Origin of the sequence: Novosphingobium olei (assembly GCF_012927405.1) — a bacterium.
GTDB lineage: Bacteria > Pseudomonadota > Alphaproteobacteria > Sphingomonadales > Sphingomonadaceae > Novosphingobium > Novosphingobium olei.
Window position 1 is genome coordinate 55,446 of record NZ_JABBGM010000007.1, and the last position, 112,943, is coordinate 168,388.

The 112,943-nt window shown below is 62.8% G+C and carries 114 protein-coding genes (1 of these 114 only partly in view); 46 read left to right on the top strand and 68 right to left on the bottom strand.

All coding sequences use genetic code 11. The features are described from left to right. From HHL27_RS15270 to HHL27_RS15290, 5 genes are all read left to right on the top strand, one after another. A protein-coding gene (locus tag HHL27_RS15270) for an aromatic ring-hydroxylating dioxygenase subunit alpha (protein ID WP_010891004.1) crosses the window boundary here: on the top strand, positions 1-200 show its 3' end. It extends 1,168 nt beyond the left edge of the window; only the last 200 of its 1,368 coding nucleotides appear in the window; its start codon lies beyond the left edge, outside the window; it ends in the stop codon at positions 198-200. Between the two features lie 14 nt (positions 201-214). Further along, entirely contained in the window at positions 215-766 is a 552-nt protein-coding gene (locus HHL27_RS15275) for a 3-phenylpropionate/cinnamic acid dioxygenase subunit beta (RefSeq protein ID WP_010891005.1), read from the top strand. A 50-nt stretch (positions 767-816) separates the two neighbouring features. Beyond that, positions 817-3,387, top strand: coding sequence for a TonB-dependent receptor (locus HHL27_RS15280; protein ID WP_338114917.1), 2,571 nt, complete (start codon positions 817-819; stop codon positions 3,385-3,387). Between the two features lie 89 nt (positions 3,388-3,476). Then, positions 3,477-4,583 (top strand): alkane 1-monooxygenase, encoded by a 1,107-nt coding sequence (locus HHL27_RS15285; protein ID WP_169494272.1) that lies wholly within the window; start codon positions 3,477-3,479, stop codon positions 4,581-4,583. Positions 4,584-4,659: 76 nt separating this feature from the next. Continuing rightward, positions 4,660-5,700, top strand: a complete 1,041-nt coding sequence (locus tag HHL27_RS15290; protein ID WP_169494273.1) for a 2Fe-2S iron-sulfur cluster-binding protein — start codon at positions 4,660-4,662, stop codon at positions 5,698-5,700. 59 nt (positions 5,701-5,759) lie between these two features. Here the strand turns inward: HHL27_RS15290 and hcaB are convergent, their stop codons facing one another. From hcaB to HHL27_RS15380, 18 genes are all read right to left on the bottom strand, one after another. After that, positions 5,760-6,560 (bottom strand): 3-(cis-5,6-dihydroxycyclohexa-1,3-dien-1-yl)propanoate dehydrogenase, encoded by an 801-nt coding sequence (hcaB, locus tag HHL27_RS15295; RefSeq protein ID WP_169494274.1) that lies wholly within the window; start codon positions 6,558-6,560, stop codon positions 5,760-5,762. Positions 6,561-6,591: 31 nt separating this feature from the next. Further along, positions 6,592-8,097: an aldehyde dehydrogenase family protein gene (locus HHL27_RS15300; RefSeq protein ID WP_169494275.1), complete on the bottom strand. Its 1,506-nt coding sequence runs from the start codon at positions 8,095-8,097 to the stop codon at positions 6,592-6,594. A gap of 19 nt (positions 8,098-8,116) precedes the next feature. Beyond that, positions 8,117-8,398 carry a 2Fe-2S iron-sulfur cluster-binding protein gene (locus HHL27_RS15305; RefSeq protein WP_169494276.1) on the bottom strand — a complete coding sequence of 94 codons (282 nt, stop codon included), beginning with the start codon at positions 8,396-8,398 and terminating at the stop codon, positions 8,117-8,119. Continuing rightward, complete coding sequence (locus tag HHL27_RS15310; RefSeq protein ID WP_169494277.1) at positions 8,388-8,624, bottom strand: 2-hydroxymuconate tautomerase; 237 nt, start codon at positions 8,622-8,624, stop codon at positions 8,388-8,390. Before HHL27_RS15310 ends, HHL27_RS15305 begins: the two co-directional genes overlap by 11 nt. 1 nt (position 8,625) lies before the next feature. Beyond that, entirely contained in the window at positions 8,626-9,396 is a 771-nt protein-coding gene (locus HHL27_RS15315) for a 2-keto-4-pentenoate hydratase (protein WP_169494278.1), read from the bottom strand. 1 nt (position 9,397) lies between these two features. Then, positions 9,398-10,429, bottom strand: coding sequence for a 4-hydroxy-2-oxovalerate aldolase (gene dmpG / locus HHL27_RS15320; RefSeq protein WP_169494279.1), 1,032 nt, complete (start codon positions 10,427-10,429; stop codon positions 9,398-9,400). Then, positions 10,426-11,364, bottom strand: a complete 939-nt coding sequence (locus HHL27_RS15325) for an acetaldehyde dehydrogenase (acetylating) (RefSeq protein ID WP_169494280.1) — start codon at positions 11,362-11,364, stop codon at positions 10,426-10,428. The genes dmpG and HHL27_RS15325 overlap by 4 nt, the downstream gene beginning before the upstream one ends. A gap of 22 nt (positions 11,365-11,386) precedes the next feature. After that, positions 11,387-12,181 carry a 2-keto-4-pentenoate hydratase gene (locus tag HHL27_RS15330; protein ID WP_169494281.1) on the bottom strand — a complete coding sequence of 265 codons (795 nt, stop codon included), beginning with the start codon at positions 12,179-12,181 and terminating at the stop codon, positions 11,387-11,389. A gap of 4 nt (positions 12,182-12,185) precedes the next feature. Then, the gene (locus HHL27_RS15335; RefSeq protein ID WP_169494282.1) at positions 12,186-13,670 is read right to left on the bottom strand and encodes a 2-hydroxymuconic semialdehyde dehydrogenase; all 1,485 of its coding nucleotides are present in this window, start codon (positions 13,668-13,670) and stop codon (positions 12,186-12,188) included. A gap of 41 nt (positions 13,671-13,711) precedes the next feature. After that, positions 13,712-14,143: a GlcG/HbpS family heme-binding protein gene (locus HHL27_RS15340; RefSeq protein ID WP_169494283.1), complete on the bottom strand. Its 432-nt coding sequence runs from the start codon at positions 14,141-14,143 to the stop codon at positions 13,712-13,714. A 2-nt stretch (positions 14,144-14,145) separates the two neighbouring features. Beyond that, positions 14,146-15,069: a catechol 2,3-dioxygenase gene (locus tag HHL27_RS15345; RefSeq protein WP_169494284.1), complete on the bottom strand. Its 924-nt coding sequence runs from the start codon at positions 15,067-15,069 to the stop codon at positions 14,146-14,148. Positions 15,070-15,075: 6 nt separating this feature from the next. Then, complete coding sequence (locus HHL27_RS15350) at positions 15,076-15,939, bottom strand: alpha/beta fold hydrolase (RefSeq protein ID WP_169494285.1); 864 nt, start codon at positions 15,937-15,939, stop codon at positions 15,076-15,078. A 168-nt stretch (positions 15,940-16,107) separates the two neighbouring features. Continuing rightward, positions 16,108-16,713, bottom strand: coding sequence for a glutathione transferase GstA (gene gstA, locus HHL27_RS15355; RefSeq protein ID WP_169494286.1), 606 nt, complete (start codon positions 16,711-16,713; stop codon positions 16,108-16,110). 39 nt (positions 16,714-16,752) lie between these two features. Beyond that, positions 16,753-17,232, bottom strand: coding sequence for an aromatic-ring-hydroxylating dioxygenase subunit beta (locus tag HHL27_RS15360; protein ID WP_169494287.1), 480 nt, complete (start codon positions 17,230-17,232; stop codon positions 16,753-16,755). Beyond that, positions 17,229-18,509 carry an aromatic ring-hydroxylating dioxygenase subunit alpha gene (locus tag HHL27_RS15365; RefSeq protein WP_169494288.1) on the bottom strand — a complete coding sequence of 427 codons (1,281 nt, stop codon included), beginning with the start codon at positions 18,507-18,509 and terminating at the stop codon, positions 17,229-17,231. Before HHL27_RS15365 ends, HHL27_RS15360 begins: the two co-directional genes overlap by 4 nt. Before the next feature lie 10 nt (positions 18,510-18,519). Continuing rightward, positions 18,520-19,512 (bottom strand): PdxA family dehydrogenase, encoded by a 993-nt coding sequence (locus tag HHL27_RS15370; RefSeq protein ID WP_169494289.1) that lies wholly within the window; start codon positions 19,510-19,512, stop codon positions 18,520-18,522. Then, on the bottom strand, positions 19,496-19,990 hold the full coding sequence (locus HHL27_RS15375) for an aromatic-ring-hydroxylating dioxygenase subunit beta (RefSeq protein WP_169494290.1): 495 nt from the start codon (positions 19,988-19,990) through the stop codon (positions 19,496-19,498). Before HHL27_RS15375 ends, HHL27_RS15370 begins: the two co-directional genes overlap by 17 nt. Continuing rightward, positions 19,987-21,405 carry an SRPBCC family protein gene (locus HHL27_RS15380; RefSeq protein ID WP_169494291.1) on the bottom strand — a complete coding sequence of 473 codons (1,419 nt, stop codon included), beginning with the start codon at positions 21,403-21,405 and terminating at the stop codon, positions 19,987-19,989. The genes HHL27_RS15375 and HHL27_RS15380 overlap by 4 nt, the downstream gene beginning before the upstream one ends. Positions 21,406-21,632: 227 nt before the next feature. Here HHL27_RS15380 and bphC point away from each other — a divergent pair, with 227 nt between their 5' ends. From bphC to HHL27_RS15460, 16 genes are all read left to right on the top strand, one after another. Next, entirely contained in the window at positions 21,633-22,532 is a 900-nt protein-coding gene (gene bphC / locus HHL27_RS15385) for a biphenyl-2,3-diol 1,2-dioxygenase (protein WP_169494292.1), read from the top strand. 45 nt (positions 22,533-22,577) lie between these two features. Beyond that, positions 22,578-22,904 carry a non-heme iron oxygenase ferredoxin subunit gene (locus tag HHL27_RS15390; protein ID WP_169494293.1) on the top strand — a complete coding sequence of 109 codons (327 nt, stop codon included), beginning with the start codon at positions 22,578-22,580 and terminating at the stop codon, positions 22,902-22,904. After that, entirely contained in the window at positions 22,904-23,392 is a 489-nt protein-coding gene (locus HHL27_RS15395) for an aromatic-ring-hydroxylating dioxygenase subunit beta (RefSeq protein ID WP_169494294.1), read from the top strand. The genes HHL27_RS15390 and HHL27_RS15395 overlap by 1 nt, the downstream gene beginning before the upstream one ends. Before the next feature lie 24 nt (positions 23,393-23,416). Next, complete coding sequence (locus HHL27_RS15400) at positions 23,417-24,679, top strand: aromatic ring-hydroxylating dioxygenase subunit alpha (RefSeq protein WP_169494295.1); 1,263 nt, start codon at positions 23,417-23,419, stop codon at positions 24,677-24,679. Continuing rightward, entirely contained in the window at positions 24,676-25,266 is a 591-nt protein-coding gene (locus tag HHL27_RS15405; RefSeq protein ID WP_169494296.1) for a 2-hydroxychromene-2-carboxylate isomerase, read from the top strand. Before HHL27_RS15400 ends, HHL27_RS15405 begins: the two co-directional genes overlap by 4 nt. Before the next feature lie 36 nt (positions 25,267-25,302). Further along, a complete protein-coding gene (locus tag HHL27_RS15410; protein WP_169494297.1) occupies positions 25,303-27,489 on the top strand; it encodes a TonB-dependent receptor in 2,187 nt (728 codons plus the stop codon). Positions 27,490-27,517: 28 nt separating this feature from the next. Next, complete coding sequence (locus tag HHL27_RS15415) at positions 27,518-30,076, top strand: TonB-dependent receptor (RefSeq protein ID WP_169494298.1); 2,559 nt, start codon at positions 27,518-27,520, stop codon at positions 30,074-30,076. Between the two features lie 140 nt (positions 30,077-30,216). Then, the gene (locus tag HHL27_RS15420; protein ID WP_169494299.1) at positions 30,217-31,677 is read left to right on the top strand and encodes a succinate-semialdehyde dehydrogenase; all 1,461 of its coding nucleotides are present in this window, start codon (positions 30,217-30,219) and stop codon (positions 31,675-31,677) included. A gap of 110 nt (positions 31,678-31,787) precedes the next feature. After that, a complete protein-coding gene (locus HHL27_RS15425) occupies positions 31,788-32,447 on the top strand; it encodes a UbiX family flavin prenyltransferase (RefSeq protein WP_420874069.1) in 660 nt (219 codons plus the stop codon). 3 nt (positions 32,448-32,450) lie between these two features. Beyond that, positions 32,451-33,020, top strand: coding sequence for a hypothetical protein (locus HHL27_RS15430; RefSeq protein WP_100868247.1), 570 nt, complete (start codon positions 32,451-32,453; stop codon positions 33,018-33,020). Beyond that, the gene (locus tag HHL27_RS15435; RefSeq protein WP_338114919.1) at positions 33,017-34,576 is read left to right on the top strand and encodes an FAD-binding protein; all 1,560 of its coding nucleotides are present in this window, start codon (positions 33,017-33,019) and stop codon (positions 34,574-34,576) included. The genes HHL27_RS15430 and HHL27_RS15435 overlap by 4 nt, the downstream gene beginning before the upstream one ends. Positions 34,577-34,617: 41 nt before the next feature. Next, positions 34,618-36,063 carry an aldehyde dehydrogenase family protein gene (locus HHL27_RS15440; RefSeq protein ID WP_169494300.1) on the top strand — a complete coding sequence of 482 codons (1,446 nt, stop codon included), beginning with the start codon at positions 34,618-34,620 and terminating at the stop codon, positions 36,061-36,063. Between the two features lie 19 nt (positions 36,064-36,082). Continuing rightward, the gene (locus tag HHL27_RS15445) at positions 36,083-37,537 is read left to right on the top strand and encodes a non-oxidative hydroxyarylic acid decarboxylases subunit C (protein WP_100868250.1); all 1,455 of its coding nucleotides are present in this window, start codon (positions 36,083-36,085) and stop codon (positions 37,535-37,537) included. After that, positions 37,534-37,758 (top strand): non-oxidative hydroxyarylic acid decarboxylases subunit D, encoded by a 225-nt coding sequence (locus HHL27_RS15450; protein ID WP_169494301.1) that lies wholly within the window; start codon positions 37,534-37,536, stop codon positions 37,756-37,758. The genes HHL27_RS15445 and HHL27_RS15450 overlap by 4 nt, the downstream gene beginning before the upstream one ends. 13 nt (positions 37,759-37,771) lie before the next feature. Beyond that, positions 37,772-39,238 carry an FAD-binding oxidoreductase gene (locus HHL27_RS15455; RefSeq protein ID WP_169494302.1) on the top strand — a complete coding sequence of 489 codons (1,467 nt, stop codon included), beginning with the start codon at positions 37,772-37,774 and terminating at the stop codon, positions 39,236-39,238. A 31-nt stretch (positions 39,239-39,269) separates the two neighbouring features. Continuing rightward, positions 39,270-39,626, top strand: coding sequence for a c-type cytochrome (locus HHL27_RS15460; protein WP_100868253.1), 357 nt, complete (start codon positions 39,270-39,272; stop codon positions 39,624-39,626). On the opposite strand, the gene HHL27_RS15465 is transcribed toward HHL27_RS15460, so the two are convergent. Both HHL27_RS15465 and HHL27_RS15470 read right to left on the bottom strand, forming a co-directional pair. After that, complete coding sequence (locus HHL27_RS15465; protein WP_169494303.1) at positions 39,623-40,150, bottom strand: TIGR02444 family protein; 528 nt, start codon at positions 40,148-40,150, stop codon at positions 39,623-39,625. The two genes, HHL27_RS15460 and HHL27_RS15465, sit on opposite strands and share 4 nt — an antisense overlap. Positions 40,151-40,248: 98 nt before the next feature. After that, on the bottom strand, positions 40,249-41,109 hold the full coding sequence (locus HHL27_RS15470; protein WP_169494304.1) for an alpha/beta fold hydrolase: 861 nt from the start codon (positions 41,107-41,109) through the stop codon (positions 40,249-40,251). A gap of 139 nt (positions 41,110-41,248) precedes the next feature. On the opposite strand from HHL27_RS15470, the gene hpaH reads away from it, so the two are divergent. Genes hpaH through HHL27_RS15485 form a run of 3 tightly spaced genes read left to right on the top strand, consistent with a single transcriptional unit; the run spans position 41,249 to position 44,031 of the window. Then, complete coding sequence (gene hpaH, locus HHL27_RS15475; RefSeq protein WP_010891050.1) at positions 41,249-42,064, top strand: 2-oxo-hept-4-ene-1,7-dioate hydratase; 816 nt, start codon at positions 41,249-41,251, stop codon at positions 42,062-42,064. Between the two features lie 9 nt (positions 42,065-42,073). Then, positions 42,074-42,862, top strand: a complete 789-nt coding sequence (locus tag HHL27_RS15480; RefSeq protein ID WP_010891051.1) for an HpcH/HpaI aldolase family protein — start codon at positions 42,074-42,076, stop codon at positions 42,860-42,862. Between the two features lie 2 nt (positions 42,863-42,864). Next, positions 42,865-44,031, top strand: coding sequence for a CaiB/BaiF CoA transferase family protein (locus tag HHL27_RS15485; protein WP_011906637.1), 1,167 nt, complete (start codon positions 42,865-42,867; stop codon positions 44,029-44,031). 9 nt (positions 44,032-44,040) lie between these two features. On the opposite strand, the gene HHL27_RS15490 is transcribed toward HHL27_RS15485, so the two are convergent. Together HHL27_RS15490 and HHL27_RS15495 are read right to left on the bottom strand one after the other, a co-directional pair. Beyond that, a complete protein-coding gene (locus tag HHL27_RS15490; protein ID WP_230487997.1) occupies positions 44,041-45,273 on the bottom strand; it encodes a multidrug effflux MFS transporter in 1,233 nt (410 codons plus the stop codon). Positions 45,274-45,373: 100 nt separating this feature from the next. After that, the gene (locus HHL27_RS15495; protein ID WP_240959863.1) at positions 45,374-46,225 is read right to left on the bottom strand and encodes an IclR family transcriptional regulator; all 852 of its coding nucleotides are present in this window, start codon (positions 46,223-46,225) and stop codon (positions 45,374-45,376) included. A 193-nt stretch (positions 46,226-46,418) separates the two neighbouring features. Between HHL27_RS15495 and HHL27_RS15500 the strand changes: the two genes are divergently transcribed. The 3 genes from HHL27_RS15500 to HHL27_RS15510 all read left to right on the top strand — a co-directional run bounded on the left by HHL27_RS15500 (position 46,419) and on the right by HHL27_RS15510 (position 49,667). Next, positions 46,419-47,348 carry a fatty acid desaturase gene (locus HHL27_RS15500; RefSeq protein WP_010890871.1) on the top strand — a complete coding sequence of 310 codons (930 nt, stop codon included), beginning with the start codon at positions 46,419-46,421 and terminating at the stop codon, positions 47,346-47,348. A 62-nt stretch (positions 47,349-47,410) separates the two neighbouring features. Further along, positions 47,411-48,730, top strand: a complete 1,320-nt coding sequence (locus HHL27_RS15505; RefSeq protein ID WP_169494305.1) for an LLM class flavin-dependent oxidoreductase — start codon at positions 47,411-47,413, stop codon at positions 48,728-48,730. A gap of 4 nt (positions 48,731-48,734) precedes the next feature. Continuing rightward, positions 48,735-49,667 (top strand): 2-dehydropantoate 2-reductase, encoded by a 933-nt coding sequence (locus tag HHL27_RS15510; RefSeq protein ID WP_169494306.1) that lies wholly within the window; start codon positions 48,735-48,737, stop codon positions 49,665-49,667. On the opposite strand, the gene HHL27_RS15515 is transcribed toward HHL27_RS15510, so the two are convergent. From HHL27_RS15515 to HHL27_RS15555, 9 genes are all read right to left on the bottom strand, one after another. Further along, positions 49,653-50,078, bottom strand: coding sequence for a BphX family protein (locus HHL27_RS15515; RefSeq protein ID WP_169494307.1), 426 nt, complete (start codon positions 50,076-50,078; stop codon positions 49,653-49,655). The genes HHL27_RS15510 and HHL27_RS15515 overlap by 15 nt on opposite strands. Before the next feature lie 10 nt (positions 50,079-50,088). Beyond that, on the bottom strand, positions 50,089-50,373 hold the full coding sequence (locus HHL27_RS15520; RefSeq protein ID WP_169494308.1) for a DUF1330 domain-containing protein: 285 nt from the start codon (positions 50,371-50,373) through the stop codon (positions 50,089-50,091). Between the two features lie 44 nt (positions 50,374-50,417). Next, positions 50,418-51,485 (bottom strand): tartrate dehydrogenase, encoded by a 1,068-nt coding sequence (locus tag HHL27_RS15525; protein WP_169494309.1) that lies wholly within the window; start codon positions 51,483-51,485, stop codon positions 50,418-50,420. 13 nt (positions 51,486-51,498) lie between these two features. Continuing rightward, positions 51,499-52,545 (bottom strand): ketopantoate reductase family protein, encoded by a 1,047-nt coding sequence (locus HHL27_RS15530; RefSeq protein WP_240959866.1) that lies wholly within the window; start codon positions 52,543-52,545, stop codon positions 51,499-51,501. Continuing rightward, positions 52,538-53,500, bottom strand: a complete 963-nt coding sequence (locus HHL27_RS15535; RefSeq protein WP_169494310.1) for a dihydrodipicolinate synthase family protein — start codon at positions 53,498-53,500, stop codon at positions 52,538-52,540. The genes HHL27_RS15530 and HHL27_RS15535 overlap by 8 nt, the downstream gene beginning before the upstream one ends. A gap of 57 nt (positions 53,501-53,557) precedes the next feature. Then, the gene (ppdK, locus tag HHL27_RS15540; protein WP_169494311.1) at positions 53,558-56,224 is read right to left on the bottom strand and encodes a pyruvate, phosphate dikinase; all 2,667 of its coding nucleotides are present in this window, start codon (positions 56,222-56,224) and stop codon (positions 53,558-53,560) included. A gap of 72 nt (positions 56,225-56,296) precedes the next feature. Next, positions 56,297-57,394: an NAD(P)-dependent alcohol dehydrogenase gene (locus HHL27_RS15545; RefSeq protein WP_011906635.1), complete on the bottom strand. Its 1,098-nt coding sequence runs from the start codon at positions 57,392-57,394 to the stop codon at positions 56,297-56,299. Positions 57,395-57,436: 42 nt separating this feature from the next. Beyond that, positions 57,437-57,961 carry an aromatic-ring-hydroxylating dioxygenase subunit beta gene (locus HHL27_RS15550; protein ID WP_010890879.1) on the bottom strand — a complete coding sequence of 175 codons (525 nt, stop codon included), beginning with the start codon at positions 57,959-57,961 and terminating at the stop codon, positions 57,437-57,439. Positions 57,962-57,986: 25 nt separating this feature from the next. Continuing rightward, on the bottom strand, positions 57,987-59,366 hold the full coding sequence (locus tag HHL27_RS15555; RefSeq protein ID WP_011906634.1) for an aromatic ring-hydroxylating oxygenase subunit alpha: 1,380 nt from the start codon (positions 59,364-59,366) through the stop codon (positions 57,987-57,989). A gap of 137 nt (positions 59,367-59,503) precedes the next feature. Between HHL27_RS15555 and HHL27_RS15560 the strand changes: the two genes are divergently transcribed. Continuing rightward, the gene (locus tag HHL27_RS15560) at positions 59,504-60,433 is read left to right on the top strand and encodes a DMT family transporter (protein WP_010890881.1); all 930 of its coding nucleotides are present in this window, start codon (positions 59,504-59,506) and stop codon (positions 60,431-60,433) included. Positions 60,434-60,495: 62 nt separating this feature from the next. Here the strand turns inward: HHL27_RS15560 and HHL27_RS15565 are convergent, their stop codons facing one another. The 5 genes from HHL27_RS15565 to HHL27_RS15585 are packed head-to-tail and all read right to left on the bottom strand — an operon-like array spanning position 60,496 to position 65,909. Then, positions 60,496-62,025, bottom strand: coding sequence for a DHA2 family efflux MFS transporter permease subunit (locus HHL27_RS15565; RefSeq protein WP_010890882.1), 1,530 nt, complete (start codon positions 62,023-62,025; stop codon positions 60,496-60,498). A gap of 6 nt (positions 62,026-62,031) precedes the next feature. Then, positions 62,032-63,177 (bottom strand): EmrA/EmrK family multidrug efflux transporter periplasmic adaptor subunit, encoded by a 1,146-nt coding sequence (locus HHL27_RS15570; RefSeq protein ID WP_010890883.1) that lies wholly within the window; start codon positions 63,175-63,177, stop codon positions 62,032-62,034. Then, the gene (locus tag HHL27_RS15575; protein ID WP_420874070.1) at positions 63,174-64,664 is read right to left on the bottom strand and encodes an efflux transporter outer membrane subunit; all 1,491 of its coding nucleotides are present in this window, start codon (positions 64,662-64,664) and stop codon (positions 63,174-63,176) included. The genes HHL27_RS15570 and HHL27_RS15575 overlap by 4 nt, the downstream gene beginning before the upstream one ends. Then, complete coding sequence (locus HHL27_RS15580; RefSeq protein ID WP_169494313.1) at positions 64,615-65,028, bottom strand: hotdog fold thioesterase; 414 nt, start codon at positions 65,026-65,028, stop codon at positions 64,615-64,617. Before HHL27_RS15580 ends, HHL27_RS15575 begins: the two co-directional genes overlap by 50 nt. Next, complete coding sequence (locus tag HHL27_RS15585) at positions 65,025-65,909, bottom strand: alpha/beta fold hydrolase (RefSeq protein WP_169494314.1); 885 nt, start codon at positions 65,907-65,909, stop codon at positions 65,025-65,027. The genes HHL27_RS15580 and HHL27_RS15585 overlap by 4 nt, the downstream gene beginning before the upstream one ends. A gap of 74 nt (positions 65,910-65,983) precedes the next feature. Here HHL27_RS15585 and HHL27_RS15590 point away from each other — a divergent pair, with 74 nt between their 5' ends. The 5 genes from HHL27_RS15590 to HHL27_RS15610 all read left to right on the top strand — a co-directional run bounded on the left by HHL27_RS15590 (position 65,984) and on the right by HHL27_RS15610 (position 68,305). Next, positions 65,984-66,430: a MarR family winged helix-turn-helix transcriptional regulator gene (locus tag HHL27_RS15590; protein WP_169494315.1), complete on the top strand. Its 447-nt coding sequence runs from the start codon at positions 65,984-65,986 to the stop codon at positions 66,428-66,430. Positions 66,431-66,655: 225 nt separating this feature from the next. Next, on the top strand, positions 66,656-66,934 hold the full coding sequence (locus tag HHL27_RS22950) for a DUF2062 domain-containing protein (protein ID WP_370584398.1): 279 nt from the start codon (positions 66,656-66,658) through the stop codon (positions 66,932-66,934). Positions 66,935-67,278: 344 nt separating this feature from the next. After that, the gene (locus HHL27_RS15600; RefSeq protein WP_011906631.1) at positions 67,279-67,572 is read left to right on the top strand and encodes a hypothetical protein; all 294 of its coding nucleotides are present in this window, start codon (positions 67,279-67,281) and stop codon (positions 67,570-67,572) included. Between the two features lie 49 nt (positions 67,573-67,621). Beyond that, on the top strand, positions 67,622-68,020 hold the full coding sequence (locus HHL27_RS15605) for an RNA polymerase sigma factor (protein WP_240959868.1): 399 nt from the start codon (positions 67,622-67,624) through the stop codon (positions 68,018-68,020). Next, entirely contained in the window at positions 68,021-68,305 is a 285-nt protein-coding gene (locus HHL27_RS15610; RefSeq protein ID WP_010890891.1) for a DUF6768 family protein, read from the top strand. Between the two features lie 23 nt (positions 68,306-68,328). On the opposite strand, the gene HHL27_RS15615 is transcribed toward HHL27_RS15610, so the two are convergent. Both HHL27_RS15615 and HHL27_RS15620 read right to left on the bottom strand, forming a co-directional pair. Further along, the gene (locus HHL27_RS15615) at positions 68,329-69,216 is read right to left on the bottom strand and encodes a recombinase family protein (RefSeq protein ID WP_039336903.1); all 888 of its coding nucleotides are present in this window, start codon (positions 69,214-69,216) and stop codon (positions 68,329-68,331) included. A 49-nt stretch (positions 69,217-69,265) separates the two neighbouring features. Further along, complete coding sequence (locus tag HHL27_RS15620) at positions 69,266-70,291, bottom strand: tyrosine-type recombinase/integrase (protein ID WP_169494317.1); 1,026 nt, start codon at positions 70,289-70,291, stop codon at positions 69,266-69,268. Between the two features lie 174 nt (positions 70,292-70,465). On the opposite strand from HHL27_RS15620, the gene HHL27_RS15625 reads away from it, so the two are divergent. Then, positions 70,466-70,681, top strand: a complete 216-nt coding sequence (locus HHL27_RS15625) for a hypothetical protein (RefSeq protein WP_169494318.1) — start codon at positions 70,466-70,468, stop codon at positions 70,679-70,681. A 2-nt stretch (positions 70,682-70,683) separates the two neighbouring features. Here the strand turns inward: HHL27_RS15625 and HHL27_RS15630 are convergent, their stop codons facing one another. The 19 genes from HHL27_RS15630 to HHL27_RS15720 form a co-directional block, all read right to left on the bottom strand. After that, positions 70,684-73,473, bottom strand: coding sequence for a conjugal transfer protein TraG N-terminal domain-containing protein (locus HHL27_RS15630; RefSeq protein ID WP_169494319.1), 2,790 nt, complete (start codon positions 73,471-73,473; stop codon positions 70,684-70,686). Positions 73,474-73,488: 15 nt separating this feature from the next. Continuing rightward, a complete protein-coding gene (locus HHL27_RS15635) occupies positions 73,489-74,907 on the bottom strand; it encodes a conjugal transfer protein TraH (protein ID WP_169494320.1) in 1,419 nt (472 codons plus the stop codon). Beyond that, the gene (traF, locus tag HHL27_RS15640; protein WP_169494321.1) at positions 74,907-75,749 is read right to left on the bottom strand and encodes a conjugal transfer protein TraF; all 843 of its coding nucleotides are present in this window, start codon (positions 75,747-75,749) and stop codon (positions 74,907-74,909) included. The genes HHL27_RS15635 and traF overlap by 1 nt, the downstream gene beginning before the upstream one ends. A gap of 20 nt (positions 75,750-75,769) precedes the next feature. Continuing rightward, entirely contained in the window at positions 75,770-77,554 is a 1,785-nt protein-coding gene (locus HHL27_RS15645; RefSeq protein ID WP_240959872.1) for a conjugal transfer protein TraN, read from the bottom strand. An 11-nt stretch (positions 77,555-77,565) separates the two neighbouring features. Beyond that, on the bottom strand, positions 77,566-78,339 hold the full coding sequence (gene trbC / locus HHL27_RS15650) for a type-F conjugative transfer system pilin assembly protein TrbC (protein ID WP_338114922.1): 774 nt from the start codon (positions 78,337-78,339) through the stop codon (positions 77,566-77,568). Beyond that, a complete protein-coding gene (gene traU, locus HHL27_RS15655) occupies positions 78,336-79,346 on the bottom strand; it encodes a conjugal transfer pilus assembly protein TraU (protein WP_169494324.1) in 1,011 nt (336 codons plus the stop codon). The genes trbC and traU overlap by 4 nt, the downstream gene beginning before the upstream one ends. Continuing rightward, a complete protein-coding gene (locus tag HHL27_RS15660; protein WP_169494325.1) occupies positions 79,343-79,651 on the bottom strand; it encodes a hypothetical protein in 309 nt (102 codons plus the stop codon). Before HHL27_RS15660 ends, traU begins: the two co-directional genes overlap by 4 nt. Continuing rightward, a complete protein-coding gene (traW, locus tag HHL27_RS15665) occupies positions 79,648-80,349 on the bottom strand; it encodes a type-F conjugative transfer system protein TraW (RefSeq protein ID WP_206069648.1) in 702 nt (233 codons plus the stop codon). Before traW ends, HHL27_RS15660 begins: the two co-directional genes overlap by 4 nt. Beyond that, the gene (locus tag HHL27_RS15670; protein ID WP_240959873.1) at positions 80,346-80,897 is read right to left on the bottom strand and encodes a S26 family signal peptidase; all 552 of its coding nucleotides are present in this window, start codon (positions 80,895-80,897) and stop codon (positions 80,346-80,348) included. Before HHL27_RS15670 ends, traW begins: the two co-directional genes overlap by 4 nt. Further along, complete coding sequence (locus HHL27_RS15675; RefSeq protein ID WP_169494326.1) at positions 80,894-81,454, bottom strand: TrbI F-type domain-containing protein; 561 nt, start codon at positions 81,452-81,454, stop codon at positions 80,894-80,896. The genes HHL27_RS15670 and HHL27_RS15675 overlap by 4 nt, the downstream gene beginning before the upstream one ends. After that, positions 81,451-81,774, bottom strand: coding sequence for a hypothetical protein (locus HHL27_RS15680; protein ID WP_169494327.1), 324 nt, complete (start codon positions 81,772-81,774; stop codon positions 81,451-81,453). The genes HHL27_RS15675 and HHL27_RS15680 overlap by 4 nt, the downstream gene beginning before the upstream one ends. After that, a complete protein-coding gene (traC, locus tag HHL27_RS15685) occupies positions 81,771-84,335 on the bottom strand; it encodes a type IV secretion system protein TraC (protein ID WP_169494328.1) in 2,565 nt (854 codons plus the stop codon). Before traC ends, HHL27_RS15680 begins: the two co-directional genes overlap by 4 nt. Then, entirely contained in the window at positions 84,335-84,985 is a 651-nt protein-coding gene (locus HHL27_RS15690) for a hypothetical protein (RefSeq protein WP_169494329.1), read from the bottom strand. Before HHL27_RS15690 ends, traC begins: the two co-directional genes overlap by 1 nt. After that, complete coding sequence (locus HHL27_RS15695; protein ID WP_169494330.1) at positions 84,982-85,887, bottom strand: DsbC family protein; 906 nt, start codon at positions 85,885-85,887, stop codon at positions 84,982-84,984. The genes HHL27_RS15690 and HHL27_RS15695 overlap by 4 nt, the downstream gene beginning before the upstream one ends. 14 nt (positions 85,888-85,901) lie before the next feature. After that, complete coding sequence (locus HHL27_RS15700; protein WP_420874072.1) at positions 85,902-87,251, bottom strand: TrbI/VirB10 family protein; 1,350 nt, start codon at positions 87,249-87,251, stop codon at positions 85,902-85,904. After that, the gene (locus HHL27_RS15705; RefSeq protein WP_169494331.1) at positions 87,251-88,084 is read right to left on the bottom strand and encodes a type-F conjugative transfer system secretin TraK; all 834 of its coding nucleotides are present in this window, start codon (positions 88,082-88,084) and stop codon (positions 87,251-87,253) included. The genes HHL27_RS15700 and HHL27_RS15705 overlap by 1 nt, the downstream gene beginning before the upstream one ends. Beyond that, positions 88,081-88,644: a type IV conjugative transfer system protein TraE gene (locus HHL27_RS15710; RefSeq protein WP_169494332.1), complete on the bottom strand. Its 564-nt coding sequence runs from the start codon at positions 88,642-88,644 to the stop codon at positions 88,081-88,083. The genes HHL27_RS15705 and HHL27_RS15710 overlap by 4 nt, the downstream gene beginning before the upstream one ends. Positions 88,645-88,646: 2 nt before the next feature. After that, entirely contained in the window at positions 88,647-88,931 is a 285-nt protein-coding gene (gene traL, locus HHL27_RS15715) for a type IV conjugative transfer system protein TraL (protein WP_169494333.1), read from the bottom strand. Between the two features lie 64 nt (positions 88,932-88,995). Beyond that, a complete protein-coding gene (locus HHL27_RS15720) occupies positions 88,996-89,325 on the bottom strand; it encodes a TrbC/VirB2 family protein (protein ID WP_240959881.1) in 330 nt (109 codons plus the stop codon). A gap of 433 nt (positions 89,326-89,758) precedes the next feature. Here HHL27_RS15720 and HHL27_RS15725 point away from each other — a divergent pair, with 433 nt between their 5' ends. After that, complete coding sequence (locus HHL27_RS15725; protein WP_169494334.1) at positions 89,759-90,232, top strand: hypothetical protein; 474 nt, start codon at positions 89,759-89,761, stop codon at positions 90,230-90,232. Between the two features lie 14 nt (positions 90,233-90,246). On the opposite strand, the gene HHL27_RS15730 is transcribed toward HHL27_RS15725, so the two are convergent. Beyond that, the gene (locus HHL27_RS15730) at positions 90,247-91,017 is read right to left on the bottom strand and encodes a lytic transglycosylase domain-containing protein (RefSeq protein ID WP_338114921.1); all 771 of its coding nucleotides are present in this window, start codon (positions 91,015-91,017) and stop codon (positions 90,247-90,249) included. A gap of 224 nt (positions 91,018-91,241) precedes the next feature. On the opposite strand from HHL27_RS15730, the gene HHL27_RS15735 reads away from it, so the two are divergent. The 5 genes from HHL27_RS15735 (at position 91,242) to HHL27_RS15755 (ending at position 94,331) form a co-directional block, all read left to right on the top strand. Beyond that, complete coding sequence (locus tag HHL27_RS15735) at positions 91,242-91,550, top strand: type II toxin-antitoxin system TacA family antitoxin (RefSeq protein WP_169494336.1); 309 nt, start codon at positions 91,242-91,244, stop codon at positions 91,548-91,550. Positions 91,551-92,160: 610 nt separating this feature from the next. Further along, positions 92,161-92,688, top strand: a complete 528-nt coding sequence (locus HHL27_RS15740) for an outer membrane protein (RefSeq protein WP_169494337.1) — start codon at positions 92,161-92,163, stop codon at positions 92,686-92,688. Between the two features lie 192 nt (positions 92,689-92,880). Next, positions 92,881-93,165 carry an excalibur calcium-binding domain-containing protein gene (locus HHL27_RS15745; RefSeq protein WP_240959902.1) on the top strand — a complete coding sequence of 95 codons (285 nt, stop codon included), beginning with the start codon at positions 92,881-92,883 and terminating at the stop codon, positions 93,163-93,165. A 102-nt stretch (positions 93,166-93,267) separates the two neighbouring features. Continuing rightward, entirely contained in the window at positions 93,268-93,618 is a 351-nt protein-coding gene (locus HHL27_RS15750; protein ID WP_169494339.1) for a thermonuclease family protein, read from the top strand. 209 nt (positions 93,619-93,827) lie between these two features. Further along, entirely contained in the window at positions 93,828-94,331 is a 504-nt protein-coding gene (locus tag HHL27_RS15755) for a DUF4188 domain-containing protein (protein ID WP_240959883.1), read from the top strand. Between the two features lie 193 nt (positions 94,332-94,524). Here the strand turns inward: HHL27_RS15755 and HHL27_RS15760 are convergent, their stop codons facing one another. Together HHL27_RS15760 and HHL27_RS15765 are read right to left on the bottom strand one after the other, a co-directional pair. Beyond that, on the bottom strand, positions 94,525-95,694 hold the full coding sequence (locus HHL27_RS15760) for an ATP-binding protein (RefSeq protein WP_169494340.1): 1,170 nt from the start codon (positions 95,692-95,694) through the stop codon (positions 94,525-94,527). 351 nt (positions 95,695-96,045) lie between these two features. Beyond that, a complete protein-coding gene (locus HHL27_RS15765) occupies positions 96,046-97,176 on the bottom strand; it encodes a tyrosine-type recombinase/integrase (RefSeq protein ID WP_169494341.1) in 1,131 nt (376 codons plus the stop codon). 117 nt (positions 97,177-97,293) lie between these two features. Here HHL27_RS15765 and HHL27_RS15770 point away from each other — a divergent pair, with 117 nt between their 5' ends. Further along, complete coding sequence (locus HHL27_RS15770) at positions 97,294-97,671, top strand: hypothetical protein (protein ID WP_169494342.1); 378 nt, start codon at positions 97,294-97,296, stop codon at positions 97,669-97,671. A 100-nt stretch (positions 97,672-97,771) separates the two neighbouring features. Here the strand turns inward: HHL27_RS15770 and HHL27_RS15775 are convergent, their stop codons facing one another. Then, positions 97,772-99,016: a site-specific integrase gene (locus HHL27_RS15775; RefSeq protein ID WP_240959889.1), complete on the bottom strand. Its 1,245-nt coding sequence runs from the start codon at positions 99,014-99,016 to the stop codon at positions 97,772-97,774. Between the two features lie 202 nt (positions 99,017-99,218). On the opposite strand from HHL27_RS15775, the gene HHL27_RS15780 reads away from it, so the two are divergent. Then, the gene (locus HHL27_RS15780; protein ID WP_169494344.1) at positions 99,219-100,382 is read left to right on the top strand and encodes a winged helix DNA-binding domain-containing protein; all 1,164 of its coding nucleotides are present in this window, start codon (positions 99,219-99,221) and stop codon (positions 100,380-100,382) included. A 177-nt stretch (positions 100,383-100,559) separates the two neighbouring features. On the opposite strand, the gene HHL27_RS15785 is transcribed toward HHL27_RS15780, so the two are convergent. The 3 genes from HHL27_RS15785 to HHL27_RS15795 form a co-directional block, all read right to left on the bottom strand. Further along, the gene (locus HHL27_RS15785; RefSeq protein ID WP_169494345.1) at positions 100,560-101,486 is read right to left on the bottom strand and encodes a hypothetical protein; all 927 of its coding nucleotides are present in this window, start codon (positions 101,484-101,486) and stop codon (positions 100,560-100,562) included. Between the two features lie 74 nt (positions 101,487-101,560). Next, positions 101,561-102,364, bottom strand: a complete 804-nt coding sequence (locus tag HHL27_RS15790) for a TniB family NTP-binding protein (protein WP_240959890.1) — start codon at positions 102,362-102,364, stop codon at positions 101,561-101,563. 17 nt (positions 102,365-102,381) lie between these two features. Then, positions 102,382-104,052: a Mu transposase C-terminal domain-containing protein gene (locus HHL27_RS15795; RefSeq protein ID WP_169494347.1), complete on the bottom strand. Its 1,671-nt coding sequence runs from the start codon at positions 104,050-104,052 to the stop codon at positions 102,382-102,384. 225 nt (positions 104,053-104,277) lie between these two features. Here HHL27_RS15795 and HHL27_RS15800 point away from each other — a divergent pair, with 225 nt between their 5' ends. Next, positions 104,278-104,670, top strand: a complete 393-nt coding sequence (locus HHL27_RS15800; RefSeq protein ID WP_240959893.1) for a hypothetical protein — start codon at positions 104,278-104,280, stop codon at positions 104,668-104,670. A 6-nt stretch (positions 104,671-104,676) separates the two neighbouring features. On the opposite strand, the gene HHL27_RS15805 is transcribed toward HHL27_RS15800, so the two are convergent. The 3 genes from HHL27_RS15805 to HHL27_RS15815 all read right to left on the bottom strand — a co-directional run bounded on the left by HHL27_RS15805 (position 104,677) and on the right by HHL27_RS15815 (position 107,503). Next, positions 104,677-104,955 carry a WGR domain-containing protein gene (locus HHL27_RS15805; protein ID WP_011906627.1) on the bottom strand — a complete coding sequence of 93 codons (279 nt, stop codon included), beginning with the start codon at positions 104,953-104,955 and terminating at the stop codon, positions 104,677-104,679. Positions 104,956-105,082: 127 nt separating this feature from the next. After that, a complete protein-coding gene (locus HHL27_RS15810; protein WP_010890895.1) occupies positions 105,083-106,066 on the bottom strand; it encodes a ParB/RepB/Spo0J family partition protein in 984 nt (327 codons plus the stop codon). A gap of 231 nt (positions 106,067-106,297) precedes the next feature. Beyond that, entirely contained in the window at positions 106,298-107,503 is a 1,206-nt protein-coding gene (locus tag HHL27_RS15815; RefSeq protein WP_011906626.1) for an AAA family ATPase, read from the bottom strand. Positions 107,504-108,056: 553 nt separating this feature from the next. Here HHL27_RS15815 and HHL27_RS15820 point away from each other — a divergent pair. Then, positions 108,057-109,361 (top strand): replication protein RepA, encoded by a 1,305-nt coding sequence (locus tag HHL27_RS15820; RefSeq protein ID WP_010890897.1) that lies wholly within the window; start codon positions 108,057-108,059, stop codon positions 109,359-109,361. Between the two features lie 193 nt (positions 109,362-109,554). Here the strand turns inward: HHL27_RS15820 and HHL27_RS22475 are convergent, their stop codons facing one another. Further along, a complete protein-coding gene (locus HHL27_RS22475; RefSeq protein WP_156135851.1) occupies positions 109,555-109,698 on the bottom strand; it encodes a hypothetical protein in 144 nt (47 codons plus the stop codon). Between HHL27_RS22475 and HHL27_RS22480 the strand changes: the two genes are divergently transcribed. Next, on the top strand, positions 109,654-110,277 hold the full coding sequence (locus tag HHL27_RS22480; protein ID WP_420874073.1) for a DUF7146 domain-containing protein: 624 nt from the start codon (positions 109,654-109,656) through the stop codon (positions 110,275-110,277). The two genes, HHL27_RS22475 and HHL27_RS22480, sit on opposite strands and share 45 nt — an antisense overlap. Before the next feature lie 68 nt (positions 110,278-110,345). After that, positions 110,346-112,799: a strawberry notch-like NTP hydrolase domain-containing protein gene (locus HHL27_RS15830; protein WP_169494348.1), complete on the top strand. Its 2,454-nt coding sequence runs from the start codon at positions 110,346-110,348 to the stop codon at positions 112,797-112,799. Positions 112,800-112,943 lie beyond the last annotated feature (144 nt).

A 112,943-nucleotide genomic window follows, 5' to 3' on the forward strand; every position in this document is an offset into this window, starting at 1 on the left:
TCGGCCGCCAGATCGAACATGATACCCTGCCGGGCATCGTCTATCGCGGCCAGTACAACGACGCCAACCAGCGCGGCTTCTACCAGCGCTGGCTCGACATGATGACCCATGACGAATTCGGCAAGATGCCGGCACGGCCCGAACCGCAGCTGGGCAATGTGGCCGAAACCCGCGACCTTCCCGGCCTGTTCGCGCTCTGAGAGGAACTACAGCTATGACCGACACCGCAACGATCGAGCGCACGCGCGAAGGGACTACCGCATCGCTCGAACTGACCCACGCGCTGACCCAGACGCTGTATCGCGAAGCACGGCTGCTCGACGATGAACACTACAAGGCCTGGACCAGCATGCTGGCGGAAGACCTGCATTACCACATGCCGGGGATCGAAACCCGCTATCGCCGCGACAAGACCGAGCAGGTGACCGACCTGACCCGGATGGCCTATTACAACGACAGCAAGCCCGAAATCCTCAAGCGGCTTTCGCGGCTCGAGACCGGAACGGCCTGGTCGGAGGATCCGGCGACGCGCTACACCCATATCATCACCAACGTCGAGGTGGAGCTTACCGAAAACACCGACGAGTTCCGGGTCTATTCGAACTTCTATGCCTATCGCAATCGCAACGAACGCGACGAGGATTCGCTGATCGGCAACCGTATCGATATCTGGCGCCAGGTCGGCAACAGCTTTCAACTGGTCAAACGCCGAGCGATCCTCAAGCACAATGTGATGTTGAGCAAGAACCTCAACATCTACGTTTAGTCTATCCACGCTTATAAATAAAAATACATCAACAAGAGGGAGAATGCCAAGTGACAAAGCAATTGATGAATTTCAGGAAGGTCTTCCTGCGCGCCAGCACTTCAGCCATCATTGGGCTGACTTGCCTTGCACCGATGACGGCGCATGCCCAGGATGCTGCGGCAAGCGAACCTCAGGCCGACGCCCCGGCATCGGGTGGCCTTGAAGAAATCATCGTGACCGCTCGCAAGCGAGCCGAGAATCTGCAGGAAACTCCCGTTGCAATCACGGCAATGAACGCAGGAATGCTCGAAGCACGGCAGATTAACAATGTCGCACAGGTCGCTAAATTTGCTCCTAATGTGAACATCCAGCCGGTCGCGAATATTTCCGGATCAAGTGCTTCGCTGACAGCGTTCATCCGTGGCGTTGGGCAGACCGACTTCAACATCACGGTCGATCCAGGTGTCGGGGTTTACGTCGATGGCGTCTACGTCGCTCGCTCCGTTGGCGCGCTGCTTGATATGGCCGACATTTCCGACGTTCAGATTTTGCGCGGGCCACAAGGAACCCTGTTTGGCAAGAACACGATTGGTGGCGCCATTGTTGTTAACTCGATGCAGCCACAGAAAGATTTCGACCTAAAGCTCGAAGCCGTTACCGGACGCTACAATCGCGCAGATTTCAAGGGCATGATCAACGTGCCGCTGAGTGACAATCTCGCGATGCGCGCGGTTGCATCCTACGAAACCCGCGACGGTTTTCAGAGACGCCTGTTCGATGGCGGTCGCCAAGGCAACAAGGATAGCTTTGGCGCCCGGCTGGCGTTCAAGTGGGAGCCGACCGACAAGCTGACGGTCAACCTCAGCGGCGATATCAATATCCGTCGTGAAGAGCAGACAGCAATCTCACTCATCGAACTGCGAGACCAGCCGGTTCCGTTGCGTTTTGTGGAGATTCCCAACAGCGCCCCCCCTGGGGGCACCAATCGTCTGATCGCCGCGCCGAGCTCGATGTATTTTTGGAACAAGATCTCCGCGGTCGGGGCCGCTACGGGCGCCTGCGGCGCGGCTTGGGGCGGGTTTGGGCCCACCGGTCCGATTCCTGGAACGCTGGCCCCGACCAGCAACCCTAATTGCGCCAGCACGCGCTGGATTACCGGGGATCCTGATACGACTTGGGCCGGCGGCAACAACCGCTCGGATTTCGATCTATGGGGAGTTAACCTGACGCTCGACTATGACTTCGGTGATATCAGCCTGAAGTCGATCAGTTCCTATCGTGATCAGAAATCGAGGTTCGAATATGATTTCGACGGCACTCCGCACAACATATTGCAGCTCACCAACAATATCGATCTGTGGCAGGCATCACAAGAGCTCCAGCTAACCGGTAGTGTTCTGGATGATCGACTGAAGTTTGTTCTGGGCGGATACTATCTAAAGGAAAAAGGCCAGGATAAGGAACCGTTGGAATTCGGGTTCGCCCAATTCTTCTCCGGTGGCAAAATCGACAACGATAGCTATGCGTCATACCTGCAGGCCACCTTCAAGGTAACCGACCGGTTCTCGATCACGCCGGGCATTCGTTACACCAACGAAACCAAGCGGTTCGATCCGTCGCTACAGGTCATTTACAATGATAGGTCGCGGTTCGATCCAGTGCTGGCCTCACTTTATCCCAATGGCGCTTTCATTGCCTTCAGCCAGTGCCTCGTCGGGCAGGCCGTGCCGGGCGTGATCCCACCAGGCGTCCCCGGCTTCGAAGCCTTCGCCGGTTTCCCGCTTCCAGGCGGATGCACGCCTTCGGCAACGAACCCGGGAGGCAACCACACGATGCCAGCTGTGCAAGTCCAGGCCAAGGCGAAGGAATGGACACCAGCGATTTCGGCGGACTACAAGATCACTGACGACACCTTGATCTATGCATCCTACTCGAAAGGCTTCAAGAACGGCGGGTTCAGCCAGCGCATCTTTCCCGCAGAGATTACGACACCGTCATTCACGCCGGAGTTCGTCGAATCCTACGAAATTGGCCTCAAAAACGAATTCTTCAACCGACGACTGCGCCTCAACATCGCGGCGTTCCTGTCCGACTACAGCGATATGCAGATCGTTGTTAATGAGGGAATCGCACCGAAGGTACGAAATGCGGGCACCGGCCGGATCAAGGGATTTGAGGTCGAGGGCGAAGCGGCTCCAATCGATCAGGTTCAGTTGACCTTTGGTGTAGGTTATCTGGATGCCTATTACACCAACATCGACTTATCAGCCGCCCCCGTCACCAAGGATTCGAAATTTGCTTTCGTACCCAAGTGGACAGCTTCGGCAGCTATCAATGCGGATGTCTATGAAGGGCAAGCCGGCAAACTGACGCTTCGTGGTGACTGGTCCTATCAAAGCGGCACCTTCAAGGATGCGGTAAATAGCCCGCAATTGTTTCAGCCAGCATATAGCGTGTTCGGTGCGAGCGCGTCATTCACTGACAAAAGCGAACACTTCACCGTGACTGGCGGCGTCACCAACTTGACCGATAAACGATACATCCAAGGCGGGTACGTCGATCTCGACATCGGCGGCGCCGCCACCGCAAGCTTCTCGCGTCCGCGCGAATGGTTCCTGAAGCTCGCCTACAAATACTAAGACCCTATACCCGAGGGCGGCGCACCGCCGCCGCCCTCACCCTTGCCTCGACGGTCAAGGCCAGAGCAAAATAACTCGGGAGAAATCCGATGGACGGCCTACGCTATTTTCTCATCCCAGTCATGACCTTGGCGGGCGTTATCGGATTCATGCTCGGCGGTAGCTACGTCTGGCTGGGCGCGGCGACCTTTCCGGTATTGATGACGCTGGATATCCTGCTGCCGGCGGACCACAAGATGCGCGCGCAGGGCACGGCACTGCTTGGCGATTTCGCCATGTACCTCCAGCTCCCGTGCATGATTCTGCTGGTCTGGGCCTTTGCCCGATCGGTTGCGACCGCGATCAACCCGATCACCGGCGCCGACAATTCAAGCTGGCAACTGGCCGGATCGCTGCTCAGCCTGGGCTGGCTCTCGGCGGTGCCGACCCTGCCGGTAGCGCACGAGCTGATGCACCGCCGCCACTGGTTTCCACGCTATGTCGCCAAGTGTCTGAGCGCTTTCTACGGCGACCCCAATCGCGATATCGCCCATATCGTCACCCACCACGTCCATCTCGATACGGCCAAGGATAGCGATACCCCTCGGCGCGGGCAGACCATCTACAGCTTCGTGTTCCAGGCGACTTGGGGTTCCTACAAGGATACTTGGGAAAAGTCGGCCGAAATCCTCCGCAAGCTGGGCCATGCTTCGCTGGGATGGCGCAATCCGGTGTGGCTAATGCCGCTCTTATCGGGCAGTATCATCGTCTTTGTGGGCTTGACGGCAGGCCTTGGCGCGACGCTGACCGCTGTCGCCGCGATGGTAATGGCCAAGATGTTCGTGGAGGGGTTCAACTACTTCCAGCACTATGGCCTGATCCGGGTCGAAGGCGCGCCGATCGAACTCCACCACGCGTGGAACCACCTTGGCGCGATCGTCCGGCCGATCGGTGCGGAAATCACCAACCATATCAACCACCACCTCGATGGCCACATTCCCTTCTATGCGCTGAAGCCCGAACCGCAGGCACCGCAGATGCCCTCGCTGTTCCTGTGCTTCGCCACTGGTCTGATCCCGCCGGTCTGGTTTCGCTTCATCGCGCAGCCACGCCTCAAGGACTGGGACGAGCGCTTCGCCACCCCAGGCGAACGCAAGCTGGCAGACGAGGCCAACGCGCATGCCGGCTGGCCGCGCTGGCTGGCCAGCGCCAGATAGCGCAAGCACGAATTAACCCCCACTCGAGCGGCATTCGGCAGCGGGTGCCGCCCGCCCAATCTGGACCAACCAGCCCATGTTTTCCTTCCTGCGCAAATCCAAGGTGAACACCGTGTCCGTGGAGGGTTGGCCAACCACGATCACGGTCCCGGCAGGCAAGACGCTGCTCGAAGCGATGCTGGGCCAAGGCCTGGCCATGCCGCACGATTGCAAGGTGGGTTCCTGCGGGACCTGCAAGTTCAAACTTGTAACCGGCAAGATCGGCGAATTGAGTCCCTCGGCCCTGGCGCTGGAAGGGGAAGAAGTGCGGGGCGGCTACCGGCTGGCTTGCCAGGCCATCCCGCGTTCCGACCTGACGATCGCGGTCGATGCGCCGCTGGTGCAGGGCCTTGCCGTGGAAGACTATCGCGGCACCATCATTGCCGCACCGCGCCTGTGCAAGGATATCATCGGCCTGACGATCGAGCTCGATCGCCCGCTGGCCTTCGCGCCGGGGCAATATGCCGATCTGATCGCGCCTGGCGTCGACGGCGCGCGCAGCTATTCCTTTGCATTCGCGGCGCTGGCCGGGCCGGTGCGGCAGCTTCACTTCCACATCCGCCATGTGCCGGGCGGCGCATTCACCGACTGGCTGTTCGGTGCCGATCGCACCGGCACCGAGCTGACGGTTGCCGCGCCCTTCGGCCAGTTCGCCCTCAAGGACGGCCAGGCACCGATCCTGTGCATCGCCGGCGGCAGCGGGCTCGCTCCGATCGTCTCGATCCTGCAACAGGCGCTGGCAGCTGGCGGGACCCGCCCGGTCCACCTGCTCTATGGTGCGCGCCAACAGGCCAATCTTTATGCGCTCGACCAAATCGAGACCTTGCGCAATCGCTGGCAAGCCCCGTTCACCTTCACCCCCGCGTTGTCCGACGAAGACCCCGGCAGTGACTGGGCCGGAGCGCGTGGGCTGATTACCGAACAGATCGCCGGCATCGCGAACCTGCCCGCCCACGAAGCCTATCTGTGCGGCCCGCCGGCGATGATCGATCTGGCCGAAGCACGGCTGCTTGCCGCCAGTGTTGAACGCGCGGCCATATCCGCCGACCGTTTTCTCGACCGCGGAAGCAAGAGATAAAAAAGACGGGCGCCCGCCGAAACGGGCACCCGCCAAGGGTGGAGAGATTGGTTTTCGGCTCAGCCTTCAGGGCGCTTGCCGATGCCGATGCCGCCATCACTGAGCAGCACTGTCCCGGTCATGTAGGCCGAGTCCCGGCGCGAGGCGAGCAAGGCATAGAGTCCCGAATGATCATCCGCTTCAGCGATCCGTGCGAGCGGTGTCATTCCGGCAATCATCGCATCGAGACCTTCCATGTCCTCCATGTGGACATCAGCCGTGCCGCCCGCCTTGGTGCCGCCCAGCGGTGTGCGGGTGCCTCCCGGCGCGACGCCGTTAACGCGGATGTCCGGGGTCAATTCCCAGGCTAGCTGGCGGATCAGACCCAGAACCGCGTGCTTCGACGCCACATAGGGCGTGCCGCCGCCGCCTGTGTAGAAGCTCGAAGTCGAGGCCGTGAAGATAATGCTGCCTTTGGTTTTCCTCAGTTCCGGAATGGCGGCCCGGGCACCAAGGAAATAGCCTTTGACGTTGACGCCAAAGATTTCATCCAGCGTTTCCGAAATTTTCTCGGGCTCCATGTCCGCCAAAGGCGTCATGTAGTCCCATATCCCGGCATTGCCGACAAACACGTCGAGCTTGCCGAAAGCGGCTACGGTTGCGGCGACCGCCGCTTCGTTGTCAGCATAGTTGCGGACATCGCCTTCAACCACGGACACCGCGTCACCGTACCGCGAGCGCACCATGGCGGCCTGGTCGGCGTCCCTGACCAGGACGCCGACCCTTGCACCTTCTTCGATAAAGCGCGCGACAACCGCCGCGCCGATTCCGGTGGCACCGCCGGTCAGCAGTGCCACCTGTCCTTCAAGTCTTGCTGTCACATCGCTTCTCCCAATGATCGTTGCTCGCCGATCACTGATCGAACATTCCGGTGCGACCTTCCTGAAGGTTGACCACCACCGACTTCGTCTGGGTGTAGTGATTCAGCACCTCATGGCTGAATTCGCGCCCGAAACCGCTCTGCTTGTAGCCGCCCAGCGGCATGTTGGCCTTGAGGTTGTAGTAGCGGTTAATCCAGACCGTGCCTGTTTCAAGCTGGCGCGCGATCCGGTGGGCCCGGGCGAGATCCTTCGTCCATACGCCGCCGGCCAGGCCATAGGTGGTGGCATTGGCCTGCTGCATCATGTCGGCTTCGTCGTTCCAGGTGATGACACTGGTCACCGGCCCGAAGATCTCCTCCTGCGCGATGCGCATGGTGTTCTTCACATTGGTGAAGATCGTCGGCTTGATGAAGTTGCCATCCGCCAGGTTGGCGGCATCCGAGCGGGTACCACCTGTCAGGACTTCCGCTCCTTCCTCAGCCGCGAGGCGAAGATAGCTTTCAACCTTGTCGAACTGCATCTTCGATGCCTGGGCGCCAAGCTGGGTGGCCATGTCGAGCGGATCGCCCTGGCGGATGCCTTCAAGCGCGGTCTTGAACTTGGCGAGGAACTCGTCCTGGATCGACTGGTGCAGGAACAGGCGCGAACCGGCCAGGCAGACTTCGCCCTTGTTGAGGACGGTCGACATGGTCGCGCTTTCCACCGCCGCGTCGATGTCGGCATCGCCGCACACGATGTGCGCCGACTTGCCGCCGAGTTCGAGCGTCTGCGGAATGATGTTGGCCGAGGCGTACTGGATGATCCGGCGCGCGGTGGCGATCGAACCGGTGAAGGCGACCTTGGCAACATCGGGGCTGGTGACCAGCGCCTCGCCCACGTCGGCGCCATAACCGGTGACCACGTTGATCACGCCCGGCGGCAGCAGATCGGCCATTTCCATGAAGAATTCGATCACCGAGAGGCAGACCGTCTCGGCCGGCTTGAGCACCACGGTGTTGCCCGAAGCCAGCGCCGGCGCGATCTTGCATGCCATCATCAGCATCGGCACGTTCCAGGGGATGATCTGCGCGCAGACGCCGAGCGGTTCGCGGTGAACGATGCCGATCGCGTCGGGATAATCGAGCGTCTGGCCGTGCAGACCATAGGCCGCACCAGCGAACAGTTCAAACTGCCCGATCGTCTGCGGCATATCGAAATACATCGATTCGCGCATCGGCTTGCCGTTGTTGAGCGTTTCGAGGGTGGCATAATGCGAATGGCGGGCCTTCAGGCGGCGCGCGATCTCAATCAGAATGTCCTGTCGCTCACCCGGCAGGCTCTGCGACCACTTGGGAAACGCAGCCTTGGCGGCGGCAATCGCGCGTTCGATGTCCTTGGCGTTGCCCGCCTGAATCTTGGTCAGCACCTTGCCCGTCGAGGGATTGACCAGATCGATGGTCTTGCCGCTGTCTCCGGAGATCCATTCGCCACCAATGTAGTGGCCGTATTCGGACTTGATCCCGTATTCGTTGTCGACACCCTTCAACTGCGTAGCCATGGCATATCTCCTTTGAAACTCATTCGACTTCAATCAACAAGTCAGTCATGGGGTATAGGCGGCAGGCTAGGACGTAGCCTTTGGCCTGGGCGGCAAGCGAAACCTTGGCGGCGCTCATCTTGCCGGTTCGATACTTGCCTTCGATGACCCTGACCCGGCAGAATCCGCAACCGCCGCCGCGACAGCCTACGCCGATACCGTCCGCTCCGCACCGCTCCATCGCGAGCAGCACGCGCTCCTCTTCGGAACAGGCGAACTTTGCGCCACCGACAATGCGGATTTGATGCGCTTCATCTTCCATCCGACCAATCTTCTTCAATTTTCGATTGCGCTGTTGCTGCGGCTTTTGCCGCAAAACTCTGTCCTCCGACTGCGAAATGCGCCGGGGCTATCTCGCGCAAGATGACGCGGACGGATTCCCGCGGCGCGCCGATTGCATCGATAGCCGCATCGGTCAGCGCCTGGATCAATCGTTCCTTGGCTTCCGGAGCGCGCCCTTCGAGCAGGTTGACCTCGATGATCGGCATGTCAGGCTTCCACCTGAAACATGACCGCGCCAAGGCTCTGCACCGTGGTCCGTACGGTCTGGCCGGGCGCCAGGTTGGGCGCGGCGGTGATCCCGCCGGCCATGACGATGTCGCCGGCGTTGATCTGTTCACCTGCCTCGGCAACCAGCCGGGCTGCAGCAACCAGCGAGCGGATCGGGTGACCGAGGATTGCCGCAGTCGATCCCACTTGCACCACCTCGCCGTCGATCTCGAGGATCACGCCCAGATTCGAAAAATCGATCCGGGGATCGCACCAGGATCCGATCACCAGCCCGGACGAGGAGGTGTTGTCGGAGATCACGTCTTCGAGCGCGAACTTGAAGTTCTCGAAACGACTATCGATGATCTCCATGGCAGGCGCGATCGCTTCGACCGCGGCCAGCGCTGCGGCAGCAGTAACCTTGCCGACGAGCGGCGCCTTCATCAGGAAGGCGACTTCGGGTTCGACCCGGGGGTGAACATAGCGCGCGCGCGAAAGGGCAGCGCCTTCCTCGACCAGCATGGCGTCGGTCAGCCTGCCCCAGGCCACTTCCTCGACGCCGACCTGCAGCATCTTGGCCCGGCTGGTCAGCCCCATCTTCACGCCGATGCGCCGCTCGCCGCGCGCCAGCCGGCGATCGACCGACAGCTTCTGCACCTGGTAGGCGTCGGCAACGGTGAAAGCCGCATCAACCGGGGTGATCTGCTGGGTCGCCCTGGCCTCGCGAGCAGCAGTGTCGAGCGTTTTGGCGTAGTCTGCAAGCCGGCCCATGTCAGTTCGCCTTGGCTTTGATCAAATCGAGCGCCACGTCGATGATCATGTCTTCCTGGCCGCCGACCATCCTGCGGTTGCCGAGTTCGACCAGGATCTCGCGGGTATCGATACCGTACTGCTCGGAAGCCTTCTCTGCGTGTCGCAGGAAGCTCGAATAGACCCCGGCATAGCCCAGGCTCAGCGTTTCGCGATCGACCCGAACCGGGCGGTCCTGGAGCGGTCGGATGATGTCGTCGGCCGCATCCATCAGCGCCATCACGTCGCAGCCGTGCTTCCAGCCCTTGCGGTTGGCCGCCGCGATAAACACCTCGAGCGGGGCGTTCCCCGCGCCCGCCCCCATGCCCGCGAGACTGGCGTCGATCCGCACCGCCCCGGCCTGCGCCGCGACGATCGAATTGGCCACGCCGAGCGACAGATTGTGGTGCGCGTGGATACCGCGCTGGGTTTCGGGCTTGAGCACCCGGTCATAGGCCTGGAGCCGCGCGGTCACGCCGTCCATATCGAGCGCGCCGCCGCTGTCGGTGACATAGACGCACTGCGCGCCATAGCTTTCCATCAGCAAGGCCTGCTGGGCAAGCGCTTCGGGTTCGATCATGTGGCTCATCATCAGGAAGCCCGAAACGTCCATGCCCAAATCGCGAGCAATGCCAATGTGCTGCTTGCCGACATCGGCCTCGGTGCAATGGGTCGCGACCCGGACCGAGCGAACACCCATCGAGTAGGCGCGCTTGAGTTCTTCTGCGGTGCCGATGCCGGGCACCAGCAAAGTGGTCAGCACCGCGTTCTTGATCACGTCGGAAGCGGCTTCGATCCAGTCCCAGTCGGTGTGGGCGCCGAAGCCATAGTTAAAGGTGGAGCCATTGAGGCCGTCGCCGTGCGAGACTTCGATTGCATCGACGCCCGCGTCATCCAGCGCCTTGGCGATGGTGCGGACACTGTCGGTGCCATACATGTGCAGGATGGCGTGCATCCCGTCGCGCAGGGTGACGTCCTGGATGTAGAGCCGATTGGATTCGGGATTGAAGGTCATGCCGGGATCTTTTCCATATGAGTCTTGGCAAGGCTCTCGCCCGCGGCCTTGGCGGCGGCGGTCATGATGTCGAGATTGCCGGAATAGTTGGGCAGATAATCGCCCGCGCCCTCGACCTCGAGGAACACGCTGGTCTTGAGACCTTCGAATTCGCCGTAGCCCGGGATCTTGAGCGGGCGGTTCGAACCGAAGCGTTCGAACTGGACGTCCTGCTTGAGCCGGTAGCCCGGCACATAGGACTGGACTTTGGCGATCATCGCCAGAACCGAATCGCGAACCTTTTCCTCATCGACCATTTCGGACAGCGTGAAGATCGTATCTCGCATGATCATCGGCGGTTCGGCGGGATTGAGGATGATCACCGCCCGGCCCTTGGCCGCGCCGCCGACGGTTTCGATCGCCCGGGCGGTGGTGCGGGTGAACTCGTCGATGTTGGCGCGGGTACCGGGCCCTGCCGAGCGCGACGAAACCGACGCGACGATTTCGGCATAGTGCACCTTGGCGACCTGCGAGACCGCCGCGACGATCGGGATCGTCGCCTGACCGCCACAGGTCACCATGTTGATGTTGCGCACCGCGGCATCAACCGCCGGGTTGACCGGGGGAATGGTCGCCGGGCCGATCGCGGCCGGGGTAAGGTCGACCATCAGCTTGCCGTCACGGGCGAGGATTTCGTCGTGCGCCTTGTGCGCATAGGCCGAGGTCGCATCGAAGGCGATGCCGATTTCGGCATATTGCGGCATCCGGCACAGGCCATCGATCCCTTCGTGGGTCGTCGGGACGCCGCGTTCGCGGGCCATCGCCAGCCCTTCGGAGGCCGGATCGATCCCGACCACGGCCGCTAGCTCCAGCGTATCCGAACCCTTGAGCAGCTTGATCATCAGGTCGGTCCCGATATTGCCGGAGCCGATAATTGCGCACTTCATCTTGGCCATTTGACCAGCCTCCAATTTGAATTCAGTCAGCGGCGAACGCGGCGCGGACCGTTCCGAGTCCGTTGATCCGGGCTTCGACTACATCGCCGCGCGCAACCCCGGCCATCGGCCCGAGCGCGCCCGACAGGATCACATCGCCTTCGAGCAAGGGGCGTCCGGCCTTGGCCATCACCCGCGCCAGCCACAGCGAGGCGGTGATCGGGCTGCCCAGGCAGGCGATCCCGGCGCCGACCGAAATCGGCTCACCCTTGACTTCCATGACCATGCCGCAGCTGCGCAGATCAAGCCCGTCGAGCTTGCGCGGCACCGCGCCCAGCACGAACAGCCCGCTCGAGGCATTGTCGGCAATCGTGTCCCAGATCTTGATGTCCCAGTTGGCGACGCGGCTGTCGACGATCTCGATCGCGGGAACGACATATTCGACCGCCCGGATCATCTCGGCGGTCGTCAGATCGGGATGCGGCAGATCGCGCCCGACCACGATCGCGATCTCGGCCTCGACCTTGGGCTGGATCACCTGGTCGAGCGACACCGGAATGCCTTCGGGCACGTCCATGTCCGCGAACAGCATCCCGTAGTCTGGCTGGTCCACCCCGAGCTGGCGCTGCACCGCGAGTGAGGTCAGGCCGATCTTGCGGCCGACCAGGCGCCGTCCATTGGCGAGGTAGTGCTTGGTGTTGGCTTCCTGCACGGCATAGGCTGCTTCAACGCCACCAGCCGAAATCAGGTCGCGGATCGGGCTGACCGGCTTCCCCGTTTCGGCCGCGCCGCGCAGCGCCAGGGCCGCTTGTTCGATAGTCTTGGGGTCGATTGTCATCGTCTTACAGCTTCACGCAAATGTTGGTGATCTCGGTGTAGAATTCGAGGCTGTGCACCCCGCCCTCGCGACCGATCCCGGAATGGCCCGACCCGCCGAAGGCGGTGCGGAGGTCGCGCAAGAACCAGGAATTGACCCAGCACACCCCTACATCCATTGCCGCCGCCACGCGGTGTCCGCGCGACATGTTTTCGGTCCAGACCGAGGCGCACAGACCGTAGGGCGTGTCGTTCGCGAGCGCGACGACCTCGTCCTCGCTGTCGAACGGCACTATCCCGCAGCAGGGCCCGAAGATTTCCTCGCGCATCACGGTGTCATCATGTGCCAGCCCGATCCACAGCGTGGGTTCCACGAAGAAGCCGCCCGCTCCCTCGCCAGAAACTTCAGGAACGCCGCCACCTGTTACCACGGTGGCCCCGTCCTCGACCGCGCGGCGATAATAGCCCAGCACCTTGTCGCGGTGCTCGGCGCTGATCAGCGGGCCGAGATAGGCATGGTTGCCGGTATCCCCGGGCTTGAACCCCTCGGCCGCTTCTTTCATCCGCGCCACGAACGCATCGAAGATCGGACGTTCGACATAGACCCGCTCGGTTCCGAGACAGACCTGGCCGGTGTTGAGGAAGACCGAGCGCGACAAGCCTTCGACCGCCTTGTCGAGATCGGCATCGGCAAACACGATCGCGGGGTTCTTGCCGCCAAGCTCAAACGAAATGTCGCGCACGCCAACCGCGGCCTTCTGCATGATCGCCTGGCCGGTCCCGGTCTCGCCGGTGAAGGTGATAGCATCGACATCGGGGCTGGACGTGAGGAATTCGCCCGCCGATCCGGGGCCGAAACCATGGACCACATTGTAGACGCCCTTGGGCATGCCTACGGCGTTCATCACTTCGCCCAGCAGGGCGGCGGTGCGCGGGGTTTCCTCCGAAGGCTTGACCACCACGGTATTGCCGCAGGCGAGGGCGGGGCCGACCTTCCAGGTCATCAGCAGCAGCGGAAAGTTCCACGGGCAGACGACCGCGACGACACCCTTCGGCTTGCGAACGGTATAGTTGAGCGCCTGCCCGCCATCGGGCGTAGGGGTGTTGAAGCTCTCGCCCGGCATGGTCGAGATGACATCGGCGAACATGCGGAAGTTGGCGGCGCCGCGCGGGATGTCGATATGCGAGGCGACATGTCGCGGCTTGCCGGTGTCGGCCACTTCGGCCGCCAGGAAATCGTCGGCGCGGCGTTCGATCTCGGTCGCGACGGCGGCGATCAGCTTGACCCGTTCGGCCGTGGTCATCTTGCCCCACGGCCCCTTGAGCGCGGCCTTGGCCGCCGCAACAGCGTCGGCGACGTCAGCTTCGCTCGCTTCGTGAACAAGTCCGATCTGCAAGCCGGTGGCCGGATCGACATTGGGAAACGACTTGCCATCGCTTCCCTGGCGATAGGAACCGTCAATGAAGTTCAGGATGGTATCCGTGACAGAAAGCGAGGCAGGAGAGGTCATTGGTGCAGGATTACCTAAGTTGGCCAGAGGGCCATGTTGGATCAAAATTTCTTTGCGCCGACTGCGGCCAGACCGGCATTGGCGAATTCGACGTCCATCGCTTCGCTTCCGCCGGAAACACCGATCGCACCGACGAATTCACCGGCGATTTCGATCGGCAAACCCCCGCCGAACATCGCAATGCCCGGCTGCGCGACGATCCCGTCGCGCAAGGCGGGATTGCCCGAGACCATCGCGTAGAGTTCCGGCGTCGGGACGCGGAAGCTGGCGGCGCTGTAGGCCTTGTCCTGCGCGATCTTCGCAGACGGTGAAGGGGCGCCGCTGGCGCACAGAAGCGCAACCAGATCCCCCCCGGCACCGACCACGGCGGCGACAACCGGACAGCCCACAGTGGCACCCTTGGCAACGGCCGCAGCCGCTGCCTTGAGCGCCAGTTCGTGACCGACTGTCCGGATCGTAACCACCCCGTCCATGATCAGGTGTTCACCGTCATGAAGCGGTCGTTGAGCGCTTTCTCGTAGTAGAAGATCGCCTTGCCGGCGCTCTCTGCCTGCCAAATCCGCTGCGGATTGTCCGGGTAGTAGATGTAACCGCCGCTGAAAGTCTCGTTGCGGTTGCCCGACGGATCGAAGAAATAGATCGTCTGGCCGCGGGTGATTCCGTGACGCGTCGGTCCGATATCGAGCGAGATGTCGTAGCGGCTGATGATGTCGGCAGCATGGCCGACATCGTGCCAGGATTCGAGATTGAACGAGGTGTGGTGGATCTTGCCGTCTTCGGGATAGCCGAGGAAGGCAACATCGTGCGCCTTGTTGCTGCAGCTCAGGAAGATGCCGAGGCGGGTGCCGCTGCCTTCATCGACCAGCTCCTCGGTGACCGCAAAATCGAGCGCGTCGACGAAGATCTTTGCGGATGCGGAGATGTCCACGCCATTCAGCGCGCAGTGATCGAAGCGGGTGGCGCGCATGCCGCGCGGTTCAACCACCCAGACATCGGGGTTCTTGACCGCCGGGCCGGTGGCCGACAGTTCCATTTCGGCGTAGAGTTCGAACACGTGCTGGGTCGGCGTGTTGAAGCGGATCTTGCGACCCACTCCGGGGTCCGATCCGGCCGGGATCACATCGACATGCACGCCGATATCGAGCAGGCGCTCGGCGAAATGATCGAGATCGGCGTCCTTGGCGACCTTGAAGCCCATCACGTCCATGCCGGCCTGATCGGCCTCGCGCAGGATGATGCTGTGACGATCAAATTCGTCGAACGCCTGGAAGAAGGCGCGGTCGCCGTCGCGATTGACGAAGTTCAGGCCAATCCGGTCGCGATAATGGGTAATGGCCTCATCAAGGTCGAGGACCCTGAGTTGCACGTAACCAGGACGAATTACACCAGTTAGAGCCATGACGATTCACCTCTCCGATCGGGCCTTGAGGCCATTCTTAAAGAACTCGGCAACCATGCGGTTGAAGCTTGCCATGCGTTCGATCTGCACCCAGTGGCCGCATTCGGCGAAGAGGTGCAAATCCGCCCGCTTCATCAAACCGGCAAGTTTCACGGTTGAATCCAACGGGATCACCTGATCGGCAATCCCGTGCAGGATCAGGGTTTCGTGCGCGATTGCGGCGATGTCCTCCTCACGGCTGGCGAGCATCGCCACGTTGGCCTGGCGGTCGGCGCCGCCGAACGTTGCATGATAGGGTTCATGTGCTTCGGGCCGGGCGCTGGCGACATAGCGCGACTGGATCAGATCCTCGGTCAGGCGGCTGTGATCCCAGGCAAGGTACTTGAGCGATTCGCGCATCGCCTCGACCGAGGGTTCATAGCCCCAGACCTTGTCAAGCGCCGGAGTGATCGGGAAATTAAGCCCGGCCGGACCCATCAGCACCGCCCGCTCGACCCGGTCGGGATGGGCGATCATGAACGCCAGCGTGATCCCACCACCGAACGAATTGCCGACCATCGATACCTTGTCGATGCCCAGACCGTCGAGAAATCCGGCGAGCTGATCGACCCAGATCTGCTTGTCCTCGATCCGGCCCTTGCTGTCCGAATAGCCGAAGCCGAACATGTCGGGCGCGATGACCCGGAAATCCTCGGCGAGGACCGGCATATTCAGCCGCCAGTTCGCCCAGGCTGTCACACCGGGGCCCGATCCGTGGACCAGCAGCACCGGGGCGCCTTCGCCGACGTCGTGGTAATTGGTCGAGCTTCCGCTCACAACAAGCGACTGGCCGATTTCCGGACGCGTCGTGTCCAAAGTCGCGTTTGCCATGATAGCCAACCGATCCTTTCCCGCTTCTTGATCTTAATTTCGTGCGGCGGTGGAACCCGAATCGACGAGTTCATTGCCAACGATGTCGTTCGTTGCACTATTTCAAACGCATTTGCAAATGAAGAACGCCAATGGGGCGGCGGGGTCTGCCGCCGCCCCTTGATCTGGTCAGATGAGTCCTTCAGCCTTGAGTGCCGCCCCAACTGCGGGCCGCTGTGCAATCCGGCCGCAATAGGCGCCAAGCGCGGGATAGGCGCTCATGTCGATCCCGACATGGGCAGGCCAGCCCAGCATCACGAAAAGGTAGATATCGGCAACGCTGAAATCGGCACCGGCGTAATGATCCTTGCCTGCAAGTTCCTTGTCCAGCGCAGCCAGATGGTTCTTGACCGCTGTCGAAGCGGCGGCCTTGGCTTCGTCGCTGGTGCCGGGCGTAAACAGGGGCACGAAGGCCTTGTGGAATTCCGAACCCAGGAAGCTCAGGCGGCTGAGCAGACGGTATCGCTCCATGGTGCCGTCGCGCGGTGCCAGACCCGCGTCCGGCTTCTGGTCGGCGATGTAGAGGAGGATCGCGGGGTTTTCGGTCAGCGTTTCGCCGCTGTCGAGGGTCAAGGCTGGAACCTTGCCCGACGGATTGACCGCCAGGAAGTCCTCGCCGGTCTCGACCTTTCGGGTCGCCAGATCGACCTTCACCGCAACGAAATTGGCGCCGGCTTCGCGAAGCGCGATGTGCGGGGCGAGCGAGCAGGCACCGGGGCTAATGAACAGCTTCATGGATAGTCTCCTTCAGGGATGCAGTGAATCGGGACCTGGTCAGATCGGGGTTGCGAGCAGGGTCGCTATGCGCAGCGTGTCGTAGATGCAGGTCCGGCTTTTCAGACGGACCTGTCCGCCGCCCAGATCGAACCGGTCGACGTATTTGCCGGCATTGTAGATGCGGGTTTCACCATCGTTACGGGTCTGGAAAACGACGTAACTGGCTTCCGCGGAGACCTCGTCGCCTTCTACACCGGTGATCACCGCGCGCCCGATCAGATGGCGGTTGAAATGTTCGGGAAATACGTTGGCCTTGCGCAGCGCGACCACGCGGTCGACCAGCATCCCCTTGCTGTCGCAATACATGACTGCTGCGGGCAAGCCGTTGTCGACATTTTCGCGCGCAATAACCTGGTACAGGCAATCGTCCACGAACAGGTTGGGCCATTGCTCGAGCCGGTCATCATCAAGGCAAAGCCCGTAAGCCGCGTTGAAATCGTCGATCGCACCTTGTGCTACTCCGGCTGCGACGCTCATGCCCGGCCCTCCGCCGCGAGATCGGCCAGGGCATTGCCCATCAGCCCGAGATAGCCCTTCCAGAACCCACGCACGGAATTTTCATCCATGCCCATCGGCGCGTAGGAGGGTCGGACATCGTGCCCGCCCATCTCGACGAAACTGCGCTTGCCTTCGGCACCGATCGTGCCCTGCTGGCACAGCTCGACCGCTTCGCCGTCTTCCATCGAAATCAGCCCGGACGGTCCCACCAGATTAAGGTTGCGAAGGCGGTGGCGGGTCGTTTCCTCGTCATCGTCGGCATAGCCGAAATAGGTCCAGACCAGCTCGGTCTTGTCGGTCCCGTGGGGCACGATCTGCCTTGTCGCGAGGGTGTTCTGAATCTGCTGGACGACGACCGACGGGAAGATCGACTGGATGTGCAGCCCGACATCGTCAGCGATCTCAGGGCGGAATGCCAGCAGGCGCTCGTCCTGCAGCTTGGCCTCACCCTGCATCTCGCGGTTGGCCTCGTCACCGAACGAGCCGTAGTCGACATCGCCCTTGGGCTTCGACACGGTAAAGACGGTGTGGTAGCCCTCGTCCGAAACCAGACCTGCGCTTTCCTGGCTCTGGCGGTAGATGCCGAAAGTCGGATAGAACAGGTGCAAGAGACCGCCGTGGTAGCTGTCACGACTGTTTTCCGAATAGAGCTTCCAGTTGCCGGCCATGAACTGCCGCGCATAGCCCAGCACCTTGACCGGGCGCTGGAAGACGCGCTGAATGTATTTGCGCATCACTGGACCCAGAAAGTCCTCGAGCGGGGCGATGGACGGGTTGAAGGTGCCGAAGACGAGACCACCAAATGTCTCGACCCGCAACCGCTCCAGCGAATGCTCGGCCATATTGAATTCCGTCGAATAGCCGCCCACGCCTTTCAGCCCCCGCCGGAACGGCACGCCGACAAGCGCACCGGTCGCGTCGTAGGCCCACTGGTGATAGACGCAGACGAACGCCCCGTCGGCCTGGTTGCCGCGCAGCGAGCGGCACACGGTCGCGCCCTTGTGGGCGCAGCGGTTGACCCAGGCGTGGATCGAACCGTCCGCCGCCCGCGTTACCACCACGGGGGTGTTGCCGACATGGGTCGAACGGAAATCGCCGCTGTTGGTCAGTTCGGCTTCGAGGCCCAGATAGCACCAGGTCTGCCCGCGGAAGATGTTTTCCTGCTCGGCGCTGAAGATCGCCGGGCTGTGGTAGACCGCGTAATCGACCGCAGTCGGCACCGATTCGGTGGCGATCGGCATGCTTTCGGCGTTCATGCTTTTCTCCCTAAGGTTGTTCGAAGCCGCGGCCCGAAGCGAGCCGTCCGCAAGTGCGCATCGCGCTCAGCATCATCGCGGCATCGGCTTTGCCGGTACCGACGATGTCGTAGGCGGTGCCATGGGCCACCGACATGTGCAGGTACGGAGGCCCCATGATGATCACGCTGTTGCCCGAAAAACCCCAGGTCTTGACCGCGATATGACCCTGATCGTGGAACATCGCCAGGACCATGTCGTAGCGGCCCTCGATGCAGTGGCGGAAGACCGAATCGGGCGCGATCGGCCCTTCGACATCGATGCCCCTGGCCCGCGCGGCTTCAACCCCGGGCGCAATTTCAAGGCGATCCTCGTCGCCCATGGCATGTGGGTTGAGACCGGCAACCGCGATCCGAGGTTGGGCGATGCCCCAGGATTGCATGGCCTCGTGCAGTTGCCCCACCGCCATGGCGACAAGATCGGCTGAAATGACATCGATCACTTGCCGCAAAGACATGTGATCGGTCAAGTGCGCAACCCGGAGCGGCCCAGTGAGCAGCACCAGATAGCTTTCGCCGGGTGTCGGGCTGATGACCTTGTCGATCTTCTTGGCGAGCTTCAGCGAACCGGTGCTGATCGGCCCCATGATCGTGGCCGCGAAGGAACCGTCGCGGGCAAGCGCGTCAAGCTCGTCCAGCCATTGCGCGGTGGCGTGCCCGGCGGCCTCGGTGTCCTCGCCCAGGGGCAGAACGCCATCGGGCAGCGCGCCGGTATCGATGACGTCGATGATCGCGGGATCGTCGCTGGGCTTTTCGAAGCTGCGCATCACCCGCAGCCGTGCCTTGGTGCCAGTGAAATCGAGTGCCCGCTCTACCGCCGCGGCAGACCCGACCAGCACGGGGATCGAATCCGCGTGGACGGCACCGCCGGCCAGCGCCCTGACCGCGACTTCGGGTCCGATGCCGGCGGGATCGCCGATCATGGTGCCGACAACCGGGCGCGCCTGGCTAGATGCTATAGACATCGGCGATCTCGTGGAACAGGTCGGTGACGACAATCGTCTTCTTGCGGCGGATCACGAACGAATCATCCTGGGGTTCGAGGTCATAGAAGGCCCACCCGCTGAGCGTGGCGACTTTGCCTTCCAGCACCGAAACCGTGGTCCACGACGTCCGTGCATGCACCTGGCCATCGCTCTCGTCAGCAGACAGCAGGGAGAACCGGTGAACCGTGCGTGGCTGCGGCGTGCTCGCCGCCGAGCGCCGGGTCCTGATGCGGAACACCCGATCTTCAAGCCCGCCCCGGTTGGGATAGTAGATCAGCGAGACTTCGTTCTGCGGATCCGCAGTCGGCCGTTCGTGATCGTCCCAGGCTGGAACCCAGTATTCCGCCTCGTCGTGATAGAGCGCCAGCCAGGCATCCCAGTCCTTGTCATCTAGCGCCATGGCCTCTTGGCCAATGAACCGCGAAACCGCCAGCCAGCGCGAATGGAATGCGGTCATCGTGCCTTCTCCAGCGAACGCTCAAGGAAGGCGGCAAGCTCGCTGCACTCGCTGTCGATGGCCTTCTCCATCAGCGATACCCATTCGTCATGGATCGCCACGTAAAGTCCTTCGTCGGCAACCGCCGGGCTGCTCAGCACCACGTTGAGATCGAGCGGTTCACCGAACTGGCCGGGGCCGGTATCCCACCGCGTCGAGCCGCGCGACATCTCGTTGTAGCGGCCTTCGCCCGCACCATAGCCGGTCTGGCAGTTGTTGAATTCGGTCAGATCGTCCGGCGTGGCCATGCCGGTCGAATTGAAGAAGTCCTCGTACTGGCGCAACCGCAGGGCCCGCGCCTCGGCGCTCTCGCCGACCGGGGCGATGCACACCGTGCTGACTTCGGTCTCATCCACGGCCAGCGGCTGGATGATGCGGATCTGCGTGCTGGTCTGGTCCATCAGGAAGACGTTGGGAAACAACTGCAGGTTACGGATGCGCTTGTTCATCCACTTGGCCTTTTCGGCACCGTGGGTTTCTTCCAGCCAGTCGACGATCTCGAAATTGGGCCGATCGGCGAAATTGGCATAGTCTGCCCACAGCACCGTATGGCCGTTGTGGAACGAGAACGAGCCGCCATCGCGTGCGGTGAAACCGTCGAAGCTGATCGCCTTGGTATCGTTGCTCGAAATCCCTTCAACGCGGCGCTGGACGGTCATGAAGTAGTTGGCATGGGTCGTCATGACATGATAGCCGTCGAGCCCGTTCTCGACCTGCATCTTCCAGTTGCCGTGATAGCGGTAGCGGTTGGTTCCGGGCAAAACTTCCATTGCGCCGGACTTCGACTGGTCCACCAGGATATCGATGAAATCCCGCGCGCCGGCGAGGTGATCGACCAGCGGGACGACATCGGCGGAAAGACTGGCGAAGATGAAGCCGCGGTAGCTTTCCACCTTTGCCACGGGGTTGAGCGCGAAATCGGCTCGATTGAATGCCTCCGGATAGCCGCCGATGCTTTCATCGGTGACGTCCAGCAGGTCGCCGCCGGAAGAGAATGTCCAGCCATGGAAGGGGCACATGTGATTGCGCTTGTTGCCCGCCCGTTCGCGGCAGAGGCGCGCGCCGCGGTGCGAACAGGCGTTCACGAAGGCGCGGACATCGCCGGACTTGTCGCGGGTGACTAGGATGGGGACGCGGCCGATTTTCGTAGTGATGAAATCGTTAGGGTTGGGAATCTGGCTCTCGTGCGCGAGGTAGACCCAGTTCCGCTCGAAGATGTACTTCATCTCGAGCTCAAACAGCGCAGCTTCGGTGAAAGCGGCGCGGTCCAGCTGGAAGATCCCGCGTTCATGATCCTTCTTGAGCCAAGCGCGCATGCGTCCTTTCAAGCCCTGCAAGTCGGCAATCCTGCCGCCGATTTTCTCAGCGAGTTCCATCGATCCTCTCCCGTTCTGTGCGTCGGGCACCCAATGCCTCCGCGAATCAACCGCAGATCATATACATTACCTCATCCCATCATTTCGTGCAACGTATTGCACAATGAAAAACGTTCTGATAGGTGATGGGGCAGAAATGGCTGAAACCGGCGGCTCGAATCCGAAGCAAGGTGGCCAGCAAATCGCAAAATGACCCCGCTTTGGGGTGAGTTGGGAGAGTTTGAACTATGTCGGTCGTCACCGAACTCGGCTATCTTGGTCTTTCCGTTTCCGATCTCGCTGCCTGGCGCGCTTACGCCGCCGAAGTCGCCGGCATGGAAGTCGTTGATGAAGGCGAAGGGGATCGGCTCTATCTGCGGATGGACCTTTGGCATCACCGCATCGTTCTGCACGCTGATGGCAGCGATGACCTGGCCTACATGGGCTGGCGCGTGGCCGGGCCGCAGGAATTCGCCGCGATGCAGGAGAAGCTGAGCGCGGCGGGAATCCCCTTCACCGTAGGCAGCGAGGCCGAGGCGTGCGAACGCCGGGTTCTTGGGCTACTCAAGCTGGCCGATCCGGGCGGCAATCCGACCGAGATCTTCTTCGGCCCCCAGGTCGATACGCACAAGCCGTTTCATCCTGGCCGTCCGATGTTCGGCAAGTTCCTGACCGGCTCGCAAGGGATCGGGCACTGCATCCTGCGCCAGGACGATGTCGAGGCGGCGGCCCGGTTCTATGAACTGCTCGGCCTTCGCGGGTCGGTCGAATACCATCTCCACCTGCCCAACGGCATGGTCGCCCAGCCCTATTTCATGCATTGCAATGACCGTCAGCACTCGGTCGCCTTCGGCCTTGGGCCGATGGAAAAGCGCATCAACCACCTGATGTTCGAATACACCGATCTCGACGATCTCGGCATGGCGCACGACATTGTGCGCGGGAAGAAGATCGATGTAGCGCTGCAGCTTGGCAAGCACGCCAACGATCAGGCCCTGACCTTCTATTGCGCCAATCCGTCGGGTTGGTTGTGGGAGTTCGGCTGGGGCGCCCGCCACTCGACCGGCCAGCAGGAATACTACACCCGCGACATCTTCGGCCATGGCAACGAGGCGGCTGGCTACGGGATGGACATTCCGCTGCTCTGACAATCGTCCATTTTGCTCGATTCTTGACAGGAAAACAGGTTAATCATGTCAAACAAGTTGCGACTTTGTGAAGCTTCCGGCGTGAAGGACGGCGAGCCGGTTGCGGCATTCGCCGAGGGAATGCCCGCGCTGGCCGTCTACAATGTCGATGGCGAGATTTTCGTTACCGACAATCTTTGCACCCACGGCAATGCCATGCTGACCGACGGATATCAGGATGGCGACATCATCGAGTGTCCGTTCCATGGCGGCTCGTTCGACATCAAGACCGGCGCAGCCAAGGCTTTCCCCTGCCAGGTGGCGATCGTCTCCTATCCGGTCGAGATCGATGATGGCTGGGTGTGCATCACGAAACCGGAAGGAGCAGCCTGATGGGGCTTCCCTCCCTCGAACAGATGCAACTCCAGCATGTCGCGGCGCAGCTCAATGCGCTGCACGCCGAGCTGATCGACGATGACCGCCTTGAGGAATGGCCCGATCTGTTCGAGGAAAAGTGCCGTTACAGCGTGATCTCGGCGGAGAACCACAATCGTTCTCTCAACCTTGCCGCCGTGTTCTGCGACAGCCGAGGGATGCTGGTTGACCGCATCGTTTCACTGCGCCGCGCCAACATTTTCCCGGCCCACGCCTATCGGCACATTCTTGGTCCGACCCGCGTGGTTTCGTCGAACGAGCAAATCGTCTCCGCGCAGACGAACTACGTCGTCCTGATGACACGCAATGATGGCCAGACCTCGATCTACAATTCCGGAAAATACATCGATGAAATCGACTTTTCCGGTGATGTGCCGCGCTTCGTTTCCAAGACCGCGATATTCGACACGCACCTCATCGATACGATGATGGTCCGGCCGATCTAACTGAAAAATTGAAAGCATCGAACGATGGCCACTGCCCAGCAAACAGACAATGTGAAGCAAGATACGTCGGCTGCCGGATGCCGGGTGCCGTACCGGGTTTTCACCGATCGCCAATACTACGAACGCGAGCAGGAAAACATCTTCAAGGGCGAATGCTGGTCCTTCGTTGGGCTTGAGGCCGAAGTTCCGCAGGCTGGCGACTTCAAGTCGACATTTGTGGGCGAAACGCCGGTCATCCTGACGCGCGACAGCGATGGTGGGGTCCATGTCGTGGTCAATCGCTGCGCCCATCGCGGCGCCCTGGTCTGCCGCGAGATGCGCGGCAACCGCGCAAGCCTGGAATGCGTCTACCACCAGTGGGCCTACGATCTGAAAGGGAACCTGATCGGGGTTCCCTTCCGCCGCGGCCTCAAGGGGCAAGGAGGGATGCCGGGCGATTTCGACATGTCCCAGCACAATCTTCGCCAGCTGCGCACCGAATCCGTTGGCGGCCTGGTGTTTGCCTCGTTCTCAGAAACTGTCGAATCCTGCCGCGATTTCCTCGGCCCGATAGTGGTCGAGCAGATCGAGCGGATCATGTGCAAGCCGATCACCGTGCTGGGCGACCAGCGCCAACGGATCCACGGCAACTGGAAGCTCTACGCCGAGAATACCCGCGATCCCTACCACGCGAGCTTGCTGCACCTGTTCCACAACACATTCGGTCTCTACCGTTCGACCCAGACCGGCAAGGCGCTGATGGATGCGAGCAAGCGCCATTCGCTGCTCTATTCGATCGCCGCCAGCAATGACGATGCCGCCGACAAGCAGGCCTACGGCGATTCGCGCACCTTCGATACCGAATTCAAGCTTCAGGACATGTCACTACTGAAGGGCCGCCAGGAATTCGATGACAATATCACGCTGGTCATCCTGGCGGTCTACCCCAACCTGGTCCTGCAGCAGATCCAGAACACTCTCGCGGTCCGCCAGACGGTGACCTACGGGCCGGATGAATTCGAGTTGGTCTGGACCCACTTCGGCTACCAGGACGATGACGAGGAGATGCAGGCGATCCGGCTCAAGCAGACCAACCTGATCGGACCAGCCGGACTGATTTCGATGGAAGACGGCGAGGCGGTGGAAATCGTGCAGAACGCCATCGTCGGCGAAGAACGCGCCACCTCCTACATTGCGATGGGCGGGGGCCGCGCCGAGGATGCCGACCATCTCGTCACCGAAGGCGCGATCATCGGGTTTTGGGACAACTATCGCGAAATGGTCGGCTTCGACCTGGAGCCGACATGACCCGCACGATCGACTTCTACTTCGATTTCATAAGCCCGTTCAGCTACCTCGCGCAGCTGAAACTGCCGGAAATCGCTCGCAAGGCGGGTTGCGAAGTCGCCTATTGGCCGATCGACATCCCTGAGGCCAAGATTGCCGCCGGCAACTATGGACCCTCGAACCGCGAAGTGTTGCCCAAGATCAAGGTCATGAAGGCCGACCTCGATCGCTGGGCCGAACGCTATGGCGTCCCCCTCGCGTTCCCCGCGAGCTTCGACTGCGCGGACTGGAACTGTGCGGTGCTGTTCGCCAGCCAGCATGGCAAGGCAGAGCCCTTCGTGACCGACGCCTACCGCCGGATCTGGGGCCTTGGTATCGATCCACGTGATCGCAACGAACTTGCGGCCTGCGCCACGGCAGCGGGCCTCGATGCCGACGCGCTCATCGCTTTTGTCGAATCCCCGGTCGGCCAGACCGAATATCGCAAGGCGCGAATCCAGGCGATCCAGCGCGGCGTGTTTGGCGCACCGCTGATGTTTGTCGACGACCAGATTTTCTGGGGAAATGACAGGTTGGGTTTTCTTGCCGAATACTTGAACAAAAAATAAGTAGTTTCAAAATTAATCAAACCTTGGGAGGCTAAAATGAAAGGCAGAAAAGCGTACTCTATCGCCTTGTTCACGGCAACCGCGCTGACGCCGCACCTGGCCCTGGCGCAGAATGCCGACACCCCTGAAGCGCAAGAAACAAAGGCCGAAGATCAAACCGGTCTGGGTGATATCGTCGTCACCGCCACCCGGCGCGAAGCCAAGCTGCAGGACGTACCGGTCGCGGTCACCGCGGTTACCGGTGACGCTTTGGCCTCGGCCGACGTTTCGACTGTGCGTTCGCTCACCCAGGTGGTTCCGGGCTTCATCGGCAGCCGCAACATGGGGGTGTTCCAGCCGGTGGTCCGCGGGGTCGGTTCGACCGGCATTTCAGTCGGTGACGAACCCAATATCGCAACCTATGTCGACGGCGTCTATCAGCCGGAATCCGCCGCAAACTGGATCGATCTGGTCGAGGTGGAGCGGGTCGAGGTGCTGCGCGGGCCGCAGGGCACCACCTTCGGCCGCAATGCGACCGGCGGCCTGATCAACGTCATCACCCCCGATCCCAGCTTCGATTTCCGAGGCAAGGCCTCGCTGCGCGTCGGGCGGATGCGCCGCGATGCTGGCGACTATGATGCCCGGCTCTATTTCACCGGTCCGATGGGCGACAAAGTCGCAGCGGACTTCGCTGCGCTGTTCCGCAAGAACGATGGTTATATCGACGATCTCGTGCGCGGGGGCACACTTGGCAACCAGCGCGTCATCGACCTGCGCAGCAAGTTGCTGTTCAAGCCGTCCGCAAATTTTAAGGTGGTCCTGACCGGCGAGTACTTCAACCAGGAAAGCACCACCAATTCGCCACAACCGTTGGACGGCAACACCGCGGGCCGAAACTGGCCGGGCGTGATCATTCCGACCGACGCCTGGCAGGCATCGTTGACCGACGTGCCTCTGCTCAATCTCACACGGTGGAGCTTTGCGCTCCACACCCGGCTCGATTTGGGCAGTGTGCTGCTTGAAACCACCAGTGGGTTCCTCAACCTGCGTTGGCAGCAGACCACCGATGGCGATGCCTCGAACATCAAGCTTTCGAACTTTCCGGCAGTGTTCGAATCGGAATCGGGCAGCCAGGAAATCAAGCTGAGTTCGGCCAAGCCCGGCCCCTTCCAGTGGCTGGTCGGCGGCTATTTCTACCAGTTCGGCGGCGGCGCGCCGGTGCTTCAGCCTTGGACCACCACCAACCCCGCTTTGCCTTTGACCGGACCTTCGTTGACACCCAAGCTGGATGGGCGCTCTTTCGCGGGCTTCGCCGAAGGCACCTACGAGGTTCAGCCGGACCTATTCATCACGCTCGGCGGGCGCTATACTACCGAAACGCGGTGGTTCAGCCAAAGCAACAATGGCGTGTTGCTGGTCAATCACGTTTCGAAGACGTTCAACAAGTTCAACTACAAGGTTGGCGTCCGCTATGAAGTGACTGAAAAGACCAACGTATATGCCACCTACAGCACCGCGTTCAAGAGCGGTGTGTACAACATGGCGAGTACCGGCGGCACCCCAGTCAATCCGGAGAACATCAAGGCGGCTGAATTCGGAATCAAGTCCGATCCGCTGGATTGGCTGCGCACCAACCTTGCTGCCTATTATTATGATTATAAGGGCCTGCAGCTGCAGTCGAAGGCCCCGGCCGGCCCCGGATATATCCTGCAGAACGCCGCCAATGCCGAAATCTATGGTGGCGAATTCGAGACCATCATCAGCCCGGTCCGCGACCTCCGGCTCCGCGCGGCGGTTGCCTATACCCATGCCCGCTACAAGGATTTCCCGAACGCCCAGGGCTTTACGCCGATCGTCAACGGCAATGGCGACTTTGCCGGCAACGTTGCGGCGCCGTTCGATGCCTCGGGCAAGGTCATGACCCGCGCACCGGAATGGTCAGGCAATGTCGGGTTTGATTGGGGGCGTGATGTCGGTAACGGCCGCGTTACCCTGGCCGGAAACCTGCTGTGGAGCTCCAGGGTCTATTACGACTTCGCCAACAGGTTCTCGCAGCGGCCCTACACCCTGTCCAACCTTTCGGTGAATTGGCAGCCCGAAAGCGAAGCCTTCAAGATCGGTCTGTGGGTGACCAACCTGACCAACGCGAAAGTGCTGCAAACCGTGCGCCCGGGCACTTTGGGCACCGATGGGTTCTACGAACAACCCCGCAAGATTGGGGTCACGATCGAGACAAAATTCTAATTAAAACATAGTCATAGGGAGAATTGTAATGGTCACGAGTAGCCTGAACATTCGCAGGCTTGCGCTTCGTTCCAGCGCATCGGTCATAATCGGGCTTGCCTGCTTTGCCCCAGTGTCAGCCTATGCACAGCAGGTCGCCGCCAGTGAGCCGCAGGCCGAAGAACAAGCTTCCGGCGGCCTTGAAGAGATCACTGTCACCGCGCGCAAGCGGTCCGAGAACCTGCAGGAAACGCCGGTTGCGATCACCGCGATGAACGCAGAAATGCTGGAATCGCGACAGATCAACAACGTGGCGCAGGTTGCGAAATTCGCGCCCAACGTGAATATCCAGCCGGTGGCGAACATCTCCGGTTCGAGCGCATCGATCACCGCCTTCATCCGCGGCGTCGGCCAGACCGACTTCAACATTACCGTCGATCCCGGCGTGGGCGTCTATGTCGATGGCGTCTATGTCGCCCGTTCGGTTGGTGCACTTCTCGACATGTCCGACATCGCCGACGTACAGATCCTGCGCGGACCGCAGGGCACGCTGTTCGGCAAGAACACTATCGGCGGCGCGATCGTGGTCAATTCGGTCCAGCCCCAGAACACTTTCGACCTCAAGCTTGAGGCCGCGACAGGCAGCTTCAACCGCGCCGATTTCAAGGGCATGATCAACGTTCCGTTGAGTGACAATCTCGCGATGCGCGCCGTCGCCTCATACGAAACGCGGGACGGCTATCAGAAACGCCTGTTCGACGGCGGACACCAGGGCAACAAGAACAGCTTCGGCGGTCGGCTTGCCTTCAAGTGGGAACCGACCGACAAGCTGACCGTCAACCTGAGCGGCGACTTGAACATCCGCCGCGAGCAGATGTCGGCGATCTCGCTCATCGCGCTGCAGGATCAGACCGTTCCGCTTCGTTTCGTTCCCATTCCGGACAGCGCTCCCCCAGGCGGAACCGATCGCGTCATCACCGCGCCAAGTTCAATGTATTTCTGGAACAAGATCCGCGGCGGCGCCGGAAACTGCGGTGCGCCCTGGGGCGGTTTCGGGCCGACCGGACCGATCCCCGGTGGGGTATCGCCGAATAATCCTCAATGCGCGACGACCCAATGGATCACCGGCAATCCCGACACGACCTGGAGCGGCGGCAACAACCGCTCGAATTTCGACCTGTGGGGCACGAACCTGACCCTCGACTACGATTTCGGCAACATCAGCCTGAAATCGATCAGTGCCTATCGCCACCAGAAGGCAACCATCGACTTTGATTTCGACGGTACTCCGCTTCCTGTGACGGGCTTCACCAACAACATCAAAATCTGGCAAGCTTCGCAGGAACTGCAGCTGACCGGAAGCTTGATGGATGGTCGCCTGAAATTCGTTCTCGGCGGATACTACCTGAAGGAAAAGGGCGAGGACAAGGAGCCTCTTGAGTTCAGTTTCGCTCAGTTCTATTCTGGAGGAAAGATCGACAACGACAGCTACGCTTCGTATCTGCAGGCTACTTTCAAGGTAACAGAGCGTTTCTCGATCACCCCGGGCATTCGCTATACCAATGAAACGAAGCGCTTCGATCCGTCTTTCCAGACAATCTACAATGACCGGTCCGCGCTCGACCCCGTCTTGGCGTCACTCTATCCCAATGGCGCGTTCATCGCGTTCAGCCAGTGCATTGTCGGGCAAGCCGTACCCGGTGTGATCCAGCCGGGTACTCCGGGCCTTGAAGCCTTCGCCGGCTTCCCGCTTCCGGGCGGTTGCTCGCCTTCGGCGACAAATCCGGGCGGCAACCACACGATGCCGGCCGTCCAGGTTCAGGCCAAGGCCAAGGAATGGACCCCGGCAATTTCGGCGGATTACAAGATCACCGACGACACGCTGATCTATGCATCCTATTCCAAGGGCTTCAAGAACGGCGGCTTCAGCCAGCGCATCTTCCCCGCGGAATTCGCCGCCCCGTCGTTTTCACCGGAGTTCGTCGAATCCTATGAGGTCGGCCTCAAGAACGAGTTCTTCGACCGCCGGCTGCGGCTGAACTTTGCCGCATTCCTGTCCGATTATTCCGACATGCAGATCGTGGTGAACGAAGGAATCGCCCCGAAGGTTCGAAATGCCGGTGCCGGACGGATCAAAGGCTTCGAGATCGAAGGCGAAGCCGCACCGATCGATCCCGTTCGCGTAACTTTCGGCGTGGGTTACCTTGACGCCTACTATACCCGGATCGATTTGTCGGCGGCTCCCGTCAGCAAGAACTCGAAGTTCGCGTTCGTCCCGGAATGGACCGCATCCGCCGCGTTCAACGCCGATGTCTACAAGGGAGAGATCGGCAAGCTGACCCTGCGCGGCGACTGGTCCTATCAGAGCAGCACGTTCAAGGACGCCGTGAACAGTCCCGAACTGTTCCAGCCGGCCTACAGCGTGTTCGGCGCGAGCGCTTCCTTCACCGACAAGAGCGAGCACTTCACTCTCACCGGCGGCGTGACCAACCTGACCGACAAGCGCTATATTCAGGGCGGCTACTCTGACCTGAATGTCGCGGGCGCCGCCCTGGCCAACTACTCGCGTCCACGCGAATGGTTCCTGAAGCTCGCCTACAAGTACTAAGACCCAATACCCGCGGGCGGACGTTCGCGTCCGCCCGCACCTTTTTAGCAGCCGGCAACTAACATGGCGAATGTCTAATTCTGGTACTTCTTTCACACGTCATATTGGCAGATGGTCGCACGACCACAGGAGACTCAACCGTGGCCGTCACGATTCCCCCGCTCGGGCGTAACGACTTTCTGACCAGCCAGCCGATCATCGACGGCACCGAAGTCGAAGCGGCCAGCACATTCACGGTCGCAAATCCCGCAACGGGCGGCACCCTTGCGACGGTCGCACTGCTGGGCGAAGCCGAAACACGCCGATCGATCGAAAGCAATTCCCGCGCCTATGCCGATTGGCGCAAGCGCTCCGCGCAGGAGCGCGCACGCCTGCTGCAGGATTGGCTGGCGCTGGTCCGGCTGCACCGCCAGGATCTGGGCCTGCTGATGACCGCCGAGCAGGGCAAGCCGCTGGCCGAGGCGCTGGGCGAAGTCGATTACGCAGCCAGCTTCATCCAGTGGTTCGCCGAAGAGGCGCGCCGCCTCTACGGCGAGGTCATTCCGGCCAGTTCCGACCGGCGGATTATCGTGATCCGTCAACCGGTCGGCGTGGCTGGCGCCATCACGCCGTGGAACTTTCCCGCCGCGATGATTACCCGCAAGGTCGCGCCTGCACTGGCGGCGGGCTGCACCGTCACCCTCAAACCGTCCGAACTCACCCCGCTGACCGCTTTCGCTCTGGCGAAGCTCGCCCTCGAAGCGGGCTTTCCGCCCGGCGTGTTCAACGTGGTCTGCGGCGATGCTCCAGCGATCGGATCGGTCCTGACCAGCCATCCCGATGTCACCAAGTTCACCTTCACCGGTTCGACCGCGGTGGGCAAGCTGTTGACCGCGCAATGCGCTGCCACACTCAAGCGGGTTTCGATGGAACTGGGCGGCAATGCCCCGCTGCTGGTTTTCGACGACGCCGATCTCGATCAGGCGGTCGAGGGGGCGATCGCCTCGAAATTCCGCAACACCGGGCAGACCTGCGTCTGCGCCAACCGCATCCTGGTTCAGGGCGGCATTCACGACCGCTTCGTCGAAGCGCTGGCCGCCAGGGTCAGCGCGTTCACGGTCGGCAACGGGCTTGAAGGCGCGACCGATCAAGGGCCGCTCATTACCCGGGCTGCCTTCGACAAGGTTCAGGGCCATGTCGCCGACGCGCTTGCGCAAGGCGGCGGCATCGTCACCGGGGGCAAGCGGCACGACGCGGGGGAGCTGTTCTTCCAGCCGACCGTGCTGACCGGGGCGAACCCCACCATGCGCCTGGCGGACGAGGAGACCTTTGGCCCGGTCGCGCCCGTGTTCCGCTTCGATACCGAGGCCGAGGCGCTGGCCCTGGCCAATGCCACCCGTTCCGGGCTGGCTGCCTATGCCTTTACCCGAGATATCGACCGGGCCTGGCGGGTCGCGGAGGGCCTCGAAACCGGCATGGTCGGGATGAACAACGGCATCGTCTCGACCGAAACTGCCCCGTTTGGCGGCATCAAGGAATCGGGTCTGGGCCGCGAAGGTTCCCGCCACGGCATCGATGAATTTCTCGAGATGAAGACGATCAATCTGGGGGTCCGGTCGTGAGTCGCACCACGCTTATGGAAATACGAAAAGCGTTGCGCAATGCGGAACGCGTTGTATAGTGTTGGCAAAGATCGGGAGACGGATTACAGCATGCCCAGCAAGGACCGGCCTTGCGCGACCTTGATCGCGATGCGCTCGCAGGCGGGATTTCTGCGGTGAAACGCATGGTCGTCGGCATCACCGGCGCAACCGGATCGGTCTATGGCCTGCGACTGCTTGAACTGCTGCGCGATGCCGGGGGCTGGGAAACCCATCTCGTGTTGTCTCCGGCCGCCCTGCTCAACATTCGCGAGGAATTGCCCGATGGCAAGGCCAGGCTCGAAGCGCTGGCCGATGTCGTGCATAACGTCCGCAATGTCGGCGCCTCGATCGCCAGCGGTTCGTTCGTGTGCGAAGGCATGGTGATTGCACCCTGTTCGATGCGCACGCTGGGCGCGGTCGCCCACGCGCTGTCCGATAATCTGATCACTCGCGCCGCCGACGTGATGCTGAAGGAGCGCCGTCGCCTGGTGATGATCACCCGCGAAACGCCGCTCAACCTCGCGCACCTGCGCAACATGACGGCCTGCACCGAAATGGGTGCGGTGATCTTCCCGCCGGTGCCGGCCTTTTATTCGCGGCCTACCTCGCTGGCCGAGGTGGTCGATCACAGCTGTATGCGGGTGCTGGATCTGTTCGGGCTTCACGCGAAGTCGGAGAAACGCTGGCAAGGCCTGAGCAAAGAGGCGGCAAACCTCGTTCCGGCCTTGGCGCAAGAAGAAGGGAACTAGAGAATGGCGTGGGATGTCAGCCGTCGCACCGTCATGAGCGGGGGTGCCGTGGGAGCGGCAGTGGCCGGTCTGGGGATCGGTCGCAGCGCCTTGGCGAAGCGACCACTGAAGATCATTGTCATTGAGGAAGCAGAAGTCCCCGAAAGTCGGCTCTTTGCCGAAACCTTCGTCAATTCGGGACGTGCGGCAAAGGTGATCCGGATCGACCGGACGCTCAATGGCCTGCTCCATGAACTCGCAATTGGCGAAGGTGTGCTCGTCGGCCTGACTTCCGACCCGGCAGCCATGATTGCCGAACAGGTTCTGCTAGCCGACGGCGCGCGCCCGTTGCTGAAATGGGCGCATCATTACCGCAAAATGCGGTGGGAACACCGGACCGACGGCGCTCCGGCGCTGCTCGCGCGGGCCAGCACCGGCTGGCCGACCGTTCTGGCCAACCACATGCAGGATGCGCTTGGCGGGAGCCGACAGGCTCCCGATCTGCGGTGCGAATCGGGCCATTGCGGGCTCGATGGAAAGAGCCCCGGCATGCTGGTTTCGTGGGCATTCGAAGTAGGAGTACAACAGTCGTGAGCACGCGCATGCCCCATGGCGTCGACGCTGCAACCTTTCGCAAGGCGCTGGACGAACTGGCCGCGATCGTCGGCAAGGAATGGGTCTTTGTCGACGAACTGCCGCTGTCGGCCTATCGCGATGCCTATTCGCCGCTGGCCGATGGCGAAATGCTGCCTTCGGCTGCCGTCGCACCGGCAAACATGGAACAGATCCAGCAGGCGTTGAAGGTCTTCAACGCCTACAAGCTGCCGATCTGGACCTTCGGCAACGGCCGCAATTTCGCCTATGGCGGCCCCGCCCCGCGCCAGTCGGGCTATGTCATGTTCGATCTCAAGCGGATGAACCGCATCCTCGAGGTCAATGAAAAGTACGGCTACGCGCTGGTCGAACCCGGGGTCTCCTATTTCCAGCTCTACCGGCATCTGCGCCAGATCGGCAGCAAGCTGTGGATCGATCCGGCGGCACCGGGCTGGGGCGGCGTGATGGGCAATGCGCTTGAACACGGTGCGGGCTACACGCCTTACGGCGATCACTTCGTGATGCAGTGCGGCATGGAAGTGGTCCTCGCCGACGGTCAGGTGGTCCGGACCGGTCAGGGCGCGATCGAGGGTTCGCAGCACTGGCAATCGACCAAGCACGCCGCCGGCCCGCATTTCGACGGCATGTTCACCCAGTCCAACTTTGGCGTGGTGACCAAGATGGGCATCTGGCTGATGCCCGAGCCGCCCGGCTACAAGCCGTTCATGATCACTTACGAGCGTGAGGAAGACCTCGCCGCGATCTTCGACGCGGTCAAACCACTCAAGGTCAACCAGGTGATCCCCAACGCGGCGGTGGCGGTCGATCTCTTGTGGGAAGTGTCCGCCAAAACCACGCGCCGCCATTACTTCGACGGCAAGGGCCCTGTCCCGGATTCGATCCGCAAGAAGATCGCTTCGGATCATGGCCTGGGCATGTGGAACTTCTACGCCGCGCTCTATGGTCCGCCGCCGATCATCGAGAACAACTGGAAGCTCGTCGAGGAAGCGATGATGAGCATCCCGGGCGCCAAGATGCACCTTAACCGCGAAAACGATCCCGCCTGGGACTATCGCGTGCGGCTGATGCGCGGCGAGCCGAACATGACCGAATTCAGCATCATGAACTGGATCGGCGGCGGCGGGCATATCAACTTCTCGCCAATCTCTGCACCCGACGGCAAGGAAGCGCTGAGCCAGTACAACCTGATCAAGCAGCGCTGCCACGATTTCGGGTTCGACTATATCGGCGAGTTCCTGGTCGGCTGGCGCGACATGCACCACATCCTGATGATCATGTACGATCGCGCCGACGAGGGCATGCGCAAAAGCGCCTATGACCTGTTCGGCAAGCTGGTCGACGAGGCAGCCGGTGCGGGCTTCGGCGAATACCGCACCCACCTCGCCTTCATGGACCAGATCGCCAAGACCTATAAGCACAACGATGGGGCGCTGTGGGACCTGCACCACCGTCTCAAGGACGTGCTCGACCCCAACGGCATCCTCTCCCCCGGCAAGCAGGGGATATGGCCCCAGGCGATGCGCAACCAAGCGTAATCACCCGGCCGGCTGAACAAAGACTTCAAGGATTGACGACCATGACACAAATTGAGCACTGGATTGGCGGCACCGCCGTGGCTGCAACGGGCGGGGCCTATTTCGACGATCTTAACCCGGTCGATGATTCGGTCTATTGCCGGGTGCCCGCCGGCACCGCGGAAGACGTGAACCGCGCAGTGGAGAACGCGCATCAGGCCTATCTCCAGCATTGCGATCTGCCCGCCGCAGTGCGCGAAGGGTGGATCGCGAAAGCCGCCGAAATCATGGAGCGCGATACCGCCAAATTCGCCGACGTGCTGGTCGACGAAATCGGTTCGCCGATCGCCAAGGCCGGGTTCGAAACCCGCTTCGCGGTCAGCTTCCTGCGCGCGGCGATCGGCGTGCCGCGCCGGATTCGGGGGGAAACGATCCCTTCGGACACCCCCGGGCGGTTCAGCATGAGCCTGCGTCAGCCGGTCGGTGTGGTCGCCGGGATTACCCCGTTCAACGTGCCGCTGATCAAGGGGATCAAACAGTCGGCCATGGCCCTGGCCACAGGCAACGCCTTCGTGCTGCTACCCTCGGAAGCCGCGCCAATGATCGCCGATCTGCTCGCTAAATTGTGGAAGGAGGCCGGCGTTCCCGACGGCTTGTTCAACGTGGTCTACGGCAATGGCGCGGAGATCGGCGACGTGCTGACCGGCCATCCCAAGGTCGCATCGATCACCTTCACCGGGTCCTCGCGCGTCGGCAAGCACATCGCCGAAATTGCGGCCCGCAACCTCAAGAAGTATACGCTGGAGCTGGGCGGCAAGAGCCCTCTGGTGATCTGCGCCGATGCCGATCTGGACAAGGCGGTCAACGCCGCGCTGTTCAGCATCTTCATGTACCAGGGCCAGGTCTGCATGGGGGCCTCGCGGATCTATGTCGAACGGCCGATCTTCGACCAGTTCGCCAAGGCCTTCGCCGCCGCGACCAGCCGGGCGAAGAGCGGCGACCTGCGCGAGCCGACCACCATGCTCGGCCCGATAATTTCGGAGCGCCAGCGCGACCGGGTCCGCCGCCATATCGATGATGCCCGAACCAAAGGTGCCGAGGTTCTCGCGGGCGGCGAATGGACTGGGAACTGCTGTTCGGCCACAGTCTTGCGCGGCGTCACCGCTGAAATGACCGTGTTCGAAGAAGAAACCTTCGGCCCGGTGACCTCGCTCTATCCGTTCGACACGCTCGAAGAAGCGCTCGAACTTGCCAACAACACCGAATATGGCCTTAGCGCCTCGATCTTCACCAGCGACATCGACAAGGCCCTGGCTTTCGCCCAGCGGGCGGAAGCGGGCATGGTCCATATCAATGCCCCGACCCTGCACGACGAACCACACGTTCCGTTCGGCGGCACCAAGGCATCGGGTTTTGGCCGCGAAGGGACCGAAGCCGATCTCGAAATCATGACCGAATGGAAATGGGTCACGATCCAATCGGCAACTGCTGGCACTGGCGGACACTGATCGGCGGGATGCAACGGCAATGAACGATCTTCCCAACCGCGCCCGCTCGATCTCCTCGCTGCGCGATTTCCTCGAACTGCTTGAGGATTCGGGCCAAGCGATCACCTGGAGCGATCCGGTGATGCCCGAGCCGGGCGTGCGCAACATTGCCGTTGCCGCCTCGCGCGATGCCAACGGCGCACCGGCGATCGTGTTCGACAACATCACCGGCTATCCCGGCAAGCGCCTGGCGGTTGGTGTCCATGGTTCGTGGGACAACATCGCCCTGCTGCTGGGTCGGCCCAAGGGCACGACCATCCGCGAACTGTTCTTCGAGATCGCCGGGCGCTGGGGCGATCAGGAAGCGCAGATCAGTTATGTCCCCGAAGCCCAGGCCCCGGTTCACGAATGTCGGCTCGAGCAGGACATCAACCTCTATGATATCCTGCCCGTCTACCGGATCAACGAATACGATGGCGGGTTCTACATCGGCAAGGCTTCGGTTGCCTCGCGCGATCCGCTCGATCCGGACAATTTCGGCAAGCAGAATGTCGGGATCTACCGCCTACAGATCCAGGGACCGGACAGCTTTACCCTGATGACGATTCCGGCGCATGACATGGGCCGCCAGATCCTCGCCGCCGAGCGTGAGAAAGTGCCACTCAAGATCGCGGTGATGCTGGGCAACCATCCTGGGCTGGCGGTTTTCGCCGCCACCCCGATCGGTTACGAGGAATCGGAATATTCCTATGCCTCGGCAATGATGGGCGCGCCGATCCGGCTGACCAAATCGGGCAACGGGATCGACATCCTGGCCGACAGCGAAATCGTGATCGAGGCCGAACTGCAACTGGGCGAACGCGAGCTGGAAGGGCCGTTCGGCGAATTCCCCGGTTCCTACAGCGGCGTGCGCAAGGCGCCGATCTTCAAGGTCACGGCGGTGTCGCACCGGCGCGATCCGATCTTCGAGAACATCTACATCGGGCGCGGCTGGACCGAGCACGATACCCTGATCGGCCTGCACACCTCCGCCCCGATCTATGCCCAGCTGCGCCAGAGCTTCCCCGAAGTCACCGCGGTCAACGCGCTTTACCAGCACGGGCTGACCGGGATCATCTCGGTCAAGAACCGCATGGCCGGCTTTGCCAAGACGGTCGCGCTGCGCGCGCTGAGCACGCCACACGGCGTGATGTACCTCAAGAACCTGATCATGGTCGACGCCGATGTCGATCCGTTCGATCTCAACCAGGTGATGTGGGCGCTTTCGACCCGCACCCGCGCGGATGACGTCATCGTGCTGCCCAACATGCCCGCCGTGCCGATCGATCCATCGGCAGTCGTTCCGGGCAAGGGCCACCGCCTGATCATCGACGCGACCAGCTATCTCCCGCCCGATCCGGTGGGTGAAGCGCACCTTGTCACCCCGCCGACGGGGGACGAGATCGACGCCCTGAGCAAACGAATCCGCGAAATGCAGCTGGGAGCCCTGTCATGACCACCACCGTCTGCGGGCGCTGCAAATCGAGCGGCGCTGTCACCGATTACCAGGGCAGGCAGGACGGCGCGGTCGTGTGGACAATCCTGCGCTGCGCGACCTGCAACTTTTCCTGGCGCGACAGCGAACCGGCCCGCGCGATCGACCCGGCTGCGCGCTCGGCCGATTTCGCCGTCGATGCCGGCGATCTCCAGCGTTATCCCAAGATTCTCCAGCAATAAGGCTCCAGACGCCATGATCGATCAAGCCCGCCAGACGGCCACGCTCGGTACCCTCGCCGAGGCACTGGGCAAGGCCGCCGTCGATACCAGCCCGCAAACCCTGGCCCGCTATGCCGTTCCGGGGATGGCCCCGGCAGGCGTGGTGCTTCCGACCGATGAAGCCCAGCTCGCCAAGGTGCTCGAAGCGGCGCGCACCAGCGGCGGCGTGGTCCAGACGGTCTGCAACGGCGCACATGGGCTGGAAAAGGCGGTGCAGGACAAGGTGATCGTCCTCGACCTCCAGAAGATGAACAAGGTAATCGAAGTAAACGAGCAGCTGGCCACCTGCCTGGTCGAACCGGGCGTCACCTTCCGCCAGCTCGATGCCCATATTAAGGAAAAGGGCATCAAGCTGTGGGTGGACTTCCCCGGCAATCCCGATGAAAGCGTGGCCGCCAGTTTCATCAACCGCCGCCCCGGCTACACCCCCTATTCCGATCACTTCCTGATGCAGTGCGGGCTCGAGGTCATGCTGGCTGATGGCAAGATGGTGCGAACCGGCATGGGCGCCATGCCCAAGAGCACCTGCTGGCAGCTGTTCAAGTTCGGCTATGGCCCGTGGGTCGATGGTCTGTTCACCCAATCCGATTTCGGGGTGGTGACCAAGGTGGGCATGTGGATGATGCCGCAGCCCCCGGCGCATCAGACCTTCATGGTCTCGGTCCCCCAGGAGGACGATCTGGGCGCGTTGCTGGACGTGCTCGGGCCGCTCAAGCTTAACATGGTGGTGGCCAATGGCGTCGCCGTGGGCAATGCGCTCCACGAAGCGGCCCTGCTCGGCAAGCGCCGCGCCGACTTCGAAGGCCAGGGGCCGATGGCGGCAAGCGCGGTCAAGGCGGCCGGCGAAGCGCTCGGCCTTGGCTACTGGAACCTTTACGGCTCGCTCTATGGCTTGCCCGGCAACGTCGCGATCCTGTGGGACATGGTCAAGGGTGCGTTCTCGTCGATCAGCGGCGCACGGGTGATTACCGATGGCAAGGGCATCGATCCCAAGTTGTGGGCCTGGCGGATGGGCACGATGACCGGCGTGGTGCTCGATCCCCCGGCCCGAACCTCGGGCTGGGGCGGCGACACGGCGTTGACGGTCAATCCGGTCAGCCCTGTGGATGGCGAAGAAGCGGTCAAGCTTTATGAACTGTCGCGCGACATCTGCGCCAAGAACGGCTTCGATTTCGTCGGCGAAACCACCGCGATCTGGCGTTCGGCGAACCATCGCCAGGTGCTGTCCCATGCCGCCGGGAAGGCCGAGGACGCGGCACGGGCGAAGGCCTGCGCCGAAGCCCTGATCGCCGCGCAGGCAGAGGCCGGCTTCGGCCAGATCCTGACCGACCCCGGGCTGGGAGCGGCGGTTGCCAAGACCTATGAAAAGGGTGGCCGCTCGGCCCTGCATGCGCGGGTCAAGCAGGCGCTCGATCCCAACTCGATCTTTGCCTCGGTCTGAGCCGATGCGTCGCCATGCCTGCGGAGGTACAATGAACAAGCTCCTCGTCCTTTCGCTCCTCGCCACTCTTGGCGCCTGTTCGTCCAAGCAAGGCGAAGTGGTCGCGGATGGTGCGGAGAACTATGAGCGCTACTGCGCCGGTTGCCATAACCCCGGCCCCGGACACGGAGCGACCATGCTGCTGGCGGAAAAGGGCCGTCCGGTTCCGGCGCTGATCGGCCGCAAGGATCTGGACTACGATTACCTCCATTCGGTGGTTCGTCAGGGCCTGATCGAAATGCCGCCATTCCGCGCCACCGAGCTGAGCGACCCCCAGATCAAGGAGGTCTACGAATACATCAAGACCGCAGAGCCGCCGAAGCAGGAACCCGCGCTGCCCAAATCCTAGAACGGATCGCGTTCGAGCGCCCGATCGGCAAGCTCGCCAAGGCGTTTGACCGCATCGGGATTTGCCTTGTGCGCTTCTGCATAGGCCGTGAAACTGGCTCGGGCGGCTGAGACCGGCGATGCCATCGAGCTGTGCAAAACACCGTCTCGATATCGCACAACCAAGGCGCGCTGGACCAGGCGTTCGCACTTGAGTTCGACGGATTTAAGGGCATCGTATTCGGGCTTGATCGACAATCCCTCGCGCGCTGTCTCGCCATACGACTTCAACCAGCGGCGAGCTGACCGGACGGGTGAAACCAACTCGTTGTTGAGTTCGCCTGCCGCAAGGGCCAATTCGCCGACGCCGGACGATTCAAGCGCGATGCCCTGCGAATCCGCCAGCCATAGGCAGAACAGCATCAGGTTCACGTCGCATCCGTGATCGTCCTGCAGCGCGAGTGACAGGGCCTGCACGCCAGGCTTGGCGTAGGTTTCCAGTGAGAACCGCCAGAAGTCCTCCGTTAGAGCTTCAAGGTCCGCCATTGGGCCGATCATAGCTCAAACAGCGACAGGCGACAGCACAAAGCTGCCGCCTGCCAATCCGGGCGCTGCCCCAGCGGGCCGCGCAGCAGTCGTTTTGCTCAGAACGAGCGGGCGCCGAAGTGGATTTCCATCATCGGGCGCATCACGTCCCAGCGCTCCAGCTGCGACCAGTGGCCCGAACGGTCGAGCACGTAGAGTTCGGCATGCTTGAGATGCTGGATCAGGTAGAGGCTGGTGTCGAGCGGCACCACCCGGTCCTGGCGGCCATGGAAGATCAGCACTTCGTGCGGCATTTTGCCCAGCAGTTCGGGCGGCATGTTGAGCGTCTCAATGCCGTTCTTCATCGAATCGATCATCTTGACCGCGGTCTTCATGATTCCCGGATCGGTGGCGATCTTGTAACGGTTCTCGACGATTTCCTCCATGCCTTCGAACTTCTCGGCATCGTAGGCGAAGCTGTGCATCACCTGGCGATAGCGGGCATATCGTGGATCGGAATAGAACGAGAGCAGGCGGATCAGTTCCGGGGTGCGCGGGCCGGGGGCTCCGATCGAACCCATCAGCACCACCTTGTCGATCGCGTCGGGCTCCTCGCTCATCATCTGCAGGGTCAGCGCGCCGCCCATCGAATTACCGACAACGTGGGCCTTCTTCACACCGAGCGCCTCAAGCAGGCCAAAGCACTGGTCGACCCGGGTGCCGATCCAGCCCATCACGCTGTCAGGCCACGGATCGGGAATCACTGACTGGCCGAAACCGATCAGGTCGGGCGCGATCACGAAGAAGTTTTCGGCGAGGTCCGGCATCAGGTGATACCAGTTGGATGCGGCATGTGCGCCCGGACCCGCACCGTGAAGCAGCAGAATTGCCGGCTTGGACGGATCGCCCGCCAAGAGGGTGTGCGAGGTCAAGCCCCGGCCCGTGATCTTTTCTTCCCTGATAACCCCTTCAGCAGCCATGACATTCTCCCATGCGATCTTGACGAAATATCCGCGAGACTCTTTGCCGGAGTTCACGGTCATTTTTACCGGAGCCTAAGATATCGTTTGACATTGTGCAATGAGTTTTCCCAAACGATATGCCACGGGAGATTGCAAGATGGCAGTGGAGGCATTCAGCGACATACTGGTCAACGAGCTGGCGCTTGAACTCGACGGCGCCGAGCAGACCCGCGAACGGGTCCGGCCGTTCTCGGCGCGCTATCCCGCCATGCGGATCGAGGATGCCTACCGCATCAACCAGGCCTGGGTCGATCTCAAATTGGCGCGAGGGCGCACCGTTTGTGGCCACAAGATCGGCCTGACCTCGCGCGCGATGCAACAGGCAGCCGGGATCACCGAACCCGATTACGGCACCTTGCTGGATGACATGGTGTTCGAACAGGGCAGCGACGTTCCAGCCGCGCGGTTCATCACGCCCAAGGTCGAGGTCGAGCTGGCCTTTGTGCTCGGGCGCCGCCTGGAAGGAGCACAGACGACGATTTTCGATGTCCTGAGCGCCACCGACTATGTGGTTCCGGCAATCGAAATCATCGACACACGGGTGCATCCCAAGGATGCCGAAACCGGGGCCGCGCGCAAGGTCCTGGACACGATCAGCGACAATGCCGCCAATGCCGGAATCATCGTCGGCGGTCTGCCGGCGAAACCCGACGGGCTCGACCTGCGCCGCATCGGCGCCCTGCTCAGCCGCAACGGGGTGATCGAGGAAACCGGCCTTGCGGCAGGGGTGCTCAACCATCCCGCCAACGGCGTCGCCTGGCTGGTACGGCGGCTCGCGCCCTGGGGGCAAGCGCTCGAAGCCGGAGAAGTCGTGCTCGGCGGATCGTTCACGCGTCCGGTCGAAGCGGCGCCGGGCGATGTCTTCAACGCCGATTTCGGCGAGTTTGGTTCAATCGGGTTCCGGTTCGTATAGAGGGCGACAATGCAAACACCCGTCAACAGCTTCAAGGCGGCCTTGCGCGAAGGTCCGGTCCAGCTTGGTTTCTGGCTGGCGCTGGCCCATCCAGACATTGCCGAAATCTGTGCGGGCCAGGGTTATGACTGGCTGTTGATCGACGGTGAACACGGCCCGCAGACCTTGCCCGGCATCGTCGCGCAGCTGCGTGCGGTGGAAGCCACTCCACCTTGTTCTGCGATTGTACGGGTTCCCGGCCATGATTCGGTGACGATCAAACAGGTTCTGGATCTTGGTGCGCAGACCCTGATGGTTCCGATGGTCGAAACCGCCGAACAAGCCAAAGCGATCGTGACCGCATCGCGCTATCCGCCAGCTGGGGAACGCGGCCTCGGCGGTGCCCGCGCCTCACGCTGGGGTGGCTATCCTGCCTATGTCGCAGAGGCCAATGCGCAGGTTTGCATCATCGCCCAGATCGAGACCGCGACTGCCGTCGACAACATTGAGGCGATCGCTGCGGTGGATGGGATCGACGCGCTGTTTCTTGGACCTGCGGACCTGGCCGCGACCGAAGGTTTGCTGGGCGCAAGCAGCTTCGATGCCCTGTTCAAGCTGACCGGCGAGGCGCTGGCGCGTATCGTGGCAACCGGCAAACCGGCCGGGATCCTTTCGCGCGACGAGCGGCTCGTCCAGCAGTTCCTCGATGGCGGCGCCCGCTTCATCGCCAACGGCATCGACAGCTTCACCTTTGCAAAAGGTGCAGGCGACGGGCTTCGCCGCTGGCGCGAACGCATCGCCGCGCAGGGCGGAGTCTGACCATGGCGAAACCGGCCTGGCGGGCCGCAGTAACCGGCGATCCGTCCAAACCGCTCGATGGGGTACGGGTGCTTGAGCTCGCCCGCATTCTGGCCGGACCTTGGTGCGGGCAATTGCTGGCGGACCTGGGCGCCGAAGTGATCAAGATCGAGCGGCCCGGTGCGGGCGACGACACGCGGCATTGGGGGCCGCCGTTCGTGACCGCAGAAGACGGTACGAGTCTGGGCGCGGCCTATTTCCATTCGACCAATCGCGGCAAGCGCTCCTTCGCGATCGACATCGCCAGCGCGGAAGGCCAGGCCATCATCCGCGAGCTGGCGAACGGGGCCGACATCGTGATCGAAAACTACAAGGTCGGCGGGCTGGCGAAATACGGGCTTGACCATGCCGCGCTGTCCGAACTGAACCCGCGCCTGATCACGTGTTCGATCACCGGGTTCGGGCAGACCGGGCCTTATGCCCACCGCGCGGGCTACGATTTCATCGCCCAGGCCATGGGCGGCATGATGTCGATGACCGGCGAACCCGATCGCGAGCCGCAGAAGGCGGGCATCGCGGTGGCCGACCTGTTCACGGGCATGTACAGCACTGTGGCGATTCTCGCCGCGCTCAACCGCCGGGACCGCACCGGCAGCGGCGCCCATATCGACATGGCGCTGCTCGATACCCAGGTGGCGGTCATGGCCAATCAGGCGATGAACTGGATGACTTCGGGCAAAGTCCCGCGCCGGTTCGGCAACGGTCATGCCAATCTGGCACCCTATCAAGCCTTCCCCACGCTTGACGGACCCTTGGTGATTGCGGCCGGCAACGACGGCCAGTTCGCCAGCTTGTGCCGCGTTTTGCGGTGTTCACTGCATGAAGACCCACGCTTCGCCACAAATCCTGCCCGTCTCTCGAACCGGGCGGAACTGGTCACAACGGTCGAGGGGCGCACGGCCCAGTGGAACCGACAAGCGCTGTTCGACGCGCTTGAAGAGGTTGGCGTGCCAGCCGGACCGATCAACGAACTCGACGAAGTGTTCGCCGATCCGCAGGTCGTCGCCAGAGGCCTCGCCGCAATGGCCGGAGGGCGCAAAGGCGTCGCGAGCCCGATCGTGATCGACGGGGTGCGAATGGTTTCGAATCTGGCCGCGCCGGGAAGTCCCGAGCCGGTCGAAGATGAATAGGCGGCACAGTCAGTTCGCAGCCTGAACCGGTATAGGTCCCCCGAACAATCGCCAGCCTTCGCTGAACAGTACAAGCACGATGGTCACGCTCGCCACCCCGAAGAACGAATAGGCCAGAGGCAGCGGGGAACCATTGTAGGCCTGCCCGATCAGTGCGCCCAGCCCCGCGCCAAGCACCAAACGGAAGAACGTCTGAACAGAGGCCGCGGCCCCGGCCACCTTGCCGAATGGCTGCAGGGAAATCGCGGTGAAATTGATGAAGACCGTGATCAGCAAGCACATGTTCGCGGATGTCAGAAGCACAAACTGAAGCAGGGTTTCGCCCGGTCGGGATGCCAAATAGATCTGGCCGATCGACACAAGGAAATGGCACAGGATGGCGGCATGGCCGATCCCCCGGATGCCGAAACGGTGTACGATCGCAGAATTGGCAATGCTGGCCAGCATCATCGAGCCCGCCATCAAGCCAAAGATTACCGAATAGGCCCCGCCGGCCCCGAAATGTTCGCCGATCAATTGCTGCGAGCTGTTGATAAAGCCGAAGTGAGCGCCGAAAATCAGGGCCATGCCAATGACGTAACCGATCGACCGGCGGTTTGTCAGAACGAGGCGGATGTTGCCGAACAATTCACTGGCACCATGGGACTGCCGCCGGGAAAGCGGCAGCGTTTCTTCCATGCGGTAGAAATACCATGCTGACACTCCCATCGACAGCACCCCGATGACAATGAAGACGGCACGCCAGCCGAGCGTAGTAAAGATCACATAACCCAAACTTGGGGCAAGGGTCGGGACTGCCATAAACAGCATCGCGACAAAGGCTTGCAGCTTGGCCATGTCTTCGCCTTGATAGCGGTCGCGAATGATCGCCAGAGGAAGGACGGTCAGGGCGGACGAGGCACAGCCAAGCAGCGCGCGGGCCGCCAGCAGGACGGAAAAGTCAGCCACGAAAGCACAAAGCAGATTGATCAGGGCGAACAGGCCCATGCAAACCAGCAGGACCGGCTTCCTCCCAAGCCGGTCGGAGATCGTCCCCGGGACGAGCGAAAACAGGCCGGAGCAGATCAGGAAGGTGCCGATGACCCATTGCCGCTGGTTTGAACCGCTTGCCCCCAGATCGTTTGCCATGACACCCAAGGCCGGAAGCAAAGTTGTAAACCCAAGTGACTGCAATGCCTGGATCATCGCCATCATGGCGATGAACTCCCGTTTGCCGATTGGCTCTTTATGGGTCAGCGACAACGTTCATACCTTCCGGATGGTCGGGCCTGGCAGCGCCCCCGCCATGAAGCCGGTCCACCAATATGGAGGCCAGTCCACTTCTGATGGAAAACCGCAGGAGCTATCCTTGCCAGCCGATCGCACGACTCGCTGCCATGGCCGCCGAACGGATCTTTTCGATCTTCGGCTTCGAATAAAAATGCTTGTCCTGAACTCGCGAGAGAACGCTCATCGTTGCAACAAGCCTGTTCCCGGAATCAAGCACAGGTACACTCAAGGCAGAGAGACCAGGCACAACCGTACCCTGTGTGGTCGCGTATCCCATCTCGCGCGCTTGGACTATCTGCCTTTCCAGTTCGTCGTCGGAAACCACCAGCCCGCTGGCGCGCTCCTGAGCGATGACGGGCCGAGTCAAAGCTCGTGAACAATGGGTCAAATACAGGATGCCGGTGGACGAAGCCTGCAAGGGCAAAACAGAGCCGACGTGCAAACTGGTAAACAGGGGCAGACCGCCATCGATCCAGCGAATCACCGTTGGCCCATAATCGCCCCAGACCGACAGCAACCCTGTCGTTTGCAGTTCTTCCAGCACGCTCGCCAGATTATCGCCAGCGATCCGTACCGGCTCCACCCGCGCCAGCGCGGCCATGCCAATACGAACTGAAAACTCACCTAGTGCATAGCGGCCATTCTGGACATTCTGCTCGACCACGCCTGTATTGACAAAAGCCAGCAGGTAACGGTGTGCCTGGCTGCGTGACAGACCCGATTTCTCGGCAACTTCACGCAGATGTGCGCCATCCCTTGGGCAATCCATCAAGGCCCTGAGGACGCGAACACCAATTTCCACGGACTGGATAGCCTTGCGCGGCGAATCATTCGCGCTCAAATCTTCGGGAGGCAAGCGCTCGGTAGCCTGATGTTCCATTTCATCACCTTTAGCTGCCAGCTGGCTAGCCTTGCGTGCGTTCATCGGTATTCCCCTTCACCAGCCACTCCCCGGCCCAAAAGCCCCTTGCATGATGGGAAAGCATTGCATATTGTCCAACGAATAGTGTAAGGCCCAAACGCGTGCAAGAGCATGATCTGAGTCAATTGCGACAAAGAGGCCGAGCGTCAACCCAACTAGGCGCTTAGAAACCAGTGAGAGGAAAGGAAGTCGGGTAATGGCTGCAATTGCGTTTCCCAGATCGTCCGAAGAGCATTTCGAACAGTTGCGAAAGGCGCCCGTTCTCGCCCTGCCGACAGCTCTCTTGTTTGTCGTTTCCATGGCAGGGATCGCAACGACCTGGTACTTGGCGCTGAACTCAATGCTTCCGCTTTGGGTCGGTGCAATCTCAAACGGCCTCGTGACATATCTCCTTTTCAGCGTGATCCACGACGCCTCGCACAAGTCGTTGTCGAGCGTTGGCTGGATCAACGAATCGATCGGCGCGATCGGCTTGTTCTTCCTCTTTCCCTATGCCCCGATGGTCCTGCTCCGCTGGGTCCACAACAAGCACCACACGCATACCAATGGACCCAAAGATCCCGACCGGTTCGAGCATGAATCGCCCTGGTGGCAGGTTCCATTCCGCTGGACCTTCTTCGATGGTGCCTACATCTGGTATTTCGTCAAATATGGTCAGAACGTGCGCAAGAAACATGGCACCGAACTGCTTGTCTTCTATTCGCTCCTCGTGCTGCTGTTCGTTGCGGCAATTTACTTCGGCTTCGGCTGGGAACTGTTTATGCTGTGGTTCGTGCCGTCACGGATCACGCTGTTCATCATCGCCATCGTCTTCGTCATCCTGCCACATCATCCCGCGATCATCGCGCAAGACGAAGACCCTTACATGGCGACAACCATGCGGTTCGGCTGGGAATGGTTGCTCAACCCGCTACTGGTTTATCAGAACTACCACCTGATCCACCACCTCTGGCCGGAAATCCCGTTCTACCGGATGCACAAGGCCTATTACCTCAAGTACGATGAAATCAACGCCAACCGCATCCCGCGCCAGAAAGCCTTCGCCCTGAAGCCCGAGAACTATGACGACCACTTTGCGGTTCGCCGGGAACTCGACCAGGCGCAAGGCAAGGCCATGCCTGCCTAACGAAATAACGGCCGGACCGTTCGGTATGGTCCGGCCGTACCTCCAGATCGGAAAACGCACTGATGGCCAAGCAACTTCACCTTGGCGCGTTCATGCGCCCGGTCAGCATCCACACCGGAGCTTGGCGGTATCCAGGTGCCTTACCCGACGCGAACTTCAGCCTGGCAGCGATCCAGCGCTTCATCCGCAGCCTTGAAGCTGCCAAGTTCGATTATTTCTTCATGGCCGATCACCTCGGCGTGCTCAACCTGCCACGCCAGGCGCTGATGCGCAGCCACACGGTGACCTCGTTCGAGCCATTCACGTTGCTTTCCGCACTGGCCGGGGTGACTGAGCGAATCGGCCTCGTCGCAACGGCCTCGACCACTTACGACGAGCCGTTCCATGTCGCGCGCCGCTTTGCCTCTCTCGATCACATCAGCGGCGGGCGGACCGGCTGGAACGTGGTGACCACTTCGAATCCGGACAGCAGCCGCAACTTCGGCCTGGAGACCCAGCCAGATCACGCCGCGCGCTATCATCGCGCCCGCGAATTCTTTGATGTTGTGAGCGGGTTGTGGGACAGCTTCGCCGACGACGCCTTCGTGATGGACGCCGCTTCAGGTATCTACTTCGACCCCGAACGGATGCACGCGCTCAACCATAAGGGCGAACATTTTTCGGTCAGCGGGCCGCTCAACATCGCCCGCCCGGTTCAGGGATGGCCGGTGATCTTCCAGGCCGGCGCTTCGGGGCCGGGTCGGCAACTGGCGGCGGAAACCGCCGAAGCCATCTTCGCCGCGGAATCGACGCTCGAAGGCAGCAAGACTTACTACGACGATGTCAAAGGCCGCGCTGTTGCGGCAGGACGCAATCCCGACCACATCAAGATTATGCCGGCAGTCTTTCTGGTGGTCGGCGACACTGTCGAGGAAGCCCGCGCAAAGCGCGCGCAGCTTGACAGCCTGGTTCACTACGACAGCGGCATCCATTCACTGTCCGGCATGCTTGGCCACGACGTATCGGGCTATGACCCCGACGGCCCCTTGCCCGACATCCCCGAATCCAACGCCAGCAAAAGCTCGCGCCGCTTCATGATCGAACTGGCTCAGGCGGAGAATCTGACGATCCGGCAACTCGCCGCCAAGGCCGGCAGCTATGGCGGGCTGGCCTTTGTCGGCACCGCCAAGACCATCGCCGATGAAATGCAGCACTGGCTTGAGCAGGGCGCCTGCGACGGCTTCACCACCATGTTCCCTTATCTGCCCGAAGGTCTGGAAGACTTCACCGGCAAGGTCATGCCGGAACTGCAGGCTCGCGGCCTCTTCCGCACCGAATACGAAGGTGACACGCTGCGCGATCATCTCGGCTTGCCGCGCCCGGACAACCGCTTCTTCGCCTGATGCGGTGAGCCGGTTTGTCATCATCGGCGCCGGGGCAATCGGCAGTTTCCTGAGCGCGCGGCTTCATGAAGCGGGACACGATATCTTGCTGGTCGCCCGGGGCGAGCGGCTTGAGATGCTGCAGGCCGAAGGCGTCCGCCTGCTCGAAGGCAAGACCGATCGGCAAGTGCGCGTGCCGGTATCCGGCGCCTGCGATCCTGGGGCGTCACCGGATCATGTCATCCTCGCTACCAAGACCTTCCAGCTCGAATCGGCGCTGGAACTGCTCGAACCGCTGAATGAAGCCCGCTTCACGCTGCTGACGGTCCAGAACGGGGTCGAGGCCCCCAAAATCGCCCAGGCTGCCCTCCCCCGCACCGAAGTCCTTGGCGCTCGCATGCATGGATTCTTCGAGCTGGAAGAGGGAATCGTGCGTCATACCGGCGTTCCCGCCACCCTGATTGCCGGCCAGGTCGCGGATCGCGCAACAGCACCGGCTTCAGCTGCCGGCGCGGCGTCTCTCGCTGGCGATCTTCGCGTCGCTTCAATCCCGACCAAGCTGGTTCCAGACATGCGCCCGGCGCTGTGGGACAAGTTTATGATGGCGGCGACGATCGGCGGCGTGGCCCCCGCATTCGGACTGAATGTCGGTGAGGTGCTGGCCCATCCGCAAGCCAGCGCCTTGCTTCGGGATGCCATGACTGAGGTGGTACAAGTTGCGGCGGCGCTCGCCATCGATCTCCCGTCTGGTTGCATCGCGGAGAAGCTGGAGTTCATCGCCCGCTTTCCGCCAGGCGTCACCAGTTCGCTGCAACGCGATCTCGAAAGCGGCAGACCTTCGGAATTCGCTCACCTCACCGGCGCGATTCCTCGTTTCGCCCGGCAGGCAGGGCTGCCCTGCCCTGCGGCAGACGATGTTATTGCGCGGTTGCGCGCCCGTGGACTACGCCTTGACTGATCCGGCGGTTTCCCGCTCAACCGCGCGCACGGCAAACCAAGCGCCCGCGACAATCACTGCGTGCGCTGCCAAGGTCGTCAACCCGACCCACCAAGCCTCACCGCTCCAGACAATGCTATAGATGTCCCAGGCCGAACCGACCAACTCGGTCAGCACGATCACCGGAACCAGCGCCCAGTAGCGCAACGGATCGCGCGCGCCCCACAACGCCACAAGGCCGATTGCCGCCAGTTGGATGCCAACGATCAACCAGGCATCAAGCAGCAGGCCGAAAGACGGCGTCCCCTGCCCCAGCGCAATACCGGGGTAGATCAGCCGCAGGGCCCCCGCATAGACCGGCGGCCAGAGCAGCACGAGATTGCAGAGATACCAGATCCCCACGGCGATCAGGTAAGTGCGCAGAACCTTCATGGCGGCCTCCTCAGGCGATCGCGAAGATATCCGATGTGGCGCAGGCGATGCGCGCATCCTTGTGCGGCGCGTAGTCGGGATCGTTCATGAAGGCGTCGATCGCCTCCATCGAGGGGAACTCGATCACGACGACATAGTCCGGCTCGGTTCCTTCGCCCTCGTAACGGACAAACTGGTTCGAGCGGCAGACCAATTCCCCGCCGTGCCGTCCGACCAGCGCCGGAACCGCGGCCATATAGTCTGCCACCCAGGCTTCGTCGTGCGACTTGATCGATCCGATGAAATAGGCAGCCATCAACCTGTTTCCTTTCGTCATGGCCAGGATCGCCAGCCTTCAGGCTAGAATCCCAGCAACTTGGTGCGGACTGCCTCTGCAAATCCGGCGGTTGTCCCATTGCCGCCAAGATCGGGGGTCCTGGCAATATCAGGAGCAATGAGCGAGGCTTCGAGCGCGCGCATCACCAGCGCGGCGGCTTCGTCTTCGCCCAAGTGCTCCAACATCATTGCACCCGACCAGATCTGGCCGATCGGATTGGCGATGCCCTTGCCAGCAATGTCCGGTGCTGAACCGTGGACAGGCTCGAACATCGAAGGATACCGCCGCTCAGGGTTGAGGTTGGCGGACGGCGCCACTGCGATGGTGCCAGTTATGCCCGGCCCCAAATCCGACAGGATGTCGCCGAACAAGTTCGAACCGACCACCACGTCAAACCGATCCGGCGACATCACAAAACGCGCGGCGAGGATATCGACGTGATACTGATCGGCGGCGACATCGGGATATTCGCCGCCGATCGCGGCAAAGCGTTCATCCCAGAACGGCATCGAATGGTACAGGCCGTTCGACTTGGTGGCGGAAGTGACATGCTTGCGGCCAAGCCGGCGCGCGAAATCGAAGGCGAAGCGCAGGATCCGGTCGGTGCCGCGACGGGTGAAGATCGCCTGCTGGACGACAATCTCGTCCTCGCCGGTGCCGGTGCGGCCGCCGATCTGCGAATATTCACCCTCCGAATTTTCGCGCACCACCCAGAAATCGATGTCCCCGGGGGCTTTGTCGCGCAGGGGCGAAGCGATCCCCGGTAGCAGCCGCACCGGACGCAGATTAACATATTGCTCGAACTCACGCCGGATCGGCAGCAACAGACCCCAAAGCGAAATATGGTCCGGAACACCTGGATAACCGACCGCCCCCAGAAACACCGCCTCATGATCCCGCAACTGGTCAAGCCCATCATCGGGCATCATCTTGCCGGTTTCGAGGTAGGTCTGGCAGCTCCAGTCGAAGTGCCGGAAATCGAGCGCGAAACCGCACTTGTCGGCCGTCGCGGTCAGTACCTCGATTGCGGCAGGCACTACCTCGCGACCAATCCCGTCCCCTGGAATGCTGGCGATGGAATAGCGCTTCACGCTCAAGCACCGATCACAGGTAACTGTTCAGGGTCTTGAGAACCCGATAAGCGCTGAGGAAGGTCGGCGCGGACACCTCCAAACGCTCAGCAGCGGCGGCAAGCGGGCCGAGGACTTCGTCCACTTCCATCCGCCGACCTGCCACCAGATCGTCGTGCATCGAGGTGCGAACCGGGCGGTTTTCCGGTTTGAACCGGGTGCCCATGGCCATAACCCCCGCAACGGCTTCTTCAAAGCCTTCACGGTCGATCTCGACCAACCGGGATACCGGCGCGAAGTAATTTTGCGGTTGGTAACCAAGCGCCTTGTAGATCGCCAGCAGATCCTTGACGACATGGACGTAGTGTTCGGCGCCTTCGCGAACCGCCAGGCCATTCACAAAATCCAGCTGTGGAATCGCACCCAATGTGCTCGCGCTCCACGAGGAGGCGCTGCCGACCTGGACCACTTTTTCCCAATGGACATGAACAATGTCGGCGGTCGAGCGCGAACCCATGCCCGCTTTGTCGAGCGCTCCGGCCATGATCCGCGTGCGCTCGCTCTCCCCGCCTTCCAGCTCGCCGAAATAGGCGGTGACCGGAACCGCCATGTGATTGAGCGCCTTGCCCGGCTCGAGCAGGGTCGCTCCGTCCATGATCGAGCCGCCGATCACCTTGTCCTTGCCGAACACAGCCTGGAGCTTGTCTTCCTTGCCCACGCCGTTCTGCAAGGTCAGCGCACAGGCGGTGCGATCGACCAGCACCTGCGCATCGGCCAGAGCCTGATCGGTGCCTTTGGCCTTGGTCAGCAGGATGTAATAGTCGATCTCGCCTTCAACCTCTTCGGGTGTCTCCACCGCGAAGAGGTTGTCGCTCTGCACGAACTGGGCGCGCACCCCGGAAATCTGCAGGCCATCCTGGCGGATCGCCTCGACATGGGGCTTGCGCGCGATCAGCGTGACCTTGTGGCCACCGCGCGCCAGGAATCCGCCGATGACCGAGCCCAGCCCGCCGGCACCGTGGAAACAGAAATGCAATTGCTTGGACATGCTTTGGGATTCCCGTTCGTTCGGTTCAGGCAATGCCCAGTTCGATCAGCTTGGCCCTGATCTGCTCTTTCTTTTCCGGGGTCACATCGGCCACCGGCGGCAGGATCGGACCAGCCTTGAGGCCGATCGCCTCGTACCAGGCCTTCACATTGGCAAGTGCGCTGGCATAGGTCGCGGTGCGGGCAATATCCCACAGGAAGTTGTCGTGATAGAATTCGCGGACTTCGCTGAGCTGATCGGAGGCGGCACGTGCTTCCTCCCATTTTCCTTCGTGCGCCAGACGGATGTATTCCTTGGCGAAGTGCCGCTTCTTGCCGTAAAGCATGTAGGACAACTCGCCCCAGCAGACCGTGCCGCCGAGACGAAGATCGTCGAGGAAGAAGTATTCGAACGGCTCCATCGTGTTGAAGCCTTCGGGCATCAGCTGGCGGATCTTGATGGTCTCCGCGCGGCTCATCGCGCCCTGCTTGACCCCGATCACGGTATCGATATCAGCCAGGCGGCGCATCAGGTCCCAGCTCAGCACCGTGCCCGAAACCGGAGTGCGGTAGAGGCAGACCGCCAGATCGGTGTGGTCGGTCAGGTACTTGAACCAGGCGTAGATTTCATCGTCGCGCTTGAGCTGGACCACCGGGTTGATCACCTCGGCCCCGTTGTAGCCCAGCTTCTCGACGAACTGCATCTTCTCGATCGCGGTATAGACGCTAGGATCGAGCACGATGGTCCACAGGTCGAGCCGCCCGGCGTTCGCTTCCGCAACGATCTCGTGATAGCGAAACCAGTCGGAGGGGGAGACGTTCCAGCATTCGGCGATGAACCCGCCCACGGCCAGGCCATCTACGCCCATTTCAACATATTTGTCGATGTTGTAACGGATGCCGTCCACGTCGAACTTGTAATCGGCGGTCATCGGCGTGATCGGACACTGATAGAATCCTTTGACCGTCTTGGTAGCCCACGCCTTGGCTTCGTTGCGAGTGTAGTCCATGTCCAGCTTTCCCTTGTCTTGGTGATGTTCGGGTACAGTGTTGTTTGCCGTGCAGGTCTAGGCCGCCGTGAGCGCCGCTTGGGCGGCAGCCAGTCGGGCGATCGGCACGCGGAACGGCGAGGCACTGACATAGTCCAGCCCTATTTCCTCGCAGAAGGCAATCGATGCCGGATCGCCGCCATGCTCGCCGCAGATCCCCAGTTTCAGATCGGGGCGGGCTTCCCGGCCCTTGCGCGAGGCCATCTCGATCAGCCTCCCGACACCGTCGATGTCGAGGCTGACAAACGGATCCTTGGCGATGATGCCCTTGTCGACATAGGCCCCAAGGAAGCGCGCCGCATCATCGCGGCTGATCCCCAGCGTGGTCTGGGTAAGATCGTTGGTCCCGAACGAGAAGAATTCGCCGCTGACGGCTAATTCGTCGGCGACCAGTGCTGCCCGCGGCAACTCGATCATCGTGCCCACGCTGAAGCCGATCCGCCTGCCCTGCTCCGTGAACACGATCTCGGCGACCTTGTGCAGCGCGTCCTTCAGCGTCTCCAGTTCGCGCGGCATCCCCACCAGTGGGATCATGATCTCGGGAAAGACCGCCTTGCCTGCCTCAGCGGTGACAGCCAGCGCGGCTTCGAAAATCGCTCGAGCCTGCATCTCATAAATTTCGGGGTAGACCACGCCCAGTCGGCAGCCTCGATGCCCCAGCATGGGGTTGGTTTCCGCCAATTCGATTGCGCGATGCCGAACCTGCTCCACGTCAATACCCATCGCCCGCGAAAGCTCGGTGAACTCGCTATCCGTATGCGGCAGAAACTCGTGCAGCGGCGGATCGAGGAGGCGGATGGTGACTGGCAAGCCTTCCATGATTTCGAAGATCCGGCGGAAGTCGGTGCGCTGTTCGGGCAATAGCTGGTCGAGCGCGGAGCGTCGTTCCTTTTCGCTGTCGGCCAGGATCATCTGCCGCATGGCGAGGATCCGGCTTTCATCGAAGAACATGTGCTCGGTTCGGCAAAGCCCGACCCCTTCGGCCCCGAACCGGCGGGCCATTTCGCAATCGAGCGGGGTTTCCGCGTTGGTCCGAATCTTCAGGCGGCGATGCTTGTCAGCCCATGCCATCACCGTTGCGAAATCGCCCGAAAGTTTGGGCAGGATCGTCGGCAGTTCGCCCAGGAACACTTCGCCGGTCGAACCGTCGATCGTGATGAATGCGCCCTCTTCGAGCCGCTGGCCGCCGATCTCGGCGACCCGCGCGACCGGGTCGATCTTGAGACTCGCGGTGCCCGCCACGCATGGCCGGCCCATACCCCGCGCGACCACGGCCGCGTGGCTGGTCATGCCGCCGCGCGCCGTCAGGATGCCGGTTGCGACGTGCATGCCATGGATGTCGTCAGGCGACGTCTCATGCCTGACGAGGATGACCTTCTCTCCCAATTCGGCCCACCGTGCCGCTGTTTCCGCATCGAATACCACACCTCCCGAGGCTGCCCCGGGCGAGGCAGGCAAACCCTTTCCGAGCAGCACCCGTGGGGCATTCGGATCGAGCGAGGGGTGAAGCAACTGGTCGAGCGAGGCCGGGTCGAGGCGGAGCAGCGCGGTCACTTCGTCGACCAGGCTCTCTTCGACCATGTCGACGGCAATCTTGAGCGCGGCCTTGGCGGTGCGCTTGCCCGAACGGGTCTGAAGGAGGTAGAGCCTGCCGCGTTCGACTGTGAATTCGATGTCCTGCATGTCGCGATAGTGGCGCTCCAGCAGTTCGAACACCTCAGCAAGTTGGGCATAGGCCTTCGGCATCGCTTCCTGCATTGAGGGAAGCCGCGCACCTGCGGCTTCGCGGGCAGCCCTGGTCAGATACTGGGGCGTGCGGATGCCGGCGACAACATCCTCACCCTGGGCGTTGGCCAGCCATTCGCCGTAGTAGGCCTTCTCGCCGGTTGCAGGGTTGCGGGTAAAGGCGACGCCGGTAGCGCTGGTCTCGCCAAGATTTCCGAACACCATGGCTTGGACGTTAACCGCCGTGCCCCAATCTCCGGGGATATCGTTCAGGCGCCGGTAGACCTTGGCTCGCGGTGAGTCCCATGAGCGGAACACCGCCTCGATTGCCGTCCAGAGTTGTTCCTGTACATCCTGAGGAAAGGCCGCGCCGTGATGGGCAAGCACGAGATCCTTGAAGGTCGCGATCACGCCGCGCAGATCCTCCACTCGAAGATCGATATCCTCATCGACGCCGCGATCTTCCTTGATGCGGTCAAGGGCTGCCTCGAATACGCCATGCTCGATTTCGAGCACGACACTGGAATACATCTGGATGAAGCGGCGATAACTGTCGAGCGCGAACCGCTCATCCCCGGAGGACTGGCCCAGGCCGGTGACGGTAGCATCATTGATGCCAAGGTTGAGGATCGTGTCCATCATCCCCGGCATGGATACCCGCGCGCCCGAACGCACCGAGACCAGCAGGGGATCGCGAGGATTGCCGAACGTCTTGCCCGTCGCCCGTTCGACCAGCCCCAAAGCAGCCGAAACCTCATCGCGGATGCGATCAAGTGAAGCTCTGCCGTGGTCAAGATAAGCGAGGCATTCGCCGGCGGAAATCGTGAATCCAGGCGGGACGGGCAGCCCGATCCGCGCCATCTCGGCGAGGTTGGCCCCTTTCCCGCCCAAGACGCGCTTGTCGAGACCAATCTGACCTGCGACCAGAACGCCGGAACCGAAGGAAAACACACTCGACATTGTTAAATTCCTGAGGTCCAAGTGCAGGTCCAAGGCGGCGCAATTCGATTGGTGCGCCGCCCCAGAAGCGATCTACATTTTGAGAATGGCCTTGATCGCCTTGCCGGTCTTTTCGGTATCCTCGACGGCCTGGTTGATCTGGTCGAGATCATAGAAGGTGCAGAGCTTCTCGAACGGGAACAGCCCGGCCTTCTGCATCGCAATCAGTTGCGGGATGAAGACCTGCGGGGTGCTCGATCCTTCGACTACGCCGCGCAACTTGCGGCCAAACAGCATGTTGTTCATGTCTAGCGAAAATTCGGTGCCCAGCTTCGCCCCGCCGACCACTGCGGTTTCACCCATGTTGTGCGTGCTGTCCACCGCCGAGCGCAGCACCGCTGGAATGGCGGTGGTATCCATGGCATAGTCGGCGCCGCCACCGGTCATCGCGACGATCGCTTCCTGAGCGTTGACCGTGTTGGCGTCGATCACATCGGTGGCGCCCAGTTCACGCGCCAGTTCCAAGCGGCCTGCGTTGCGGTCAACCGCGATGATCTTGAGGCAGCCCGAGGCCTTGGCGGCCATCACGGCGCTGAGGCCGACCGACCCGACCCCGAAGATCGCGATCGAGGAGCCAGGTTCGGGACAAAGCGCATTGAGGATGCTGCCCGCCCCGGTCTGGATGCCGCAGCCCAGTGGGCCCAAAAGTTCGATCTGTGCGTCGTCGGCAACCTTGACGCAGTTGTTTTCCGACGCGATCGAATAGGTCGCGAACGAGGATTGCCCGAAGAAGCAGGCGTTGACCTCTTGGCCGTTGCGGGTAATCGGCGTCGAACCATCCAGGCGGCGGCCCATGAAATTGAGCGGGAACAGGCTCGGACAATAGGCCTGATGCCCCTTGAGGCACGATGGACAGGTGCCGCAATAGCTGAAGGAGAGCACGACCTTGTCGCCTGGCTTGACAGTGGTGACGCCACGTCCGACCTTTTCGACAACGCCCGAACCTTCATGGCCCAGCACCGCCGGCAGCGGCGTCGGGTAATATTGATCGCGAACCGTCAGGTCGGTATGACACATGCCAGCTGCGGCAACCTTGACCAGCACTTCGCCGTCGCGCGGATCCTCGATAGAGACGTTATCCAGAACGAATTCGCCGCCTTGACGCTCGATAATTGCCGCGTATGCGTCCATTTTTGCTCTCCCCTTTCCTGATTTCCAGTTGATTGAATTTGCTTATACAAAGAAATAGAGATTCTTGTCCTGCACGACGCGCGCGTCGATATTCAGCTTCCTGCTGAATACCTTGAAGCCGCTGCCTGTTTTCCGCAGCTTGTCTTCGCGTCCCAGCGTGTGCACGTAAACTTCGCTCTGTCGGCGATTGCGGTGCACCAGAACATTAGAGAAGACCTCGAATTCAAACGGTGCAATTTCGAATGCTTCGACATTGGTGACGAAATAGCGGATACGTGATGGCGGATCTTCCATCCATACCTGACCCGTCAGCAACCGGTCGACCCGCTGCTGCAGCTCGGCATAGTCATCGTTGTAGATTGCGGCATCCCCCGGGGTTGGATCCGGGCGGCGGTCACGTGCGAACCGCTGTTCGTAAACTGGCATCCAGTAATGGATATCTTCGGCGATTACAGTATCGAACCATTCGCGATATTGCTGGTTTTGCAACATCCGCACCTCGGCGGAATAGTGACTGACGATGGCATGATGCAGTTCCATGCCTACGGGCTTGCGTGTTTCGGTCATCTTGCGGTCCAGATTGCTGTCGGGATCAGTCTTGCGGCTCGGCTTGCTTCGCCGACAGACGTTCAGGCCAGAAATTACGGTTGGTCCACATTGCATCCCAGGTATCGTCATTGGCCCGGATGGCGGCCCAATCTGGCGCATCGAGCATTTCTTGCCAGAAACGATAAAAGCCTCGATACGAGGTTTCGCCGATGAAGCTGACCCCGACAATTCCTGGATAGACGGGGTGCGGCCCTTCGCGGTCCTTGCCCATGCTCGAATTCATCCGCCCCTTGCGGGTGATGATACCGTTGTTGTTGTAGGTGGCCGACGACATGTTTTCGCCATCGTCGCTTTCGAGCGTTCCCGCCGTACCAAATGAACGGATCGCTTCGCGCTGGATCGACCGCTTAGTTTCGGTGTCGGCATTCTTCGGTACCATGGTATAGGTCCAGACCTCGATTTCATGCGGCCCGCGCGGATGCCAGATCTTGAAGGTGTTGGTTCCGTAGAGGAACGAACAGTTTGGGAAGATCGACGTATTCCAGTGACCGACATAGAGCCGTTCGCGCTCCGGCCCGAATTTTTCGCGAATTCCGCCCCGCGTCTCCTCGAGATATTTGACGTACCCGTCGCGCTTGACGTGGATCGCAGTCGCCGCGTTATCGATCAGGCCAAACCCGTGGCCATGCCGCATGGTGAATTGCAGACCAAGGTCGTCAAACGGCATGTCGGCGCGATTGCCCGACAGGCCAGCCAGCTCGCCCCCGATCATCTGGAGAGCGGCGGCATGCGTCCAGCCCACGTGATACCCATCGCCGACGAAGTTCTCGGTCGGGACTTTCCAATTGCAGGCGAGGGTGCTCTTCAACGGCGGCCCGAGCAGTTCCAGACCACCGTCCGGACCGTCCCAGATCGTATCGAGGTACCAGCAGAAGTCCCCCAAATAGTCCTCAAGCGAGGGCGCTTCGGGATCATGGCAGCCGAAGATGAAGCCCTTGTAAGTTTCGACCCGGATCGGCGCGAGCCCCAGCTTGGATTTGTCGAGATCGCTGTGATAGCACCGCTCTTCCATCGGAACATCGACGAGCGAACCATCCTGACCGAAAACCCAACCATGATAATTGCACACGAACGCCTTGGCGCTGCCGCTGTCGGCATGACAGATCTGGTTGCCGCGGTGAGTGCAGGAATTGATGAACGCCTTCAGCGAACCGTCCGGCTGCCGCGACAAGATGACACGGTCTTCTGCCATGTACGTCGTAATGAAGTCGCCCGGTTTGGGAACTAGCGAATCATGTCCGAGCATGAGCCAGCATCGCGAGAATATCCGCTCCAGCTCCAGCTGATAGACGTCCTGATCCCAGAACACCCGGCGAGACTGGCTCGCGTTGGCATTATCGACGAGTGCCGCCGATCCATTCATCGCATCGCTCCCATGCTTTTTGTTCCGAGTGCTGCATAGTCGATTCGTGCTATACATGCAACGCGATGCACCATATGCAAAACCTACCGTTGGCGCAAGGACGATTCTCAAGCCGCGTTTCTGGGGAGAATTTTAGGTTGCAAGATGCCGACCGCAACACGTCCAGCATCCTGGGTCTTGTGTCCAGGCTCTGGCAATCACCAGCCCTGTTGCTGTGTCTGGCCTCGTTCTTTTGGGCCCTGAATCCGATCGTCGGGCGGGCGGCCAAGGACTTGCTCTCACCCGTGACGCTGGCGTTCTGGCGGTGGGTGGTGGCGCTGGTCTTCGTGCTCCCGTTCGCTTGGCGACACCTCCGCGACGACCTGTCCGCCATTGTCGGCGGCTGGCGGTTCCTTGGGCTCCTCGGGGCCTTAGGAGTGGGGCTGTTTTCCTTTCTCGTCTATCAAAGCTTGCAGTTCACCACCGCGACCAACAATCTTCTATTGCAATCGACCATGCCGGTGATGACCCTGCTCATGCCAGTTGTGCTGTTTCGGGAGAGGGTGCACCCGATCCTTCTCGTTTGCGCACTCCTTTCGATCACCGGAATCGCGTGGATCATGACCAAGGGGCATCCCGACTATCTGCGCTGGGATGCGCTGAACCGAGGCGATCTGCTCGCCATCATTGCGGTTTTTCTCTATTCCGCCTATGCTACCTTCCTGCGCCGCGCACCGGCGATGCACCACCTCAGTTTGCTGGTTGTCCTGTTCGGGGTAGGGATCGCGGCTTTGAGTGTGCCCTATGCCTGGCACCTCTGGTGGGCTGGCCTGACCGTGGCTTCACCCGCGGCGCTCGCATCCCTGCTCTATGTCGGGATATTTCCTTCGCTGCTGTCCTACGCGCTGTTCAATCGCGCGGTCGCCTTGGTCGGCTCGGGCCGTGCGGGGGTCTACATGAACCTGCCATCAGTGTTCGGGGTCCTGATGGCCGTACCACTGCTTGGAGAACGGTTCGCAAAATACCACCTGATCGGTTCGCTGTTGGTGGTTGCATCAATCCTGTTGTCGCGTCGGGTCAAGACATAAGGCCAATGAAGTTCTGGAGCCGACAGAGCCAGATCTGCCTCCTGGTTGCCGGTCAGTCTTCTTTAGTGGCCCATCGTAATGCCGCCTGATTTCGACGGTCGTGGGGCAAGCCAGATCAGGGCGGCGGCAAAAAGCAGAACGGCTGTGGTCGCCCAGAAGGTATGAATAAGCGCCAGCGTTGTCGCCTCCAGCTCAACCATGTTGCTGAGCACTTGCCTTATCTGTTCAGAAGGGAAGCCGAGGCTGGAAAGGCTTGCCTGCGCCGCTTCCGGCTGCAGGACCGCCACCGCATCGCTGCGCGCGATGCGCTGAGTATCACCCCAATAAGACAGAGTGATGGAAGTCGCTACGGCGGTGGCGATGGTTCGCATGAAGCTTTGCAGGCCGGCGGCCGATGCCACCTCGTTTTCCTTAACCGTATTGAGCGTCAGGGTCATGAGAGGAAGCATCATGAAGGGAGTGCCCAGCCCCTGAACGAACTGCGGAATGCTGAGGGTCCAGAAATCGGAGTCTGTTGTCCAGGTTGTGCGCACGAGCGTCATCGCCGCAATCCAGGTAACGCCGCACGAAACAAGGAAACGCAGGTCGAGGCGGCTCATCAGGAAAGCCACCAGCGGAACGGTGATCAGTCCGCCCATGGCCGAAAACGAAGAGGACAAGCCGGCTGCTGTCGCAGGAAATCCGAGCCAGGCTTGCTGCCACTGGGGGACAACGACAAACGCCGCGAAGTATCCGGCAAATGCGAGCGACAGAACAGTCAGGCTGACGCTGAAGCCACGGTGCCGCAGAACTCGCAAATCGACGATCGGGTGATCCTCGCCCAACTCCCAGATAATGAAAACGATAAAACCCACAGCAGAGGTGATCGTTAGCGCCACGATCATCGGGTCGGCGAACCAGTCGTGGTTACGGCCAAGGTCAAGCACGATCTGGAGGCAGCCGACCCAAAGCACCAGCAAGGCAAGGCCGACATAGTCGATCGGCAGGATCTGCCGCTCGGTCTCGATCGGCCTGAGCAGCGCGAAACCAACCACGATGCACAGGATGGCGACGGGCACATTGATCAGGAATATCCAATGCCAGGAATAATTTTCTGTGAGATAGCCACCGATCATCGGACCAAGAGCAGGTCCCATCAGCAGTGTAACAGCCCATAGTCCCATCGCCATATTGCGCTTCTCGGGCGGGAACACGCTGAGCAGCAAGGTTTGCGACATGGGCATCAGGAAGGCGCCGAAAATTCCCTGTCCGATACGACTGGCGACCAGCATGCCCATCGTGACTGAGATCCCGCACAGGAATGAGCAGATCCCGAACCCGACCATGCTGAACAGGAAGGTGCGTACCGATCCGAAGCGTCCGGCGACCCATCCGGTCAAGGGAACGCAGATCGCCTCGGCGACCGCGTAGGAGGTGATGACCCATGCGCCTTGTTCAAGCGTGATGCCCAGATTGCCCGCGATATGCGGGATCGAGACATTGGCGATGCTCAGGTCGAGAATGACCATGAAATTGGCAAGGGCAAGCACGAGCCCGGCAACAAGCTGCCGGGACGGGGCTATTCCTGCGCCTGATGAAGCGGTCTCGCTCATCTGGTTTCACTCACCGGAAACATCGATCTCGACTTCCATCGACAGCCCGACGCGCAACGGGTGCTTGCGCAGTTCGGCAGGATCAAGCTCGATCCGCACCGGCAGGCGCTGGACAGTCTTGATCCAGTTGCCGGTGGCGTTCTGGGCGGGGATGATTGCCATCGACGATCCCGTACCGCCGGCCAGCCCGGTGACCTTGCCGTGGTAGACGACATCGCCGCCATAAAGATCCGACTTGAGGGTTACAGCCATGCCAGGACGGACACGGCCGAGTTGGCCTTCCTTGAAGTTGGCATCGACGTAGAGCTTGTCGATCGGGACGATGGTCATGATAGTCTGACCGGGGCTCAGGCGCTGTCCCACCTGAATCTGCAGGCGGCTCACCACCCCGGAAACCGGCGCGCGAATTTCGGTACGCTGGAGGTCGAGCAAGGCGGCATCGAGCCGGGCCTTGGCCGCCTGAACCGCTGGGTCGGTATCTACGCTGGAGCCGCGCACCAGGGCGTCGTTGGCGGCAAGTTGCCCTTGCGCGACCCGTCGGGCCGAAGTGACTTCGGAGATGCCCCCGCGGGCCGCCTCGAGCGCCGCGTTGGCGGAGGCGTAGGCCTTGCGCGCCTGGGTCAGTTCCTCACCCGAGATCGCGCCGCTGGCAATGACGGCCTCACGGCGCCGCAAGTCGATCCGCGCCTTGTCGAACTCGGACTCTGCAGTGCGAAGTCGCGCCCGGGCCTGTACGAGACCGGCGCTTGAGGTGTCGATCTGGGCCGACAGCGCGCTGTTGGTCGCGACAGCCTGCCCGAATTTGCGGCGGGCGGCGGCAAGATCGGCTTCGGCCTGCGCGACGGCGATTTTGGCGTTGGCCTGGTCGAGCCGGACCAGGACATCACCCGCCTTCACCTGCTGCGTATCTTCGACCAGCACCTCGATGGCCGATCCGGCAATCAGCGGCGTGACCTGCGCCATTCGCGCATTTACGTAGGCGTTGTCGGTGCTGACATAGTTGCGGGCGACCAGCACGTACCAGGCACCCCATGCGAGAGCCACCACTGCGAGCACGATGGCCAGGCGCTTGAGCCACATCGTCCGGCGTGCCTTGCGAAAGGCGGACAGTTCCGGATCGACTTCGGCAGCTTGTGTCGCAGTATCGCTCATTGCTCGGTCTGTCCTGATGGTTGGGTAGTGCCCGCGTCGAACCCGCCGCCCAGTGCACGGATCATCGCCAGCGTCGCGCCGCGTTCGTATGTCTCAAGGCCGATGACCGCGACGCGTAGGTCCTGCACACCGCGTTCGCTGGCGAGGACGTCGAGGTAACTGGCAAGCCCGGCCTCGTAGCGTGTGCGCACCAGACCTAGCGCTTCCTCGCTTGCGGCCAGCGCCGTGCGGGTTGCGCCAAGCCGCTTGTCCGCTGCGTCGCGCTGGGTCACCGCGTCGGCAGCCTGCTGGTACGCGGTGACAACGGTCTGGTTGTAGTTTGCGACGGCCTCGTCATAGGCGGCCTCGGCACTGCCATATTGCGCTTTGAGCGCGCCGCCCTGAAAGATCGGCAGGCTGATGGCCGGACCGACGCTTCCGAACAAGGAGCCGGAAGCGACGAGATTGCCGAGACCGAGCGCCTGAAGGCCAATCAGCGCCCTGAGGTTGATCGACGGGAAGAACCCGGCCCGCGTCACTTTGACGCGGCTCGCCGCCGCTTCCACGCGCTCGCGCGCGGCGACGATATCGGGCCGCCTGCCAAGCAGGTCGGTGGTGACACCGGCGGGAACCCCGCCGGGTGTCGAGGGTGCAAGCGGCGGACGGGTAATCGACGTTCCCCGATCCGGGCCAGCACCCAGGAGCGCGGCGAGCTGGTTGCGGCGGATGCCGATGTTCTCATAGACGGCTGCCAGATCCTGCTCCGCCAGGGCCACTTCGGCATCGGCGCTGCGCAGGCTGGCGAGGTTGTCGAGCCCGTTGCGCTGGCGCTGGGCGACAAGATCGCGCATCGAGCGGCGGTTGGCGAGCGTGGCCGCTGCATTGTCGCGCTCGCGGTAATGGCGCCCGAGCTCTGCGTAGGCGGCGGTTATCGCGACCGAGAGCACGAGGCGAGCCTGCGCCGCATCGACAACCGCCGCGCGGGCTTCCGACGTTGCGGCAGCATAGGCGGCTCGATTGCGCCCCCACAGGTCGAGGTCGAAGCCGAAGCTGAGCGAGGTCTGCCCGTAATCCTTCCACCCATCGGGCAGGAACTGCGCGGGGATACCGTTGTTGCCGCTCTGGCGGCGCAGACCGCCTTCGGCCTCGGCACCGATCGAGGGGAGCCGTGCGGCTCCGACGCGCTGCGCCTCGGCTTCGGCGCGCCTGACCCGCGCCACCGCCACCGCCACCTGCGGCGAATTGGAAAGGCCCTCCTCGATCAGCGCGGTCAGTTGCGGATCGCCCGCCAGGCGCCACCATTGGTCTGGCGGCCAGGCCGTATTGCCGCGCGCGGCCAAGGTCTGCGCAGCCTCGATTGTGGCGGCGGTTTCCATGACCGGACGAACTCCGGCGTCGGGGACCGCAACGCAACCCGCCAGCGCAAGCACTGCCAAGGCTCCCGGAGCAGCTAAGGGCTTAGCCGACATAGGCACCCCGTCCGCTGGCCAGCAGCCTGCCCTCGGCATCTTCGATCCGGGTTTCGGCAACGCTCAATTGCTTGCCCAGCTTGACCACCCGCCCGATCGCGCGCAGCGGCCCCGAAGTGGCGGGTCGGTGGAAATCGACCCGCATGTCAGCCGTCGCACGCGCCGATCCGCCGAGCGCGTTGATGGTGTAAAGCCCGGTCAGGTCGATCAGCGCCGAGAGGACACCGCCATGGGCCGATCCGATCATCGGGTTGGAGACGATTTCCTCGCGCCACGGCATCTCGAGGATCAGCGCCTCGTCTGTCAGTTCGGCGATATCCAGCCCCAGCCATTGGTGGAACGGCGCGATGAGCAGCATCGCACGGAGCTGTTCGAGGTCGACCTTCGCTGCAGGTTCACTCATGCCGCGATCTCCGTTCCGTGTGTCCGCATCAGGAAGTCGAGGATCGCATCGCCAAAGGCGTCGTTCTGGTCGCCGACCACCATATGCGTCGCATCGGCGATGTCGCTGTAAGCGGCGTGGGGAACCAGCGCGCGGAAATGCGCGACGGCTTCGGGCGAGACCAGATCGCTCGATCCGCCCCGGATCAGGTGGACCGGCAGCGCAAGCCGCGCAGCGGCTTCGCCCAGTTCGCCGCGTCCATAGTCGCTGCCATCACCGCGCTCGGCGTTGCGACGCATGATACCATCGATGAAGGCCGGGTCCCAATGCCAGTAATAGCGCCCATCGCTCTTCTGCCGCAGATAATGGGCGAGACCGGACGACGCCTTGCGGCTTGGGCGATGGGGGAGATATTCGGAGATCACCCGCGCCGCCTCGTCGGGCGAGGCAAAGCCTTCGCGCGCGTGCGCCGCCATGAAACCAACCACGCGCGTTACGCCGCCCGCCTCCATTTGCGGGGTGATGTCCACAAGGGTCAGCGAGGCGAAGCTGCCGGGGGCGACCTCACCTTCGGCCATGATCCCGGCCAGCCCGCCAAGCGATGCTCCGATCAGCGCGGGCTTGCGGTCGAGCGACCCGGCGATGGCGACCAGATCGCCAGCGAAATCCACGATGTCATAGGCACCGTCATCGGCCCAGGCGCTGTCGCCATGACCGCGCAGGTCCAGCGCGATGGCGCGGAACCCATGTCTGGCCAGCATCGCCGTCACCTGCTTCCACGCCCGCTTGGTCTGCCCTCCACCGTGGGCGAGAAGTACCGGAAATCCTTGCTCAGGTCCTTCGGTAAGTGCGGCGATGGCATGACCGGAATGGCCGGAGAGTGTGACGTGCGGATTCGACATGCTCATATCTTACTGTAAGATATTTTACAGTAAAGACTGTCCTTTTGAGCAATCGAAAGCTATGAGCGACGACCATGGCGAAGACGTCCGACGAGCAAAGCTACCTTTCCGAAGCCGATGGGCTCGTGTTCCTGATCGAGGAGGTGCCGCGCAAGCTCCGCCGCGTGTTCGATGCATCGACCGCGAAGTTCGGGCTAACCCGCACCCAATGGCGCGCACTCGCCTATATCTTCAGGACGCCCGGTCTGACCCAGACCGAACTCGCCAAATGCCTGGAGCTGGAGCGTGCAAGCGTTGGCCATGTCATAGACCAGCTCGAAAAGGCGGACTACGTCGAGCGCCGCGCTGTCGAAGGCAATCGCCGGGTGTGGACCTTGCATCTGCGCCCAAAAGCTATCGGTATCCTGCCCGCGCTTAGGGCGGAAGCCGATGTGGTCTACGAACGGTTGCTCGCTGGCATATCGGCTAATGACATTGCCACCTTCAAGCGACTCCTGGCCAGTATGTCCGCCAATCTGTAGTCTTGGCACCGATCGCGTCTATCACAACTCGCGAGACAGTGATCAGCCATCGATTGTCAACCGAACAGAGGATTTGCCCTTCCCTGTTGCCTTGGGGCTTTTCGTGGGATTTGTCCTGCCGATCGGGCAGATTGTCGTCGCGGACCTTCTCGCTGCTTCTGCTCGCGGGAACCCCTCGTTGCAGCGCTGGCGACGCTGGTCATAAATCCGTTCACCTTTCCGCCGATCTACTATGCCGCGTTTCGCGTAGGCAACCATTTCCTTGGCTCATCTGGCGGGACCGGCGCAATGCCTGCAGCGGTGAATGACCTGTCGACATCGATGCTCAGCATGGTGATGGGGACCACGCTGCCCATAATCGCCGGTCTCCTCCTGTTTGCGACCGTTTCGGCCGCTGTCGGCTTTGGCGCGGTTCACCTCGCATGGCGGCCGCCGCTGGCGCGCCAATGGCGGTCTCGCCTCCTCCTCAGGCAAGCCGATCACCAATCTCGTAACGATGCATAATCAGGCCACCGACAGTGTCGCGTGATCTCTATTATGACCTTTTTAGGTGCCGCTGGCGCCGAGCTGCGGTAAACAATACATGCTCACGGAGAAAATCGTCCCGGACTCGTTGCCACCCTGCCGAAGCAACGATCAACTCAATTCGATGGTCGGCCTTAGTCTCCCCGGATCCCTTCAGCGAGTGGCGGCCGACCATCGAACTTTGGTCTGGATGGACAACACCCCCGGGGAGAATTGACCATGCGCTGGAGTGGGCCCTTGGGGTCGGCCAGAAGTCAGGCGGGCAATGGCGCAAAGGCGAAGACCCCAGCACGGCAGGCTATACGCCGGGAGCGATCGAGCAGATGAAGGACCTCAACGGCGACGGACGCCCGGAGGCAGTCATCACCGAGGGAAGCACCTTCTGTTTCGGGATCACGGGGGTCGTTTTCAATATCGTCAGCAAGCAAGCCAATGGGTCCTGGAGGCTGGTCGCATCGCGCACCGGTATCGCGACATTCCTGGCAACCAAAGGCGCCGGAGGCTGGCCTGACGTCGAAATTGGTGGCCCCGGCATGTGTTTCCCAGTCGAGCGCTGGAATGGGCGCGAATACGTAATTCATCGCCGACAATATGAGGGGCGGCCCTGCCGCCGTTGATACCATCGATCGATCGCCAAAAATGTCGGACCTCTGACAATTGAACCAAATGCGTGATCCAGACCACCTTACCTGCATGATGCATGGTTCGCACGAGAACAGGCCTGATCGCGAAGAGGAAGTTCGCATCGCGCAACGCGCGATTGACGGCTGCCACACGTCCTTCGAAAAACTGGCGCGGCAGTGGCACCCCAAACTGGTTGCGCACGCCTGCCGTCTGCTTGGCCACCGTGAACAAGCCAGGGACGCAGCACAATCCGCGTGGGTCAAGATCGCAAAAGGTATCCGAACCCTGCGCGATGCGCGTGCGTTCCCGGCGTGGTCGTATCGGATCGTGACGCGACGCTGCGCCAGTCTCATCGCGAGCAATCAAACGGACCGCGCTCTTGCCTCCAATCTGCGGGATGATGCGGTCACGTGCGCAGGCACCGAGCAAGAACCTCCGTAATTGTCTCAACTTATCGGAATCTTCTCGGGCCGCACCGGTTGGGTAAGCATGATGATGATGACCGCGCAACTCGTCCTCTTCGGTGCCGGTGTCTGGGCCGCAATTGGTTTCTTCGCCGCTGCCGATGCCCTTACTGCTGTGAAGTGGGGAATCCCTGCCGCGGTGCTCCTCATCATGTCCTTGATGATCAAGCTCGCGCTCTGGCCCGTCATCCACGTGAACAGGATGCTCGCACAGCTCCACCGGCTCGAACTCTCGGTTTTGCGCGACACAGGCCACTCTTGAATCGCCCGGTAGTATGGCAAGGATTAAGCAACGAGATGCAAGGCTCGCGCTTGCGAGATGACTCGACGAACGCTCTCGGGTGTCCAGCAAAGGCCATCTCGGGGTGTCGGTTCCCTCAAGTCCCGAGAAAGCCAAGTGGCGATGTCGCGCAGAGTTGCATCGGGATGTGTGTTGAGACGGTCGGCAACAAGGCGGGCCACCCGTGTATCGGGCGGCAATCGCGGTGACTTCTGCAGAATCGCGGGGTTGGCAACGCTTGCACGCACCAAATTACGGCACGCCTTAACCAGAGTTCGCTCGCTGAACGAACGGACCGGTGGCGTGATCGCCAGCACCTGACGCAGAACCAATGCCCATGGCAAATGTGGGCGGAGGCGTTCGACTGTCGGCAGCCAGCGATGCCTGCCATCAAGCAGTTCGTTCAGATGTCGCTCGTTGTGGCTGACGCGAATATTCGAGATCGCCACGGGATCACGTTCCCGCATTCTCGGGTTGCCAGGCTTCGCTCCCCTGGCGACGGCAGCCTTGATGCCTGCCCGCGTCCGTTCCCGGATAAGGGCTCGTTCAAACTCGGCAAACGCACCAAGCATCTGGGTCATAAGCATGCCCTGCGCGCTCGACGTGTCGATCGGGTCGTGGATCGAACGGAAGTATGCGCCCTTTCCTCGCAGGGTCTCGACGATCTCCAGCAGATGCGACAGCGAACGAGCCAAGCGGTCAATCCTTACGACCAGCAGGGTATCGCCCTGCCCCGCCCGTCCGAGTGCACGTGCTAAGTTTGGACGTTCCTTGCTGGCACCGCTCGCCTTGTCCTCGAAGATCTCCACGCAACCTTGCACGCGCAAGGCATCCTGCTGGGCGACCGTATCCTGCTCATCCGTGGAAACGCGGGCGTAGCCGATCAATGCTATTTGTCACATTCCATTTAATGGTCCCATCAGAACGGTTGCCGCCGTACGATCAAAGAAACCCCTCACCCGCATGGTCTTCGAACAGCGCGACCGAACGCACATAGCCGAGCAGAACCTCGAGCTTCTTCTGGCGCGACACCTCCTGCATCTTGGCCAGCGATGCCTTGGAGCGCGCCGCCTCAGTGAGGAACCCCGCCCGCAACGAATGCCCCCCTACCGTCTCGGGATCGAGTCCGATCTTGGCGCCATAGCGCTGAATCAACCGCGCCACCGAGCGATCGGACATCGCGTTTCTGGTCAGCTGTCCCTGGGGGTCGATCTGCAAGAACAACGGTCCCGCCGCCCTGCCCCGCACCGCGAGCCAGTCCTCGAGCCGCTTGACCGGCCTGAGTTCCTTACCCGTCGGCACCGCGATCACCTGCCCCGCGCCCTCCTGGTCAGTCTTGGAATGCCGGATGGTCAGTTTGAGGCCCTCGTTGACCTCGGCAACGTCAGCCACCTGCAACGCGACCAGCTCAGAGCGCCGCAGCGCTGCGGCGAGACCTAGTGCCAGGATCGCCCGGTCGCGAATCGCGCGTGTCCCCTCCCCCTCGGCTTCTGCGATCATGGCCTTGAGCTGGGCAGCAGTGATCGCGGCCTTCCTGGCCGACGGCCGGGAGCGTTGCTCACGGCGAATCCCGGCGAGCGTGTCGGCAATCACCCCGCGCGGATCGCGGTGTTGCGGCGCGACCTCTCCGGCCCGGCGATGGTACCAGGCGATCGCGGCGGCATGGCGGGTTATCGTGCTGTCGGCCTTGCCGGCCATGGCGAGCGCTGCGAGCCAAGTTGCTACCGCCTCGGGCCGCGCCGGGAGCGGCTCGAGACTGCGCTCGTTGCACCACGCTTCGAACTGGTTCCAGTCGCTGGCATAGGCGCGCAGCGTATTGGCAGCCTTGGCCTTTTGCCGGTAGGACCGCGCTGCCGCGATTTCGTCGACCAGTCCTCCCGGTTGGACGAGCGCGGTCGAGGTTGTCGCCGCCGCTGTGGTTCCAGCGACCCGACCCGTAGCGGCGGCGGCATCCTCAACAGCATTCATATTATCGCAAGGCTCCCGCACTCTGGCGCTAACCAACGCCGGTCTTGCGGTTTGGTAGCGGATTTCCTGTTGTCCGTGAAGGGCCGTTATCGGACAGTGATCGATCCAACAATCCAATCATCCCTAACAACCTCCTGAAACACATGGTATCTTCCCCACGAAAGGAAGGTACCGATGCGCAAGCACGCGCCAATGTGGGAAGCGGAACTCGGCCTCGATGACGGCGTGAACGACGTCGAAGTGTTTGCCCGCAAATTTCACGACGAATTGGAAGAGCAGCACCAAGCGGGCACTGGATCTACGCGTGCGAGTTGGCCTCAACTCCTGCTGTTCGCCGTCGGCGTTGTGCTGTTTCTCGCGGTCGCAATGGGACTCCCTTTCAAAGGCTAACCCTACTCGCCGTCGAACCACGCCTTATCCGTCCGGTGTGCATGTTCATCCTGCAGGCCTTGGGTTCCGCGAACGCCTTCGGCAAATGTGCCTTCCTGACGCACCTTGGTCCGATCGAGTTCGCCCGCTCCTTGCGTCAGTTCTTGTCGGATGCCCGTATTTCCCGACCTAGCAGCCGAATGCCCCACACTGCCGGCATGACCGGGCAAGCCGCCCTGCAATTGCTCCGGCGACCAGATTGGCGGAGCCGGGATCGGCTGCGCGCCCTTCGCGGGATCGCCTAATCTCCCTTCAACCTGCTCAAGATCCCCCCGCACATAATCATCGAGAATTCGCCCGACGACAAGATCACGCGCGGCACGCTGTGCACCAGTGGGATTGATATCGAGCAGCGAAGGCGCGCCAAGGCCACGATACGGACCGTTTGCCATCTCGTAGTAACGACTGGCGACATACTGCGACATGTCCTCGCTCAGCTGATAACCATGCGTCTCGCTGTACGAGGCAATCTGCTCGAGGCGCTTACCGACCTCGTCCATATGGGCCGCCTGCCGCTCCAGCGACCGCGCATGCTCGAAATACTTTTCCGATGCGGAGCGCTTTTCAGAGAACGCTTCATTCCGGCTGAAGTCACCCTCACGCGCATATGTGCCGTCACTGCTGGACACATCACGCCCACCGCTATGATCCTCACGATAGTGCTCGCCTTGCGTCTGAAACGAACCATCGGCACGTGACCGATTGGTACCTTTGTCGAATGCAACACCTTCACGAGTGCTAAGGCTGTAACTCCCTGTAAGGCTTGCCGGACCAACTCCACCAGGTGCAATTGAAGAGCGTCCGAGTTTTGGCCCCGCTGACAGACTTCCACCCAAACTCCACGTTGCCGCCGTTCCCGACGAATAGGTGTCCCGCGCCCCTTCGCTCGCAGACGTCGTATCGCTAATCGTGCGATTACTTGCGGTCTGGTTGCCTTCCGACCTGGAGCGGCGGTCATACTGGGACGTCGAAGTCCCAGACTGGCTACCGTTCGAGGTTTCGCTACCCGAACCGGCACGGCTCCCACTGGCGACGCTGTGGCTTAACCGCTCACCCTGCCGCCAGTTCTCGTTTGCCGCCTCGCGCAGCTGATTTGCCCGACTGTGGTATTCCGAGGCCGACTTGCGCAGTTCCCCGACGAAACCTTCGCTGACGGTCGGCTTGAAGCCATAAGCGCTGATCCCGCGCGCGACATTTTCGACGCGCGTGCCATCTGCAGTCGATGCACTGGTCGTCCCGTTGTCGTTGACGAAAGTGGTGTAGCCGAAGCCTCCGGTGAAATTCGGCGCCTCGTTCCATTGGTCGCGCTGGACGGTATTGGCCGTCAGGTTCTGGTAGCTGAGATTGCCGTAGGCGTAGTTGCCAGTGGTGCGCTCGGTCGCGGCCTGCTCGGCGGCGTTCTGCGCGGGCGCCAGCATCGAGGTCGCATTGGTGGCGATCGCCATCGCTCCGCGAGCCATGCCGGCCGCGAGGAACGGCACAGACATCATCAGGAACCCGGCGATCGTCGCGGTGTCGGCGCTGACGGCATCGATCCCCTCCATCCCCGCCATGGTCATGCCTGTCGGCGCAGCCGCCTTCATCGCGCCAATCGTGCGATCCATCACGAACATGTGCAGCACGACGTAGAGCGGGCCCCAGGCCGCAAGATAGAAGAAGCCGGTGAGGTAGCCGCGCAACGCGAGCGGTCCGGTCTGGGGCATAAGGAACAAGGGGAAGATTACCGGGAACATTGCGTAGAACACGACGGTGAGCACGATATTGAGCAGCGGCACCCAGGTCATCGCCTGCTGGGCGATCGAGGTGTAGGTGTTGCGCGCCTGCGCATCAGCCCGCAGCATCGCGAAGGTGTCGCCATCGGACACATCGAGATTGGCGCGCGCTTCGAGGAAGGCGTCGACCAGCGAGCGCTGCTGGAAGATCGTATTCGCGTTCTGCGCTGTCCCATGGAACGCCTGCGACACGACCGGCAGGTCAGCAACGAGCTTGGCCCTCGCTGCGCTGGCGGCAAGATTGGGGAAAGCGCTTGGCGAAGCCCGTGTCAGTTCATTGTCGGTCGCGCCCGGAATATCGACATTGTGCAACGCGGTGTAGGCGGCCGCACACGTGCGGATCTCGCTACCGCCGCCGTCAGCCGGCGCTTTCAGCCACTTCATTGCGCGCGCAGGCGACCCAGGCCCCATGTCGACAAGGATGTTGGTAGAGTTCGCCACCTGGTCGGTGGTCTTGAAGCCCAGCAGGATGTCGTAGAACAGGCACTGCCGGAAATACTCCTCGACATTGGCGCGCACGCGCGGATCGTGGAAGACAAAGCCGCGGGTGCGGTCATAGAGCCGAGCGCCATAGAGCATACCGTTGGTCGACAGGCGCAGCTGGCTCGGCATCACGAACACGGTCTCGGCCCGGCGCGTCAACCAGTCGCCGATCTGGCTCGAAAACGAGGCAATTGCCGCGAGGCCGATCGGCACATTGTCGACGGTGGCAGGCGCCAGGCTGGAGTTCACGCGATCGGTGACCTTCACGCTCGTCGTGGGCACGATCATGCACAGATAGATCAGCGTTGAGGAGACGAACCAGTTGAACCAGGCGCGCCAGTTGAGCGTGAAGGCAACGACAAGCAGCACATAGCCCAGGCCCATCACCATCACGACCTGGATGAACGAGCGGAACCCGCCGCCGCCGCACCAGGCGGCAACCGCGTTGAGCACGTTGACGATCGGCTCGCCGCCCCCGATCGTGAAGATCTCGAGCACGGCCCCGTCCCTTCCCTACTGGAGGCCTTGCGCGGACAGCCCACGCGAGAAGTCGAGCGCTGCCGACACCTGCGGCGAGAGGCTGTTGCGCAAGGTGCGCTCGAGGAACACCGTCCGGTCGAGCACGACCTGCATGCGCGTCAGGCGCGCGTTGAGGCCGTTGCTCTCGCCGTCCATCGCCAGAGAAACCGAACGCAACTGCTCGCGCCATTGGCCGAGCGTTTCAGCATCGGCGTTGTGGAAGCTCGCCTGGCCCTGGTTCACGAGATTGTAGAACTGGCGCACCAGTGTCTCGAGCATGTCGACCCCGACGATTTCGGCGAGGTTGTCCATGTCCGAGGGCGACATCCCGCCCAGCTGCGCGGCGGCATTGACCGTGACGATCTTGTAGAGCGGAATGCTGGTCGAACCGAGCAACCCGATTTCCTGGGCAGTGAGCGCGTCATTCGAGCGCACCTTGGCATTCATGCTTTCGATCAGCGCGCGGATGCGGGGCTTGAGCGCCTGTGCCGAACCGATCGTCAGCGTGCCCATCGTCGGATTCAGGCACTTGTCGGTATCGTCGCAGCGCAGCACTTTGGCGCCGCTGCCCCCGTCGAGCAGCGCGGTCAGGAGCGCGCGATCACCCTGCCCCAGATAGCGATAGGAGGGGTGCCCGGCATCGCTATCAGCCTTCACATAGATGACGGTGCCCACCAGCGTCATCAGGTACTCGCGAAAATCCTGGTCGAACGCCGGATAGCTACGTTTGAGCATATCCCAGGTGTAGTTGTAGGAATCAGCCGGAATCGTAGGGTCGCCGTTGGCCGCCAGCGTCGAGGCGCGCTCCCCGCCCTCGTTGCATTCGTGGCGCGACTTGGCCCAGTCGGAGAAGATCCCCTGGCTGTTTCCGATGTACTTGCAGATTTCGGCCTCGCGGCCCGCCTGCTTGCCCCAGAGCCCCGCCACCAGGTTCTGCGCCATCTCGCACGAGTTCATGTTGAACTGGTTCAATTGCTGGACCTTCTGCGACAGGTCTTCGAGCGTCGAGGCAATCTGCGGGCTGATCGACTTGATCGCGAGCATGAAGGCAAAGCCCAGCGCATTGCTGGCGGTCGCCTTGAGCAGCGCGATCAGCTCGTCCGAATTGATAAAGGAGAAGCTGCCGCCGAACAGGTCGATCCCGCCGCAGCCGGCTTTGACGTTGGGGAGTTGGAGATTGACGGGGTTTACGCTCTCCTGCGGAAAGCGCGTCCACAAGCTGCCGCCGGTGTAATACCCGGCCGCCTGGCCCTGATACGCTGACGGCCCGGTCACATTGGCCGCCCCGCCCATATAGTTGAAGAAGCTGTTGAGCTCGGCGTTGACGCCTGCGCGGGCAGGTGCGGCAAGCGCCAGATTGAGCGCGAGGCACAGCATAAGCGTGCGCGCGCAAACCCGGATTTGCGCGCGCATCAGTAATCGCTCCCGGGTTCGACGCGGGTCAGCGTGAAGATCCGCTCGATGACTTCGTCCGCCGACATGATCCCGTAGCCGATCGGCACCGGGCGATGGGTGACTGTGTCGAACAGGACCAGCGCAGGCACCTGATTTCCGGAAAGGCCCATCTTTTCGTACTGGCCAGTGTTGACGACGAAAGTCGGGAACGCGCCCGAGCGCCCGCCATCCATCGACACCGGGAGGACCGAGAGGTCGTACTGGTCGGACAGGCTTTTGAGGATCGGCGCGAAGACATCGCAGGCGCCGCAGGTCGATGCGTAGAAATAATAGACCCCGTAGCGCTTCGCGAGCGCAGCCATTGTCGCGCCGCGGTCGGCCTTGCGCTCTGCCAGCCACTCGCGCTTGCCGAGCGTGCCCACCGGGCGCTGCAGCGTGTAGTCGAGCGACGGATTCTGCCAGACCGCGCGGGACCAGACATCGGCAAACAGCGAAGCGCGGTTCATCTGCTCGCGCTGGAAGGCGGCATAAGCGCTGACATTGGCGGTGGTCGGCTCAAGGATCGCGCGCGCCTTCAGTTCGTCGAGCTGGCGCCCGATCGCGGCCAGCCTTTCGGCCGCCTGCGGTTCGGTCGTCGCCAGAGCCGATGGACTGTCGGGTGCGCGCGGCGGATCGCAGTAGAACCAGGTGCCGAGCTTGCGTTCCTCGCAATAGAAGGCATCGCCTTTTGGCATGGGCCCGGCGACGGGCTCGGGAGCAGTGGTGGGCTCAGGCGGCGCGGCGCTCGCCTGGGCCGGGGCGTCCGTCGTCCCCCATGTCAGGGCCGCCAGGGCCAAGATGGATAGACACCGTCTGGACATCGGGGATCCTCCTCGCCGGTTCATGGGCCGCTCGTGGCATGGAGCTGGTAATAGTCGCGGATTTTCGTCTGGATCGCGGCGCTCGCCGAGACTTCGTCGGGCAGCTTCACCGCCTCGGTGAAGTCGGCGTAGACCTCGCGAAAATCCATCTTGCCAAGATCGAGCTGCTGGAATTCCGCGACGGTGAAGCCGCGGCATTCGGGGTGCCTGGCATCGCCCCAGCCCAGGCCCAGCTGTGTGCGGCCCTGCTCCTGAAGGATGCGCGACAGCTTGCTCGGGAAACAGCAGTAGCTCTTGCGTTTGGTCGTGCAGACGAACAGCACCTTTTGCGAGCAGTATGTCCCGACATAGTGGCACAGCCCCATGCGGTCCTTGATGTCGAGCTGCTTCTCTTCAGCCGAACAGAGGAACTGGGTGAGAAACGGCGTGGCGAGCGCCGCGATCGCGGCGGGCCCGCCCGCCAGGGCGGCACCGCCCGCGGCGGCCGAGAGCAACCCCGAACTTTTGCCGGCGCAGCAATTGACCAGGCCGAAGATCGGGCGATGGCAGCCCGTCGCCTCGCCCTTGAACAGCGAAAGATCGGCCGGGTCGAACTGGTCGCGCACATCGCCCATGGCGTGAACCGCAACCAGCGCATCCTGGAATTCGGTCGAGGCCTCGCGGGTGATGGTCGTGCATTCGCCGTGGAGGCAGTAAAGGTCGGATCCGCACAGGGACGCGGGTGCGCTCGTCGCAGCGGCGCCGATCGTGCAGCGATAGACTTCGTCGCGCACCTTGCAGGGCCCATCTGCAGGTCCATTGGGGGAATCATCGAGGCATTCCTCGTGATCGAAGCTGCAGGCCGGGTTCGCCTTGAGCGGGCCGCAGTCGTTGGCTTGGGTCACGCCGGTGCACGTATAGTCGCGCCGCCATTTCCAGCAGGCCTGCGTCAGGGTGGCACCGTCGATCGTGCGCGTGGCAGGATCGGGATCGATGCAGGTCTCGGCATCAAGCGTGCAGGTGCGGTCGGCGGTCGCCGCGCTACAGGCACTCTCGTCCCGCGTCGTGACGACATCGGTCACGGTGCGCGAGGTCGGTATGGGTAGCCCCGAGACCGGCTCGCTGCATTGGGACGTCCAGGTGGTAACGGTCTCGGGTTCGGCACAGTGCGCAGGATCGCCCTGGAGGCAGATCTGCTTCTGGCTGGCGACGATCAGGCGGCAACGGCCATCATCCAGATACGGCGCAAACGGCGCGCACTGGTTGGTCGGCCAGTCGACGCAGGTATAGTCGTAGACCGTCCGGGGCTGCGTGGTCGCAACCAGCGGCACCTCGCAACTGCGGGAATCCTGGCTCACTTTGGCCCCGTCGTTGCAGCTCTCGTAATAGGTGACGCTGCCCGCGCTGCCGCCCGGCAGGGGTCGGCACTTGCCCTTCGTCCCGTCGATGCCGTCGCCGGCCCCCAGGTAGCTGTCGGGCGCGGCCTCGACCTTCTGCGCTGCGGTGAGGTCGATCGTTCTGGGATCAATCGCCGGACGGCGCGGATCGAGCACAACCTTGGTAGCCGTCGAACCGCTCGCCGCCGCCGCGCCTTCGCTTGCCAAAGCTTCGGGGTCCTCAACAAGCCGTCCGGTTGCAAAATCGCTGCCCGCATAACCGGGCACGCCCGTGGCCGCGGTCGTATCGGTGACGGTGGCAGCGGCCGTTGCCTGGACCTGCCGCCCGAGCGCTTCGCCGGCTTGCGCGGCGGCCTGCGCTTGCGCAGAGCGCGGCGCTGGACCGCCTAGAGTGCAGACTGCCAGCACAGCGATGCCGAGAAAAGGCAAGCAACATCGAGTCATCGTGGCGCACCCAGGTGGGCCAGGCCCATGCGAGCGACTGGGGCGCCCGCGCCACCTCCATCGGCAATCGCATCGAGCGCATAGCGCGTGGTGATATTCCCCGCGATCCGATCGTAGGGTGGCACGGTTGAAACGCAGGTCAGGCTGTCGCACGGGACATAGTCACTGGTGGTCGCAATCCAGGTCGGCACAGATTGAACCCTGAAGGCGCGAAACAGCCGCGGATCGATCAGGACACTCGCTGCCTGGTCGCGCGCCACCAGCTTCTGCATCGCGAGCGCAAAGCGCGCCGGGTTGCCCGCCGGAAAGCCGCGGAACACCACCACCCCGCCCGCCGCCGTGACATCGCCGATCAACCGCCGCAGCGAGGCTTCGGGCATCGACAGGCTGGCGAAGGCCACGAGCATCGGACCGCTGCGTGGGGACGTCAGCGTGTCGCGCGCGCCGGCGACCATTGCATCGAGATCGACCGGTCCTGCTGCGCCCGTCGCACTGATACTGGCACTGGCGCCGGCCCCTTCGGGCCCCCGGCGCAACGCCGCTTCCCCGGCTGCGGCGACATCAACCGCCTCCTCGCGGGCCGTACCTGCCCGTGCCAGCGCGCCGGCAACCAGATCCTCGGCATTGCCCTGTTGGGTTCGACCGCGCGCCGCGATGGCATCAAGGTCGATGGAGTTGGCGCCCTGACCCAGCGCAACGCCGATGCCTCCAAGCGTGGCCAACAGCACGGCGAAGAGCGTCAGGCGCTGCCAGGGGTTGGCCGTCCTCACAACACGCAACACGAGCGCTTGCGCCAGACGAGGAAGCCCACGTCCTCGCCGGTGACCGGATAGACCCGGCCCGAGTGAGGCAGGATCGTGCTCGCCCCGACGGGCGAACAGGCCTCGCGCCCCGAGACCATCGGCGCGGGGTTGACCATCTGCAGCCGGTACTGCTGCTTCCTGAGGATCGGCATCAGGTATTTGCCGCACAGCCCCTTGGAGCCCATCGTTCCCCAGGCGAGCCCCTCGCGATGCATCTTGTAGAGCATGTGCTCGGCGGCGAGCCGCGATGACTGCTCCATCCCGACATTGGCGCCGATATTGCCGTTCATCGGATACATCGGCCCATTGCAGCCCGAGCACCAGAACAGCGGATCGAGCGGCAGCCTCGTCGTCGCTGCGACGCAATCGGCCGCGCAGGCAGCCTGTGCCGGCACGCTCGAGAACAGCGCCGCCTCGGGATTGAGGATCGTCGTCAGCGCATCGTCCTGCCAGGTCGGATCAAGCTCGGTCACATAGGCGATGTCGAAGCTCGCCTTCTCGAAGCACAGGAAATCGGTGAGTATCTCGAGCCAGTAGAGCAGCGGATAGACGTAGTAGTGGACGTGGTACTTCGCCGTGTTCTGCCCGCGCCCGCCGATCTGCGAGCCTTGGCTCACATAGCCATTGCCGACATTGAACCCCGGGTTGAGCCTGATCCCGCCAAGGTTCGGAAAGCAGAACGGCTTGGTCGTCACATCGATCAGGCGGACGGGTTCCCAAAAGCCCAGGGCAACGCCGATGCGCGGGATCGGCGAACCGCAGGCGCAGACCGGAAAGCCAGGATTCTCGGTGTCGGCACGGTTCGAGCCCCAGATTGTCATCGACCCCACCGACAGCGGGAACAGGCATCCCCAGCACACGTCGGTCACCGGATTGATGAAGTTGCCCGTGCAGCGCGAGGGCGCTTTCGCCTCGGCAGGTGTGCCAAGAACCAGCGCCAGCACGGCGAGCACGAGGCCAAGCACGCGGGTCATCGTGTTTCCCGATCGCTCGACACATCATCCTTGCGGGTGACGCGGTCGAGCCAGGCGGCATCCGCCTTGTGCTTGGCGATGAGCCAGAAGGGCAGGAGCACGACGATGTAGGCGATCAGCGCTGCGGCGAGGCCAGCAGCGACGATGCCAGCGACAACCACAAGGTCGTCCCAGAACAGCGTGATCGCGCCGAGCAGGGTCAGCGCCGCGAGCAAGGACAGACGCGCCCAGCGCAAGGCGGGCACCTCTGGCGCTGCCAGCGGTGCAGGAAGCAATTCCAGGAACCTCCGGCGCGCCTGGCTCATGTCCGCTCCCCATCTTTGTGCGTTTCGGGGGGCAGCGCCACTTCGCCGACCTGCAGCACTTTACCCTGCTGGCGCACCAGCGCGGGCGTATGGGCGATGCCGAAACGCGCGGTGAGGACGCCGCCCTGGTCGAACCACACCCGGCGTTGGAGCGCCCGCATCCGCGCGAACGGGGACCCGGCGACGAGGATGATCGAGACATGGGCATCGTCGCCCTGCGCCTGCGCCCAGGCGATCTGCTGGTCGCTGGTGCCATCGACGAAGAGCAGCTTGCGCGGCAGCGTGACGAGATCGAGCGGATTGACCCGCGTGCCGCGCGCCGCAATCAGCGTGCCTCTGGCATCCCGGATATCGGCGGACAGCATCATCGCCGGATCGTAGGTCCAGCTGCGGCTTTCGCTCGCCGGGGTAAGTCCCGCGACCGGCGCCGGGTTCAACACGCGCGCCTCGGCGCGCGCGGCAAAGGCGCGGTTGAGCCGGTCAAGCTCACCCGAACCTTGGGCCGCTCTGAGCCGTTCCTCGATCGTCGTAAGCAAGTCGGGTTCAATCACGGGCCAGGTCTCGCCGAAGTGGCCGAGGTCATGCTCCTCCCCGCCGGCTTGTGACCCAGACGCGTCCACGGGGCCGGCCGCACCGGTCAGCAGTGCAAGACCGACAGCCAGCCCGAGGCTCGTGGTGCGCTGGACGAGCCCTGTCACAGGATCGCCTCCGCGCTACCGATCAAGCGGTCACGGCAGACAAAGCCGATCGCGGCATAGCGACTGTCGAAGCCATCCTTGTGCGGCGAGGCGGTGAAAACGCAGCCCTTCGGCACCGTACCCAGCGGCCCCGGCACCAGGACTTCGCCCTGCCGTGTGCGGGGTTTCAGCCGCGCAACCGTCCGCCCGTTGACGCGTACTTCGTGCCCGGCGCGGTCTACCCGGTCGCCGGGCACGCCATAGGCGATCTTGACGAAGGCAGGAGGCCGAGCCCCAAAATGACGCCGCACCAGGGGATCGTACCCCGGCGCGAACACGACAAAGTCGCCACGCGAGGGAAATCGTCCGCGCTCGACGAGGAAGGCCCAGTCGGGCAGCGACTGCGACGCATTGATCAGGAGGGCATGATGCGCGCGCCAATCGGAGAGCTCCCCCAACCCCAGCCCAACCATGGCCAAAAGCGCACCTGTCGCGACGCGCTTGCGTGTGAATATGCCGCCGCCAGTTGACGCGGGTGCAGTCGAGTCAGGCTGTGCGAGCGCCATCATTGCGGCGCGCCTTCGTGGAGCAGGTAACCGCGCATGCGGGTTTCCACATCGCCCGCCTCGCGGCGCTGTCCGGCCGGATCCGCTAAACGGGGCGATGCAGGCGCGGGCTGCGATGCGGGCAGGGTCGCCCGAACCTCGCGGGCGATATCACCCGTAATATCGGGCACGCTGCCGCCAACCACCGCCTCACTGACCAACACGATCTGACCGTCGCGCGCATGGTGCGCGATCGTCGCATCGAGCACCTTCATGAACTGCGCCGTGCGCGGGCCGATCTGATCGGGCGGTGTGTCCCCGCGCGCTTCGGCCCGCACATAGTTTCCCACGAGACTGCCAAGCTGGACCTTGACCACGCGCGCGGGCGCGGCGCGCACATCGAGGATCGCGCGCGTCATCCACGCGCCCCAGCACAACGCTCCGATCAGTGCCACCACCAGCAAGACCTGCCCGCGCGCGATGTCGCGCGATCCCTGGCTCCGCTTGCAGCCGGGCACAGGTGCCGGCTGCGCACCGCGAGGCGCATCCATCGCGCCCTGGATATCGGGATCGTCGCTCATACCGCCCCCCTTCCCCGCTCCCACGCACGCGCAATCGTCCCGCGACGGAAGAATGCAGCTGCGCAGAAGCCCCAGCTCCAGGTAAGGCTAAGCAGCACGGTGAAGCTGTGCCGCGCCTCGGCGGGCGCGGCGGCGAACCGCATGGCGAGATTGCCCAGCTGCGCCATCGCGTCGCCCAGGCAGAAGTTGCCGAGCGCCAACACCCCCGATGCGATTGCGCCAAGCGCCACCAGCGCATTGACCGCAAGCCATCCGACAAGGCGCAAGCCATTGGCGAGGTGGCGTCCCACGTAGAGGCGCGCGGGGACCGTCACGCTCATCGCCCGCCTCCCGCCCGGTTTGCCTGTGATGCACGACCATCCTTGCCCGCAAACGCCACAGCCTCGATCGCATCGGCCATCGCGCGGCCTTCGTGCAACGCCTGCTCGATCCGGGCGAAGGTCGCCGGGCTCGAGGAATAAAGCGTCGCCGAAAATGGATCGAGCACGAGCCGGCACACGGTTTGCGTATCGGGTCCACGGATCAGCAGGTCCGAATACTCGGTCCCCTGGCGCTTCAGCGAACGCAACAGCGCATCGGTGTGGTTATCCATCTCGAAGCGGTCGGACTTGCGGAAATCCGCGATTGTCTCGGCCTTCTGCTGCAGCACGAGGAACCAGTCGGAATTCTCGAGCGCGGCGCGCGAGCCATCGGACTTGTAGTAGTCATTGATCGACTGCGTCGCGGTGATGAGCGAAGCACCATATTTGCGGCACGTGCGCGAATAGGTCTCGATAAAATCCGCCATCGCGCCGCCTTTGAGCATCTGCCAGGCTTCATCGACGATCAGCGCCTTCGGAATGGCGCGGTCGAGCTTGCGCATCGTCTGCGAGGCGACGAACATGATCGAGGTGAGCACGACACTGCGCAGCTCCTCGCGCGACGCAAGATCCGACAGCTCGAACACGGTGAGGTCCGCCGAAAGGTCGAGCGCCGCCTCGCCTGTAAAGAAGCGCCCGAACGTTCCAGTGGACGCGAACGGCAGCAGCGCGGTCGCCAGGTCCTCGGCAAAGAGATTGCCAGAGCCACGCAATGCCTCGATCACCGCGTCGATGGTGCCCTCGCAGGCCTGCGTGTCCCAGGCATGGTTGACTGCCGCATCGATCAGGCCACGCTCGGTGTCGCTGAGGCGCGTCTCGAACCGCGCCATCTGCGCAATGATCGCCTTGAGCATCGCGAGGCAGTCGACGCGGTAGTCCTCGTCGCTTGCCGCAAGCTCGGGATCGATCATCCGGAACGGATTGAGCGAAATCCCCGACGACAGGCGGAACTCGGTGAAGGTTCCGCCCAGTGCCTTGGCCATGTGCTCGAACGAGCGACCATCGTCGATGACGATGGTGCGCGCGCCGACACCGGCGAGGCTTGCGGTCAGGTCCTGGAGCAGCACCGATTTGCCCGAGCCGGACTTGCCCGCGATCGCGACATTGTGGTTGCCCGCCGTATTCTGGAACGGCGACCAGAACTGGGGCTGGCCGCGCCGCCCGACGAAGAGCAGATGCGGAATTGTGCCGCCGACATATTCGCCCTGGAGCGGCGCCATCGAGGCGACGTTGGCCGAAAGCACCGTGCGCAGCCGCTTCATCCGGCCAAGATCTGCGGCAAGCCCGTCGGCGAGCAGCAGCGGGAACGAAGCCAGCAGACCCATAACCTGGAGATAGGTCTCATCGATCAGGTCCCAGCCTGCTGCCTTGTAGATCGCCTTCAAGGTGCGCTGGTTGATCTCGCCGCGCCCTGCCGGCGAAATCATCGTCACCGCGTAGTAGACGCGCGTCAGCTTTTGACCATGGCTGACTTCCTCCTGGACGTGCTCCCATTCGCGCGACTGGCGCTTCAAGGTCGGCACGAGGCGCGCAGCCTTGCCATCGGCGAGTTGCGTCGTGCGCGCGAACTTGAATCCGGCGCGCGTTTCCGAGGTCTCGGTTGCCGGCACCACACCGCAGATGGTCTGGAGCACCGGGCACGGCAGGCAGAGCTTGGGATTGAAGACATCGCCGATGATCTTCTGCGTGTCCCACGGCGCCCAGCGCTCGGGGAAATGCCGCACCGCCATTGTGCGCACATCGAAGGTGTCCGGGCTGTATTCCGCGAACTCGGGCACTTCACCGACCATGGCTCCTGTCGGGCGCAGCGAGGGCGCATGGAGCACGATGCACTGTGGCTCGACCTGGGTCACCAGATCGCGACGCACGCATTGCTCGTTGATCGGATCGAGCGCGCTGTAGAGCGCGGCATCGTCGCCCGCGCCGGTCGAAGGGCAAAGCACATCGTCGATGAACCGGATCAGATCGAGTGGATCCAGCACCCGGCTCGGAACAGCTATCGAGTCTAATGCCGCGACGATGCCCTCGCGCATCGTCACGAGATCCTCGACCGAGAGCCCCGAACCATCGGGCGCGCCAACGCTCAGCAGCACGCGGAACTGGCGCAGGCAAAAGGGGCCGTCGCTGGCGAGCGAGCCCCACGCTCCGGTGCGCAGCAAATCGAGCCTATAGCGCGCGAGGCGTTCAAACACTGCGCCAGCGCGCACGCGCGGCAGCACCCATTCCTGGATCTTCTCGGCGACGCGCGGGCTCGCATAGTTGACGATCTGGAATTGCGCGCCCGGCAGCAGCACGTCCGCGAACACCGTCTCGACGATATCGGCGACGCGTTCGTCGGCGCCGATCAGCGGCGCGAGTTCGAGCACGAAACCTTTCGAGCGGGTCTGGTAGAACAGCGCATGCTGCGCGCTGTACGAGCGGTAGCCGAGCAGGCTCGCCAGCATCGGCACCTCGCGCGCGGCTGGGATCGGCTCAGGTCGAACCGCGTCGCCTGTGATAAGTTCGAGAAGGCGCGCGAGCATCATGGCGTCTGCACCGTGGCGACGGGCAAATCGGGCGCCTTGCGCGCAGGTGCCAGGGCAGCCGCGACTTCGGCTTTGATCGCCTCGACCGGCGAGGCGGTCGGCATCGTAGACGTGGTGACCGCAGCAGCCTGCGCCGTGGCCGCAGGAGGCACCCCGGGCGCTGGCGGTGCGGCCCCATCCAGCGCCAGTTCGGGCGCGTCTGCGGCAAGGCCCAGCAAGTCACGGGTCGTGCCCGACGCCGCCACGCCCTCACGCTCGACCAGGGTCGGCACAGGTTCGAGATCGGACAGCGGCACTTGCACTGCGGCGGCTTCGTGCAACTGGCCATAGCGATCGACATGCGCCGGGAACACGATACGCAGCACGCGCGATCCGTGGGGTGCGCCCATCTGCGTCCGCGCCGCCCAGCGTGGCTTGGACGCAGGTCTGGCTGACGCCTCGGCGCGGCCCCGATCGATCATGCCTCCGCTCGGCGGCCCTGAGTCCTCGCTTGCGATCGCCTGAAGCGCAGCATCGTCGATCGTGCTCGAGGGCGCGCAAGTGCCCTGCGGTGCCTGACAGGCAAAGCTGCCCTTCACGTTGTCACGCAGCATCGCGCAACCTGACAGAAGCAGCATGCCCGCGACGGCGAACGCCCGCACTGTCATGACGCTTTGCCTCCCGCTCGCCCCGCCGCCAGCCAGGCTTCGAGCACTTCCCTGGGCCGGTAGCCATGGAGCACCGCCCCATCCTCGCGAACGATCACCGGGGTCCCGTCGAATCCGTGCGCCCGCGCAAAGCGCTCGTTGGCATCGAGCCCGCTCGTGTCGCAGGCGCGGGCTGGAAGGTCCGCGCCATCATAGGCCTGCTCAAGCGCGCGAGCGGGTTCGGCCGCGCAAATCACCGCGTTCGACACCATGCGCGTGCCGAGCAGCGAAATCGGGCGCTCAATCACGCGCACGTCCATCGCCTTCAGCTGCTGGTGCAGCAGCTTGCAGTACCCGCAGTGAAAATCGCTGAACACGGTGACGCGGGGTCCGCCCCTGCCCCAGGCAATCGCGCCATTGTCGGCAAGGCCCGCCAGCGACACTGCAGCGGCCGGCGCCATGGCGGCCGTCTGCGCTGCCGGCTGCTTCGTCCCCGCGACGGTGGCTGCCGCTGCCGCATCGGGGGCGGCAGCCCCGGCGCCGACGCCCGGTCCCGCCTCGTCCTCACGTGCGGCCATCGCCCCGGTGCCCGCGAGCATATCGGGATTGATCCGGAGCAGTCGCGCCGCCGTCAGGTCCTGGCGCGTATCCATGTCGTAGACACGACCGACCACCAGGTAGCGCCCGCTGCGGTCGGTATAGAAGAGATTGGCGCCGGCCTGCACCTCGCAGAGCCCCGCGACCACGCCGCAGTCGATCCTGGTCGCCCTGGTGCGCGGCAGACGCTTGGCGAGCGCGCGCGCCAGGCGCGCTTCTGAAGCATGGGGCCCGCCACCCGCGGCCAGTGCGCCAGTCGCCGCCAACGTGCCCGCGCCAAGCAGGCCCAGGGCAGTGATCCCGATGATTGCGAACCGTCGTCGCATGGCCGCACACCTCCTCAGTTGCGAATGAACACCCCGTCGAGAAAGACGATTTCCACATCGATCCCGGTCGGCATCTCGATCACGGGCTGGTACTGCTCGGCCCGCTCGATCAGGTATTTGGAGACCTGGTCGGCAGAGCCCGCGATCCCCGACCCGAAGCCGCCTTGCGCGATCTCGCTTGGCGAGAGCTTCTGCCGCTCGCCATTGACGCTGACGCTGGTTCCGTTGAAGGCGCTCTCCGAATTGAGCGAGAACCCGCGCCCGATCCCGCCGGCAAGGCCCGCCAGGAATGCCTGGCCGATCAGGCCGCCCTCGCGGCTGACGACGCGACCGCGGACGCCGGTCTTGCCGCCAAAGGCGATGAAGCCCTTGACCTCGCTCACCGCGAAGCGGCCGCCCGGCTGCGGGCAGGTCATGCGCTGCAGGCGCACGTAGACCTTTTCCGAGGAGAGATCGCCGCTCGCCGCACCGTTGACCATGCAGCCCTCGATCTGGGTCTTGAGCAGGCGGCCCTCGGCATAGACCGAGCGCGCCGGCCCCGTGATCCGCAACACCACCGGCAGCGGGTCTGACTGGCTGCGCACCGAGGTCGTCGCATCAACGCCCACCACCACGCGCGCCCGCGCGATCGAATTGGGAGGCAGGTAATTGGCGCTGTCGGTAAAGCTGGTCGTCTTGCCCGGCGTGATCCGCTCGGCGGTCCCGGTCGCACCGCCGAACGAGACGAGCGCGATCGCGTTGCTGCGCGCCGGTCCAGCATCGATCGCAACCGTTGGGCCGTCGCCAGCGGCAGCGGATGTGCTGGCGACGGGCGCTGCCCCGACCGACCGGTAGGTGCCCGGCGCGCCCGGACCGTAGAGCGCGGTCGGCCCCGCCCCGGCTGCACGTTGCGGCGTGCTTTGCACGGCCTGGAGCTGCGAGCGCAACTGCTGGTTTTCCGCCTCGTAGGCCGACATCACCCGCGTGCCGTCTTCGGCCATCGCCGACTTCTGGCCCTGCAGCGCCTGGATCTGCTCCTCGAGCTGCTGGATGCGCTCGGCATTGCCTTCGAGGCCTTTGATCTGGTTGCCGTACTGCTCCATCTGGCCTTCGGAGAGCGCCATCCATTCGCGCTCGGACATGTTGCGGTTGACCATGTCGTCGGTCGAAACCTTGACCTCACCGTCCCTGACCTTGTCGGTTGACCCGAGTCCACTCGCCGATGGTTGGAGGATCCACGCCATCGCTGCGACCGCCAGCACCCCGCCACAGCCGTATAGCAGCAGCTTCTGCCGTCGCGCGGCGCGCTCGTTGCGCATCAGGTCGCCGTTGTCAGACGCCTCGCTGGACGACAGTTCCTGCCCACGGCGGAAGGGATTGCGGATCACGGGTTACCTCCCGTCTGGCGCACGGGTTCGACGACCCAGGCCGTGGTCACTTGGCGCGGTGCCAACACCGGACTGGCGATGCTGACTGCGAGCGCGTCTCGCGGCGCGACCTGATCCTCCCGCAGCGTCACACTCGCGCTGCCCCGGTTCTCGAGACGCAAGATCCTGCCGGTCAGCGTTACGCCGCTGTAGGTGCCGAGAGCCTGGAGCCGAAGCGTACCCACCATGACCGGGGTCAGCGGCTTCCAGCGGACATCGAAGCCGTCCAATGGCAGTTGCTCCGCCATCGCATGGACGAGACGTGTCGCGGCCTCCTCGTCGCTGAGCGTGGCGCCACCGCCGCCGTCGACCGTCACCGGCGGGTGCTCGATATCGGCATTGGCGATGAACACCTGGCGCGGTTCGTCGCCCGCGACCGTGCAGGCAAACTTGTAGACATAGCCCCGCCGCGTCGTGCCGAAGAAGGTGAGCGTGTGCCGGGCAAAGCCTTCGGGAACCGAGAGGTAGATGTCCCCGCGCACCGGCTCATTCACCACCTGGAAGTCCTCGGACGCATTGCCGGCGGCGACCTTCGACACTGAGGCGAACTGATCGTCCTTCAGGGATATCCGCGTCAGGTCCTTGAGCGAAGCTTCGCAGCGGACCTCGCCGTTGTCGGCCACCAGCAGCGACTGGTCGGCCAGGGCCGGACTCGCAAAGCCTGCAAGCGCGAGACCAATCAAGCTGAAACCGAGGCACCGGCGCCCAAGGCATCGCAGATCGCTTGCCAGCGTCATGCCAATGGCGGCCATCCCGGCCGATCCCGTGAACGAGAGAGCGGGTGCGATCATACCGGCGTTTCCTGCTTCTCGACCATGCCGAAGCCGGCAAGCCGCAGCGACACGCCGGTGTAGCGCCAGGTGAAGCGGAATACGCGGTGCTCGGCCGTGACCTCCTTCGAGCCCGCCACGGTGTGGAGCACACCGCCGACCTCGCTGGTCAGCGCCTCGGGATCGGTCCGGAGCCAGTCGATCGTGAAGAACTGGGTGATCTGCGATCCCTGCTGCTCGTCGACGACTTTGAGGAGATCGCGCTTGAGGCTCCCCCGTACCGGTTCGTCGGCCAGCGCGAGGATTGCGTTCATCCAGTAGTCGAGCGTTTCCGGGGAGCGGTTGAGCACGAGCTGCGCCGCATCGCGCGTCACCAGTTCGAGGTATTCCTTGGAGACGCCTGCGCTACTCACGGTCAGCCGGGAATGCGCGATCGGCTCCAGGATGACTTCGCGGTCGCGGGTGAGCGCCGCGCTTGCCGCGCCGATCGCCAGCAGGCCGAGCGTCAGCGATGCGAGCGCGAGCGCATTACGCTGGCGCAGCACGCGTTGGGCCGCGAGGTGGGCGAGAGCAGTGTCCATCCTCAGCCTGCCATCACGCGCAAGTGGGACGGTGGACAGACCCTCAGACCGAAAAACGAACCCGGCAGGTGCCAGTAGCCCGCGTGGAGGATCCACGCCATCGATCGTCCGGCTCTTGCCTTGCGATAACCGAACCACGTTCCGACCGCACAAATAAGGCCGATGACAACGTGCTGCGTAAGGACGCCCCAGACGAACGGGATGAACATGACGAGAAACTCGTCGAGCGTCCAAAACCCGATCAGTTCGGGATCGTCGAGATGCCTCGGGATCGAAAAGCGGTCCATGAGTTTGTCCACCGTCAGTTGGCGAGCCCTTGGGGGATGGGGGCGAGGCTCGCCGGTTGCCGTCTCAGATCGTTGCCGTGACGGTCGATGTGACGATCGGGATGCCGGTGCCGGCACCAACGCCAACACCCACCGGAATGGCGACCTGTCCCAGGCTGAAGCGACCCGAGGCAAGCCCGACGATGCCGCCGGCAAGGCTCAGCACGGTGATGATCTTGCCGCCCGAGCCTTGCAGGAAGTTGGTGAACTTGGTGAGCGCGGTGTTGAACGTCGCGTCCGTACCGGCAAACGCAGCATCCGCGCCGAGCACCGTGCCCGCCGCAACGAGCGCGGTGGCGAGCGCCAGCGATTGTGCCCAGGGCGGCAACGTGTCGCCCACTGTCTTGATCTCCATGTCGAGAACCCCTGATTGCGTGTGCGGCCGAAGCGATCCGCACGCTCAGGAAGCCTTGCGCGCCGCTGATTGCACAGCGCACCGGAGGCGTCGTCGGCCAAAAATGCGCTGCGGCATGGTGTCTGGTTCAGGGACGGTACCGGGTTGGTTTGCCCTGTTGTCCAGCCTTGGGCACCATGATGGCCACGCCGGGACGCAGGCCGCACCACCCTGGTCGATAATGCCGTCCGGGGTGGGCCCGACTGGCATCGGCGTGGGCCACCTGCGCGACGAATCGCATTGTCTGCCGAGCGGCGCGCCAAGGCGCCGACCGCCCACCCCTCACGCCAGCAATACCTCTTTTCCGGGAATGTCGCCGTGGACTGCGACTGGCAGGTTCGCGGCAGGCAAAAACCCGTGCCGCCTGATCGAGGCCGGGTGCAAGGGGGCTGACATGCTGGCCAGCAACGACACCGATGATCCCGGAGCGGTTTGCTCCAACTCGCTGATGTCAGGACTGTGCGCGATCATTTTGCGCGAGCTCGATCGCCGGGGGATCAGTTCACGGCATCTTGCTGACATGTGCGTCATCCGCCGACGGCAGGGGTTTCGCGAACGGCTCGCCTCGGCGCAACTGCTCCCTTCCGAAATAGACGCCCTGGTCCGTTATCTCGAGATCGACATCGTCCGCGTGACCATCGCGCTCGAAGTGTTCGGCGATGCCGAGTCCTATCCGGACGCGCTCACGCATAACCTCGGCAATGTCTGCCGCGCCTTGAGAGGTGCGGTCGAGCGCCAGGGCGATGCCCTCGATTGCGCGTTCGAACCGATGCGCCCTGCCCTGTGCGACGCGGTCGCCGACCGGATCTGCCAGGCGCTGGTCCAGCATCATGCCCGGATTGAGCAAGCGCGTTCGGCTCTGCTGTAGTAACCACGCTTCCTCTAACGCACCGATCCATCCGCGAGAAATTGCTGGACGAGCGCGGCATGGGTGCCAAGCTTACCGGGGCGTTTGGGGCGATATGCAAGCGGCGGGGACGACTTTGTTCCACTCCCCAGCATCATTCCCAGTACATTGTCGACATAGGCACGCGTCTCGACAAATGGCGGCACGCCGTTGTGGCGGGTGACCTGCCCGGGCCCGGCATTGTAGGCCGCCAGTGCGAGGTCATAGCGCCCGAAGGCATCAAGCTGGCGGCGCAGGTAGCGTGCCCCTCCCCTCAGGTTCTGCGCGAAGTCCCAGGGATTGGCGATACCGAGCGCCCTGACGGTGCCGGGCATCAGCTGGGTCAGACCTATGGCGCCACGGCCACTCAGCGCGACAGGGTTATAGCGGCTTTCCTGCGCGACGAGCGCATCGAGTAGCGCAGGAGCGATACCTTCCTCACACGCGATCGAGGCCAGGATCGAGGACAAGCTCGCACGCCGCATTCGGGCCACGCGAGACAGAAACGTCGGCGGTGTCGGGAGGCTCGTAGAGCAGGGTTCTTCAGCGTTCAGTGCCGTCGACCATTCCATAGTCGGCACGGCGAAGGCCCGGTCACGCAGCCTCGCCGCCATTTGCGGCCCAAACGGGGTATCGCTCGCCGGGCGATCTGCGCCGCCGACGACGGTAAACGGAAATCCTATCGCCTTTTCTGTACCAAAGGATTGAATCTGGACACCGCGCGCTTGCGCATCCTGGACGATCAGGGCCAAAGCCAAAATCGCCACCGATCTTCCACATCTTGTCATGCAAACGCACCCTTCGGTGGGGCACGTGTTCCGGTTATCGCAGGACCAGCCTTGCAAAGTGCTCTGGCGAGGGCAAGGCTCTTTAGCTCAGGCTTGGTGCGACAGGACTTAGCAGACCTCTTGCCTCTCAAGCGGCATGGTGGCTCGCCATATATGCAGGCGCGCCAGTAAACGTTCATGAAGGCAGTTGAATAGAGCGAGCTATGTTACTCCATCGCGATACAATCGGCGCAATCGATGAGCCCAGCTCCGAACGCATGTCGTTTCGAACCAAGCCGGCTATCAAAGAAGCCATTCAGAGGGCCGCTGCGCTTTCGGGCGTCGATGCTTCCGCCTTCACGATGAACGCTGCTTACAGGGCGGCGATAGAAACGATCTCGGGACGCGAGCGTACAATGCTCGAACAAAGGGATCATGAGACGTTCTTTGCAGCTCTCGACCACCCGGCAGGACCCGGCGAGAAGTTACGTGCGGCTTTCGCGCGTCACATGGCAACGATCGAAGGCAAGTGACCCCGATCCTGTAGGACGACCGATCCGGTTTTTCGCTACCAACGCGCACGTTGCCTTTTATGGCGATTTGGCGGCGATCTCGTTCTCGCTAGCTAGCGCCATATCGCAACCGCAGCAGAAGACATCAGTGTTCAGCGAGAAGCTGCAGAGGGCCCGCAACGGCATGGCACCTCAGGAGCTTGATGATCGCCTATGAGCATCAAATCCGCTTGATGTAGGCAAAACCCTGTTTGACGATCATCAAACCGCGTGGCGAACGGCGAAGATTTCCGTGGGTTCGAGGCCAGTCGGAAGATCCGGGCCAATACTTCGGACGAAACAGTTACCCGGCGCACTTCCGCGCAACTCCGACAAGACGGACGGACGCCGCCCCGGTCGGCGCCACGGCAAGGGAAGGCCATCGCATCTGCACAGCGAGGCATAAAATCCTTGCAGAGCAATTCCATAGCCTCCGCAATCGATATCCTGTGGCTTCATCGCAACATAAACGCAGTACAGCCCGCTGTAATCAAACAAATGCATTGCCCCCAAAAGATGATCGTCCCTAAACGCCGCCGCAGGTCGCCAAGAACAGAAATAAATGACCTGATGAAATTTATGAGGAATAGAAATGAAGTCGATTTTTCTTGCCGCCAGCGCCGCTCTTGTCGTCGCTAGCCCCGTCGCCGCGCGTGAGTTCAATGGCCCCTACGTCGGCGCCGGCGCGACGCTGGACAACGTGCAGGGTTCGGGCCCGGCCGAGGGTCTTGGCGCCAATGGCGTCGGCGGCACCGTGTTCGCCGGCTATGATATCGCGATGGGCAAGACGTTCGCCGGCCTCGAAGCCAATGCCGATATCTACTCGGCCGATGTCGACCTCGGCGGCGCCACGGCCAAGGCCGACTGGGGCTGGGGCATCGGCGGCCGCGTTGGCTACAAGCTCAACGAAGGCACCGCGCTTTATGGCCGCCTCGGCTATGCCCGCGCCCGCGCAAGCGCCGGCGGTTTCCACGAATGGGCCGATGGCGTGCGCTATGGCGCCGGCATCGAGACCAGCCTTTCGAGCAAGGTTTCGCTGCGCGCGGAACTGAGCCAGTTCAATTACGAGCAGGACGTCATCAACAACCAGGTGTCGCTCTCGCTCGCCTACGGGTTCTGATCAGCCCAACAGTCTCCGGGCTGGACTTGGGGGGCCATATGGCCCCCCATTTTACGCTCGACATCAATCGACTGATGTGAGCCAACAATCAGCTGCCGGGCGTTTCAGGCAAAGCATCCTCAGGCACTTCACCCGCGGAGGGACAACCTGATGCTGCATCGTGCACTTCGCCACACCAGCACCTTGCTCGCCATGGCGGCCTCGTCGGCGGGTGCGCTGGCACACCCTGGTGGACTGAATGCCGAGGGATGCCACAACGATCGCCGAAACGGCGGGTATCATTGCCATCGCAGCGGCGGGAGCGGCGCTTCCAGTTCGCGCCTCGCATCGCCGCGGTCGTTGAGAAGTCGCAATGACGGGGGTTATTATCCCAATTGCGCGGCTGCACGTGCTGCAGGGGCGGCACCGCTTCGGCGAGGTGATCCGGGATACCGGGCAGGGCTGGATCGCGACGATGACGGGATCGCATGCGAGTAAGCGTCGGATGCATGCATCGTCCGACTTTGGCCGAAGATCACAGGCCCCCCGGGGTCGAGCCATGTCGTCGTCCAGGCAGTCGCGTTTAGGGAGTTGTATCCAATGAGCCTGTTGTTTCTTGCGGCTGCAACGGCGCTGTGTGCTGCGCCTTCGGTGCACGATGGGGACACCATACGTTGCGGTGCCGAACGGATCCGTATCGCCAACATCGATGCCCCAGAACTGCCCGACAGCCCCAAATGCAAAGATGCCCGCAGATCCTACGCGTGGTGCGATTATGAGCAGGGATACAAGGCGCGCGACGCCTTGCAGGCGTTTCTATCAGGCCACACCGTCCACATCGCGAGACTGGGAACTGACAGGTACGGCCGCACCCTTGCCCGGATTTCGGTAAACGGCCGGGATGCGGGCGGTTATCTTGTCCGTGCAGGCCTCGCGCGGTGGTGGAATTGACCTGCTTCTCGTCAGCTTGGCACCGCTGCATGAGCTGATTTGTCAGGCACGCATGCAACCACGTGATCGATCCGTAGCCCATCATGGCAAGCTCCCCCGCCGTAAGCCGGGCCGGTGGAATGACGGTGCGGCATGGGAGCATGTGCCCGCCGACCGAGCCGGCGCGAAACGCAACCCAGGGGCGGCTTGGGGGCGCCAGGAGAATTCAGTTGCCGAACACAATTCACCCTGGGCGTTTCACCGCCAATCACAGGTCACCCCTGACGGTCTTCATGATCGGGATGCGGATCAACAAGCTTCACCGCATCGACAAATGGTGGCCGGTCGCAAGGGCGATGAGACCCATGATCGCGGAACTGTCAGGGCAGCCAGACAGCGGGTTTCTCGGCGCGGAGGTCATGCGGAGCGGTCTTCGGACCCTCGTTTTCCTGCAATATTGGCGCAGCTTCGACGACCTGGAGAGGTTCGCCACAGACCGCAGCGCAAGCCACTTGCCGGCCTGGAAAGCCTTTTATCGAAAGGCCAACAGCGGCGAAGCTGTTGGAATTTTCCACGAGACCTATTGCGTGGACCCGGGCCGTTTCGAGACGGTCTACGGCAATATGCCTGCTTTCGGCCTCGGGCGTGTGGCGGGCCTTTCCCCTGCAGGCGGTGCTCGCAACAAAGCCCGTGCCCGAATGAGCATCTCCGCAGGCTCCAGCAGCGCCTTATAGTCGGTTTGCAAGCGGGCAAGTCCAGTGCTCCGACAGCTTCCTCTGGTAATAGGGGCTCCACTGTGGTGATATCCATGCCGGTTTAAATGGCCGATTTCTGGGGATAATTCGGTCATACTCGTTCAGATTTTGCCGGATTAGACGGCGCTTTGGCAGATCGTAGAGGCCCTTCCGCAAAAGCCCCCGCATGCGCTCAGTTTTGCCGGCGCATGAACTCAGCGAAGAGCGGCACGCTGAAGTCCAGGTATCCATGGTCGGTGCTGTAAATCATGCCCTTGGATATGATGTTAGCACGCGCAGGGCCGAGGGAGTTCAACGTTCGCCCCATGGCCTTTGCGATATCCGCCATCGCGTATGGCCCTTCCCCAAGGTTCGCCATGGCTTTCACGAACTGCACTTCGGCTTTCGTGAGCCGGTCAATTCGAACCTTGAAGAACCCATCATCGAGGATGGCGAGCGTTTCGGCGTAGGACTGTTCGACATCGGGCAAGGTGATCAGGGGCCCCTCGGCATTGTTCCAGACCACAGAAGCCCATTCCTGCAGGAAGAACGGATACCCCTTCGTCCGTTCCACAACGGCCGCCAGTGCGTCAGCCGCGATTTCAGCGTCTTCCTCGACAATCGGCTTTTCAACCGCCTGTGCCGCCGATGATGGGTCAAGCGGCCCCACCGCAGGAAACAGGAAAAGCCGCTCAGCGTAGGACTTCGCCTCTCCGGCCATGCGTGCGATTTGCGGCAAACCAGCGCCTACCATGAGCACCGGCATTCCTTCCTGTGCCATACGATGAAGCGAGACGATCAAAGCTCTCAGATCGGCCTCAGACAAGTATTGCACTTCATCGATCAGCAGCAGCCAGCCACGGCCGGCTGCTTGAGCTGCCTTGCCGATCAGTATGAACAAATCAGGGAGATCGTATTGGAGATCACCCGAGTCGGCCAATCCAGGCTCACTTTCGGCTTCGACGCCTATGTTGACGCCAGCCACCTCGATGTTGAACGCCGAAGCAAAGTTTCTCAATCCTTTGAGACCCCGCATCGCCACGCTCTTCGCCGCCTCGACGCCTGAAAGAGCCCGCATCACTTTGCGCATTTCGGGGTAAAGTAGCCGGGCCAGTCTCTCGCCTTCAGGTGATTCAACCCGGGAAACGAGGAGACCGGCTTCTTCTGCATTCCGGCCAATCTCATTGAGCAGGACCGTCTTGCCGGTGCCCCGCAGGCCCAGCAACATAATGGAGCGTGCACTTTTCCCCATCATTGCTCGACCGCACGAAATTCGCGCCGCGTCCAGAGTTGAGTCCCGACCCGCCAATTCTGGTGGGCGGCTTCCAGCGCCAGGTGCAAAGGGGTTGCGATAGGGGTCCATGTCGGCTCCGGAATGATCATTCTAGTGAAACATATCAAAATCTACGGATTTTTGCTATACATCGCTAGAGTTTAGTAGGAAGCGATGCCCTCGGTCACATGATGGGGCTATCCGTGGACCGATTGCGACTCCAACGAGGACGGTCTGAATGTCCCCAACGGGCCGCTTCTCTCGTCGCCATGGAATGGCGCATTTCGGCATAGGCAGCCGTTATTGCCCCCCTTCAGACGACCGGCCTTGGGTGGGAAGTTCCCGTTGGCACCGAGCATCCGAATAACCGGTATGCCGGCACCGCCGCATGGAAGCTGCCTTTCCGGTCAGTCCGGCACCTCGGGCGAGCAACCCGCTTGATCAGCTATCTTCGCTGAACCGCTTCGCCAGTCGCGCACTCGCGCCGCTTTTCGCAGACACCCGCGACCCATAGCGCAGGACGGTGCGCGCATCCTTCCAGCGATACGCCTGCATGATCGCGGGCAGCCCCTCGCCCGCGACGAAGTTGTCCTGCGCCACGCCGACGCGGATCGAGTGCGACGACACCGCCGCCAGCCAGCGATCGCGCTCGGCTTCGCCCATCGCCCCGAGCAACCCCTGCTCCCACGCCTGCCGGACCAGACGCCGATAGATCAGGGCGATGCTCCCCGAGTGCAGCCGTTCGCTCCCGATCCGGTCGATCGACCCGTCGAAATGCGTGACCACCCGGCGCAGCAACGGCCCCCGGACAATGGCCCCGGCCGCGCGCCAGCGGTCGATCGCCTGCATCGTCGCCGGCGACAGATAGCCAAGCGCCCCTTCGCCGGTCTGATCGGCCTTGCTCGACGGAATATGCAGCAGCCCTGCCCCTTCCCGGTCCGGCCCCTCGATGTGCGCCACGTCGATCGCCACCAGCTCCGACCGCCGCGCCGCCGTGTCATAGGCGATGCGCAACAGCGCCGCGTCGCGCAAGCCCAGCGCATCGCGGCGGCAGGCCTTGAGCAGGTGCGCCAGGCACACCCCCGTCGCCGGGCTGTCGAGATCGGCGATGTCGCCCTTGAAGCGGATCGCCTTCGCCTGGCGCTGGCGCGTGCCCAGGTGCTTGCGCATCGCCTTGCGCTCGAACCGGACCAGCGGATCGGCGGTCAGATCGGCCAACCCTGCCATGCGATACGCCCACCCGAGGTGCACGAGATAGCGTTCGATCGTCGCGCTCGCGCGGGGTTTCACATGCGCGTCGTCGATCCCGGCGAGCGCGCGGATCCACGCCGCGACATCGGCGGGCGCGGCATCGGCCGGCGCGATCCGCCGCGCGATGCACCACCGCCCCCACAGCCCCAGATCGCTGCGGAACGCACGGCGCGTGTTCGCCGACCACCCGCGCATCGCGGCTTCGAGCAGCGCCTCGTCGATCCGCACCGCCGGCCCGACCAGCGCGCGCACCTCGCCAACGAGGTCGGCGGGCTCGGTGCTGAGGCGAACAACGGCGGTCGAGGCGCGGGATTTCGGCATGGGGGAGAGGGTAGCGGGAGCCGGCGCCGCTGTATAGAGTCGTGATAAGCAGCCATTATCACCACTAGAGCGACAAGCACGTGGACGCAAATGCGCTCATCGGTCTATAATTGGTTCATGAGCCCCCCTCCCCTGCCCCTCTGCACACTCGCCTGGAGCCCCGATCTGGCAAACGCGCTGGCCGAGACGGCGGCGGCCGTGGCACGTCTCGACGCGCGGATTTGCGCGAGTTCCTGGGCTCCGGCGTGGCGCTTGCGGGCAAGCTGGGCAGGGTATGCCGCCGCGCTGCGTCTGCAGGCCTTCGCGGTCGACGAAATCGATAGTATTGCTCACGCCTGCGGTCTCCAGCTGGCCGGAAGGCCCCGCCTCGAAACAGCGGCGGATCCTTTTGCCGCTTTCGCCCCGTGGGAGGCGCGCCTCGCCGAACCCCACGGCCGCCACTGGCGCGAGGACCTGCCCTTCAGCTTCGACCCGCCCCAGGTGTCGGCTGCCTAAGTTTAGGTCATTGCTGAAGGCTTTTTGGGCAGCCGCTCTGCCATAATTGATGGCAGCACATCGCCCTTTCCTAGGGCAGTCTCGGCCGGAATGGTGGCCGTCATCCTCTAACCTCGCGCAGCATCCGCGCGGTCGCATTGGAAGCTGGTGCAAGCTTGCGGCCGTATCGCAGCGCGGTGGACGTCGATGTCCACCGCAGTGCCTGGGCGATGGGGCCAGCATCCTCGCCGCTGGCGAAGAGATCTTGCGTGAGCCCGACCCTGAGCGAATGGGTGCTGAGCGCCGCAATCGCCGCGTCGAGATCCTTACCGACGAGATTGACCAGATGCTCGTCGGCCGCGCGCATGGCGGTGCGCTTGATGATCAGTCGCACCGCTGCAGGCGTCAACGGGGCCTCGCCGATGACGTAGGTCGTCGAAGCCAGCACAGGCTTCGCTTCAGTAGGCACTTTCGCCCCTGCAGGCAGCCGCCACTGGAATCCTGGAGGCGCCGGCAACGACCGGGGTGGCTCGGCCTCGCGCGCTTTGGTCCGTATCACGCCGATGCGACGGAACAGCGGCCCTTCAGAATTCGCGCTGGCATTGCGCCATGCCGAAACCCGCCGCATCGTATCGGGCGACAGCCAGGCGTAGGCCCCCTGTCCTTCCTGGTCGGTCTTCGAGCGGGGCACGGTGAGCACCGCGGAGCCGTCGCTTTGGCTGGCGACATGGTGGCACATAACCTTCACCAGTTCGGAGACACGGAGGCCCGTGTCGTAAGCGAGACTGAGCAGCGCCGCATCGCGCAATCCGGGTAGCGTTCTGGGACACGCCTGCAGCAGTGCGCTCAAGGTGAACCCCTTGGCGGGTTCGGTGCCGATGCCCGCGCCAAAGCGCAAGGGCCCAGCCTGCCGCTGCGCTACTCCCACCCGGCGCCGAAACCCGCGCAGCGCATCACGCACGATCGCCCCGCGCGTCGGGCTTGGCGCGCCGAGCAGGCCGTGCACCACGGCGAGGCTCGCCAGACGCCGACCGACCGTGGCCGGCTTGAGCTGCCGTCGTTCGCAATCTTCGAGGTAGGCGACGATCCGCGCTTCGTCCGCGGGCAGGCCGATCCCGCGCGCGCGCGTACAAAACGCCGCATAGCAGGCCAGGTCATTGGCAAGCGCCTTGACGCTCGCCGGTGCGCGCGCCTCGAGGATCTTGCGGAAGGCGAGGCGGTCAATCGCACCGCCTTGGCCAATAAGAGCAACTAACAGCGCGGTCAGCTGCGCGACGCGGTTCGCAGCCCGATCCCCGCGCCGGCGCGGCAGCGGCGCTTCAGCGGCGGTGCGGACCATCACCAGCTCGCCGAGGGCGGGCGGCATGGCGGTGACAGATCGAGCCGAGGGGGATTTTGCGGGCATGGACGCCTGATACACGTCCTCGGCAGCTACGTCACTATCGATAATATCCCATTAGCGATAGTGTATCAATTCGCCCGCCCCTGTAGTTGTATAGTTATCTAATAGTCGCTATACATCAATAACGATGCGTTGATTTTCCAGCATTTTATCGGACAGGACCGCCATGGCGCACCCCAGCGACGTTCCCGCGCTCGAGACGCAGGCCCTGCTCGCGCTCGGCCGCCTCGATGGCGCGCTCAGCGTGGCTCGGCCGCGCACGCTGCGCCTGCTCGCCGGCCAGCAGCTGCGGACCCTGCTGATCGCCGCGCTGCGTCAGGAGGGACATAGCTTCACCGATCCGCGCTTCCACGCCTGGTGCGCCGGCCTCGTGACGCTGTCCGATGCCCCACCGCGCGACCTTCGCGCGCCCCGGGCTGTGTGCGAGGCGATCCTCACCGAGCTCGCGCACAGCAGCTGGGAGCCGCTCGCCGCGCTCGCCGCGCGGTTCTCCGCGGCGCTGCTGGCGCCGCAGGATCATGAGGGCGGCGCGCCAGACGCAGAGACCGGGCACGCGGCCGCCCACAGCCTCGTCACCGCGGCGCGCGATCTGATCGCAGCGCTCGAGCCCTCCCCGCTACCGCTGCCCGCGCTGGCGCAGCTTCACCGCGCGCTGAACGGCCATATCCGCTTCGCCCCGCCCGAACGCGCCCCCATGCCGATCAGCCTGGGCCCGATGCGGCTGACCGTCGAGCGCGCCGCGCTGCCGAGCCCACGCTGGTCGCTCGAAATGCTGTGGGGCGAACATTGGCGCGCCGCCGGGCTTGTCGCCCACGCCCTCCCCTTCCCCGGCCTTATCCGCCTCGACGCCGTGCCGGGCGCGGCCGAGCCGGGCGATGCGCGCATCCTCGTGACGCGCGCGCTGCGCGAGGTCGCGCAAAGCCTGTTCGACCAGCTAGGCGAAGCGGATCAGCGGGCCCGGCGCATCGCGGACCTCCAGCCCGGCCGCCGCCGCACCTCGCGCGCGCCGGCGCTGCTCGAACTGCTGGCAGGCTTTGGCCCGCTGCGCTCGGCGCAGATCGAAACGCTGCTCGGCGCCACCCGACTTGGCGTCCGCGCAATGCTCGCCGCGCTGGGTGACATCGGTGTGCTCGAGCGCACCACGGTCGCGGGCGTGCGCCTCTATGCGGCCGACCTCAGCGCTCGCCCGGCGCCCGATACCAGCGAGCCAGCTGCCGGCTTTGCCTTCTCGTCTGCGGCGCTCGGCGAGTACAACGCGGCGATGGCCGACATCGACGCGCTGCTGGCCCGAAGCGGCGTGAGTCTGGACGATGCCGAGGAAGACGACTGATCGCGAGCCCCGTGACAGCGCTTGCGCTCCAAATCGCTGCTTATCGGTGAAATCTTGCGTAAATCATCATAAGTGCATGATTTAGATTAAGAATTTTCAAGTGTCCGGAAAAGCCCCTTACAGCGCGAAAACGGCGCCTCGGATAGGGTAAGGGTGCGGAGACCCCTGCAACGCGCTCTACGCGATTCTGAGGGCAAAATCCGGCGAAATTGCCCTTTGGGGCTCGCGAGGGCGCCCCATTCCCGGCGCGGTCGGCATTCTCGCCCGAAGCACCAGCGCATAGGCCCCGATCAGGTCGGCAAGCCCGGCCTCCCAGCGAACGACCCGCCGCGTGATCAGGCCCTCGGGCACAGACCATGGTGCGGGGGCATCGGGGCGGCGGCCTTTCGGGTCGAGCAGGTTCGCGCTCGATCGCAGCAAGGCCGGTGCCGACAAGGCGACAAGACGTTCGAAGCGATCGGGCGCCTGCGGTCGCGCGCTGTGCGCCGCCGCCAGCAGCGCGATCCGCGTCGGCGCCAGATGGAAGCGGTTAGCGACGAACCGGGTGCGGTAAGCGGTTTCGCCGCGGCGCATGCCCCTATTCTGCTGGCCCATGAGCTGGCCCAGAACGTTGTGATTGAACGCGGCCATCGCCGCGGTCGGCGGCAAGCGGCGACGCAGGCGGTCGAGCGCGACCACCTGCGCTTCGAGGATCCGCACGGCGGACCGCGGAGCCCGATCGCCGATGAGCCGGCGCACCGGGGCCAGCGGCAGATTATGGCGCTGGCAGCGCCAGCTCGCGCGCAGAATCCAATCGCGTTCGAGCACCATCGGCTCGCCGGCGATCACCGCATCTCGCCAGCACAGCGCGCAGCCGAAGACCCGCAGCGCCGGCGGCAGCAGCGCGCTTTCCGGCGCGGGGATAAAGGTGGCTGCGATGGCGCGGGTCGGTGCCTGAACCGCCCAGGCCAGGGTTTCGATGAGCTGGTGGAACGCCGCATAGTCGGCCGCCGCAACGCCGGGCCAGCCTCGCGCGAGATCGCGCGAAGCGAGCCAAGGCTCGCAGTCGAGATGCCGAAACAGCTCGGCGCGCGTCACCTCGTGCCGGGCCGCCAGGCGGTCCATCCACGAATCCCACGCCTCGTTGGGCCGCGGCCGCACCCGGAAGGCCAGCGGTTCGGGCGGATCTGCGCCCAACATCAGGCGGGGACATGAGCGGGGAGCAAGTCCGCCGCGGCCCGCAGATCGGCGAACGCGACCCGCTCGCGCCCGTCGCGGTGCGCGACCTTGAGCGCCCAGTGGAGCAGCCGCTTGAAATTGCCGGTGACGCCGTGGCTGTGCCGCCAGATGAACTCGGCCATATCGGGCTCTGCCAGGCGTTCGGGCTCGACAAGCCGCATCCCCTGCGCCAGCGCGAGAATCAGCCGCTGCGAGGCTTCTCCCGGCGCCCAGGGCTGCAGCCGCAGCACGATCGAGCGATAGGCGAGCTCGACGTCCTCGGCAAAGATGTCTGCCGCCACCTCCAGCCCTGCCACCACCATCGGCACCTTGCCTTCGCTCATCAGGAACCGGAAGGCGTCGAGCGTGTCGCGCCGGGCCTTGCCACCCGCGGTGAGGATCGCGTGGACATTGTCGATGGCCACCAGCCTGGTGCGCTGCTGCTGCAGCAGGTCCACCACCTTGAGATCGGCAACCCGGTGGATGCTGCGCGTAATCGGCCAGCCCTGCTTCCACAGCAAGGTCAGGTTGATTTTGAGCGAGGTCGGACTGGACGGGATCACCGTCCTGAGCACGGGGGCATGACGCGCCTCGTCCCAGTCATACGGCTCCGGGAAATCAAGCAAGATCCTGCGCTGAGCCTCGCGCAGGATCGAGGTCTTGCCCATGCCCGATTGGCCGACAAGGATCACGCAGGTGGGCCGTTCATCGGGCTCGTCGTGCGCCAGATCGACCAGCGTATCGACCGCGCGGCGGGCCTCGACGAAGTCGATCCAGAAGGCCAAGCCAGGCTGCGCGGGATTTAATCCCGCCATTGGAGCCATCCGTCATCGGGCAGCTGCGCCGCGGGGATCCAGTTCGCCGCCGCCGTGTCCGCGGCGGGCCTTGCCGATTCGGCATGCGACACCCCTTCGCGCTCCTGCCGCTTGCGCTCCTGCCGGGTGCTTCGCGTGCGCTGCCTGGCCGTCAGGGCTTCCTGCCGTGCCGCCTGGATATAGCGTGCCGTCGCAGCGCGGGCGCCATCGGCCTGGTAGGCCGCCCCCTCTTCGCGCTGCCGTCGCCGCGCGGCTTCCCACTCGGGCTCGGTCACGTGCGGGTAGCGCCCGACAACCGGCACGGACAAGAACGCCCCATCGAGGTCGGCGTAGACTTCCTGCAAGGTGCGTTCGTCGCGGTGCACCGTGATTTTCTGGCCGATGCGCGGCGCCAGCAGTGGATGCCAATACCGGCGATGGCGCAGCTGCAGGCCATAGGAATGCACGGTCAGCTCGCTCGCCGGCAGGAATTGGCGGGTCAGATGGCCGATATCGAGGCCTGCCGACAGCAACGGCGCCCCGCCGGATGTTTCTTGCGCCCAGACCTGCGCCGGACAGCGACCGCTCAGCCCCCGGTGCGGCGTGTTGTGGTAGATGCCGATCTGGAACAGCAGCCAGCGTTCGAACTCGTCGATCGTCATGGCTGCGGCCTGCCCGGCATCGTAGCCGTCGCGCTGCGTCACGTTCGATCCTGTCGCCCCCGGCAGCAGCCGCATCTTGCCCACCATGGTGCCGATCAGCCGCTCGATATGCCCGCCAAAATGCGCCGGTCCGCGCGGGCGAATATCGGGGTCGATGCCGTTGGCCAGGCACGCGCGGCGAAAGCTTTCGGCCCGGTGCGGGGCGGCATGATCGGCATGAAGTCGCTTGAACTGGCCATGCATCGGATAGTCGACCTCAACGCCGAGCTGGCGGAGAAGCGGCTCCTTGGGCAGCAAAGCGTTGGCCACGGCCCGACCGCAGCGGAAGATCGAGGGGTCGCCGAAACTCACGTAAAAGCCCAAAATACTGCGCGTCGAGATCTCGATCAGCAGCGTGAGCCAGGGACGACCCAGTTCCGCGCGATGCACACTGTCGACGAGGATCACATCCGCGCGGGTATGATCCATCTGCACGAGGTCGAGCAGGCCGCTGCTCTCATAAGCGCCGGGATGCGGCTCGTGGGCGCTGCGCTGCTTCGACCCCATGCTCGCGCGCGCCCGCTGCGGCGCCGATATCTCACCGATCAGCCGAACGATCGTCCGCTCGCTGGGAACTTCCGCTGGCGCGAACCGGAAATCGCCGGTTTCGGCGATGAGCAGGCCGCGGATTTCGCGCGCGGCCAAGGCTGCTGAAGGAGGCGTCTTGGTGAGATATATCTCACTGATCAGGCCTTCCAGCGCCTGTCGCATCGCCGGCGATAGGCGATGATTACCCACCTTGGGCCCCCTCGGCGTGGGGGCCAGCGAGGCGGCGACCGGATCGGCCCGGAACCTTACGGCAAGGCGACGCACCTGACGGTCACCAAGGCCCGTGGCCGCAGAAACCGCCGCCACCATGGATGCCGTCAGCTTACCGACCAGCGGCACGTGCTGTCGGAAGGCAGCGTAGAGCTCCGCGCCTGCGGCCAGGGCTTCGGTTGACTTGACCTTTGGCCGATGTGGTTTGCGCTCGATCAACCGCCGTCCCCTGACCGAAATTAGGCCATGCCGATGACATCAACTTTGGCAGAGCGCCCGACACAATAAATCGGCTTGCTCGAATTGATGGCATCGAAGTCGATCTAATTGATTGATATTAGGTGCATAAATTATGTTGCCGCTAACTTTGGCAGCTAACACCAACGGTTTGCCGCGCGGGGCAGCGCCTGGGCCGCCTCGCTCGCCGCGGCGATGCGCCCGCATGTGTTCTCGCTCGGTGCGGCGCCGCTCGCGTTGGCCGGGCTCGCCCCGCGCAGCCTGTTCAAGGCGGACCTGGAAAGGCCCCTTTCCGCCTTGCTGACCTCCGCGATCGATGCGGCCGCGACCGATGTGGCAACCGACCTGGCCGCAGTGCGTACAGCGCTTGCGCTGGGCGACGAACGATTGGCGGGGCTCTACGCCTCATCGCAGGCGCCGGCGGTGTGGCAGCTGATCCTGAGCCTGGGACCCCTCACCCGCGCCGAACTGGCCCGCGCGCTTGATGTGACCCGCCGAACGGCCTCGCAGGCCGCCGCAGCGCTCGACAGGGCCGATCTGGCCACCCTGCGCCCCGGTGACCATGCCCTGGCCCCCATTGCGGCTCCCAGGGCCTCCTGAGGCGCGTTACGGCGCCAACGACACCTCGCGGTAGGGCACGCCAATCCTTTTGGGGGCTGACGCCCGGCGCTTGAGCAACTGGCGGGCAAAGCGTGCGGCTTCGTTTTCGTCGGCAAACGAGACCGCCCTCCCCTGCCCTTTAGTGCCGATCCGCCCCCAGGCGAACTCGACGATCGAGGCCCCGAACAGGTCGCGGCTCACCGCGACGGTATAGCGCCGGGCGACATTGCGCTCTGCGCAGACGGCTTCGAGCCAAATGAAGCTGCCGTGGGTCGGGGTGTCCATGCGCGCATAAATGCCGCACGAGGATTCATGCAATCCAACGGGAATTTTGAATCAGTCGAGTCTCAGTGATTCACGCAGGCGATTTATCTCGGGCACCGCCCCCAAGCGGTCAGGATGGGCATTTGGATCAGCTTTTCTGCAAGACGGACTCGATCGCCTTCAGAACCTCAGCCGTTGATGCACCGCTTCGAGCAGGAACCTTGAACGTGTGCCCTCCCCTCGCCGAATGCGCATAGCGCAAGATCACCTTGCCATTCGCCCCCCTCACTTCGGCATCGGAGTTCGATGACTTCACTGGAGCGACCGTTGCGCGGATGAGGCGCTTCGCAATCTCTGGAGCGGGAAGCGCAGTTCCAAGATCATCGCGCTCAGCCACGATCGCACGGCTTTCGGCGATCATGAGATCCAGTGCGCGCCTGTCAGAAGTCAGTGGCTTGATGTCTCGCGCCACCCGCACGGTAATGCCATGGGTGTCCGGGAAAGCAGCAACGATCTCTGATGGTAGCCGCGCCACGTCCAGCAGGCGGCTGAGCCACGACTTCGATATCTTCAGATGCTCGGCCATCTCACTTTGGTTTGAGTTGTAAAACTCGTCGAGCGCGCGGGAATATTCCTTCGCGCGCTCCCAGTCGGAGATATCCTTCCGAGACCTATTCTCAATGTCGGAAACCCGAAATGCCTCTTCGTCGGAGACGTTCTGGATCGTTACGAGATATTCGAATTCGGGATGGTGGTGGGTACGCAGCCACTGAACCGTCCACCAACGACGAACGCCCGCAATGATCTCGAAGTCGTGATCAGGGTCGTCCTTGAGGCGACGGACGATTGCCGGGATTCGCTGCTTCTTAGCGGAGAGAAATGCGTCGATTAGATCGCGGCAGCTATCTTCGGAAAGATGGTCGAGGTCGCGGTTATGAAGGCGCCAAGGTCGGCAGCGCGCGGGATCAACCCACTCCGTCCGGTCGGTCACGACTTTGCCTGCCGCGATCCTTGCCAAACTCTGACTGCGGCTTGCCATAATGCTTTCGGAGGGAGCCGGCGCGCCAACCTCGATATCGTCATCCAGCCCTTCCGTCAGGCTGCTTCCGAAGCCCCGATTTCCCTTGGCCATATCGTATCCCGAACCTCTCTTCTTTATTCGCCGGAGGCATAGTTGCCACGTGGCAACTGCCCTCCATGAGCCGCTGTGAGGCCGCCAGATTTGGTAAGTTGCCACGTGGCAACATTCCCAAGAAACTGCCTCAATCCCACGCCTCAAGCCTCATACCAACCAATCAAATTTCACTGACATGACGTTGATAATATGCGGTTTTATGCCCGAGTTGCCACGTGGCAACTTTGACTAAACCGCCTCCCCTGCCCTGCTCGCCCAAGTGCGCAGGACGTCAGTCTCAATCTCTCTGCAGACGTCGCTCAGATGCTTCATGCAACGGTTGTGAACTTCATGCGAGGTCACTGGCCTGTCGAGCTCAAAAACGGTCTTCATGCGTGAGCTGGCGTTGTCGATTTCCGCGCTGGTTTTCAGAACAGATGTCGCCATTGAACCGCCAAAGACCTGCCGCATCATCGACAGGATTTCCCGGTGCATAGACTTGCTTTCATCCACTCTGCTCCCAACCAGGCGGATGAAGTTGTAAGCTGGCTTCACCCTGCCCGCGATTTGCTCAAGCTGCTTCATCGTGGTGCGAGCCATGTCGATAAAGGACACGGTAGACGCGAAGTCGATCACACTCGGCGGTACGGGAATGACCATCGCATTGGCTGCTTGAAGTACCGCCATGGAGACCATGCCGAGAGCCGGCGGCGGATCCATGACAACGACGTCATAGTCGTCGACCACCGTATCGATAGCTTCGGCGATCAGATCGATGATGTCGAAGTTCTGATTCTGCGCCAGGTAGCCCGCGATCTCGTATTCGAGATTGTAGAGTTTGAGGTTGGCTGGGATCAGGTCGAGGCCAAAGAAGTGAGTCTTGCGGATGATGGACCGCACCCCGAGGAGTTCGGGATTATGAAAATGCCCGTAGAGAGTGTCGTCTTCGGTCAGATCCACGTCGGGCCGATATCCGAACATCATCGTCGAGCTGGCTTGGCTGTCGCAGTCGATGAACAGAACGCGGTAACCGTGAATGGCGAAATGCTGAGCGAGATGCAGCGCGACTGTCGATTTCCCAACACCACCTTTGAAATTGGACACGGAGATAACCGCGGGCGTGTCGGTTGGTTCTCGCCAGGGGCGAGTTCCGAAAACGGCGCGCATTTGATCGAGCTCTTCCAAGGTGTACTGGACCCGATGGCCGGACGCAGTTCGATCGCGTTGCGGCAGTCGCCCATCGCGCTCGGCCTCACGGATTGCAGAGGCAGTTCGGCCGACGAGCGCGGCCGCCTTCGAGATTGAGTAGCACGGCCCGACCTTTTGGCCGGTCTCCGGATCCAGGGCTCCATCGCGAATACGCTTAAGGATGGTGAGGGCCTTTCGATGTAAGGTCCCCAAGCCGTCTTCCAGGAGTTCATCGGTTTGTGCGTCGAGCGCTGCTTCGCTGGCCATGGTCACCGCTTTGTGAGATTGAGCGGGCGAATTAGCACTCTTGGCAGTTTTGAGCAAACTTTGGCCACCAATCTTACAAAGTGACCGATGATCTCCGTGCTCTTTTCAGGCTAGCGCCGAATCAGAGGGGTAGGACGGATCGAAAAGTCACTGGTCGCCAGGGAGCAGGGAGTTCAATCTTGTGACGCGCATCGGCGGTCGCACAAGGACGTGTGTGCCTAGTTTGGCCCCCTGTGGACAATCACCGATGATCTCGGTGCAAACCGATGAATTCAGTGCATTTAAGCGATGATCTCGGTTCTCTTGAGACCGATGATCTCGGAGCCCATACCTACTAAAGGAATCTCCTAAGAAAATCCGATTCGCGAATCGTTTTTGAATTTTGGTCATTGGATTTTGTTGTGCGCCGACAAACCGCTCCGAGATCATCGGCGTGTTTGGAGGTTTCAGGCCCGGAAATCCGTCAAAACTGCCAATGGCCTTGCTTTCGAAGATCAAACCTGTTGATTAACGACCAACCCGGGGCTCCAATGAGTCGGGAAGGGACGGTTCAATGAGCGGAGACACACTGCGTCCAATCGGACATCAATACGCTCTAGCAATGCTAGGCGGTGGTGAAGAGCGAGTCAGGTCACTAGCGCAGTCTGCCGGCACTCAGCTGACCATGGATGCGTTTCTCAGGGTTCAGGATGAAGAGCCCGTACCGGCATTTCTGCATTCAGCGCTTTGCGCGATGTCCCTGCCCACGAAGCGGCCGAAGGATGATACGCAACCCATCCTTCGCGAAGACGGAAAGTATGCGCTGGCGATCAACCCCAGGCCCATATTGCAAACCGTCGATGGCAAGCCGACACTTCGAAGCCTCGGAGTACCGTATGGGGCCTATCCGCGCGTCGCGCTGATCTATCTGCTGTCGCAAGCAGTCACGAAGCGTTCGCGCGACGTCTACTTGGGTCGCAATTTCACTGAGTGGATGCGCCGTCTTGGCTATCAGACAGTTTCCTATGGACCTCGCGGTACCGCCAATTTGATGAGGGAGCAGGTGGACCGGCTGCTTGCCTGCGAATGGCAAATCCGCTGGGAGGGTAACGAGGGTGGGGACAACGCATTCGCTGTTCGGGATGTGAAGATTTCCAACGAGTACGCCGGATCGCTTGAGAAAAACGGCGCATTTGCGCGTGAAATTCGGATGTCAGAGGCATTCTACAGCCACCTGCTTGATCATGCCGTACCGCTTAACGAGGTCGCTATTCGAGAGCTCAAGGGCACCCCAACTGCGCTCGACCTCTATACCTACCTTGCGTATCGACTGCCACGGATCGGCAGTGACCGGGGGCAAGTAATCTCCTGGGATCAACTGGCCAAGCACTTGGGCAATGACGCCGACAGCAAGCGTTTCCGGCAAACCGTGCGAGAGACCATGCAGTTGGTTTCGGCGGTGTATCCCAACGCAGATGTCGATTTCAGCGGTCGCAAGGTGGTGTTGCGACCTTCGCCAGCCCCATTGGAGCGAAAGCTCGTCGGTCCGCACCTGCGTGTCATTGGTGCACCAGCGTTGGAAACCGCACCGAGATCATCGGTCCCGAAGATGGCTCGCACGCCCCTTCGCGAAACGAAGACCACCGAACCTCTGCAGCATTTTCCGGGCGGTAGCCTGACATACGGCGACCGAGAGACGAAGTTTCGGGCGATCGGTCTCGATAAAGGTAAGCCGTGGTGTGTTGATACCATGGCAAACGCTTTTCGTGCGGGCTTCCCTGGCATCAAGCAAGCGCGCACTGATGCCGAGTGGCTCAGGGTCTGGGAGGCCTTCGTTATCAAATATGCTGACCGGCGCGCTCAGGCAGGCGCAAACTGACCGATGATTTCCGAGCACATCGCCGACGGCTGATTCGCGTCGGGGGAGGGGAGTAGGGCTGAGCTGGGCGGTTATGCCCCTCATCAGCAATCACCCTACATCGGATCTCCGAACCCTCGTCGCCCGCCTAGGTGGCAAGTGGACGGGCAACACCGCGATGTGTCGTTGCCCGTCCCATGCAGACCGAACGCCGTCACTGGCGATCAGGCAAGGCGATCGCAGCATCCTCGTGACCTGCCATGCCGGTTGTGATGCTACCGATGTTCTTCGAGCGCTTCGCAGGATCGCCGACCTGCCAAGCGTTGGCCCCGCTGAGGTAGTTGGCAGACAGGCTCACCAGCCATCAGCCTTTCTTGCGATTTGGCAGGCAGCTCGTCAGATCGAGGGCACGCTGGCCGAGCGCTATGTCCGCGAAGTCCGCAACGTCTGGGCACCGCTTGAAGACCTGCGATTTCATCCGCGCTGTCCGAAAGGGCAGGGGAGGCTCGTTCAGTTTGAGCCAGCCTTGCTGGTCGCGATGCGCAAGGCGGGCGAGATCGTCGCGATCCAGCGGATATTCCTCGATCCAACGACGGCCCACTACACCGAGAAGCTCGTCCTCGGGCGAGCGATCGGCGCTGCCTGGACCAACGGACCACCGGGCAAAACGATTGGCCTCTGCGAGGGCTTCGAGACTGCCGCGGCATACACCTCACTGACCGGCATCCAGGCATGGGCCACCATGGGCGCCAAGCGCTTCCACCAGGTCGAGATCCCGGCCAGCGTTGAGCGCGTGTTCCTGCTTGCTGACAACGACCCTGAAGGCCGCCGCGCCGAAGCCCGTGCGCGGCAAGCATTGGCCCGACCGGGCCTTGCGATCAACACCGAGTGGCCACCGGGACGCATGAACGACTGGGCGCAGCTCCTGAAGCGCTGAGGGGAGGGGGGCTGCAGGGGATGTGCCGCCGGTCGGCAGCAGACCTCACAATTCTCCCGGAGACCTCCATGACCGCTACGATCTCAGGCAGCAGCGCCATTCTCGGCGCTGCGCGAACGCTTGCTGCCAAGCTCCTGCTCGCCATTCCCATCGATCGAGCGGCTCTCACGGAGGCCATGACCGAGAGCTCGGGCGGCAACGATGCTGCGGGAGCCTGGACCCAGCGCGAGAGTTTCGAGGCGCTTGAGGTGGCGCTGGCCATGGCAATTCCGGAACTGGTCGGCCGAATGGACGCCGGTGCTGCCATCGGCACGCTCGAGGCGCTTGCTCGGGAATTACCGACCCACACGGTGCGCAGCGAAGACCAGATCGCTTTCCAGCAGTTTTCTACCCCGCCGGCGCTGGCGTGCCTTGCCGTCCATCTCGCGCGCCTCGGGTCCGAAGATATCTTCCTCGAACCGAGCGCCGGCACCGGGATCATCGCTGCGCTGGCAAGAGGCGCGGTGAAGCAGTTCCTTCTCAACGAACTCGAACCTACCCGCGCTGAGCTGCTCGAAGGCCTATTTCCGGGCTCTTCAGTCTATCGCCACGACGGCGCCAAGATTGCCGCGCTGCTCGCCGGGACCGCTCGGCCGAGCGTGATCGTGATGAACCCTCCGTTCTCGGTGTCGCAGTCGCGCGGCGAAGATCAGAACACAGCGGCACGGCACCTGCGCGCAGCACTCGACCATCTGTTGCCCGGCGGACGGGTGGTGGCGATCATGCCGGACTGGTTTGCTGAATCCGCACGAGGTGGCGAAGTCTATCGCCGTACTCTGGAAGGCGCACGGGTCGTCATGTCGCTGCGGCTCGACAAGGGCGGCTACGCCAAGCACGGCACCGGCATTGCGGTGCGGTTGCTGGTAATCGACAAGGTTCCGGGCGAGACCTCGGTTTCGACGATCAATCGAGCGTCCGTAAGCGAGCTGTTCGCGGCGCTAGGACCTATTCCTCCACGCGCTGCGCTGCGCGTGGCCAGTCCGGCTGCCGTGGTTCGGCCCAAACTCAGCTTGTTCCGATCGGTGAAAAGCGGCCCGGCGCGTCCGGTGATCGTGCGGGCACCGCAGACCAACGAGGTCAGGCCTGTCGCCTACCAAGTGCTCGAGGAGGCCGCGGCAATGGGCGAACAACGCGGGGTCTATGCCGACTATCGCCCCTCGCGCGTCGTCATCCCCGAAGCAGGTGAGCATCCGTCCCATCTGGTCGAATCCGCCGCCATGGCGTCAATCGCCGCGCCCAAGCCCGGCTACATTCCGTGCCTGCCCGAGCGGACGGTGACCGCGCGGTTGCTCTCGGCGGCCCAGCTCGAGACCGTGATCTACGCGGGCGAAGCCTGGAGCCGCGATCTCCACGGCCGCTTCAGCCAAACCGCTGGCGAGGTGGCGCTCAAGGAAGACCCCGAGGGTCAGCTCTACCGCACCGGCTTCTTCCTAGGCGACGGGACCGGAGCGGGGAAGGGGAGGCAGGCGGCGGCCTGCATTCTCGACCAATGGCTGAAGGGCAATCGTCGGCACATCTGGATCTCGAAGAACGCACCGTTGCTCGAGGATGCGCAGCGCGACTGGACCGCGATCGGCGGGCTGCCATCGGACATCATTGATCTCGCGCGCTGGAAGATCGGCGAGGAAATCACCGCGCCCGAGGGCATCCTGTTCGTCCCCTATGGAACCCTTCGCTCTGCCCGTGTCGAGGATACCCGGCTCGACCAGATTGTGCGCTGGGCCAGTCCCGCATTCGAAGGCGTGATCGTGTTCGACGAAGCCCATGAAATGGGCGGTGTCGCTGGCGGGGAGGGGGCTCTCGGTCAGAAACAGGGTTCGCTCCAGGGGATCGCTGGAGTGCTGCTGCAGAACACCCTGCCGCGCGCCCGCGTGCTTTACGCCTCGGCCACCGGTGCTTCGGACGTCAACAACCTCGCCTATGCGGTGCGGCTTGGCCTGTGGGGACCGGGCACGGCCTTTGCGAACCGCGAGCAGTTCATCTCCGAAATCCGCGACGGCGGCATTGCGGCGATGGAACTGGTGGCGCGCGACCTCAAGGCGTCGGGGCTCTATCTCGCCCGCGCGCTCAGCTTCGCCGGGATCGAGTACGACATCCTGCGCCACGACCTCAGCATCGACCAGATCGCGATCTATGACACCTATTGCGAGGCCTGGACGATCATCCACCAGAACCTTGAAGCCGCGCTTGAACTGACGGGCGTGGTCGACGGCCTCGAGAACCGCACGCTCAACAGCGGCGCCAAGGCGGCGGCGCGCAGTCGGTTCGAAGGCACCAAGCAGCGCTTCTTCGCGCAGGTGCTGCTCTCACTGAAGCTGCCTTCGATCTTCCCGGCGATCGACGAACACCTCGCCCAGGATGAAAGCGTGGTGGTGCAGCTGGTCAGCACGGCGGAATCGATCCTCAATCGGCGGCTTAATGAGCTCGATCCCGAGGAGCGCGAGGCGCTGGAATTGGACTTGTCGCCCCGCGAGGCCATCTAATGTTGAGCTCAACATTACACATATTCTTTGCAGTCGCAGTTTATGTCGAGCGTGGTGGCGGGAGGCGCAGGTTTCCTTCGGTTTTCCATGATTTCACTCCAGATAATTACGGTTCCCTCGACCTCAACAAGTCGAAGGAACCAA

What these genes read in the sequence shown, in the direction of transcription:
- HHL27_RS15580 (WP_169494313.1), bottom strand. Translation starts at nt 65,028, where the DNA reads ATGAGTGAACCTGCAGCGAAGGTCGACCTCGAACAGCTCCGTGCGATG.
- bphC (WP_169494292.1), top strand. Translation starts at nt 21,633, where the DNA reads ATGTCGGTCGTCACCGAACTCGGCTATCTTGGTCTTTCCGTTTCCGAT.
- HHL27_RS15710 (WP_169494332.1), bottom strand. Translation starts at nt 88,644, where the DNA reads ATGGACACTGCTCTCGCCCACCTCGCGGCCCAACGCGTGCTGCGCCAG.
- HHL27_RS15290 (WP_169494273.1), top strand. Translation starts at nt 4,660, where the DNA reads ATGTTTTCCTTCCTGCGCAAATCCAAGGTGAACACCGTGTCCGTGGAG.
- HHL27_RS15830 (WP_169494348.1), top strand. Translation starts at nt 110,346, where the DNA reads ATGACCGCTACGATCTCAGGCAGCAGCGCCATTCTCGGCGCTGCGCGA.
- HHL27_RS15365 (WP_169494288.1), bottom strand. Translation starts at nt 18,509, where the DNA reads ATGAACGCCGAAAGCATGCCGATCGCCACCGAATCGGTGCCGACTGCG.
- HHL27_RS15705 (WP_169494331.1), bottom strand. Translation starts at nt 88,084, where the DNA reads ATGATCGCACCCGCTCTCTCGTTCACGGGATCGGCCGGGATGGCCGCC.
- HHL27_RS15585 (WP_169494314.1), bottom strand. Translation starts at nt 65,909, where the DNA reads ATGTCGAATCCGCACGTCACACTCTCCGGCCATTCCGGTCATGCCATC.
- HHL27_RS15400 (WP_169494295.1), top strand. Translation starts at nt 23,417, where the DNA reads ATGGCCACTGCCCAGCAAACAGACAATGTGAAGCAAGATACGTCGGCT.
- HHL27_RS15500 (WP_010890871.1), top strand. Translation starts at nt 46,419, where the DNA reads ATGGCTGCAATTGCGTTTCCCAGATCGTCCGAAGAGCATTTCGAACAG.
- HHL27_RS15330 (WP_169494281.1), bottom strand. Translation starts at nt 12,181, where the DNA reads ATGACAATCGACCCCAAGACTATCGAACAAGCGGCCCTGGCGCTGCGC.
- HHL27_RS15675 (WP_169494326.1), bottom strand. Translation starts at nt 81,454, where the DNA reads ATGAGCGACGATCCCGATATCCAGGGCGCGATGGATGCGCCTCGCGGT.
- HHL27_RS15590 (WP_169494315.1), top strand. Translation starts at nt 65,984, where the DNA reads ATGGCGAAGACGTCCGACGAGCAAAGCTACCTTTCCGAAGCCGATGGG.
- HHL27_RS15760 (WP_169494340.1), bottom strand. Translation starts at nt 95,694, where the DNA reads ATGGACCCCTATCGCAACCCCTTTGCACCTGGCGCTGGAAGCCGCCCA.
- traC (WP_169494328.1), bottom strand. Translation starts at nt 84,335, where the DNA reads ATGCTCGCGCGCCTTCTCGAACTTATCACAGGCGACGCGGTTCGACCT.
- HHL27_RS15740 (WP_169494337.1), top strand. Translation starts at nt 92,161, where the DNA reads ATGAAGTCGATTTTTCTTGCCGCCAGCGCCGCTCTTGTCGTCGCTAGC.
- HHL27_RS15465 (WP_169494303.1), bottom strand. Translation starts at nt 40,150, where the DNA reads ATGGCGGACCTTGAAGCTCTAACGGAGGACTTCTGGCGGTTCTCACTG.
- HHL27_RS15785 (WP_169494345.1), bottom strand. Translation starts at nt 101,486, where the DNA reads ATGGACCGCCTGGCGGCCCGGCACGAGGTGACGCGCGCCGAGCTGTTT.
- gstA (WP_169494286.1), bottom strand. Translation starts at nt 16,713, where the DNA reads ATGAAGCTGTTCATTAGCCCCGGTGCCTGCTCGCTCGCCCCGCACATC.
- HHL27_RS15360 (WP_169494287.1), bottom strand. Translation starts at nt 17,232, where the DNA reads ATGAGCGTCGCAGCCGGAGTAGCACAAGGTGCGATCGACGATTTCAAC.
- HHL27_RS15450 (WP_169494301.1), top strand. Translation starts at nt 37,534, where the DNA reads ATGACCACCACCGTCTGCGGGCGCTGCAAATCGAGCGGCGCTGTCACC.
- traF (WP_169494321.1), bottom strand. Translation starts at nt 75,749, where the DNA reads ATGTCCAGACGGTGTCTATCCATCTTGGCCCTGGCGGCCCTGACATGG.
- HHL27_RS15720 (WP_240959881.1), bottom strand. Translation starts at nt 89,325, where the DNA reads ATGGAGATCAAGACAGTGGGCGACACGTTGCCGCCCTGGGCACAATCG.
- HHL27_RS15535 (WP_169494310.1), bottom strand. Translation starts at nt 53,500, where the DNA reads ATGGACTACACTCGCAACGAAGCCAAGGCGTGGGCTACCAAGACGGTC.
- HHL27_RS15345 (WP_169494284.1), bottom strand. Translation starts at nt 15,069, where the DNA reads ATGGCTCTAACTGGTGTAATTCGTCCTGGTTACGTGCAACTCAGGGTC.
- HHL27_RS15325 (WP_169494280.1), bottom strand. Translation starts at nt 11,364, where the DNA reads ATGGCCAAGATGAAGTGCGCAATTATCGGCTCCGGCAATATCGGGACC.
- HHL27_RS15415 (WP_169494298.1), top strand. Translation starts at nt 27,518, where the DNA reads ATGGTCACGAGTAGCCTGAACATTCGCAGGCTTGCGCTTCGTTCCAGC.
- HHL27_RS15470 (WP_169494304.1), bottom strand. Translation starts at nt 41,109, where the DNA reads ATGGCTGCTGAAGGGGTTATCAGGGAAGAAAAGATCACGGGCCGGGGC.
- HHL27_RS15520 (WP_169494308.1), bottom strand. Translation starts at nt 50,373, where the DNA reads ATGGCTGCCTATTTCATCGGATCGATCAAGTCGCACGACGAAGCCTGG.
- HHL27_RS15605 (WP_240959868.1), top strand. Translation starts at nt 67,622, where the DNA reads ATGCGTGATCCAGACCACCTTACCTGCATGATGCATGGTTCGCACGAG.
- HHL27_RS15570 (WP_010890883.1), bottom strand. Translation starts at nt 63,177, where the DNA reads ATGAGCGATACTGCGACACAAGCTGCCGAAGTCGATCCGGAACTGTCC.
- HHL27_RS15690 (WP_169494329.1), bottom strand. Translation starts at nt 84,985, where the DNA reads ATGACAGTGCGGGCGTTCGCCGTCGCGGGCATGCTGCTTCTGTCAGGT.
- traU (WP_169494324.1), bottom strand. Translation starts at nt 79,346, where the DNA reads ATGACCCGCGTGCTTGGCCTCGTGCTCGCCGTGCTGGCGCTGGTTCTT.
- HHL27_RS15695 (WP_169494330.1), bottom strand. Translation starts at nt 85,887, where the DNA reads ATGCGACGACGGTTCGCAATCATCGGGATCACTGCCCTGGGCCTGCTT.
- HHL27_RS15810 (WP_010890895.1), bottom strand. Translation starts at nt 106,066, where the DNA reads ATGGCCAAGGGAAATCGGGGCTTCGGAAGCAGCCTGACGGAAGGGCTG.
- HHL27_RS15620 (WP_169494317.1), bottom strand. Translation starts at nt 70,291, where the DNA reads ATGAATGCTGTTGAGGATGCCGCCGCCGCTACGGGTCGGGTCGCTGGA.
- HHL27_RS15635 (WP_169494320.1), bottom strand. Translation starts at nt 74,907, where the DNA reads ATGCGCGCGCAAATCCGGGTTTGCGCGCGCACGCTTATGCTGTGCCTC.
- HHL27_RS15445 (WP_100868250.1), top strand. Translation starts at nt 36,083, where the DNA reads ATGAACGATCTTCCCAACCGCGCCCGCTCGATCTCCTCGCTGCGCGAT.
- HHL27_RS15805 (WP_011906627.1), bottom strand. Translation starts at nt 104,955, where the DNA reads ATGGACACCCCGACCCACGGCAGCTTCATTTGGCTCGAAGCCGTCTGC.
- HHL27_RS15600 (WP_011906631.1), top strand. Translation starts at nt 67,279, where the DNA reads ATGAAGGACCTCAACGGCGACGGACGCCCGGAGGCAGTCATCACCGAG.
- HHL27_RS15315 (WP_169494278.1), bottom strand. Translation starts at nt 9,396, where the DNA reads ATGGGCCGGCTTGCAGACTACGCCAAAACGCTCGACACTGCTGCTCGC.
- HHL27_RS15765 (WP_169494341.1), bottom strand. Translation starts at nt 97,176, where the DNA reads ATGCCGAAATCCCGCGCCTCGACCGCCGTTGTTCGCCTCAGCACCGAG.
- HHL27_RS15745 (WP_240959902.1), top strand. Translation starts at nt 92,881, where the DNA reads ATGGCGGCCTCGTCGGCGGGTGCGCTGGCACACCCTGGTGGACTGAAT.
- hpaH (WP_010891050.1), top strand. Translation starts at nt 41,249, where the DNA reads ATGGCAGTGGAGGCATTCAGCGACATACTGGTCAACGAGCTGGCGCTT.
- HHL27_RS15300 (WP_169494275.1), bottom strand. Translation starts at nt 8,097, where the DNA reads ATGGCTACGCAGTTGAAGGGTGTCGACAACGAATACGGGATCAAGTCC.
- HHL27_RS15390 (WP_169494293.1), top strand. Translation starts at nt 22,578, where the DNA reads ATGTCAAACAAGTTGCGACTTTGTGAAGCTTCCGGCGTGAAGGACGGC.
- HHL27_RS15680 (WP_169494327.1), bottom strand. Translation starts at nt 81,774, where the DNA reads ATGAGCGTGACGGTCCCCGCGCGCCTCTACGTGGGACGCCACCTCGCC.
- HHL27_RS15405 (WP_169494296.1), top strand. Translation starts at nt 24,676, where the DNA reads ATGACCCGCACGATCGACTTCTACTTCGATTTCATAAGCCCGTTCAGC.
- HHL27_RS15375 (WP_169494290.1), bottom strand. Translation starts at nt 19,990, where the DNA reads ATGACCGCATTCCATTCGCGCTGGCTGGCGGTTTCGCGGTTCATTGGC.
- dmpG (WP_169494279.1), bottom strand. Translation starts at nt 10,429, where the DNA reads ATGACCTTCAATCCCGAATCCAATCGGCTCTACATCCAGGACGTCACC.
- HHL27_RS15285 (WP_169494272.1), top strand. Translation starts at nt 3,477, where the DNA reads ATGGACGGCCTACGCTATTTTCTCATCCCAGTCATGACCTTGGCGGGC.
- HHL27_RS15460 (WP_100868253.1), top strand. Translation starts at nt 39,270, where the DNA reads ATGAACAAGCTCCTCGTCCTTTCGCTCCTCGCCACTCTTGGCGCCTGT.
- HHL27_RS15565 (WP_010890882.1), bottom strand. Translation starts at nt 62,025, where the DNA reads ATGAGCGAGACCGCTTCATCAGGCGCAGGAATAGCCCCGTCCCGGCAG.
- HHL27_RS15485 (WP_011906637.1), top strand. Translation starts at nt 42,865, where the DNA reads ATGGCGAAACCGGCCTGGCGGGCCGCAGTAACCGGCGATCCGTCCAAA.
- HHL27_RS15395 (WP_169494294.1), top strand. Translation starts at nt 22,904, where the DNA reads ATGGGGCTTCCCTCCCTCGAACAGATGCAACTCCAGCATGTCGCGGCG.
- HHL27_RS15750 (WP_169494339.1), top strand. Translation starts at nt 93,268, where the DNA reads ATGAGCCTGTTGTTTCTTGCGGCTGCAACGGCGCTGTGTGCTGCGCCT.
- HHL27_RS15550 (WP_010890879.1), bottom strand. Translation starts at nt 57,961, where the DNA reads ATGACCGAAACACGCAAGCCCGTAGGCATGGAACTGCATCATGCCATC.
- HHL27_RS15555 (WP_011906634.1), bottom strand. Translation starts at nt 59,366, where the DNA reads ATGAATGGATCGGCGGCACTCGTCGATAATGCCAACGCGAGCCAGTCT.
- HHL27_RS15770 (WP_169494342.1), top strand. Translation starts at nt 97,294, where the DNA reads ATGAGCCCCCCTCCCCTGCCCCTCTGCACACTCGCCTGGAGCCCCGAT.
- HHL27_RS15340 (WP_169494283.1), bottom strand. Translation starts at nt 14,143, where the DNA reads ATGGACGGGGTGGTTACGATCCGGACAGTCGGTCACGAACTGGCGCTC.
- HHL27_RS15495 (WP_240959863.1), bottom strand. Translation starts at nt 46,225, where the DNA reads ATGAACGCACGCAAGGCTAGCCAGCTGGCAGCTAAAGGTGATGAAATG.
- HHL27_RS15780 (WP_169494344.1), top strand. Translation starts at nt 99,219, where the DNA reads ATGGCGCACCCCAGCGACGTTCCCGCGCTCGAGACGCAGGCCCTGCTC.
- HHL27_RS15505 (WP_169494305.1), top strand. Translation starts at nt 47,411, where the DNA reads ATGGCCAAGCAACTTCACCTTGGCGCGTTCATGCGCCCGGTCAGCATC.
- HHL27_RS15545 (WP_011906635.1), bottom strand. Translation starts at nt 57,394, where the DNA reads ATGGACGCATACGCGGCAATTATCGAGCGTCAAGGCGGCGAATTCGTT.
- HHL27_RS15625 (WP_169494318.1), top strand. Translation starts at nt 70,466, where the DNA reads ATGCGCAAGCACGCGCCAATGTGGGAAGCGGAACTCGGCCTCGATGAC.
- HHL27_RS15370 (WP_169494289.1), bottom strand. Translation starts at nt 19,512, where the DNA reads ATGTCTATAGCATCTAGCCAGGCGCGCCCGGTTGTCGGCACCATGATC.
- ppdK (WP_169494311.1), bottom strand. Translation starts at nt 56,224, where the DNA reads ATGTCGAGTGTGTTTTCCTTCGGTTCCGGCGTTCTGGTCGCAGGTCAG.
- HHL27_RS15660 (WP_169494325.1), bottom strand. Translation starts at nt 79,651, where the DNA reads ATGAGCCAGGCGCGCCGGAGGTTCCTGGAATTGCTTCCTGCACCGCTG.
- HHL27_RS15815 (WP_011906626.1), bottom strand. Translation starts at nt 107,503, where the DNA reads ATGGCCAGCGAAGCAGCGCTCGACGCACAAACCGATGAACTCCTGGAA.
- HHL27_RS15410 (WP_169494297.1), top strand. Translation starts at nt 25,303, where the DNA reads ATGAAAGGCAGAAAAGCGTACTCTATCGCCTTGTTCACGGCAACCGCG.
- HHL27_RS15575 (WP_420874070.1), bottom strand. Translation starts at nt 64,664, where the DNA reads ATGCCGAGGGCAGGCTGCTGGCCAGCGGACGGGGTGCCTATGTCGGCT.
- HHL27_RS15310 (WP_169494277.1), bottom strand. Translation starts at nt 8,624, where the DNA reads ATGCCGATCATCGAGGTCAACCTGCTCGAAGGGCGCGCTCCGGAAGCC.
- HHL27_RS15515 (WP_169494307.1), bottom strand. Translation starts at nt 50,078, where the DNA reads ATGAAGGTTCTGCGCACTTACCTGATCGCCGTGGGGATCTGGTATCTC.
- HHL27_RS15275 (WP_010891005.1), top strand. Translation starts at nt 215, where the DNA reads ATGACCGACACCGCAACGATCGAGCGCACGCGCGAAGGGACTACCGCA.
- HHL27_RS15735 (WP_169494336.1), top strand. Translation starts at nt 91,242, where the DNA reads ATGTTACTCCATCGCGATACAATCGGCGCAATCGATGAGCCCAGCTCC.
- HHL27_RS15775 (WP_240959889.1), bottom strand. Translation starts at nt 99,016, where the DNA reads ATGCCGCCCGCCCTCGGCGAGCTGGTGATGGTCCGCACCGCCGCTGAA.
- traL (WP_169494333.1), bottom strand. Translation starts at nt 88,931, where the DNA reads ATGGACCGCTTTTCGATCCCGAGGCATCTCGACGATCCCGAACTGATC.
- HHL27_RS15305 (WP_169494276.1), bottom strand. Translation starts at nt 8,398, where the DNA reads ATGGAAGATGAAGCGCATCAAATCCGCATTGTCGGTGGCGCAAAGTTC.
- HHL27_RS15455 (WP_169494302.1), top strand. Translation starts at nt 37,772, where the DNA reads ATGATCGATCAAGCCCGCCAGACGGCCACGCTCGGTACCCTCGCCGAG.
- HHL27_RS15350 (WP_169494285.1), bottom strand. Translation starts at nt 15,939, where the DNA reads ATGGCAAACGCGACTTTGGACACGACGCGTCCGGAAATCGGCCAGTCG.
- HHL27_RS15430 (WP_100868247.1), top strand. Translation starts at nt 32,451, where the DNA reads ATGGCGTGGGATGTCAGCCGTCGCACCGTCATGAGCGGGGGTGCCGTG.
- HHL27_RS15380 (WP_169494291.1), bottom strand. Translation starts at nt 21,405, where the DNA reads ATGGAACTCGCTGAGAAAATCGGCGGCAGGATTGCCGACTTGCAGGGC.
- HHL27_RS15670 (WP_240959873.1), bottom strand. Translation starts at nt 80,897, where the DNA reads ATGATGGCGCTCGCACAGCCTGACTCGACTGCACCCGCGTCAACTGGC.
- HHL27_RS15820 (WP_010890897.1), top strand. Translation starts at nt 108,057, where the DNA reads ATGAGCGGAGACACACTGCGTCCAATCGGACATCAATACGCTCTAGCA.
- HHL27_RS15725 (WP_169494334.1), top strand. Translation starts at nt 89,759, where the DNA reads ATGCTGGCCAGCAACGACACCGATGATCCCGGAGCGGTTTGCTCCAAC.
- HHL27_RS15440 (WP_169494300.1), top strand. Translation starts at nt 34,618, where the DNA reads ATGACACAAATTGAGCACTGGATTGGCGGCACCGCCGTGGCTGCAACG.
- HHL27_RS15480 (WP_010891051.1), top strand. Translation starts at nt 42,074, where the DNA reads ATGCAAACACCCGTCAACAGCTTCAAGGCGGCCTTGCGCGAAGGTCCG.
- HHL27_RS15335 (WP_169494282.1), bottom strand. Translation starts at nt 13,670, where the DNA reads ATGACCTCTCCTGCCTCGCTTTCTGTCACGGATACCATCCTGAACTTC.